Here is a 113999-nt window from a genome sequence, read left to right as displayed (position 1 = left end):
GGTGGTCATCACCGGCGCCGGCGAAAACTTCTGCTCCGGCGGCGACGTGCACGACATCATCGGCCCGCTGACCAAGCTGGACATGCCCGGCCTGCTGGCCTTCACCCGCATGACCGGCGATCTGGTGAAGGCGATCCGTGCCTGCCCGCAGCCGATCGTCGCGGCGGTGGACGGCATCTGCGCCGGCGCCGGCGCGATCCTGGCGCTGGCGTCCGACATCCGCCTCGGCACCGCGCGCAGCAAGACCGCCTTCCTGTTCACCCGCGTCGGCCTGGCCGGCTGCGATATGGGCGCCTGCGCCTTGCTGCCGCGCGTGATCGGCCATGGCCGCGCCGCCGAGCTGCTATACACCGGCCGCTCGATGTCCGGCGCCGAGGCCGAACGCTGGGGCTTCTTCAACAGCCTGCAGGAACCGGAAGCCCTGCTGGACGCGGCCAACGACTTCGCGCAAAGCCTGGCCAGCGGCCCGACCTTCGCCCACGGCATGACCAAGAAGATGCTGCAGCAGGAGTGGAACATGGGCGTCGACGAAGCCATCGAAGCGGAAGCGCAGGCGCAGGCGATCTGCATGGCGACCAACGACTTCCATCGCGCCTATCACGCCTTTGTCGCCAGGCAAAAACCGGAATTCGAGGGCGACTGATGAGCGACAAGACCTACCTGGAGTGGCCGTTCTTCGAACCGCGCCACGCCGCGCTGGAGCAGGCGCTGGACGCCTGGGCCGCGCAGCACCTCGCGCAGCACCACGAGGCCGACGTCGACGCGGCCTGCCGCCGGCTGGTGCGCCAGCTGGGCGAGGGCGGCTGGCTGCGGCACGCGGTCGGCGCCGAAGGCCAAGCCATCGACACCCGCGCCATCTGCCTGATCCGCGAGACGCTGGCGCGTCACAACGGCCTGGCCGATTTCGCCTTCGCCATGCAGGGCCTGGGCTCCGGCGCCATCAGCCTGTTCGGCAGCGCCGCCAACCGCGATGATTATTTACCGCGCGTGGCCAGCGGCGAAGCGATCGCCGCCTTCGCGCTGTCCGAGCCGCAGGCGGGATCCGACGTCGCCGCCATGCAGTGCGCGGCGGTGCGCGACGGCGACCACTACGTGCTCAATGGCGAAAAGACCTGGATCTCCAACGGCGGCATCGCCGACTTCTACGTGGTGTTCGCCCGCACCGGCGAAGCGCCCGGCGCGCGCGGCATCAGCGCCTTCGTCGTCGACGCCGGCACGCCGGGTTTCGAGATCGCTGAGCGGATCCAGGTGATCGCGCCGCATCCGCTGGCGCGGCTGGTGTTCAAGGATTGCCGCGTCCCCGCCGCCAAGCGGCTGGGCGAAGCGGGCCAGGGCTTCAAGGTCGCGATGGCGACGCTGGACGTGTTCCGCACCTCGGTGGCGGCCGCCGCGCTGGGCTTCGCGCGGCGCGCGCTGGACGAAGCGCTGGCGCACGCCACGCGGCGCAAGATGTTCGGCCAGATGCTGTCGGACTTCCAGCTGACGCAGGCCAAGCTGGCCGACATGGCGACCGGCATCGACGGCGCCGCGCTGCTGACCTATCGCGCCGCGTGGCAGCGCGACCAGGGCCGCAAGGTGACCAAGGAAGCGGCGATGGCCAAGTTGCACGCCACCGAAACCGCGCAGCAGGTGATCGACGCCGCGCTGCAAATGTTCGGCGGTTTGGGCGTGGTCAGCGAGCAGCCGGTGGAGCGGCTGTACCGCGAGATCCGCGCGCTGCGCATCTACGAAGGCGCGACCGAAGTCCAGCAACTGATCATCGCGCGCGAACTGCTGCGCGAAGCCAACCCGAAGGAACAATGATGGACTTTCTCCAACCGCCCGGCTGGGCGCGGCCGCGTGGCTACTCCAACGGCGTCGCCGCCACCGGCCGCACGGTCTGCGTCAGCGGCATGATAGGCTGGGACGGGCAGGGCGTGTTCCACACCGACGACTTCGCCGGCCAGGTGCGGCAGGCGCTGCACAACATCGTCGAAGTGCTGGCCGAGGCCGACGCGCGCCCGGAACACATCGTGCGCATGACCTGGTATGTGCTCGACAAGCGGGAGTACGTGGCGGCGTACAAGGAGATCGGCGCCGCCTACCGCGAACTCATCGGCCCGCATTATCCGGCGATGACGGCGGTGCAGGTGGTGGCGCTGATCGAGGACCGGGCGCGGGTGGAGATCGAGGTCACCGCGATCGTGCCGTGAAAGACTATCCGCCCGCCGCAGCGATATCGGCCCGTGCCGTTGCCGTGTCTGCCCGGCGCGACGGCACGGCGCGCAGCAGATGCGCCAGCGGAAAAACCAGCCCCAGCAGGGTGGTTGGGAATAGATGCTTTTCCAGCTCATAATACCCGTCGCCATAAACAACCAGTATGGGATAGCCGAGCAGGAACAGGTTATAGATCGTGAAGCGCAGCTGCCTGCCATACAGCGCCAACGCCAGGCTACACAGCGTGGCGATCAACGACAGCGCGCCCAAGTGTCGCATCAGCTGTGCGTGCGGCGCCAGCGCCGCCGCCGGCAACGACGAACCGAAGATGTAGTTCATCCGATAGTCGGCCTTGAACGCCGTGAGTATTGGTTCCGTGACGACGCGATGGGCATATCGCGGATTGTCGAAAACGGTCGACCAATACCATCTACGCAAATTGGGCGCCAGCTCGATCTGCTGCGCGGCGGGCAAGGCATCTCCGGTCGGCCAGTAGGACGTGCCCCAGTAAGGCGCAGCCTGCGCCGGCAGCCGGAGCGCATCGGCGCGGACCATGGCCGGGGCCAGCGCGCGGCGGGCGTCGAAATCGCGGGCGTCCCATGACGACACCGACGCCATGCTGTACGCCAGCCCGTTGAAATAGCGGTTGTAGCGGTTCGCCGACGAAAATTTGCTGTTCTTGAACAGCAGCGCGGCGATGCACAGCATACCGACCAGCATGACGATGACGTTGCGGCGCCATGCCCTGCGTCTCAAGCCGATCAGGAAAAACGGCAGAAACTGCACCTTGCTGGCGGTGATGAGCAAGCCCAGCCACTGGTTGGCATGATGCGCCAGCACATTCCTTTCGAACGCGAAAAAGGTCAGCAAGGGGATCAGAGCGATCAGCAGGCTGTCTTCAAACGGAGAATTAAAGTACGACAAGATATACGGATTAACCAACAGCACCAGCAGTACGCCGCCGATCAGCTTGCGTCCGCTTAGCAGCATGGCCGTGATGCCGCTCAGGTAAAGCGCCAGGTAAAACCAGCATACCCACAGCGTGTTGTAGCGCTCAAAACCCAGGCCACGTTGCACCAGCGCCGCCGTTTCCGTAATGGCCGCAGCGGAGCTGACCGGGACCAAGTCGGTGGGCTTGACCCGCGCCAACGGCAAAAAAAGAAAAGACTGCGGATAGGGACGCATCTTTTGATAGCTGTTCTGATCGTCCACCGCCGCCACGCGCAGGGTCCGCCAGCCGTCGCCGTTGTTCATCCTGTAGGTGCCGCCAGCCAGCGCCGCCAGGAAGAGAAAGAGTACACACATCAGCAAGATGATGGCTTGCTGGCCGCGCCGCAAGCGGCGCAAGGGGGAAAGCAGGGCGGGGATCTTCATGGCGCGTCCTTGGAGGAGATCAGATTTTGGTTTTCTTGAACAGGGCCTCGGGCAAGGCGCAAATGATGCCCATGATGACGCGCCAGAACCACAGGGTGTAGATGACATCCTTGCGCTGGTCGATGGCGCGCACGATGTCGGACGCCACCGCATCGGGACTGGCGGTCAGCTTGGCCGGCAGCGACAAATGGGCCGTCATGGCGGTGGCGACGAAGCCGGGCTTGATGGTCAGCACCGCGACCCCGGATTTGAACAGCCGCTGGCGCAACCCGGAGGCGAACGCGGTCAGCATCGCCTTGGCGCTGCCGTAGACATAGTTGCTCTGCCGGCCGCGATCGCCCGCCACCGAAGAGATCACAGCGATGGTGCCGTGGCGCTGCAGCTCGAAGCGGTTGGCCAGGTGGGTCATCAGGCTGATCGACGACAGCGCGTTGGTGCGGATCTCGCTCATGGCCAGCGCCACGTCGCGCTCGCAGGCGGGCTGATCCGACAAGGTGCCGTGCGCCAGCAGCGCCGTGTCCAGGCCGCCCAGCGCGCGCTCGGCCGCATCCAGCATCGCGGGATGGGCGTCGAAATCGTTCGCGTCCATGACGTAGGTGTGGACCGCCGGCGCGCCGCGCGTGCGCAGATCGGCGGCCACCGCCTCGAGTGGCTCGGGCTTGCGTCCGACCAGGAACAAGTGGTCGCCGGCCAGCGCGAAACGGCGGGCGGTGGCTTCGGCGATGGCGGACGCGGCGCCGACGATCAGGATTTTTTTCACGGTGGTCAAGGCTTTCAAAAAATTTATGCCATCACGCGGCGCCAGAAGCTCGATGAGCATCCGGGGTCGATGTGGTCGAGGAAGGGTTGCCAGGCCGGATAGCCGTCGCGGAACATGGCGCCGGACATGCGGCCATCCTTGGCCGGGTACAAGCGGCCGCCGGCGGCGCCGACGATGGCGTCCAGCCGCTCGAACAGCGCGTGCAGGCGCGGGCCGGCATTGGGGAAGTCCAGCGCCAGGCTGACGCCGCTGCGCGGGAACGACAGCATGCCCGGCGACGGCAGGTCGCCGCACAGCTTGAGCACCGCCAGGAAGGAACCCAGCCCGCTGTCGGCGATGGCGCGCAGCAGCTCGGCCGTCGCCGCCTGGCCTTGCGGCAGCGGGATCACGCATTGATATTGATAGAAGCCGCGCGGGCCGTACATCTTGTTCCAGTCCAGCATGCCGTCCAGCGGATAGAAGAACTTGGTGTAGTGCTCGACGCTGTGGCGCCGCTCGCCGAGCTGGCGGTGGTAGTACAGCGCGTTGAAGGCCAGCAGCGACGGCCGGTTGACCAGCGACACCGGCGGCACGAAGGGGAAGCGGCGGACGCGCAGGCGGTGCGCGGCCGGCGCGGCGGCGGCCGGCGCATGGTTGCCGCGCATGAACAGGCCGCGTCCCAGCTGCTTGCCGCCGCTGGTGCAATCGATCCAGGCGACCGTGTATTCATAGTCGCGGTCCGAGGCCAGGCACAGCGCGAAGAATTCGTCGAGCGAGCGGAAGCGGATGGTTTCGTTGTGGATCCACGGGCTGGCGATGCGCTGCAGCTGCAGCCGGGCCCAGCTCACCACGCCGGTCAACCCCAGCCCGCCGATGGTGGCGGCGAACAGGCCGGCCTGTTCGGTCGGCGAGCACAGCAGCCGCTCGCCGCTGCTGCGCAATAACTCGAAGCATTGCACGTGGCGGCCGAAGGTGCCGTTGCGGTGATGGTTTTTGCCGTGCACGTCATTGGCGATGGCGCCGCCGACCGTGACGAAGCGCGTGCCCGGGGTGACCGGCAGGAACCAGCCCTGCGGCACCGCCAGTTGCAGGATCTGGTCCAGCAGCACCCCGCTTTCGCAGGCCAGCACGCCGGTGGCCGGATCGAAGCTGATCATGCGGTCGAGCTGGCGCATGGCCAGCAGGCTGCCGCCGATGTTGAGGCAGCTGTCGCCGTAGCTGCGGCCATTGCCGAAGGCCAGCAGGTGCGGACTGCCCTCCGGCAGCGCCGGCAGCGCCGCGTGGCGGCCGGCCATGCTCAGGACCGGATGGCGGGCGCGCAGCACGCGGCCCCACGAGGTGATCAATGCCTCCGCCATATCAAACGGCGGACAGCACGGTGGCCGCGCACAGCGCGCCCACCAATATGCTGATTGGATCTTTCAACGCAAACACCACTGGATCGTCATGCATATCGCCGCGATGCGTCACCATCCAGACCCGGCTGATCCAGTACAGCAGCAGCAGGCACAAGGGCCAGATCATGCGCGGGTGGCGGTATAGTAACGTCACCTCGGGACTGTTGATATACAGGGCCAGCACCAGCACGCATAAGAAGCCCGCCGCCACGCCCATGCTGTAGAGCAGGCTCAGGTCTTCGACCAGATAACCGCGTCCCGCCGCCGACAGCTTGCCGCGCCGCTTGTTGCCGTCCAGCTCGGCATAGCGCTTGACCAGCGCCAGGCTGAGGAACAGGAAAATCGAGAACAGCAGCAGCCAGAACGACAGCGGCACGTCGACCGCGCTGGCGCCAGCCACGATGCGGATGGTGTACAGGCCGGCCAGCACCATGGTGTCGACCATGACGATGCGCTTCAGCCCGAACGAATAGGCCAGCGTCATGACGTAATAGCCGATCAGCACCAGGCGGAATTCCACCGGCAGCAACAAGGTCAGCGCCAGCGAGGCCAGCAGCAGCAGCGGAGTCAACGCCATGCCGACCAACAGCGAGACATCGCCGGCGGCGAAGGGACGGAAACGTTTTTTGGGATGGGCGCGGTCGGCCTCCAGGTCGAGCATGTCGTTCAGCAGGTAAACCGACGAGGCGGCCAGGCCGAACGACAGGAACGCCAACAGGCCGGCCACCAGCGCCCCTGGTGAGGTGAGGATGTGCGCCGCCGCCATTGGTATGAACAACAGCACGTTCTTAACCCATTGGTGCGGGCGCAGTGCCTTGATGGTGGCGCGCAGACGGCGCTGACGGCCTGGGAAGGACGCCAGCACTGCTGTCTGGCGCGCCGCTTTGCGCTGCAGGCCGGCGCTGCCGTTGACCACGACCGCGCCTTTGCTAAGGCGCCACACCTGAAGATCGATCTTATGATTGCCGCAATAGTCGAAGCGCCGCGCGCCGAACTGCGCCGCCAGCTGGCGCGCCTTGTTGCTGCCGGACATGTTCAACGTGTCGGAACTGGCGACCACACCGTCGAACAGCGCGCAGTGGGCCGCGACCGCGTCGGCCAGGCGATGATTGGACGCGGTGCACAGCCACAGCGAACGACCGGCCGCCTTTTGCTCGGTGGCCCATTGCAGGAACTCGGTGTTGTAGGGCAGGGCGGCGGGATTGAGCGCGACCCGCTTGGCGATTTCCGCCTTCAAGCCGGCTTTGCCTTTGAGCAGCCAAAACGGCAGGCAGAACAGGTACAGCGGATTGCGTTTAATCAGCAGCAGCATCGATTCCAGCAGCAGGTCGCTGTGGATCAAGGTGCCGTCGAGGTCGATGCACAGGGCGGCGGGCGCGTCGGCGAGGTGGGCGGCGGCACTGCTCATATCAGGCTTCTTTAAAATTGGGAACGGCAGGCTGGCGCAGCGCGGCCACCGCCAGCCAACCGATGGCGACGGCGAGCCACAGCGTCACGACGCGGCAAACCAGGGTGATCATGATGGCGCTGGCCGGCGTCACGCCTTGGGCGCCCAACAGGGCCGCCATCACCACCTCGGTGCCGCCCAGCCCGCCGGGCAGGAAGGACAGCGCGCCGGCGATGATGGCGATCGCATAAATGCCGATGGCGGTGGCCAGATGCAGCTCGACCGACGGCGCCAGTTGCTGGGCCAGCAGCCACAGTCCGACGCCCTCCAGGCCCCAGCTCAGCAAGCCGAGCGCGAAGGCGCCCAACGCCAGCCGGGGGCGCAACAGCACCCGGGCGCTGACCAGCGTCTTCAGGGCGCTGTCCAGCGCCCGGCGCAATGCGCCGCCGTGTTCGCCCGAACCGGCGCTGAAACGCTGTTGCCAGGCGTACCACGGCGCGCGCGCAAGCACCAGCAGACCCAGCAGCATCACTGCGGCGGCGGCCAGCAGCCAATTGAAGTTGCTGGCCGCCGCCAGGCCCAGCAGCGCCAGACAGGCCATGGCCAGCACGTCCATCAGACGCTCGATGAAAAACGCGGCAGCGGTGACCGACAGAGGCATAGCATGGTCACGCTGGTAATAGCGGGCCCGCGCCATTTCGCCCACCTTGCCGGGTGAAAGCGTGAATGCGAACCCGGCCGCGAAGGTCAGCACGACGTAGCGCGATGCCAGATGGAAGCCCAAGGCTTTCAGGTAGACGTCCCAGCGCCAGGCGCGGCCGAGATAATTCAACAGCGACAGCGCCGCCGCCAGCAGCACCGCATAGCGCGTCGCCCAGATGGCGCTCCAGGACAATTGGGCCAAATCGGCGCGAAATACCGCGCCGCACCATATCGCAAAAATCAAAACAGCCGGGTAGAGGAGCCTGGATTTGAATTTCAAGATGCGACTCCTTGCGGGTGTTGGAAGATGCAAATAAAACATGATAGGCATCCGATGCCGACGAGCGATCCCTTAACCGTCAAAAGAAGTGATATTTTTTATTCAAATAGTGCGATGCGCACGGGAGCGGGGTGGGGAAGGGACAAGTCGAAACCGACTCAGTTGCTGAAACGTTAAGCTTTTTGCGCCGCAGCATGCTAGGATAGCCAAAAATTTAAATTGGCGATGCGCGGTGGAATTAAAAAACAAAACAATGAAAGCGGTGCGGTGGAATTTTGCTTCGACTGCGCTGGGTGCGGTGGTCGGACTGGTCCAATTGTGGATACTTTCCCGCATCCTTCCTCCCCACGAATATGGCGTCATCAGCCTGGCGCTGATGGTGATCCAGTTTCTCAATATTTTTCTCGATTTCGGCATCACCAACTCCATCGTGCGCCGGGCGCAGATCACGGAGCTGGAACTGTCGTCGCTGTACGCCATCAATCTGGCGATGGGCGCGGGCACCTTCCTGGCCGCCTATCTGGCCTCGGATTGGATGGGGACTTTTTTCAAATCGCCGGAACTGGTCATACAGATCAAGATCATGGCCTTCGGCTTCCTGCTGGCGCCCTTCGCGCAACAGCAGCGCGCGATCATGGTCAGGGAGATGCATTTCAATTTCATCGCCATGGTCGCCATCGTTACGTTGCTGGTCAATTTCGCGGTTGTGGTCGGGCTGGCGCTGGTTTACCGTGAGGCCTGGGTGGCGTCGGTGTCTTTCCTGGTCAGCACAGCGCTCAGTTCGGCGATCTTCTTCCGCAAGGGGCTGACCGAACGCAAGCTGTCGTTCGCCTTTCAATGGGAGTCGGCGCGGCCGCATTTGCGCTATGCGATCCAGCTGGTCAGTGACTCGCTGATCAATGTGGTCAGCGTCAACACCTATCCGGCGCTGATGGCGCGGCTGGTCGACCTGACCGCGATCGGCGGCTACAACATCGCCTACGGCATCAGCATCAACCTGATCGACCGCCTCAAGCCGGTGTTGATGCAGGCCTTGTTCCCCGCGTTCGCCAAGATTCAGGACGACGACGTCAAACTCGCCAAGAACTTTCTGCTGGTGACCAGCTACGCGTCGCTGATCAATTTTCCGCTGCTGACCGGCTTGTTTGTCGCCAGTACGCCGTTGGTACACACGTTCTTCAAACCGGAGTGGTATTTCATCGACGATCTGGTACGCATCCTGTGCTTGATCGGCATGTTCCGAAGCGTCGACGTGCCGGTGATCTCGCTGTTGCTGGCCAAGGCGAAGATGTATTTGAACGTGCGGGTGGGGATTTTCAAGTTGGTGATCGGCATCGCGCTCGCCTACTGGTTGGGCAAGAACCACGGCATCATCGGCATCGCTTACAGTTTCCTGATCGTGCAGGCGTCCAACACGGTGTTCGGCTATTACCTGCTGGTTCGCCCATGCCTGCCGGGCCTGGGGCGTGCCTATTTCATCTCGGTGCTGATTCCCCTGTTGCAGGTGTTGCCGATCTGCGTGGTGGCGGGGCTGCTGACGCGCTTCCCGCCGTCGAGCTTGCCAATGCTGAACCTGGCGCTGATCGTGGTCGGTGGCGGCGCTGCTTATGTGCTGGGGCTGTTGCTGACGCCGTTCGCGGTGGTGCGCGAATTCGTGCTGTTGGCCGGCAAGAACGTCAGCCCCAAGGTGGAGCGCTTGTTGGCGCGTAGATTGAACAAGTAAACGAGGTGAGCATGTTATTGTCGGTCATTGTTCCTTGCTATAACGTCGGCGTCGATATCCAGCGATTGCTGCGATCGATCACGACGCAGTTGGCGTCCGATTGCGAACTGGTGCTGGTCGACGACGGCTCGACCGACGATACGGCGGCACAGATCGACGCCTTCGTGGCGGGCTACACAGGTGCCGGCCACATCGTCGCCCGCACCACGCCCAACGCCGGCGCGGCCAAAGCGCGCGCGCATGGCTTGACCTTGGCCAGCGGCGAATTCATTTACTTCTGCGACAGCGACGATATTTTCCAGCCTGACTTTGTCGCCACTTTTCGCCGCAGCCTCGCAGAGCATCCCGGAATGGACTTGCTGTATTTCTCGTCGGACGTGGTGGTCGCCGACGGCGACGGTCTGCGTCGAGTAGCGCCCAAGGTAGCGTATCGCGAGCGCCACGTGTTCCGGCAGGGCGGCGAACTGCTGGCGCACAATCTGGCGCAAGGCATGTACACGGCGGCGGTGTGGACCTTTGTCGCGCGTCGCGCGCTGATCGAGCGAAGCAATGCTGTGTTCACGCCGCGCAAGGCGCATGAGGATCATCTGTACACATTACGCGCCATCATGGGCGCGAGGTTGATCGTAGCGGTACCGGATTTGTTGTACCGGCAAAAGATCCGGATCGGATCGCTGACGCAGTCGAAGAAGAACAGCGCTTATCTGGTCGATCGCATCACTGCGTATCAGGAGGCGGACGCCTTCCTGCGCGAATGCGGTTTCCCGCAGCGCGCCGCATACGACAGGTGGTCGCTGCGCGGCATGCTGTCCATCATCAAGGAAAACCGCGCCTTGTTGCCGGCGGTGCTGCTGCGGCCGGCCGGCGCGAGCATGGTGCGGCTGGGCTTGAAAAGCCTGCTAACGCCGCGGCGCTGAAGAACGCCCTACAATATCTCGGATGGCGCCAGCGGCTGCCTCGGCCTCAGCCGTTCTATCAGTTTCTTGCCCAGGTTTTGTCCCGGCGTCTCGATGTATTTGTAGGTGAACGCTGAAATCGCAAACGTTATCGCCACCCCCACAGCGACCAGCAACACATAGTAGACATTCGCGGGCAGGCGGTTCAGCCCGAGGACGTTCAGGCCGATGGCTACCACGCTGAGCACATAGAAGTGAACCAGATAGGCGCTAAAGCTGATCTTTCCGGCGAAGCGGAGGAAGGCGTGGGTCAAGACCGGCTTATACGCGAATTTGGCCAAGGTGATCAGCCCCATGAAAAAGACGCTTTGGATCCAGTGATGTTTGATGGCTTCCGGTAGAAACGAAGTGCCCAGCAACCCAGTAGTACACACGACAGCGAGCAGCATGCAGTTTCTTTGGTTAGAGAAAACTTTTTCGATCCTCGCCGCTTGCGCGCCGAACAGAATGAAAAATAATAAGAATCCCATTAAAAACACAGGCATTTGGCTAGGCAACCAGCAATAAGCGAACCATTTCATCATTGGTAAATGCTCTGGTGGTGTGGATGCCAGTAGCCATTCCTCACCCAGCAGCGCAATCGCCATACAAACGCCAATGGCGATCACCGCTTTTCGCTGGTTAGTAACGATGAGAACTAATGCTGGAAACAACACATAGAACATCATTTCAGCCGCAATCGACCACCCTCCCGGGATCAGTGAGTGAGAAATCCAGGTCGGGTTCCAGCCATTGACGAACACCAGCGTCGCTACCGCCTCTGACGGATCAAGTGTCATTTTGCCGCGCATAGCGGGGAGCAGTGCGTAAACAAAAAAGGCCACATAAGCCATCGGCGCGATACGAAACACGCGGCGAATAAAGAAATTCGTGTGGGCATTTGGCTCGCTCACCCGGCCGCGTGCGGAGAGGCACAAAGTCAACGCGCTGATTACGAAGAACAACTGGACGCCGCTCGAATTCAATACAATCTCATGAAGCAGACCGAGCAGCGGCCGGTTGCTTCCCATCGCACCATGCGTTTCAATATTTCTCAGGGCGTGTTGCATGATGACAAGGAGGACGGCAAGGCCCCTCATCGCGTCAATGAAGTTATATTTATCTATTTTCTGCGCGGACATGAGAATATTTTCTAAGGGGAAGAGCCAGTATATAGAGTGTCACTTCGCAGAAAAATAGCCGAAGCGGTCGATCATTGCCATGATCTGCTTGTCATTCATATCATTGCCCACATTGTTAATGGCCAGCGCTGCAGCTTGCGATCCGCGCCAGTTGTGAATGTAGTCTGTGCTTTGGGTACAACGAAATGACGCGCCATTGCTCCGCGCCATCCAATAAAACCAGATATCGTCTCCAGTCGGGCATAACTCGGTGTACGCCTGTTGGTCGAATACTTCAGCTGGTAATATTCCTGGAAGATACAGCACGCCACCGATTCCTGTCGGAAAATGCAACGGACTGGCGTCAGTCCGACGCGATTCGGACTCCCATTGCGTATAGGGTAAGGGCAAGCCATCTGCGCCTAGGCGGATGCGATGCATGCGATGACAAATAACTTCATTGCCATCGCTTCCGCGTGCCGTTGCCAGCAGTTCGTCCAACCATTGCGGCCAGTAATACGCATCGTCGTCGGCAATCACAATTGGATGTGTCGGATATCGCTTAAGCGCCGGGATCAGCTTCTTGTAGGAGCGTGTGTCTTCGCACGCATGGATTTCCAAGCCGTAATCCACAAGCGCTGTGACCAACGTCGGAAGTTTGTCGATATCCTTATGAGCGATCCACAGTGCGACTTTTTTCTTTGTATGCGCTTGCAGCAAAAGGGACTGCAGCGTTAAATGCAAGGTTCCGAACCGAGGGGGATATGACGTCAGGGAAATCACCACGTCGAAGTCATTGTCCCCTTGCAACTTTGCCGATCTCAGTCGAGGCGCAGCCTTCGCCCAGTTATGACGCAATTTGGCCTTCAAAAAGACGTCGGTCGTTCGAACATGCAGCGAGGTGGAGAGGGATTTTAAGCTGAGGGTCATTTTGTCGGCCGTAAGCGTGGCACTTGCTGATAGCAAACTAATATCTTACGCATCGTTCGAGGTGATGTCTACGGTATTTTGCATCGCACAATTATTCAGATATCATGCCATTTACGACATGTTCCACATGCGATAATGCAACATCCCGAAGACGACCTACCGATGCTCTTGGTACGTCAGGATTGTTCACTGTAACCGTAGCATGGTAGAAGGTAAGTAAGCGTCGAGCTACGGTAGAATCTTGCAATATTAATAATTTTTATCGCCATACCATTTTTCAATCAAAGGCTTACATGTCCAACAATCGTAATGTCGATCCACGACATATTCTTGGGATAGACGTGCTTCGGTTCGCCGCCGCAATACTCGTTATGTGGTTCCATTTCGGTTACCTGATGGGTGCCCATCCCAACGGTGTCAGCGGCATCGCGAGCCGCAAGCTGGTTTCCTTTCCAGAATTATTTGATTGGTCTTACTTTGGATGGGTAGGTGTCGAAATTTTTTTTGTAATTTCTGGTTTTGTGATTGCGTTTTCCGGTGAGCGTGCCACTCCTTTCAGCTTCTTCGCCAGCCGGGTTGTCCGTCTCGGTCCGGGCGTTTGGATTTGCGCGCCAATAACTGCTGCAATAGTTTTGATGTTCGGCCAGTTTGAGGCGGCTACGCTTATCAAGCAATTTCTTCATAGTGTGTTTTTCCTTCCATTTGGCCCTTGGATCGATACGGCGCAATGGACACTAGGCTTAGAAATTTCGTTTTATTTCATGGTCTTCCTGATCATTTCGTTTGCTGATTTTTCGAAAATCCGTACGCTGGCGTTGGTGATCGGCTCGTTAAGTTCTGCATTCGCGATACTTTCGGTATGCCGCTTCTCTGGTCCGTTCGGCGAACTCATTACTCGCGCTGAACACTCGCGTTTGGTTGACCTCTTTTTATTCCGTTATGGCCTTTACTTTGCGCTTGGCGTATTTCTATGGCTATCGTTGGTGAAAAGCGCGACTCGCCAAAACATCCTATGGTGTTGTGTCTTCACGCTCGCCGGTTGCGCCAAAATTGCTTCTTCTGTTCGTTCAGGCAATGAGCAACTAGGCAGTACTTATCCTTGGGAACCAGTCTGCGCGATTTGGATAGTGGGTGTAGTGGGAATTGTGGTATCTGTGCGCTGGAATGCAGTCTTGCACAGGGCGCCCATGGCGGTGTTGCGCGCTTTAAAGACGATGGGCTTGATGACATTCCCGTTATATTTACTTCATTCGATTGCGGGTGCGTCGATTATGGGCTGGATGGTGGCGTCGGGCATGTCGCGCTGGACCGCGCTGGCGACGGCGATGGTTTTTTCTCTGCTCACGTCGTGGATCGTGTGCTCGCTGCTGGAGCCACGCTTGCAGTGGGTGGTCAAGCAGCGCTTGTCGGCAGGGCATACGTACTATGTGGAGCAGCGTCGGCGCAGTGCCGAGAGAGTCGGCGGCCAGCGCTAAAGAAGGGGAGTCCCCCCGACTGGAATCGAACCAGTATCCCACGCTTAGGAGGCATGTGCACTATCCATTGTGCTACGGGGAGAAAGCGTGCGCAATTATAGCGGACCTCGGCGCTGGCACCTAGTTCCATTCTTATACGTTGCAGTGCACAAGAATTGCCGTCGGCGGGGTTAGTGAAGGTACAATGCTGGTTCCATTCACCTAGGCTGGCCGCGCTGGACCCACAGCGCGCCGGCGGCACAGCGTTTACTTACTATGGCAGTCATCTCATTATCCTCCGCGCAACTGGCGTTCGGCCACGTCGCGCTTCTCGATCACGCGGAATTCTCGTTGGAAACCGGCGAGCGCGTCGGCCTGATCGGCCGCAACGGCACCGGCAAATCGTCGCTGCTGAAAGTAATTTCCGGCAGATTCAAACTGGACGACGGCCTGCTCGTCATGCAGCAAGGCATCAAGATCGCTTACGTTGAGCAGGAACCGGTGTTCGATCCGGAAATGACCGTATTCGACGCCGTGGCTTCCGGTATGGGCGACTTGCAGGATTTGCTGAAGGAGTACGACGCGCTGACCGGCCAGTTCGGCCAGGGCAACGACGACGCGGTCATGGAGCGCATGCACGACGTCCAGGTGTTGCTGGACGCGGCGGACGCCTGGAGCTTGCCGAACAAGGTGGAGACCGTGCTTGATCGCTTGAACCTGACCGGCGACATGTTGATGAAGACGCTGTCCGGCGGTATGCAGAAGCGCGTGGCGCTGGCGCGCGCGCTGGTATCGGCGCCGGACGTGCTGCTGCTGGATGAACCAACCAATCACTTGGATTTCACCTCCATCATGTGGCTGGAAGGCTTGCTGCGCGATTTCAAGGGCAGCGTACTGTTCATTACCCACGACCGTTCCTTCCTGGATAACGTCGCCACACGCATCATCGAGCTGGACCGTGGCCGCCTGCTGTCTTTCCCGGGCAATTTCACCGCCTACCAGGTGCGCAAAGCCGAGCAGCTGGAAAACGAGGAAGTGGAGAATGCCAAGTTCGACAAGGTGCTGGCGCAGGAAGAAATCTGGATCCGCAAGGGCGTCAAGGCGCGCCGTGTCCGCGATGAAGGCCGTGTGCGCCGGCTGGAAGCGCTGCGCCTGCAACGCGCAGCGCGTCGTGATCAACAAGGCCAGGTCAAACTGGAAGTCTCGTCGGGCGAGCGCTCCGGCAAGATCGTGGCGGAACTGGAAAACGTCAGCAAGAAGTTCGGCGATCGCGTGATCGTCAGCGACTTCACCGGCACTATCTTGCGCGGCGATAAGGTTGGTCTGATCGGCGCCAACGGCGCCGGCAAGACCACGTTGCTGAAAATGATCCTGGGCGAGCTGGAACCGGACGGCGGCGTCGCCAAGCTTGGCACCAAGCTGCAGGTGGCGTACTTCGACCAGATGCGCACCCAGCTCAACGAGGAAGCCAACCTGATGGAAACCATCGCTCCAGGCAGCGACTGGGTCGAGATCAACGGCGCGCGCAAGCACGTGATGAGCTATCTGAACGACTTCCTGTTCGCGCCCGAGCGCGCTCGGTCGCCGGTCAAGTCGTTGTCCGGCGGCGAGCGCAACCGCTTGCTGCTGGCGCGCCTGTTCGCCAAGCCAGCCAACTGTCTGGTGCTGGATGAACCGACCAACGATCTGGACATCGAGACCCTGGAACTGCTTGAAGAATTGCTGGAAGAGTACAAGGGCACCGTCTTCCTCGTGAGCCACGACCGTACCTTCCTGGACAATGTGGTGACCCAGGTCATCGTCGCCGAAGGCGAGGGCAACTGGCGCGAATTCGTCGGTGGTTACTCCGATTGGGAACGAGTGCGTGACACGGTGGCGCCCGTCAAGAATGCCAAGCCGGCCGTCAAGGCCGATTCGCCGGCGCCCTCCGCCCCCGCGCCCAAGGCAAAAAAGCTCAGCTTCAAGGAACAGCGCGAACTGGACGAGTTGCCGAAACTGATCGCCGCCCTGGAGGACGAGCAGACCGCGCTGAATCTGCAGTTGTCGGACCCCGACTTCTACAAGAAGAATGCAGCTGAGGCCAAGCGGGTCAACACTCGGATTGAAGCCATCGAGGGCGAATTACTGGCAGCGTTGGAGAAATGGGAGTTGATCGAGGCGCGCAGCGCCAATGGTTAAGCGCGCGTCGCTGGCCCGCATCCTGCCGTTCGCCATTTACATGGCGTTCATTTTCATTGCCGACATGTTGGATCGGCTGGGCTGGAACGCCGAGCAACTTCGCTGGTTGTATGGAGTCAAAATCGCCGCTGTCGCATTGGCGCTGTTGTATTTTTGGCGTGACTATGTCGAGTTGCGACAGAGTAAGTTAAATTGGCGTTTAATCACTGCTTCGGTGTTGGTTGGCGGCGTAGTGATGGTATTGTGGGTCAGCCTCGATGCCGGCTGGATGAGCACCGGCGAAGGCGCCGGTTTTGATCCTCGGAACGGCGGCCGCATCGACTGGATATTGGTGGCGATGCGCTGGTGCGGCGCGGCTCTCGTGGTGCCCGTCATGGAGGAGTTGTTTTGGCGTTCTTTCCTGATGCGCTGGATCAGCCGGCCGGATTTTTTGACGTTGCGTCCCGCTGACGTAAAAAGCGTGGGGTTTGTTGTTGCGGTGTTATTATTTGGCGTTGAACATACTTTGTGGCTCGCGGGCATTGTTGCAGGCGTAGTTTATAGCGTGTTGTATATGCGCACACAAAATCTGTGGACGGCAATCATCGCCCACGCTACAACAAATGGCGTGCTGGGCATCTGGGTTGTCGCCTCTGGCCAGTGGAATTACTGGTAATATTGACAATTAGAATTTAATTCCAACAGAAATATTCACAATGTCGAATTCCTTGCTAAAAAAATGCAGTGTCGGGCGCTTAAATGTGTCACGGCGTTTCCTCGCGAAGCAATTGCCTCTGAGTTCGGGGATTGCGTTGATGTTGGGAGCAGTCGCCAGTATGTCGGCGCATGCTTCGCTCAGCGATACCCTGTTTCCTTATGCTGGTGTCACTTATAGTTACGACGATAACCTGCTGCGGGTTCCCGATAGCGCGAATAATGGCAGTGGTGGACTGTCGGATACTTACCGCAGCGCCTACGGCGGTTTGCGTCTGAACCGTCCTGTGGGACAGCAAGTGTTCATTGCCGATCTACGTGTGAGCAATGTTAGTTTCAATCGTTTCGAGCAGCTCAATTATTCTGGCAAGGACTTCAGCGGCGCCTGGCAGTGGCGCTTGGGAAATCACTTGAATGGCTCGCTAGGCGCCTATTACTCCCAGTCGCTGCCGTCGTTTTCTGACTTTCATTCGGCGCAGCGCAATCTGCGCATTTCGCACGGCTGGCATTTCGATTTGAACTACCGCTTCCACCCGAGCTGGCAGGTGCGCGCAGCGACTTCACGAGCAAATGCTGGCTATGATCTGCAGGCACAGCGCTTCTTAGACCGCGAAACCGATACTGATACGCTCGGGTTCGACTATTTGGCCTCCAGCGGCAGTACGGTCGGCATGCAGGTGTCGAGCGGGAAAACTCATTATCCCAACCCGTTGGCGTTTGGCGGAGTTGTACGTAACCAGGATTTCAATCAGGATGAAGCCAAGTTGAAGGTCTTATGGAAGTATAGTCCGGTGACCCAAGTTGCGTTCCTCGGCGGTTATGCGCGCCGCCGCTACGATCTCTTTGTGTTCAGCAATTCTAGTGGATTCGATGGCCGACTGGTCGCGGATTGGTCGCCCACGGCGACAGTCAAGCTGACCGCTAATCTGTGGAAGGAATATTCGCCATTTGATGGGAATACAGTGACTTTCAGCCACGACACCGGTGTCAGCCTTGGAGGCAACTGGTCCGCTGGTGCCAGGCTGGGCTTCAACGCCGACGCCCGTTATCTAAAACGCGACCTCAGTGGCCCATCCGGTTCTGCTCTGCCGCTGGATGCCCAGGATCGCGTGCGACGTTATAGCGTGGGGTCAAGTTATACCTTCCACGACAACCTATCGCTGAACCTTTCCGCCTACCATGAGGTACGCAGCTCAAACTCCACGTTCAGCAACAGCTACCGGTCCAACGGTGGCTCGTTGACGGCCAACGTCCAGTTCTAGTTGAAGAGTGTTTATGACTGTTTTTGATCTTCCACTTATTTCCTTCTTTCAGCGTGTACTCGATCCGCTGACCATCATGGTGGCGCTGTACGCGAGCGCGCTGGGCTATGCGCAGCCGTTCGACGGCTATGCCCTGGTGTTGATGATACTGGCCTTTTTCATTTCGTCGTCGGTGTACCAGTACATCGACCCCTACCGCAACTGGCGCGCCGGGCGCATGTTGGCCTACGCCCGTGACATCCTCAGCGGTTGGGCGGTGACGGTGGCTATCCTGTTGTTCTTGGGATCGGTAAGCGGCATGAACAGCCATTTCGACCATGCCGTGGTGTTGACCTGGTTTATCGTCACGCCGCTGGCAGTGCTGCTCACCCATGTCGCGGCCAGCGCCCTGGTCGGCGGGCCGAACCGGAAAGATGAAATCCGCTCGGCGGTGGTGATCGGCGCTAACGATGTCGGCCTGAAGTTCGCGTCGGTGATCGAGCGTAATCCAAATCTGTTCATGCAAATGGAGGGCTACTTTGACGATCGCGCCGAGGAGCGCCGCCCTGCCGAGATGCGTCATCCAATGCTGGGCAATATGTCGGAAGTGGCAGCCTATGTGCGCGCCCACCAGATCAAGATGATTTACATCAGCCAGCCGATCTCGGCCCAGCCGCGCATCCGCAAGCTGCTCGACGAGTTGCAGGACACCACGGCCTCGGTCTACTTCCTGCCGGACATTTATGTGTTCGACCTGATGCAGGCGCGCTTCGACAACGTCGGCGGCATGCCTGTGATCGCCATCTGCGAGACACCGTTCACCGGACTGGACGGATTTGTCAAACGCGGCAGCGATATCGTGCTGGGCCTGCTGATCCAGCTGATGCTGTTGCCGATCATGCTGGTCATCGCGCTCGCGGTCAAGCTGACCTCGCCAGGTCCGGTGATTTTCCGCCAACGCCGCTACGGCCTGTATGGCGAAGAGATCATCGTCTACAAATTCCGCTCGATGAGCGTGGCCGAGGACGGCGCCAAGGTGGTGCAGGCGACCCGGAACGACCAGCGCGTGACGCGCATTGGCGGTTTCCTGCGACGGAGTTCGCTTGACGAATTGCCACAGTTTATCAATGTGCTGCAAGGCCGCATGAGCATCGTCGGTCCGCGTCCGCACGCGGTGGCGCACAACGAACAGTATCGCAAATTGATCAAGGGATATATGCTGAGGCATAAGGTCAAGCCGGGCATTACCGGTTGGGCGCAGGTCAATGGGATGCGCGGCGAGACCGAGACGCTGGACAAGATGGAGGCGCGGATCCGCTATGATCTGGACTATGTCCGTCGATGGTCCTTGTGGCTGGATATCTGGATTATCGTGCGCACGATTGCCGTAGTGTTAAAACGGGAAAATGCGCATTAGAATCAAGCACATGCAAGATATTGTTGATTGTTGATAGTTTGTAATATGGACAATTTTGGTTGTTTCTCGCATACTATTTGCGTTTGCCGCGCGCGCGGTTTGTTTTTTTTGATAGAAATCGATGAATAAGATGAATGACAAATTTGTTAAGCGCACCGGCGGCGTTGCCCTGGCGGTGCTGATCGCAGCCAGCCTCAGCGCCTGTGGCGGCAAGACCGAAACCAAATCCGGCCAGGCATTGGCGCGGATCGATGGCGACGAGATCACGATTTCGCAGTTGAACGAGGAGTTGCAGCGCGCTGGCGTGCAGCCGGCCCAGCAGGAAGCCGCCAGCAAGCAAGTGCTGGCCGGTCTGGTCGATCGCCAGTTGCTGCAGAACGCCGCCGCCAAGGACAAGACAGATCGCGATCCGAAAGTGGTGCAGGCGATCGAGCGCGCCAAGGCGCTGATCGTGGCCCAAGCCTATCTGCAGAAGCGCATGCCGGCGGCGACGCCCCCCACGTCCGCGCAAGTTGGTGAATATTTCGACAAACATCCCGAATTCTTCAGCAACCGCAAGCAATTCGACATGCGCCAGCTGCAATTCGCCAACGCCGATATGAGCGACGACCTGAAGAAGGTCATCGACAAGGCCGGTTCGCTGGACGAGGTGGCGGGCTTCATGGACAGCAAGCAGATTAAATATAGCCGCGCCCAGGTCAGCCGCACCAGCGCCGATTTGCCGTCGGAAATGTCGAAGCGTCTGCTGGCGCTGGAGAAGAACGCATTGTTCATCGTCAAGGAAGGCGACCGCAGCGTATTGAGCCAGGTGGCCGACGTCAAGGACGTGCCGGTGACGCTGGCCGCCGTGACGCCGCAGATCCAGCAGTTCCTGCTGAACCAGCGCAACAAGGAGGCTGCAGAAGCCGAACTGAAGCGCCTGCGCGCCGCCGCCAAAATCGAATACCTGAACCCTGCGATGACGCCGGCCGCACCGAAAGCGGCGCCGGCCGCCGCCACGCCCGATGGCGACGCCACTGCACGCGGCGTCGCCGGGCTGAAATAATTCGCCTGTTAACCTCCTTCCGACAATTGAGAGAATTCCATGATTAAACGACTCTTACTGAGCTTGATGCTCACCATGATGGCGCTGACGGCAGGCGTGGCGGCCGCCGCCGACGTGGTGTTGGGCGCCGGCGACGTGGTGCGCATCACTGTTTATAACAACCCCGACCTGACGCTCGAGACCCGTATCGCCGACGGCGGCAACATCAGCTTCCCACTGCTGGGGCAAGTCAACGTCAACGGGCTGACAATTCCGGACGCCGAGCGCAAGATCGCCGGCCTGCTCGACAGCCGCAAGATCGTCAAGCAGCCGCAAGTCAACATTCTGGTTAGCGCGGTGCAGAGCCAGCAAGTGTCTGTACTGGGCCAGGTATTACGTCCGGGCCGCTATCCGATCGATGGTAAACGCAACGTGCTCGACATGCTGGCGCAGGCCGGCGGCATCACCGCCGACGGCGCCGATGTCGTCTCGGTGATCCGCAAGCGTGACGGCCAGACCACCAAGGAACTGGTCGACGTGGTCGAGATGATGCGCGGCGGCGACCTGACGCGCGATCTGGAGTTGGCCGGCAACGACGTGCTGTTCGTCGAACGCGCGCCGCGCTTCTACATTTACGGCGAGGTGCAGCGTCCGGGACCGTTTAAGCTGGAACGTGGCATGACCGTGTTGCAAGCCTTGTCGACCGGCGGCGGTCTGACCGCACGCGGCACCGAGCGCGGCATCCGCATCAAACGCCGCGACGCCAGCGGCAAGCTGCAGGTGCTGGACGCCAAGCACGACGACCTGGTGCAGGTCGACGACGTGGTCTACGTCAAGGAAAGCCTGTTCTAATCTCGACACGGCCGCGCGCCACCGGCGGTCGTTTTTTTGCTTTAACGTGAGAGTTGCCCATGAATTTTCCTCAATTTCTACTGATATTGCGCGCGCGTAAGGTCTTGCTGCTGTCCGTGGCGATTTCCACGATCCTGCTGGTGCTGATAGGCAGTTTGGTGTGGCCCAACAGCTACAAGGCCACGGCTTCGGTCGTGCTCAACTACAAAGGTCAAGACCTGATGACCGGCCAGACCTCGGCGGGCAACTTGATGCCGGGCTACATCGCCACCCAGATCGACATTATCAGTAGTAAAAACGTGGCGCTGCGCGTTGTCGATTCTCTGAAATTGGCGCAATCGCCTGTGGTCATAGAGCAATTCCAAAGCGCGACCAAGGGCCACGGTGACATTCGCGACTGGCTGGCCGAGTTGTTGCTACGCAAACTGGAGATTACCCCGTCGCGCGAGAGCAGCGTGATCGAGATCAGTTTCCGCGGCGCCGACCCCGACTTCGTCGCGGCGATCGCCAACGCCTTCGCGCGTGAATACCAAAACGCCAACGTGCAGCTCAAGGTCGATCCGGTGCGCAAGGCCAGTTCGTATTTCGCGGTGCAGATCAAGCAACTGCGTGATACCTACGAGGCGGCGCAAAGCCGTTTGTCGAAATACCAGCAGGAGCATGGCATCGTCAGCGTTGACAATCGCCTGGACGTGGAATCGAATCGCCTGAACGACTTGTCGGCGCAACTGGTCGCGGCGCAGGGCGCCCAGATGGAGGCAAGCTCGCGCCAGCGCATGGCCAGTGGCAGCAGCAGCGTTGAATCGCCCGATGTGGCAGGAAATCCGCTGATCCTCGGCCTGAAATCGCAACTGGCCACGGCGGAGGCGAAATTTGCCGAGGTATCGTCGCGCCTGGCGCAAAACCATCCGCTGTACCAGAGCAGCAAGGCGGAGATCGACAAGCTGCGCGCCGAACTGAACAGCCAGACCAAGGCAACCAGCAACTCGATCGGCAACAATGCGCAAATCCTGCAACAACGCGAAGGCGCTGTCCGCGCCGCGCTGCAGGAGCAGAAGATGCGTGTGCTCGAACTGAACCGCACCCGCGATGAACTCGGGGTGTTGCAGCGCGACGCCGAAAGCGCGCAGCGAGCGCTGGACGTGACCGCGCAACGCCTGTCGCAGACCAGCATCGAGGGCGCCTACGAGCAGTCCGACGTGTCCCTGCTGAATCCGGCGGTGCCGCCGGCCAATCCGGCCTCGCCGGTTGTCTGGCTGAACACACTCATCGCGATATTTGTCGGCTTTATCCTCGGCGTGGTCTTGGTGCTGGTAGCGGAAATGCGCGATCGCCGTATCCGTTCCGAGGCCGACATCACCGAACTGACGCAGCTGCCGGTGCTGGGCAGCATCGAATGGAACGGCTCGACCGTACGCCGTCCTAAGCGTACTTTCGGCCGCTCCTCGCGCGCACCACAACTGAACTGATTAATGGATACCATAATGACTCAACCAGCTATCGTCACCTCTGAGCAGGCCGAAGCGCCGCGTCGGGAATCGAGCATCGGCGGCTTGCTGCTGGACTCGGGCAAGATCACGCCGGAAAACGCCGAGCGCGTGTTGCGGATGCAAAAAGAACTGGGTATCCGTTTCGGCGAGGCAGCGATTCGCCTCGGCCTGATCACCGATGCCGACATCCAGCAAATCCTGGCGCGCCAGTTCGACTATCCCTACCTGCAAGCGGGCGAGGGCGGCTATTCGGAACATCTGAAAGCGGCCTACGAGCCGTTCAGCGCGCAGGTGGAAACGCTGCGGGCCGTGCGCAGCCAGCTGATGCTGCGCTGGTTTGCGCGCGGCCACAACTCGCTGATGGTGGCGGCGGTCGACTCCGGCGACGGCGCCAGCCTGATGGCGGCCAACCTGGCGGTGGTGTTCTCCCAGCTGGGCGAACGTACGCTGCTGGTGGACGCCAACCTGCGCGCTCCAACCCAACAAGATATTTTCGCGCTCAAGGGTCGTCAAGGCTTGTCCGACGTGCTGGCCGGCCGCGCCGAGCTGGACGCGGTAGCCAAGATCGACCATTTCCTGTCGCTGTCGGTGCTGTCGTCCGGCACCTTGCCACCGAATCCACAAGAATTGTTGAACCGCGGCATGTTCGGCAACCTCAACACCCGTCTGGAGGCGTCGCACGACGTGGTGCTGTATGACGTGCCGGCCTGGAGTTCCGGTTCGGACGCGCTGGCGGTGGCGGCGCGCGCCAAGGGCGTATTGCTGGTGGCGCGCAAGAACAAAACCCGCATCGATCACATCAACGCCATGGCCGAAAAAATGACGCATAGCGGCGCATCGGTAGTGGGAACCGTCATGGTCGATTTCTAATGGCCGAATCGATGCGCTCCCCGACATCAGAGGCTGCGACGACGACGACGACGACGACGCCGGCCATGTTCTGGCGCGCATCGGCCGGCTGGTTGGTGGTGCTGGCCGGACTGCTGGTGCTGTATCTGCCCAGCTTTATTGACTTGTTCAAGGGACCGTGGAGCACCGACAAGAATGCCCACGGCCCGATCGTCTTCGCCGTAACGCTGTGGTTCCTGTGGTTCCGCGCCGGCTCCGTCTCGACGGCCGGGCTTACTCCAAAGCCGGCGCCTTGGCTGGGTTATCCCTTGCTGGCGCTCGGGCTGCTGATGTTTATTGTCGGCCGCTCGCAATCGGTGCTGATCCTGGAGGTCGGCTCGCTGATGCCGGTGTTGCTGGCATTGACCTTCATCTTCTTCGGCGGACGCATCGCCCGCCACCTGTGGTTCGCCTTCTTCTTCATGTGCTTCATGGTGCCGCTGCCGGGTTCGCTGGTTGACGCCGCCACGCAGCCGCTCAAACTGGCCGTGTCGGTTTCGGCCGAGGAATTGTTGTACATCTTCGGCTATCCGGTGTCGCGCGCCGGCGTGATCATCAACATCGGCCCTTACCAGTTGCTGGTGGCCGATGCCTGCTCGGGCCTGAATTCGCTGTTCACGCTAGAGGCCCTTGGCCTGCTGTACCTGAACGTGATGCGGCACGAGTCGGCTTTCCGCAACATCGTGCTGGCGCTGCTGATCGTGCCGATTTCGTTCGCTTCCAACGTCACCCGCGTGATCGTGCTATCGTTGATCACTTTTCACATGGGCGACGCCGCCGGCCAGGGTTTCCTGCACGGCTTCTCGGGCATGGTGCTGTTCCTGTGCGGCCTGATGCTGATCATCGGCATGGACACCTTGCTGCGCACACTTGCATCGGCGTGGAACAAGCGCCGTGGCGCCCGTTTATCGGAGGTTGCATGAAATTGAACTTACCGCCGTTGCCGCTGAAGGCGTGCGTGTTGGCGGCTGCCTTGCTGTCGGCCGCCGCGCTGGGCGCGGTGCTGGCCAAGCCGGTGCTGGTGAGCGTCGACAACGCGCCGGACTTGGAGGCGACCGTGCCTAAGGCGTTCGGCGACTGGAAGCTTGTCCCGTCATTGCGGCCGCCGGTCATTACCTCGACCAGCGACGAACCAAATATCGACCAGCCGTATGACCAGACGGTCATGCGCAGCTACGCCAACAGCAAGGGCGAAGTGGTGATGCTGGCTTTGGCCTGGGGACGCAGACAGCAGCAGGAGGTGAAGGTGCACCGCCCCGACTTGTGCTATGTGGCCCAGGGTTATAAGGTGCGCAGTCTGGCCCCCGCCGCCTTCTCGCTGACCGGCGCTAGCGGCCAGCGTGCTAGCGGCAAACACATGGTCGCGGTCACCGACGGCAACGTGGAGGCCGTCAGCTACTGGATCCGGATCGGTTCGATGTACAGCGAAAACGCTTTTGAGACTCGCATGCACATCCTGAAGGAAGGCTTCCAGGGCAAGATACCGGACGGCATTCTGGTGCGGGCGTCGCAGTCGATGCGCGATCCGAACGATGTGCCGCAGGCTTGGCCCGTATTGGATCGTTTCTTAGTGGACTTGGCGCAGGCCGTGCCCGCGTCAACCCGGGCCATGTTGCTCAGATAAAAAAACGGCCGCTGATGCGGCCGTTTTTGATGGTGCTGCGGATTTATCCGTTTGCCGGGATTACTTGGTGCTGATCTTCAGGCTGTCGCTGGCTTGGCGTACGCCATTGTAGGTTTGCGACACTTTGTTCATGATGCCGGCCACCAGCGACATGGTCGCCGGCGGGGTATCCGACATCACAAGCGTGCCAGAATTGCTGGTCGATATGAACTTCAAGGTGTTGACCGGGAAGCCTACAAAGGTCAGCGCATTGATATCGATACCTTTGGTGTTGGCGATCTGCGCCGCGCCCAGGGTGGAATCACGCTTGTAGATTAGTTCGATATCGCCGGTAACGTTGCTGGAATCCGTAATCGCCATATATTGCGACACCACGTCCGTAATCTTGACCTTGTTCAGCACGCAACCCACTGTGCCTTGTACCCGCAGGCCGTTGTTGACGGAGGTGGTAGTGCGGACGTTGTTCAGCGTGACATTGTTGGAGGACACCACCGATATGCCGATGCTGGTGCCGTTGCTCACGGAGATGTCATCCATCAGAACCGCAGTGGCGCGGACGATGTTGATGCCATACTGGTTACCGCCCTTGGGCAGCGTGCCGCCGGCGCGCGTGGCCGTGACGCGACGCACCGTGATCTGGCTCGGGAACAGCGTTTTATAAGTGATGTCTTGTTCGACGTGGATATTGTTGGATGCGGTGCCGTCGATCACGATGTCGGTGGCCGTGCCGCGCGAAGCGCCGACGATGGACAGACCACGCGCCAGGGACTCGGAAATCTTGCCGCCCACCAAAGTAAAGCCGCCGGGAGCGGGTTTGTCAGCGTAATCGACGAAGGCGATGCCGTCATCTCCGGTATAGGAGGTGGTCAGGTTGGCGGCGTAGACAGACCCGCAGTTAGCGAAGTGGATGCCGTCGGCACCGGTGTACTGCACCGTGACGTTGGTGGCTTTCGGGGCGATGCAGCCGCCGAACAGCACGCCTGCGCCCGGCGAGCGGATCACGGTCACGTTATCGATGAAGGAGTTGGCGCTGCCGGCAAAGTAGATGCCTGGCCAGCTATTGTTGCGCGTCGCGCGGCCGGTGCCTGGCCAGCGCACGGTCATGTTGGTGATCGACGCGCTCGGGCAGCTCAGGAAGCGGAAACCGCAGTCGGTGACGCCAGAGAACTCGATAATGGCGCCGTTCTCGCCGGCGATATCGACCGGCATCGAGTTGACCAGCATGCCTCGGGAAACCACGCGCACACCGGCCTTGATCAGCACCGGCTTGCCCTTTTGCAGCAAGCTCAGTAGTTCATTGGTCTGCGCGGTGACCGAGCCGTCCACGCCGGCCGACGGCCAGGTGGTTCGGACCACTGTCGTAGCCGCCTGAACATGACGGTTAAGCAGTAAGGCGGTCCCCGCTACCGAGGCCGCCAGAAATTTGCGCCGGGTTGGAATGTTCATAATTCACCTTTACAGAGTTTAGTATTGCCAGGGTAAAACCCAAAACGACCATGAAGCACCTGGGCGAACCCAGGTAAAAATATCGGAATAGTTCCATAAACGTCATCAGGAACAAGAAATACATCGTGCCGCCTATCGTGGCCGAGTCGCGCCACGTCGAATACACATACTTGGCCAAGGCGCCCAGCAACAACATCAGCGTCAACGTGCCGGCGATACCCAAATCCGCAAAGATCGGGAAAACGCCGGACGGATTGTTAAACTCGGCGTCGCCGTACAACTGCATGTACGAACTTGGCCGCAGGTGCATCAGGTACGAAAACATCGGACCGAACACCGGCAGCTTGTGCACCCATAGCAGCGTGGTCTCCATCGTGTACTTCGGCCATTCATACATCGTCAACATCCCGGCACCGGTGTTGAGCGCCGTGAAGTAGTAGTTCGTCAGACGCTGCAGGATGAAGCCCCAGAACGTCGTGCGGGTCGCCGCGTAGTGGCTGGCCCACGAGCGGAAATATTCGCCCACCGCAAACAACAGCACCACCGCCACCACGCCTATCAATGGCAACCACGGCATCAGGCGGCGCATCCAGGGCCTGCGCAATTCACCGAATGACACCCAAACGAAGCCGATCGCTACCGCCGCCTCCACCAGCGCCAGCCGCTCGCCCCAGGCGAAGACGCGGAACACGATGGAGAGCAGGATGCCGATCAACAGCCAACGGTGCAGCTTGGTCAGCACTGGCTTGCCGCCGGCCCATAACGCATGCGCATACAGCACCAGGAACGGCAAGCCCAGTTGGGCCAGGCTGGCGATCCCCGCGCTGCGCTCCATCGACGACCGCAAGGCATAAGTCACCGACCCGCTGTTTTTCAGCGCCGCCAGCAGCGTCGCCGGATGCAGCAACAAATCTTTGAACCAGTATGCATACCCGATCAACGCCAGCACGCCCAGCGTCGCCAGCAAATTCGGCCCGACGAAGTTGCGCGTGGTGATCACCCGCGCCGGCGAAGGGCGGATCGGCGAAAACGTGCCCAGTCCCAGCGCCAGCAATCCCGTCAAGCCAAGCAGCGCAATATTGCCCTTCAGGAAAAACAAACTCTTGGCGGTCGAAATCTCGCCATTCGTGGCCACTCCCGCCCACCACAGCAGCAGGTAGGCCGGAATCAGAAATACACAGACGATCGCAGAAGGGTGCATCCACCAGACCGGACGAGCGGGACGCAGGGGGTTGGAAGCCTTGATAATGTTGCGGTTAATCATGAACTATGCAGCCTTCATCGAATGCGACAATGCTTCTTGACATTTCTGCAACCAATTCTGTTTGGTTGCGAATGCAATTGCTTCGTCACGGTGAGATAGTAAACCATCTGAAAGTATTTGTGCCACCTGGAAAGAAAAATCGTGTGGAGATCGCGCAACGCGGAGGAACGGCAAGGCCCTGCGCGACAGCTCTTCCGTCTGCGTTGCGACCACCGTCAGGCCCAGCGACGCATACTCGAAAATTTTCATCGGACTGCGGCCGCGATTGGACGGATCGTCCGACAGCGGCAGCAGCGCCAGCTGGCAGCGGCGCAGATAGCTGGGCAGTTGATCGTATTCCACCGCGCCCAGCAGTGTCACATTTGGCAACTGCTGCAGCACGCTGTTGATCGCCTTGCTGCCAGGGCCGATGACCACGAACGACATGGTCGGATGGTCCTTGGCGGCCGCCATCAGGCTGTCGACGCCGAAGCGGTGATCCAGTGCGCCCGCATACACGGCGCGCGGCGCCGGCGGCAAGCGGGCCTCGACGTCGTAGTCGGGACCGTTGGTGAAGTGCGCCAGGTCGACGCCGTTTTCCAGCACCAGCACGTCGCGGGCGCCCATCGCGCGGATGTGCTCCGCCACCGGTTCCGAGGTGGCGATGAAGGCGTCGGCGCGCGCGATCACGGCGCGCTCGGCGTCGTCGATGCTGGGGTCGTTGCGGATTTGCGCATACAGGTCGGTCGGGCGGTACACCACCCGCGCGCGCGGGAAGGCGCGCAGCAGATATCCTAGCCGTGGCTCGTCGATGAAGATCAGGTCGGGTTCGCCGGCGCCGGCGCGTTGCAGCAGGCGCATGGCCGAGCCATACAGTGCGCGGCCGTAACGCTCGTACGGGGCGCCGAGGCGGCGCGCCATGCCCCAGGTCAGCGGGGCGAACGGGATCAGGTCGCGCACGCCGTGGATGGTCTTGCCGCCGCGCCACCAGCGTAGCAGCCGTTCGCGTTCGAACGGCTTGCGCACCAGCGACAGGTGGGCCGGCGTCACCGGCGGGCTGAGATGGGTGACCTGATGGCCTTGACTGGCGTAGCCCTTGGCCATGTGGTGCGAGCCGACGACAAAGGTGCCGCCGATGGGCGAGTGGCTGAGAAATAATATGTTCAAATTCGCCGCCTGGAAAGGAGTAGACATGAGCGCCGCGCCTGTCGCTGCACCGGCCTGGCCGTGGGCGGCAACGGGTGCGGCGAATTTTTTCTGGGGATTGCATTCAGCATGTCGCCGCGGCGCGCGCTCACGGATGAACCATGCAGATATTTTATCTAAAAAAACAAACTGTCTGTAAAAAAACAGCAATCCTGTTGGTCCGGCGCCGATGTGGTGGCGGCGCCGGCGAACGGCCCGGTTTTGAATGTCGAAACCGGGCGTTTGCTTTACTTTTCGATAATTCTTGCGACAAAATCGCGTAGATTTTCATCGCCCTGGAAGCTGTGGCCGGGGATGCCGAACCGGTTCGCGGCTTGTATGTCTGAATCCTTGTCACCGATCAGGAAGCTGCCTTGCAGCCGCGACGGCATGGCGGCCGTGGCTGCGATCAGCATGCCCGGTTCCGGCTTCCGGCAGTCACACGCGGTGTCGAATTCCGGATGGTGCGGGCAAAAATGGAAGCCATCGATGTGCGCGCCATGACGGCGGAATTCTTGTTGCATCCAATCATGTAATTGATTAACGGCAAGTGCATCGTACATGCCGCGCGCGATGCCGGCTTGATTCGTCACAACGAACACGTTGTAGCCGCTGTCGTTCAGCAGTCGCACCGCCTCGAAGGCGCCAGGGATCCAGCGGATCTGGTCCGGCCGGTGGGCGTAGTTCGAATCCTCGTTGATGACGCCGTCGCGGTCGAGGAAAGCGGCAGGGCGGTCGGCCAGCGCCGGAATCGCCGTTTGCGCCAGGTCGTAATCGACCGGGATGCCGATGTCGAGGAAGAAGTTGCTGTATTCCAGTCCGGTCAGTCGGCCTTGCGCCAGCAGTTCGGGGAACACCTCGTTCTCCAGCGAGCAGAAACCGGCGCCAATGCCGGCGATCGCGGCCTTGTCCAGCAGATAGATGCCGCCGTTGATCAAGCCCTCGCCGGCGACACCTTTCTCCGCCATCGAATTGACGTGGCCGTGCTGTAGCGTGACCCGGCCGTAGCGGCTGGTGTCGTCCACCGTGCGCAGCGCCAGGCGGCACAGCGCCGGCGCCAGTTGCGGCGCGGCGAAGGCGTTCAGGTTGATATCGAACAGCGTGTCGCCGTTCATCAGGATGAATTGCTGGTCGAGCTGGTCGAGCGCGTTGTACAGCGCGCCGCCGGTGCCCAGCGGCTCGGTCTCGGTGACGATGCGGATGTCGGCGCCGTGGGCGTCGTAGGCGGCGACAAAATCGGCGATCTGCGCCGAGCGGTAGCCGGCCAGCAGCACGATCTTGTCGAACCCCTGACGGATGATGGTGTCCAGCAGATAGCTCAAGAAAGGCCGGTCGCCGACCGGCAGCAGCGGCTTGGGATTTTCGTCCGTTAAGTTACCCAGGCGCGTGCCCCTGCCGCCCACCAAAATGACAACCTGCCTTGTAGTGTCCAACGCTTATCCCATCCTTGATTGATTACTGAGGAAATATCGTCGCTTCGACGATCTCGCAAATGATGTGGCCGATCGTGATGTGCTGCTCCTGGATGCGCGGCGTCGACGTCGACGGCACGGCCAGCGCGTGCTTGGCCACGGTCTTGGCGCGGCCGCCTTCGCCGCACAGGGCGACGCTGATGATGCCCAGTTCCTCGCAACGCTCCAGCGCCTTCAGGATGTTCACCGAGTTGCCCGAGGTGGTGATGCCGATGAACACGTCGCCGGCGCGGCCATTGGCTTCCAGCTGGCGCAGGAACAGCTTGTCGTAACCGTAGTCGTTGCCGATCGCGGTCAGCATCGAGGTATCGGTCGACAGCGACATCGACGGCAGGCCGGGACGGTCGTACATGAAGCGGCTGACGAACTCGGCCGCGATATGCTGGGCGTCGGCCGCGCTGCCGCCGTTGCCGGCCAGGATCACGCGGTTGCCGCGCTTGAACGCTTCGATGCATACTTCGCTGACCGCCAGGATGTTCTGGACAAATGCTTCGTCGGCCAGGATTTTCTGTTTCAGCGCGATGCCGTCGGTAAACGTCGATTGGATGATATTCAGGTTGTTGCCCATGATTCAACTCCGTGGTAGGTGAAATTAAAGCGCTGGAAGTGTCCGACCTCGTCCTTCAACGCGTCGCGGATTTCATTGCGCAAGGTTGGTTCGGCGAAGATGACCAGATAGCCGCCGCCGCCGGCGCCGGTGATCTTCACCGACTTGGCGCCGGCGCCCAGCGCCAGATTGGCCAGATGGTCGATTTCCTTGTTGGAGATCGAGCTGGCCATTTTTTTCTTGGCGATCCACGATTCGTGCAGGATGGCGCCCATTTCTTCGATATTGCCACGAAGCAGGCTCTCCTTCATCTGGAAAGCGGTCTGCTTGACCACATGCATGGCCTGGATCTTGTCGGTGTTTTCGCTCTCGCCGGGACCGGCGGTGCGGACCTGGTCATTGATGATGTCGGCCGACTTGCGTGATTTGCCGGTGTAGTACAGGGTGATCCAGCTCTGCAGCTCATTTTCGATGCGGCGGCGGATGCGCAGCGGATTGACGATGATGCGGTCGTCGCTGTTGAATTCCATGAAGTTGAAGCCGCCGAACACGGCGGCGTATTGATCCTGGCGTCCGCCGGCCAGGTTGCAGTCGATGCGTTCGATCTGATAGGCCAGGTAGGCCAGATCGTATTCGCCCAGCGGCAGATTCAACAGTTCGCGATAGGCCGACAGGATCGACACCACCATCGTCGACGAGGTGCCCAGGCCGGAGCCCGGTGGCGCGTCGGCCCAGGTGACCACGCGCAGCGGCAGCGGTTCGCCGTTGTTGAAATCGCGCACCACGCGATTGTAGATCGCCTTGTGCAGCAGCAGCTCGCCTTCCAGCGGATAGGCGCCGGCCAGCGGCGCGTTGAACGATTCGCACAGATCCTTGGCGATGAAGCTCACTTCCGTCAGCTCCGAGTCGTATTCCATGGTGCAATGCGCGCTCAGATCGATGGTGACGTTAAGCACGCATCCACCGAAGCGGTCGCTGTAGGGGGAGACGTCGGTGCCGCCACCTGCCAAGCCGAGGCGTAGTGGGGCACGACTCCGAACTGTCTTGCGCATAAATTGTTCCCTTATTGATGTGGACATTGCCGCTGACCCATGTTGCAACTTTATTTGATGCAAATACCATGCCAAATCTTACACGATGTCGATCATACTACATGGCATGCTTAAACAACATCTAAAAAATGATCTTCGCAAAGTACTGTACCGCAAATTATGCTGCGCTGCGAAATGCGTCGTGCAGGGCTGTATTATGAGGTAAATTATTGCGCGCACGATATCATTTCGATTGTCAGGCAAGCAGGTTTTCGATTACAGTACCGCAAGCCTGCAGGGCCAGCGGTGGGTCCGGCGCACGCGCGGCGACGCTCCGCGCCGATCCCGCACGTGGGCGCGTTCAATCCACTGTTATAGAGAAAAAATGAAGATTACGGTCATCGGCACGGGGTACGTGGGCTTGGTCAGCGGCACATGTCTGGCGGAAATGGGCAACGAGGTGCTGTGTCTGGACCTGGATGCGGCGAAAATCGATACGCTGAACCAGGGCGGTATCCCGATCCATGAACCGGGTCTGCTGGAAATGGTGCGTCGCAACGTGGCCGCCGGGCGCCTGAGTTTCACCACCAGCATCGAAGACAGCGTGGCCTTCGGCCAGCTGCAATTCATCGCGGTGGGCACGCCGCCGGACGAGGACGGCTCGGCCGACCTCAAATACGTGCTGGCGGCGGCGCGCAACATCGGCCGCCACATGACCGACTACAAGGTGGTGATCGACAAGTCCACGGTGCCGGTCGGCACCGCCGACAAGGTGCGCGCGGTGATCCTCGAAGAACTGGCGGCGCGCGGCGTCGAGCTGCCGTACTCGGTGGTGTCGAATCCGGAATTCCTGAAAGAGGGCGCTGCGGTCGAGGACTTCCTGCGGCCGGACCGGGTGGTGATCGGCGCCGAGGACGAGCGCGCGATCCGCCTGATGCGCGAGTTGTACGCGCCCTTCATCCGCAACCACGACCGCGTGATCGTGATGGACGTGCGCTCGGCCGAGCTGACCAAGTACGCCGCCAACGCCATGCTGGCGACGCGCATCTCGTTCATGAACGAACTGGCCAATCTGGCCGACAAGCTGGGCGCCGACATCGAACAGATCCGGGTCGGCATCGGTTCCGATCCGCGCATCGGTTTCCACTTCCTGTATCCGGGCTGCGGCTACGGCGGCTCGTGTTTCCCGAAAGACGTGCAGGCGCTGATCCGCACCGCCGAGGAAAACAGCTCGCCGGTGCGGGTGCTGAACGCGGTCGAGCAAGCCAACGACGAACAGAAGCACCTGCTGCTGCACAAGATCCGCGCCCGCTACGGCGACGACCTGCGCGGCATGCACTTCGCGCTGTGGGGCCTGGCGTTCAAGCCGAACACCGACGACATGCGGGCGGCGTCGAGCCGGGTGGTGATCGAGGGATTGTGGCAGATGGGCGCCACGGTGACCGCCTACGATCCGGTGGCGATGACCGAGTCGCGCCGCATTTTCGGCGACGACCCGCGGCTGCGCTACGCGACCGCGCCGATCGCGGCGCTGGCCGAGGCCGACGCGCTGGTGATCGTCACCGAATGGAAGGAATTCCGCGTGCCGAATTTCGAGCAGATCAAGGCGGCGCTGCGCCAGCCGGTGATCTTCGACGGCCGCAATTTGTACACGCCCTCGCAAGTGCGCGAGCACGGCCTGGAATATTTCGCCATCGGCCGCCGCTGAGCCGGCCGCACAATACCGATATCGAACAGGAGTGGTGTGGCTATGGACATGTATGTAAACGGACGTTTCCTGACGCGCAGGATGACCGGGGTCGATCGTTTCGCGCGCGAGGTGGTCGCCGCCATCGACGCCATGCTGGTGGCCGGCGATCCGCTGGTCGAAGGCTTGCGCCTGACGGTGCTGGTGCCTCCGGGCAAGGTGGTCGACCAGAGCTATCAACGGGTCGCGATCAAGACCGTGGGCACGCGCCAGGGCGCGATGTGGGAGCAACTGGATCTGGCGCGCGCGGTGCCCGACGGCGCACTGCTGCTGAGCATGTGCAATACCGGCCCGGCCTTCCGCCGCGAGCATGTGGTGGTGATCCACGATGCCGGCACCGAACGCCTGCCGAAAGGCTTCAGCCGCTCGTTCCGCTGGTGGTACCGGATCCTGATGCCGCTGCTGGGACGTAACTCGCGGCGCGTGGTGACGGTGTCCGAGTTCTCGCGGCGCGAGCTGGAGGAGGTGTATTCGATTCCGCTGGCGAAGACCGGCGTGGTCAGCGTCGGCGTCGAGCACATCCTGCGCACGCCGCTGGATCCGACCGCGCTGGAGCGCTTCAAGCTGGGCAAGCGGCCGTATCTGCTGGCGGTCAGCAGCATGGCTGCCAACAAGAATTTCCGCCTGATCCTGGAGGCGCTGGCGCTGATGGATCCGCCACCGTTCGACATCGCCATCGCCGGCGGGGCCAACCCGCGCGTGTTCGGCATGGCCGGCCAGGTCGATAGCGAACGCGGGCACTGGCTCGGCTATATCAGCGACGCCGAATTGCGTACTTTATATAGTGGCGCGCTCGGCTTCGTCTTCCCGTCGCTGTACGAGGGCTATGGTTTGCCGCCGGTCGAGGCGATGGCTTGCGGCTGTCCGGTGCTGGTGGCCGATGCGGCGTCGATTCCCGAAGTGTGCGGCGACGTCGGCCTGTATTTCGACCCGCATGACCCGGTCGCGCTGAAGGATGCGATGCTCAGGCTGGCGGGCGACCCCGCGTTGCGCGAGCAGATGATTGCCCGTGGTCTGAAGCGGGCCGCCGAGTGTCGTTGGGACAAGGTGGCGCGCGAAGTGCTGGCCGAGTGCGGCATCGGTTCGCGCCACGCCTTGCAGCAGGCGGCATAACGATTTTTCGCGCCGTAATTATTGCACTGCGGAGCAGCGCCGCATCTGCTTGATCGGTAATACTTGTTGTTTCAGTAAAATGTTGCGCACGATTCCTTTTTGATTGTCAAACAATCAGGTTTTCGATTACAGTGCAGTGGCTTGCAGAGCGAACGCTGGACACGGCACATGCGGAATAGCTGCTGCGTCCAGCATTGAGGCTGACGGGAAAAGACCGGTATCGGCATCCCGTATGGCGGGTGGAGACGCGGCGTCCAACGAGGCGCCATGCAGCGGCGGGATTCGGCGGTCAAGTCGTCGGGTATGCATTAATCCACTGGTCATAGAGAAAAAATGAAGATTACGGTCATCGGTACGGGGTACGTGGGCTTGGTCAGCGGCACATGTCTGGCGGAAATGGGCAACGAGGTGCTGTGTCTGGACCTGGACGCGGCGAAAATCGATACGCTGAACCAGGGCGGCATCCCGATCCATGAACCGGGTCTGCTGGAAATGGTGCGTCGCAACGTGGCCGCCGGCCGCCTGAGTTTCACCACCAGTATCGAAGACAGCGTGGCCTTCGGCCAGCTGCAATTCATCGCGGTGGGCACGCCGCCGGACGAGGACGGCTCTGCCGACCTCAAATACGTGCTGGCGGCGGCGCGCAACATCGGCCGCCACATGACCGACTACAAGGTGGTGATCGACAAGTCCACGGTGCCGGTGGGCACCGCCGACAAGGTGCGCGCGGTGATCCTCGAGGAGCTGGCGGCGCGCGGCGTCGAGCTGCCGTACTCGGTGGTGTCGAATCCGGAATTCCTGAAAGAGGGCGCGGCGGTCGATGACTTCCTGCGGCCGGACCGGGTGGTGATCGGCGCCGAGGACGAGCGCGCGATCCGCCTGATGCGCGAGCTGTACGCGCCCTTCATCCGCAACCACGACCGCGTGATCGTGATGGACGTGCGCTCGGCCGAGCTGACCAAGTACGCCGCCAACGCCATGCTGGCGACACGCATCTCGTTCATGAACGAACTGGCCAATCTGGCCGACAAGCTGGGCGCCGACATCGAACAGATCCGGGTCGGCATCGGTTCCGATCCGCGCATCGGTTTCCACTTCCTGTATCCGGGCTGCGGCTACGGCGGCTCGTGTTTCCCGAAAGACGTGCAGGCGCTGATCCGCACCGCAGAGGAAAACAGCTCGCCGGTGCGGGTGCTGAACGCGGTCGAGCAAGCCAACGACGAACAGAAGCACCTGCTGCTGCACAAGATCCGCGCCCGCTACGGCGACGACCTGCGCGGCATGCATTTCGCGCTATGGGGCCTGGCGTTCAAGCCGAACACCGACGACATGCGGGCGGCGTCGAGCCGGGTGGTGATCGAGGGATTGTGGCAGATGGGCGCCACGGTGACCGCCTACGATCCGGTGGCGATGACCGAGTCGCGCCGCATTTTCGGCGACGACCCGCGGCTGCGCTACGCGACCGCGCCGATCGCGGCGCTGGCCGAGGCCGACGCGCTGGTGATCGTCACCGAATGGAAGGAATTCCGCGTGCCGAATTTCGAGCAGATCAAGGCGGCGCTGCGCCAGCCGGTGATCTTCGACGGCCGCAATTTGTACACGCCCTCGCAAGTGCGCGAGCACGGCCTGGAATATTTCGCCATCGGCCGCCGCTGAGCCGGCCCGGCCGGACGACCTCAACAATTCAGGAGTAAGAATGAAACGTATCGTGATTTTCGGTGGTGCCGGCTTTATCGGCACGTTCGTGGCGCGCCGCTGGCTGGAAACCGGCCAGGCCGATGAAGTGATCCTGGCCGACATCCGGCCGTCGCCGCTGGCCGGCCAGCCCGGTATCAAGTTCGCCCAGATCGACGTGCGCCAGCCGATCCCGGCCGACCTGGCCGACGGTCCGGTGGACTGGATCTTCAACTTCGCCGCCGTGCACCGCGAGCCGGGCCACGAAGCGCACGAATATTTCGACACCAACATCATGGGCGCGAGCAACGTGTGCAATTACGCGCAGGCGATCGCGTGCCAGAACATCTATTTCACCAGCAGCATCAGCGTCTACGGCCCGACCAAGGGCCCGACCGACGAGGACGCGCCGATCGTGCCGATCAGCCCTTACGGCGGCTCCAAGTTCCCGGCCGAACTGATCCACAAGATCTGGCAGGCCGGCGACGCCGCGCGCCGCCTGATCATCGTCCGTCCCGGCGTGGTTTATGGCCCCGCCGATCCGGGCAACATCGGCCGCATGATCAAGGCGATCCAGAAGGGTTACTTCGTGTTCCCCGGCTCGACCAATATCTACAAATCCTACGCCTATATCTACGGCCTGCTCGACAGCATCGATTTCGTCATCGCCTCCGGTCGCCAGTTTGTCTGCTACAACTACGTCGAAACGCCGACCCAGCAACTGGGCGAGATCGCCGACGAGGTCAAGAAATTCTGCGGCATCAAGGCGCGCACCATCAGCCTGCCGACCGGTTTGCTGGTGCCGGCGGCGACGGCGGTGCAGTTGCTGCTCGGATCGCGCAACCCGATCCACCCGGTACGGGTGCGCAAGGCCGGCAATTCCACCCACATCATTCCCGGCACGCTGCAGAAGATGGGCTTCGATTTCAAGTACACCTTCGCCAACTCCCTGAAACATTGGGCCGAGCGCAACCCTCAGGACTTCGCCTAGGCCGGACGCATGACTACCGTACTCCATGTGGCCGAGGTGCTGAAGGGCGGCACCGCCTCCTATATCGATGAGCTGTTGAGCGACCAGGTGCGCCGCTATGGCGCCGACAAGCTGTGTCTGCTGGTGCCGGCCAGCCAGGTCGGCAGCCTGACCCAGGCCGCCGGGGTCGAGATCGTCGCGTTTCCCGACGGCGGCCGGCTGGCCAATCTGCGCGCGCTTCAGCGCTTTCTGAAACAGCTGTTAAGCCGTCGTAGTTTCGATCTGGTGCATGTCCACGGCACTTTCGCCGGGGTCGCGCTGCGCACCATGGCCTGGCCGGGCGGCCGCCCGCCGCTGATCTATTGCGCCCACGGCTGGTCGTTCGACCGCCAGGCGGCGGGATGGAAGTGCGCGCTGATGGCGGCGGCGGAACGCCTGCTGGCCTGGCGCTGCGAACGCATCATCTGCATCTCCGAACACGACCACGCCAGCGCCGTGGCGCGCGGCTTGCCGCGCGATAAGTTGGTCACGGTGCGCAACGGCATCCGCGACCAGCCGGCGACGCCGGGTCCGGCAGTCAGCTGGCCCGCCAGCAAGCTGCGGATTTTGTTCGCCGGCCGCTTCGATTATCAAAAGGGCATCGATCTGTTATACGGCGCCATGTCCGAGTTGGGGCCGGAATACGCCGCGATCGCCATCGGCGACGCCTCGGCGGGCGATTTCGAATTGACCGCCGACCTGCCCAGCGTGGTGCAGACCGGCTGGTTGGCGCGCGATCAGGTGCAAGCCTATCTGCATTCCTGCGACGTGTTCGTCATGCCGTCGCGCTGGGAAGGCTTCGGCCTGTCCGCGCTGGAAGCGATGCGCGCCGGGCGGGCGGTGGTGGCGACCGGTGTCGGCGGCTTGCCGGAGTTGGTGCGCGACGGCGTCAACGGCTATCTGGTGGAAGCCAATTCGGTACCGGCCTTGGTCGAGGCCTTGGCCAAACTGACCCCGGAGCGCATCGCCGCCATGGGTCAGGCCGGCCGGGCCCGGTTTGAGACATTTTTTGACGCTGCGCGCATGAACCGCGAAATCGCAGCGCTTTACGACACCGTGCTGGCACCGGCGGTGTCCGTTCACACTGAAAGGGTTTGATACGATGAAAGCGATGATATTGGCCGCAGGTAAGGGCACCCGGGTACGTCCACTGACCTACGATCTGCCGAAGCCCATGATTCCCATCCTGGGCAAGCCGGTGATGGCCTACCTGATCGAGCATTTGGCCAAATACGGGGTCAAGGAGATCATGTGCAACGTCAGCTATCTGCATGAAAAGATCGAGGACTATTTCGGCGAAGGCCACCAGTACGGCGTGCAGATCGGCTATTCGTTCGAGGGCTACACCAAGGATGACGGCGAAGTGGTGCCGCAACCGCTGGGTTCGGCGGGCGGCATGAAGAAGATCCAGGAATTCGGCGGTTTCTTCGACGACACCACCATCGTGCTGTGCGGCGACGCCGTGATCAACCTGGACATCAAGTCGGCGCTGTTCGAGCACCGCCGCAAGGGCGCGCTGGCCAGCGTGATCTGCCGCGAAGTGCCGCGTGACAAGGTCGAGAGCTATGGCGTGGTGGTCAGCGACAAGGAAGGCCGCATCACCGCCTTCCAGGAAAAACCCAAGGTCGAGGAGGCGCTGTCGAACTTCGTCAGCACCGGCATCTACATCTTCGAGCCGGAAGTGCTGGACTTGATTCCCAATGGGGTCCAGTTCGACATCGGTTCCGACCTGTTCCCGCTGCTGGTGGAAAAGGGGCTGCCGTTTTTCGCGCAGAACCGCACCTTCAGCTGGATCGATATCGGCAGCGTCAAGGATTATTGGGAAGTGTCGCAAAGCGTGATGATGGGCGAAGTGGCACACATGGACGTGCCCGGCATCCAGCTGGCCGACGGCATCTGGTCCGGCCTGAACACCAGTATCGACTGGGAGGGTACGACCATCGAGGGGCCGGTGTACATCGGCTCGGGTTGCAAGATCGAAGCGGGCAGCACCATCATCGGCCCGACCTGGATCGGCCACGGCAGTCACGTTTGCGGAAACGCAAGCATTGTGCGCAGCGTGCTGTTCGAATACACCAGGGTGTTACATAATGTAAGGCTGGAGGAAATGATCGTCTTCAAGGATTACAGTGTCAACCGCGCCGGCGAGATGCGGCACGTCTCCGAATATAATCCGGATGAGTGGAATAACGCGCGTGATCGCCGCAACCGTCGCCGTTCGGAAACTGAAACATAAAATAAAAAAGAAAGAATGTTGTATGAAAATTTATCCCGTGATCCTGTCCGGCGGCGCCGGCACCCGTTTGTGGCCGTTGTCGCGCGCGGCGATGCCGAAGCAGTTGCTGCCCCTGGTGTCGGATCGGACCATGTTGCAGGAAACTGTGCTGCGCATGGCGGGCCAGCCGGAGGTTCAGGCGCCGCTGGTGGTTTGCGGTAACGAGCACCGCTTCCTGGTGGCCGAGCAGTTGCGCGAGATCGGCGTCACGCCGCTGGCGATCCTGCTCGAACCACTGGGCCGCAACACCGCGCCGGCCGTGGCCGTGGCCGCGTACTTCCTGAAAGCCATCGATCCCGAAGCCATGATGCTGGTGCTGCCGGCCGATCACGTGATCGACGATCTCGCCGCCTTCCACGCCGCCGTCGGTCAGGCGGCCGTGCTGGCCGCCGACGGCGCGCTGGCCACGTTCGGCATCGTGCCGACCGGTCCGGAAACCGGCTACGGCTATATCAAGAGCGGCCCGGCGGTGGCTGGGGCCGAACACGGCTACCAGGTCGACCGCTTTGTCGAAAAACCGGATCTCGAAACCGCCGAGAGCTTTGTCTCGGCCGGTAATTATTATTGGAACAGCGGCATGTTCCTGTTCCGCGCGCGGAGCTACCTGGAAGAGCTGGCCGAATTCAAGCCGGCCATCGCCAGCGCCTGCGAGGCGGCGGTACGTGCCGACAGCAAGGATCTGGACTTTTTCCGCCTGGATGAGGCCGCGTTCACCAGTTCGCCGTCGGATTCCATCGACTACGCGGTGATGGAGCGCACCAGTCACGCGGTGGTGGTGCCGGCGGACATCGGCTGGAGCGATGTCGGCTCGTGGTCGGCGTTGCATCAGGTGCAGGCGCGCGACGCCAACGGCAACGCCGTGCGCGGCGATGTCTACCTGGACGACGTCAGCGGTTCGCTGGTGCGTGCGGAGAGCCGGATTGTCGCGCTGGTCGGCGTCAAGGATCTGGTGGTGGTGGAAACCAAGGATGCCGTGCTGGTCGCGCACAAGGATCAGGTCCAGCGCGTCAAGCAAATCGTCGACCACTTGAAGGGCAAGGATCGCACCGAGCATTTGCAGCACACCAGGGTATATCGTCCGTGGGGCTGCTATGAAGGCATCGACATCGGCGATCGTTTCCAGGTCAAGCGCATCACGGTCAACCCGGGCGGCAAGCTGTCGTTGCAGATGCACCACCACCGCGCCGAACACTGGATCGTGGTCAGCGGCACCGCCCGCGTCACCTGCGGCGACTCGGTACAACTGCTGACCGAGAACGAATCGACCTACATCCCGATCGGCATGAGCCACCGCCTGGAAAACCCGGGCAAACTGCCGCTGCACCTGATCGAGGTTCAGTCCGGCAGCTACCTCGGCGAAGACGACATCGTGCGCTTCGAGGATGTGTATCAGCGTGCCTGATGCGTAGGCCGCTGCTTCGCTTCCTGTTGGCGGCCGCGCTGCTGTGGCAGGCGGCGGCGCATGCGCAATTCGTTCCGGCGGCGAGCGGTTTGCTGCCGGCGCAGTTGGGACTGGTCATCAATGACGACGAGCCCAACAGCGTCGAGATCGGCGAGCTGTATCGCAAGGCGCGCGGCATCCCGGCCGACAACGTGGTCCACGTGCGGATTGCCGGCCGGCCGCGCAAGCTCGATCCCGAACGCTTCCACGAATTGAAGGCGCAAATCGACGCCAAGCTGGGGCCGCGCGTGCAGGCGGTACTGATGGTCTGGACGGCGCCGTACGCGGTCGACTGCAACTCCATCACGTCGGCGTACACCATGGGCTTCGACGCCGAGGTGTGCGCCAAGCCTTGCGGACCGAGCAAGCCCAATCCCTATTTCAACGCCGCCACGCGGCTGCCGTTCGCCGCCCATGGCATGCGCTTGTCGATGCTGATGCCGACCGAGTCGGTGGAGGGAGCCAAGGCATTGATCGAGCGCGGCAAGGTGAGCGGTTTTTCAACGCCCGCCGCCTCGGCCTATTATCTGAGCACCAGCCAGGCCGCGCGCAACAGCCGCGCCGCGTTCTTTCCGCGCGCCGGGCAGATTCCTTCGCGTAAACTGACCATCCAGCGCCTGTCGGCCGACTATATCGAGGACCGCAAGGACATCATGGTTTACCAAACCGGGATGGCGAAGGTGGACAAATTGGACACGCTGCAATTCCTGCCCGGCGCCCTGGCCGACCATCTGACCTCCTACGGCGGCGACTTGTTGGGCAACGGACAGATGAGCAGCCTGCGCTGGCTGGAGGCGGGCGCCACCGCCACGTACGGCACGGTCACCGAACCCTGCAACTACTGGCAAAAATTCCCCCAGCCGTCGGTGTTGCTCAAGCACTATCTGGAAGGCGCCACCGCCATCGAGGCGTATTGGCGCAGCGTGGCGTGGCCGGCGCAAGGTGTATTCGTCGGCGAACCGCTGGCAGCGCCTTACCGCCGCTGAAGCGTCCCGATGCGGGCGCGGGTTTCCGCCGGCGCCGGCGCGCGTGCCTTGCGGCCAAGGACGATCATCAGCGCCAGGCCCGCCAGCAGCATCGCATAGCTGGTCGGCTCCGGCACTGCCGGCGCGGTGTCGTGTTCGCGTGCTTCCGGCGCCAGCGCGCTTGGCTGGCCCAGCCAATCCGTATTCTGCGAATCCTCCCCGTGCTCCGGCAACAATAGCCCGGCCCGGCGTGGCATCGGCTGCGATGCCTGCAGGTAATCGAAGCGCACGCCATCATCCCCCTCGCTGGCCGTCAGGCTGGCAAAGATCAACGCATCGACGCGCTTCGCGCTATCGTGCGGCGCGCTTGCGGACGCCTGTTCACTCTCTTCGTCGGCGGGCTCGGCGTCGTTGAGCTGGCACATGTCGCGCACGAGCCGGTGGCGCTGGGCGGTATCGGCTGGCGCGGTCGCCGACTGTTTCTGCGGTGACTGCTGGCAGGCAAGTTCGTTGCCCGCGACGGCGGTCAGCGAAGTGCCGAGCAGGGTGATCGAAGCAAGAAGGTAGGGCAGGGTTTTAGTTTTCATGGCGTGAGTGAATACATGGCTCAGGCATGGATTGGGCCTGAAAATTAAAACAGGGAATTGTATTTGGAGAATTATTATTTCATTTAAGAAATAGTATAGCATGCAAATCGGAAATCCGGTGGTGACGCCGCGTTAGTCCGAGTGGACTAAACGCTTGTCATCAAGTCGTCATGCCTGCAAGCTAATATGAAAGTTGCAATGTTTGCAGACATGTTGACAACAAGCGCCGGCGCCTCCTCGACTGCCGGTCACCACCAGGAATTTCCATGAAAAAAATCGCTCTCTTGCCGACCGCCCAGGCTGCCGCCACGCCGGGCCGGCGCACCGTTCTCGCCGCCGCCTTGATGGCCGCGCTGTGCGCGCCGGCCTACGCCGCCGATTCGGCGATCGTCATCAGCCAGGTGTACGGTGGCGGCGGCAACGCCGGCGCCTCGTTCAGCAACGATTTCGTCGAACTCTTCAACCGCAGCGCCAGCACCGTCGACCTGTCCAAGTGGAGCGTGCAATACGGCAGCGCCACCGGCACCACCCCCTGGCTGGTCACCAAGCTCGGCGAGGGCGTGACCTTGGCGCCGGGTAAATACCTGTTGGTCCAGCAAGCCGCCGGGACCACCCCCGGCGCGCCGGCGCTGCCGACGCCGGAAGTGACCGGCACCACCAACATGAGCGGCACCACCGGCAAGGTCGCGCTGGTCAGCAGCGAGAGCGCGCTGTCCGGCGCGGTCGCCGCCAACAGCGCCACCGTGGTCGATCTGCTCGGCTTCGGTCCGACCGCGAACTCGTTCGAAGGCGCGGCGACCGCCGTCCTGTCCAATTCCACGGCGGCGCTGCGCAAAGGCGGCGGCTGCACCGACACCGACGTCAACAGCGCCGACTTCGCCATCGGCACGCCGGTCCCGCGCAACGGTGGCACCACCGCCAACGTGTGCGCCGTCGCCGTCGCCGCCATCGTGCCGACCTGCCAGCCGACGCTGACGGTGAACCAGGGCACGGGCGGCAGCGCCGCCCTGTCGGCCACCGACGCCGACGGCGTCGTCAACGCCGCCACGATCACCTCGACCGGCGTGACCGGCATCAGCCTGGCGAACTTCCTGGCCGCCTCGGCCGCCGGTGGCGTCGCCAATGTCAGCCTCAACGTCGGCGGCAACGTCGCGGTCGGCACCTATCCGGTGGTGATCAATTTCAGCAACAACCAGGCCGAGCAGAAGAGCTGCTCGGTCAGCGTGGTGGTCAAGGGCGAGGCGGCGCTGACCCATACCATTCCGCAAATCCAGGGCGCCGGCGCGGCCAGCCCCTACGCCAACACCGAGCAAAGCACCGAAGGCGTGGTCACGCTGAAGGTCGGCTCCGGTTTCTTCATCCAGGACGAGAACGGCGACGGCAACCCGGAAACCTCCGACGGCCTGTTCGTCTACACCACCGCCGCCTATGCGGACAGCGTCGAGATCGGCGACAAGATCCTGATCACCGGCACCGTCTCCGAGTACACGCCGTCCACCGCGCCGCGCAGCTACACCGAATTGACCAACGTCAGCGGCGTGCGCAAGCTGTCCAGCGGCCACGTGGTCACCGCGACCAACATCGCCTTCCCGGTGACCGACTTCGGCCGCTACGAAGGCATGCTGGTGCGCTTCACCAGCCCGCTGACCGTGTCGCAGGTGGAATTCCTGGGCGAGCGCGGCGAGATGACGCTGTCGACCGGCCGCCTGGAAGTGCCGACCAACCGCCATCCGGCCGGTTCGCCGGAAGCGATCGCGCTGGCCCTGTCCAACGCGCAAAACCAGATCATCCTCGACGACGACATCTTCGTCACCCCGGCCACCGTCCCTTACCTGGACGACAACGGCGTGCGCCGCGCCGGCGACAGCGTCTCCGACGTGGTCGGTGTGATCGACTACGGTTCGGCCGGCAGCGGCCCGGCGTTCAAGCTGCAGCCGACCGCCGCGCCGACCTTCTCCAGCGACAACGCGCGCACCCCGGCGCCGGTCATCACGGCCGACACCGCCAACGTCGACGGCAACATCAAGATCGCCAGCGCCAACGTGCTGAACTACTTCACCGAGTTCACCAACGGCACCAATGCCGAAGGCCAGACCATCGCCGGCTGCAAACTGGGCGCCGGTACCGCCTCGCCGAGCAACTGCCGCGGCGCCGACAACATCGCCGAGTTCCAGCGCCAGGAAAACAAGATCGTCAACGAACTGAAGGCCATCAACGCCGACGTGGTCGGCCTGATGGAGATCCAGAACAACGGCGGCGACGTCGAGAAATCGGTCAAGTACCTGGTCAAGTCGCTCAACGCCGCCTACGGCGCGATCACCTATGCCTATGTGCCGGCGCCGGTCAGCGCCACCAGCACGCCGGGCACCGGCACCGACGCGATCCGCGTGGCGATGATCTACAAGCCGTCCGCGGTCAGCCTGGTCGGCAGCTCGATGTCCGACACCGACGCCGTCAACAACCGTCCGCCGATGGCGCAAACCTTCCGTGCCGCCAACGGGCAGAAGTTCTCGGTGGTGGTCAACCACCTGAAATCCAAGGGCAGCTGCCCGGCCGCCAGCAACATCAATGGCGACAAGAACGATGGCCAGGGTTGCTTCAACTCCGACCGCAAGAACCAGGCGACCCGCCTGGTCGGCACTTTTGTGCCGCAAGTGGTGGCCGCCGCCAGCGACCCGAAAGTGCTGCTGATCGGCGACTTCAACTCGCACGGTTTCGAAGATCCGATCAACCTCATCACCGCCGCCGGCTTCGTCAACCAGCTGGAGCGTTTCGTGCGCCCGCGCGGCACGCCTTACTCGTATGTGTTCGACGGCGAAAGCGGCTACCTGGACCACGCGCTGGCCAGCGCCGAGCTGAACGCGGTGGTGCATGACGCGGCCGAGTGGCATATCAACGCCGACGAATCGTCCATCATCGATTACAACCTCAACCTGGGCAGCACCAAGGTCGCCAAGCCGCAGGACCTGTACACGGCCATGCCTTACCGCGCGTCGGACCATGATCCGGTGGTGATCACGCTGAGCCTGAAAGCGTCGTACACCGACGTCACCGCCAGCGTGCGCACGCTGGGCTCGGGCCTGGCGCTGAACCGCCTGACCGGCCGCTACACCGGCACCTTGACCGTCACCAACAGCGGCGCCGGCGCCATCACCGGCCCGCTGCAGGTCGCGCTGAACGGCCTGGCCGGCGGCATCACGCTGGTCAACGCCACCAGCACCCAGAACGGCGCGCCGTACATCACGGTGCCCGGCGGCCTGGCGCCCGGCGCCTCGGTCACCTTACCGCTGACCTTCAGCAAAACCGGCACGGCCAACATCAGCTACACGGCTAAAATTTACAGCGGCACTTTCTAAGCAAGGATCCATCATGTTCATCAATAAAAACTCCCTTTCCCTGCGCCGCATGCTGTTGGCGCTGGCGTTGAGCGCCTGCGCCGGCCTGGCCGCCGCCGACACGACCTACCACGTCGAGCTCGACACAACCGGCTTCGGCAGCAACGGCTGGATCGACCTGCAGTTCAATCCTGGCAGCGCCGGCAACAGCGCCGCCGCCACGGTGGGTCTGAGCGGCTTCACCGGCTTCGACGCAAGCATCGCGGCCGACATGACCGACTCCGTCACCGGTTCGCTGGCCGGCGGTTACAGCATCGCCAACACCTATGACAGCAACGACCTGTTCCACGCCGTGAACTTCGGCGGCACGGTCGGCTTCAACGTCACCTTCAGCGGCGCCGCCGATCCGTCGGCGCAGGTCTGGGGCTCGCTGTTCACGGTGGCGCTGATGGACGCCGGCCAGACGGCCTTTCTGGGCAACTACGGCGCGGACGGTTTCAGCCTGCTGCAGCTGAGCTGGACCCCGGCCGCCACCGTCGGCGGCCAGGGCGTGGTCGGCAGCGAGATCTACGATACCGCCGCCGTCAGCGTCAGCGCGGTGCCGGAACCGTCGACCTGGTTGATGCTGGCTGCCGGCCTCGGCCTGGTCGGCTGGTCGCGCCGCCGCGTCGCCGGTTAAACGACGGGGCGGCGACGCCCCATCCATTGCAACGACAGATTGATGCCTTGCAGCAATCTGTCGTTTTTTTATGACTGGCAAAAAAACCGCTAGTCAGTTGCAAATCACGGGGATGAAGGAAAGCGGCACAGCGGCGGCCGTATATAGTCGCGAAAAATATAAATATTTCATGGAAATCATATTAGTAATGCCAGATTGCTTGTTGCATAGTGGATTGCACCGCTTCAACCGATCAAGACGTTACAAGAGATTGCCATGTTCGCCGCCCATATCCTTGTCATCGAAACCGAGCCCGCGATCCAGGAGCTCATCGCCCTGAACCTCGGCATGGCCGGCCACACCGTCAGCCGCGCCGGCGACGCCGAAAGCGCCTTGCTGATGCTGGAGGACGGCCTGCCCGACATGATTTTGCTGGACTGGACCTTGCCGGGCCAGTCCGGGCTGTCGCTGATCCGCCGCCTGCGCGCCCAGCACTCCACCCGCGACTTGCCGATCATCATGGTCACCGCCCGGTGCGGCGAGCCGGACAAGATCATGGCGCTGGAAAGCGGCGCCGACGATTACATGACCAAACCCTTCAGTCCGCGCGAAATGGCCGCCCGTGTCGCCGCCGTGCTGCGCCGCCAGCCGCGCGCCGCCCATGCCGGCGCCGACGCGCCGGTGCAACTGGCCGGCCTGCGGCTCGATCCCGGCACCCAGCGCGTCACCGCCGACGCGCGCGAGCTGGCGCTGGGCCGGGTGGAGTTCAAGCTGTTGAATTTCCTGATGAGCCACCCGGAGCGCGTGCATACCCGCGCCCAGCTGCTCGACCAGGTCTGGGGCCGCGCCGTCTACCTCGACGAGCGCACCGTCGACACCCACGTCGGCCGCCTGCGCAGCGCGCTGCAGCCCAGCGGCTATCAGCAACGCATCGAAACCGTGCGCGGCAGCGGTTACCGCTTCACCGGCGCGCCGGGATGACGATGGAGCAGTTGGTCATCTTGAGCAAGCTGGAGCAGGAATACCTGCTGCACGCGATCGAAGCCGCCATCCCGCTGCGCGACGCGCGCCAGTTCCGCCTGTGGACGCAGGGCCCGTTGCAAGCCTTGCTGCCGCATCAAGTCATGGTGTGCCTGCAGTTCGGCGAGCACGACGAGCTGCGGCATATCGAGTGCGCGCACAGCATGGTGCTGGACGCCGGCGTCCACAACCGTCTCGCCAACCGCGACGATGGCCTGGCCCTGCGCCTGGCCCGCCATTGCGGCGGCGAGGCCGAGCCGGCGCTGGCGCCGTTCCTGGGCGAGTTGCGCGAACTGGGCATGGAGAATCTGTTGATCCGTGGCACAGAACGCTTGCCGGGCGGCGCCACCTTCTTCGTCCTGTTCGGCCTGCCGCACCGGCCACGCCCTCGCCACGCGTATTTCCTCGAACTGCTGCTGCCGTATCTGCACATGGGCTTGCAACGCGTGGGCGGCAGCCAGGCGCGCACGCGCGCCGCCGCGCTGGCGCGCCCGGTCAGCGCGCGCGAGGCGGAGATCCTGCACTGGGTGCGCGAAGGCAAGAGCAACGAGGAAATCGGCCTGATCCTCGGCATCAGCGGCCTGACCGTAAAGAACCATCTGCAGCGCCTGTACCGGTTGCTGGGCGTGTCCAACCGCGCCCATGCGATCGCGCGCGGCATGGCGCTGCAACTATTTGATCGTCCGACACAAATGCTGGCGCGCGCCGCATAAAAAGATTGTCGTAGTAGCAAACCGCATGGTAGCCTCATAGCTTCTTGGAAGTGGCGTCACGCAAAGGAGTTGCAGGGATGGAAGTCGTAAAGAAACATCGTAAAATCGCGGTCCGCAATCCGGCCGGTTTTACCTTGCTGGAGCTGTTGGTCGTGATCGTGATCATCGGTTTGCTGGCGGCGTATGTCGGTCCCAAATATTTCGCCCAACTGGGCAAATCGGAAGTGACGATCGCCAAGGCGCAGATCGAAGCGTTCGAGAAATCGCTGGACACTTTCCGGCTCGACGTCGGCCGTTATCCGACCACCGAGGAAGGCCTGGCCGCGCTGCTGGTCGCGCCGCCGACCGCCGGCGCCAAGTGGAACGGCCCGTACCTGAAGAAGGCGGTGCCGCCCGATCCGTGGGGCCACGCCTACCAGTACAAGGCGCCGGGCAGCAAGGCGGAATTCGAAATCACCTCGCTGGGCCGCAACGGCGTCGCCGGCGGCGAAGGCGAAGACGCCGACATCAGCTCGCAATAAGCTTCCCAGAGTCTCCCCACTATGCAGTTCGATGTCCGTACCTTGTCGGCCGATATGGTCATCTCCCATCTAACGATCGATGGCCGCGATGAGGCCGACGCGCGCCGTCAGGTCGAGGCGCGCGGGCTGTTCGTCAGTTCGATCGCGCCGGCCGGCGGCGGCCTCGGCCTGCGTCGCGGCAAGGCGCGCGGCAAGGGCCTGTCGCTGGTGCTGTTCAGCCAGGAGCTGCTGGCGCTGCTGACCGCCGGCCTGGGTATCGTCGAAGGGCTGGAAGCCTTGCTGGAAAAGGAAAGCGGCCCGGCCACGCGCAGCGTGCTGGAACGCCTGCTGGCCGGCCTGCGCGAAGGCCAGCGCTTCTCCGCCGTGCTGGCGGAGCAGCCGGAACTGTTCCCGCCGCTGTACATCGGCATCGTCAAGGCGGCCGAGGGCACCTCGGACCTGCCGCGCTCTTTGTCCCGTTTCATCGACTACCAGCAGCGCATCGACGTGGTGCGCGCCAAGCTGGTCTCGGCCGCGATCTATCCGTGCATCCTGCTGCTGGTCGGCGGCGGCGTCAGCATGTTCCTGATCGGCTACGTGGTGCCGCGCTTCGCCGAGGTGTACCAGGGCGCCGGCCGCAACCTGCCGTGGCTGTCGCAGCAGATGCTCAACTGGGGCCAGTTCGCCGGCGCCCATCCGACCCTGCTGTTGGGCGGCATCGCCACGGTGCTGGCGGCGCTGGTGCTGGGCGTGCGGCACGCGCTGGCCAACGGCGGCATCGGCCGCCTGCTGGGTCGTCTGCCCGGCATCGGCGAGCGGGTGCGCATCTATGAACTGTCGCGGCTCTACCTGACGCTGGGTATGCTCAGCGAAGGCGGCATCACCATCGTGCACGCGATCGAGACGGTGCAGGGCATGGTCTCGGCCGGCATCCGCCGCAACCTGCAGGCGGCGCGCGGCGCGATCGAATCGGGCCTGCCGCTGTCGACCGCGTTCGAGGCCAATCAACTGACCACGCCGATCTCGCTGCGCATGCTGCGCGTCGGCGAGCGCACCGGCGACATGGGGCCGATGCTGACCCAGTCGGCGGCGTTCTACGACGGCGAAATCAGCCGCTGGATCGAACGCTTCACGCGCACCTTCGAACCGCTGCTGATGGCCGCCATCGGCCTGGTGGTCGGCGCCATCGTGGTGCTGCTGTATATGCCGATCTTCGATCTGGCGGGAGACATGTCATGACGGCCCTGGACACCACGCTGCTGGCGCGCGCGCGCCATCTGCGCCAGCAATCGAAGCGCACGCTGGTCGAGGAGCTGGAAACGCTGACCGGCACCGAGCCGCGCCTGCTGGTGCGCTCGCTGGCGCAGCCGTTCGGCATGGCGGTGCTGGAGACGATCGACATGCTGGCCTTCACCCCGGCCTTCGATCTGCTGCCGCTGTCGCAGGCGATGGCGCGCCATTGCGTGCTGCTGCGCGGGCACGACGGCATGGTGGTGGGCGTGATCGCCGATCCCTTCGACCTCGATCTGCAGACCTGGCTCGGCACGCAGGCGCGCGCCACGCCGCACGCGCCGCTGCAAACCCGGCTCGCTTTGCAGGCCGACATCCAGGCCTATCTGTCCAAGCAGGAGGAATCGGCGCGCGCCACCGACACGCTGCTGCCCGGCGCTAGCGAAGGCCGGCGCGACGGCAAGACGGCGGCGGTGCTGTCGTTCGCCTCGGTGTCGGAGGCGGCCAGTCCCGCCGTCCGCCTGGTCAACTCGACCCTGTACGACGCGCTCAAGGCCGGCGCCTCCGACATCCACCTGGAAAGCACGGCCGGCGGGCTGGCGGTCAAATACCGGGTCGACGGCGTGCTCGATCACGCCACCGCCGTCAACGGCATCGACGTCGCGGAGCAGATCATCTCGCGCCTGAAGGTGCTGGCGGAACTCGACATCGCCGAACGCCGCGTGCCGCAGGACGGCAGCTTCCGCGTCGAAGCGAATGCGCGCGAGATCGACCTGCGCGTCTCCATCATGCCGAGCATCCACGGCGAGGACGCGGTGATCCGTATCCTCGACAAGCGCGCCATGATCGAAGCCTACGGCTCGCTGACGCTGGAGGCGCTGGGCTTCGACGCGCCGTCGCTGGCGACGCTGCGGGTGCTGGCGCAGGAAGCGTACGGCATGCTGCTGGTGACCGGACCGACCGGCTCCGGCAAGACCACCACCTTATACGCGGCGCTGACCGAGATCCACAACGGCCGCGAGAAGATCATCACCATCGAAGACCCGGTCGAATATCAGCTGCCCGGCATCCTGCAAATCCCGGTCAACGAAAAAAAGGGCCTGACCTTCGCCAAGGGCCTGCGTTCGATCCTGCGCCACGATCCGGACAAGATCATGGTCGGCGAGATCCGCGACCGCGAGACGGCGGAAATCGCGGTGCAGTCGGCGTTGACCGGCCACCTGGTGCTGACCACCGTGCACGCCAACAACGTGTTCGACGTGTTCGGCCGCTTCACCCACATGGGCATCGACCCGTATGCCTTCGTCTCGGCGCTGAACGGCATCTGGGCGCAGCGGCTGGTGCGCATCAACTGCCCGCACTGCGCCACGGAGTACACGCCGGACGACCACGAGCTGGCCAGCGTCGGCCTGGCCCGCTCCGACGTCTACGACTACCGCTTCATGCAGGGCAAGGGCTGCGGCGATTGCCGCGGCACCGGCTACAAGGGCCGCCGCTCGATCGCCGAGATCCTGACCCTGAACGACGAGATCCGCGAACTGATCGTCGACAAGCGGCCGATCCGCCAGATCAAGCAGGCGGCCTACGAAAACGGCACGCGCAGCCTGCGCCTGGCGGCGCTGGAACTGGTCAAGCGCGGCGGCACCACGCTGACCGAAATCAAACGGGTGACCTTGCATGCGTAGAGCCATCGGACAATCGCTGCGCATCGACGTCGCGGCCCATGCGGTCGCGGTGCGGCGCGTCGGCCGCTGGGGCGGGGCGGCGCCGACGCAGCTGGCGGCGCAGGCCATCGCGCCGTCGGGCGAGCATCCCTTCGACGCCATCGCCAACGCCTTGCGCGCGCTGCTGGGCGAGCTCGAAGTCGGCGGCTGGCCGGTCAGCTTCACGCTGGCCGACGAGCTGACGCGCCTGTGGCGCGTGACGCCGCCGCCGGGCGCCGCCCGCATGGCGGACATGGAGGCGGCGGCCGGCCTGCGCTTCCAGTCGCTGTACGGCGAGCCGCCGTCGGCATGGCGCATCTCGGCCGACTGGAACGCGACCGAACCGTTCTTCGCCGCCGCCGTGCCGCACACCTTGCTGGCCGCGCTGCAGCTGGTGGCGCAGGAATTCAGGCTGGCCATCGTCGGCATCGCGCCGCGCTTCGTCGGCGCGTGGAACCGCAACCGGCGCGGCATCAGGCAGGGCGCGTGGTTCGGCGTGGTGCACGACAACCTGCTGACGCTGGCGGCGATCGACGCCGAGGGCGAGGGCGTGCGCGCCATCCGTCCGCTGCCGATACCGCACGGCGCCGATCAGTACTGGCTGACGCAAACGCTGCAACGCGAAGCGCTGCTGCTGGACCTGGCCGCGCCCGAGCTGCTGCAGGTATGCGGCGCGGCGCCGGCCGACTGGACCAAGCCGGCCGGCGGCGCGGCCTACATCCCGTGCGCGGCGATCGGTGGGGGAGCGGCATGAAATCCATGCACATCGACTTCGCGCCGCGCAGCCTGCGCCGCACCTTGTTCCATACCCATCCGGCGCTGCTGGCGCTGGCCGGCATCGGCTTGCTGCTGTGCGTGGGCGCGGCCTTCGGCGGCTGGCGACTGGCCGAGCAGCGGCATGAGCGCGAGCGCCAAGTGCGCCATCTGCAGGAGCGCGTGGCGGCGATGTCGGCGCGGCCTGTGGAGGTGGCGCGGGTCGCGATCCCGCCGGAGCAGGCGGTGTTCGTCAACGGCGCCGTGATGCAATTGAACCTGCCGTGGCGCGAGTTGCAGGACGCGGTGGCGGCCGCCACGCCGCGCGGCGTGGCGCTGGTGGCGATGGAGCCTGATCCGCGCAAGCAAATCCTGAAGATCACCGCCGAGACCAGGACCAGCGACGAGATGGTGGACTACGTCGCGGAGTTGAAGCAGCAGGAGTCCTTCAGCGCCGTGATACTGACGCGCCACGAAATCAACGAGCAGGATCCGAACCGGCCCTTGCGCTTCCAGCTGGAGGCGACATGGGTGGCGCGATGAACGATATCAACGCGGCGGTCCTGGCCTTGCGCGCGCGCCTGCTGCTGCAGCGCATCGGCGCGCCGGCCTGCGTCGCCATCGTCCTGTGCGCGGCCGGCGTCGCGGCGTGGGCCTGGCTGCTGCCGCAGCGCGCGGCGCAGGCGCGGTTGCTGGCCCGGCCGCTGCCGTCGCCGGCGACCTTGGTGGCGCCGCCGCCACCGCCGTCGGCCAACCAGAACCTGGCCGAGTTCTACCAGGTGCTTGGCGAGAAGCGCTACGCCGAGCAGCAGGTCAAGGTGCTGTTCGACCTGGCCGCCAAATCGAAGCTGATCCTGAGCCAGGGCGAATACAAGGCCGCCTACGACAAGGCCAGCCGCGTCAGCACCTATCAGATCATCCTGCCGGTGAAGGGACCGTACCAGTCGATCTGGCAGTTCTCGATGCAGGCGCTGGGCCAGATGCCGTTCGCTTCGCTCGACGAAGTCGGCTTCCGCCGTGAGACCATCGCCGACGCCACGGTCGAAGCGCGGCTGCGTTTCACCTTGTACCTGAAGGACGGCGAGCCATGAAGCCTTATCAGATCGCGATGGCGGTGGCGCTGGTGGGCGCGGCCGGCCTGGTGCTGTTCGGCGACAGCGCGCCGTCTTCCGATATCGCCGAACCGGTGGCGCGCGGCGCGGCCGCCAATGCGCCGACCGCCGCGCCGGCCCGCGCCGGCAAGGACGCAGTCAAACCTCAAGCCGAAGTGGCCATCCTGCGGCTGCGGCCGCGCGCCGAATTGATTGGCGAAGCCGGCGAGGCGGCGTTCGCCTCGGGCGAGGGCGTGTTCCTCGGCCAGAACTGGAATCCACCGCCGCCGCCGGCCCCGCCCGCATCCGCCGTGCTCGCGGCGCCGCCGCCGCCGATGGCGCCGCCGCTGCCGTTCGCCTACATCGGCAAGGCCGTGGCGGACGGCGCATGGGAAGTGTACCTGGCGCGCGCCGACAAGACCTACGTGGTCCGCAATCAAACCGTCATCGACGGCACCTACCGCGTGGAGCGCATCGCGCCACCGTTGATGTCCGTGACCTACCTGCCTTTGAACCAGCTACAACAGATCAACATTGGAGTATTCGACTGATGGCTAGTCATTTGAAAAACGTGAGCGTGCCGATTCTGCTGGCGGTCCTGCTCAGCGGCTGCGCCGCGCAACTGGCCTACCGCGACGGCAATGACTTGATCGCCAAGAACCAGCTCGAAGCGGGTCTGTCCAGATACCAGGAGGCGGTGGCCGCCGATCCGGGCAACGCGGAATACCGCGCGGCCTACCTGCGCGCGCGCGACCGCGCCACCCAGCGCCTGCTGGACACGGCGGAGCGCGACCAGGCAGAGGGCCGTGCCGACCAGGCGGAGCAGGGCTATCGCCGCGCGCTGGGCCTCGATCCGCAGAACGAACGCGCCCGCGCCGGCATGCGCGCGCTGGAACGCGACGAGCGCCAGACCAAGCTGATGGCCGCCGCCGCGCAACACCTGAACAAGGGCGAGTACGAACTGGCCCGGCAAAAGCTCAATGCCGTGCTGACCGAGACGCCGGCCAACGAGAAGGCGCGCGCGATGCTGCGCGAGGCGGTCGAGAAGGCCGCGCCGCCGGCGGTGGAGTCGGGCCTGGCCAAGACCTACAAGCAGCCGATCTCGATCGAGTTCCGCGACGCGCCGCTGAAGCAGGTGTTCGAAGTGATCTCGCGCCGCTCTGGCCTCAACTTCGTGTTCGACAAAGACGTCAAGACCGACCAGAAAACCACGGTGCTGCTGAAGAACAGCACCGTCGAATCGGCGATCTACTTCCTGCTGCTGACCAATCAGCTGGAGCAGCAGGTCATGGACGCCAACACCATCCTGATCTACCCCAATGTCGCGGCCAAGCTGAAGGAATACCAGGAGATGACGGTCAAGACCTTCTTCCTGGCGAACGCCGAGGCCAAGCTGGTGGCCAACACGCTGAAGACCATCCTGAAGTCGCGCGACGTGGTGGTCGACGAAAAACTCAACCTGATCATCGTGCGCGACAGCCCTGAAGCGATCCGCCTGGCCGAGCGCCTGATCAACCTGCAGGACGCGCCGGAACCGGAGGTGATGCTGGAGGTGGAGATCCTGGAGGTCAAGCGATCGCGCCTGATGGACCTGGGCGTGGTGTGGCCGACCACGCTGGGCTTCTCGCCGCTGTCCACCTCGGGCGGCACCGGCATCACGGTGCGCGACCTGAACAACCTGAACCAGCGCACCATCGGCGTCACCGGCGCGCAGTTGTCGATCAACGCCAACAAGAACGACGCCGACTCCAACCTGCTGGCCAATCCGCGCATCCGCGTGCGCAACAAGGAAAAAGCCAAGATCGTCATCGGCGACAAGCTGCCGGTGATCACCAGCACCGTGTCGTCGGGCGTGGGCGGCTTCGCCAGCGATTCGGTGACCTATGTCGACGTCGGCCTGACGCTGAACGCCGAGCCGACCATCTACCTGAACAACGAGGTGGCGATCCGCATGCAGCTGGAGGTCAGCAACCTGGTCAGCACCGTAACCACCAAGAACGGCACCACCGCCTATCAACTGGGCACGCGCCAGGCATCCACCATGCTGCAGCTGAAGGATGGCGAGAACCAGGTGCTGGCGGGCTTGATCAACAACGAGGAGCGCAATTCGTCGAACAAGATCCCGGGCTTCAGCGAACTGCCGATCATCAGCCGCTTGTTCGGGAGCCAGCGCGACGACAATCAAAAAACCGAGATCGTGCTGTCGATCACGCCGCACCTGATCCGCAATGTGCAGCGTCCGGAAGCGAATGTATCGGAGTTCTCGGCCGGTACCGAAGCGAGCTTCCGCCGCCGCCCGGACTTCACACCGCGCGCGACGGTGGCTTTGCCGCCGCCGCCGGGCGCGCTGCCAGCGTCGGTGTCCGCGCCGGTGTCCGCCCCTGCGCCGACGGCGGTGCCGCTGGCCGTGCCGTCGCCGGCCGCCACGCCATCGCCGGTGCAGGCCACGCCGCTGTCCGAAACGCAGCCGGCGCCGCTGCCGCCGACCCAGGGCGTGACCCCGCAATCGGTGCAGCCGCCGGTGCAAGACGGCCCGCCGCCGGCGCAGCAGTAAGGGCATGACAATGCGCGCGCGCGGCTTCACGCTGATCGAGTTGCTGGTGACGCTGGCCATTCTCGGCCTGCTCAGCGCGCTGGTGATCCCGACCGCGCAGGTGGTGGTGCAGCGCCGCCAGGAGCGGGACCTGCGCGACGCCTTGCACCAGATCCGCGACGGCATCGACGCCTATAAACTGGCTTACGACCAGGGCCGCATCACCAAGTCGCTGGCGGCGACCGGTTATCCCAAGACGCTGGACGTGCTGGTCGAGGGCGTGCCCGACCTGCAGAATCCCAAACACACCAAGATATTCTTCCTGCGGCGGGTGCCGCGCGACCCGTTCAACGCCGACACCTCGGCGAGCCCGGCGCAATCGTGGGGCAAGCGCAGCTACGCCAGCGAAGCCGACCAGCCGAGGGAGGGCGACGACATCTACGACGTTTACAGTCTTAGCGAGAAGAGCGGCCTGAACGGCGTGCCTTATAAAAAATGGTGACCATGAAAAGCAAGGGATTCACGCTGATCGAGCTATTGGTGGTGCTGGGTATCATTGCGCTGATGCTGACGCTGGCGGTGCCGCGCTATTTCCCAAGTATCGACAAATCCAAGGAAGTAGTGCTGGCGGACAATCTGCGCAGCGTGCGCCAGGTGATCGACCAATACTACGGCGACACCGGCCGCTATCCCGATTCTCTGGAACAATTAGTGGAGAAAAAATATCTGCGTGCGTTGCCGGTCGATCCCATCACCGACAGCAGCGCGAGCTGGATACTCGTGCCCCCGGAGGACGGCACCAAGGGCGGTGTCTATGAGATCAGAAGCGGCGCCCCCGGCAACGATCGAAGCGGCCGGCCCTATGCCGAATGGTGATGTTTAATCAGGCAAGATTTCCGATGCGGAGGAAGAGCGGGGGCTTTACTTATCTGAGCCTGATCATTCTGGTCGCCATCATCGGATTGGTAGCCGCATCGGCGCTTAAACTCGGTTCGCTGTTGCAGCGCAGCAAAGCGGAATCGGAGTTGCTTGAAATTGGTGCCGCGTTCAGCGACGCCCTGCAAAGCTATGCCGACGCCACGCCAAGCGGCCAGCCAACTCAGCCTCCTTCATTACAAGCGCTGCTGAAAGATCCCAGATTTTCCGGCACCCGGCGTCATCTGCGCAAGCTGTTCGTCGATCCGATTACCGGCAATCAACAATGGGGCGTCGTGTACCTGGGCGACAAGGTCGGCGTGCTCGCGGTGTACAGTTTGTCGGACGCCAGGCCCATCAAGATTGCTAACTTTCCAGAACGTTTCTCCGGCTTTGAGAACAAGACCCATATTTCCGAGTGGAAGTTTTCTGCGGCTGTTAAACCCAAGCCGGCAGGGGGGCAGGGCCCCGCACGATTGAATTCGGTTCCGGCTGTACCTGCGTTACAACAAATTTCGCCTTTATCTTCGGTTGGTGCGCCTTCTAACACAGAGACAGCCAGCCCATCGCCGCCGGCGCCAGCCGCGCCTTCGGAAACGTCGGAAATTCCCTCTGTGGAAGCTGTTTTGCCCGAGGAACCTGCATCAGTTGAAGAGTCAACAAACTTACCCTCCAGGAAAGATTTGAAGTGAAATATTTCTGTTAAAAAACAAAAAAATCGTCAAAATTGTTGCAGTGCAATTTTCCATTGCACAACATGAAAATAGTTATTGAAAAGAAATAAAAAATGGAATATTTACAATAGGGATCAATTTTCCTATGGTATGCTTGACAAAGCAGTACTCCTATCGACCCACAAGTGAGCGGCGCAAGCACTATCACAATTGTTATCTACATTGAGGAAATTTCCATGAAACTGAAAACTATCGTAGCAGGCGCCATGCTGGCAGCAGCGTCGTTCGCCGCATCGGCCACTAACCACGACCTGGGTACCCTGGACTCCAGCGGTCCGGACAGCTCCCCGTTCGGCTACAAGATCAGCACCGTTGGCGAGTTCAACGACTACCTGACCTTCACGCTGGATGTGGCTTCGGCAACGGCGTTCGGTACGCAACAGAACTTCACCGCGACCACCCAGATCACCGGCTTTGGCGCCGAACTGATGAATGTAACCGGTGGTACGTTCGCCCCGATCACCACGGGCTCGCAGCAAAGCCTGAGCTGGTCCGGTAGCCTGGCTGCCGGCGAGTACACCGTGCACGTCTGGGGTATCACGCCAGTTAAAAACCTGTCGTACTCGGGTACCGTGACGGCCACCCCAGTCCCAGAACCAGAAACCTACGGCATGATGCTGGGCGGCCTGGCACTGGTTGGCGCCATCGCTCGTCGCAAAGCAAAAAAAGCAGCTTAAGTTTCGCTGTTTAAATGAGAAAACCCGCCTCGGCGGGTTTTTTTACGTCCAGCGCTTTGTCCCTCAGCGCGCCATGCGCTTGAAATCGCGGAAGCGGAAGCCCATCGCCAGCAGCGCGCCGAAGTACACCACGCCGCACACGCCGATCAACGCGAACAGCGCGGCGATGCGCAGCAGCGTCTGGTGCGGCGCGGTCCAGTCGAACTGCGCCGCGCCGAACCAGGCCGTCAGGCCCATCAGCACACACGCCACCACCAGCTTGCCGAAGAACAGCGGCCAGCCCGGCTTGGCCACGTAGACGCCACGCCGGCGCAGGCCGGTGAACAGGAAGCCGGCGTTGATGCAGGCGCCCAGGCTGATCGACAGCGCCAGCCCGGCCACCGCGAGCTGCGGCACGAAAATCAGGTTCATCAGCTGGGTGGCGATCATCACGCCGATGGCGATCCGCACCGGCGTGCGGATGTCCTGTTGCGCGTAGAAGGCCGGCGCCAGCGTCTTGACCAGGATGATGCCGAGCAGGCCGACGCTGTAGGCGATCAGCGGCTCCGCCGACGCATGCGCCGCCGCCGCGCTGAATTTACCGTTCTGGAACAGCGTCGCGATCAGCGGCACCGCCAGCGTGGCCAGGCCGACCGCCGCCGGCATCGCCAGCAGGAAGGTCAGGCGCAGGCCCCAGTCCAGCAGCGACGAGTATTCCTCCTTGTCGCCGCCGACGCTGGCCTTGGACAGGCTGGGCAGCAGGATGGTGCCCAGCGCCACGCCCAGCAGCGCGGTCGGAAACTCCATCAGGCGGTCGGCATAGGTCAGGAAGGAAATGCTGCCCTCGGCCAGGTTGGAGGCGATGCTGGTGTTGATCAGCAAACTGATTTGCGCGGCGGAGACGGCGAATACCGCCGGCCCCATCTTCTTCAGCACGCGCCGCACGCCGGGATCGCGCAGGCCGGCCAGCGGATTGAGCGACAGGCGCGGCAGCATGCGGATCTTCAACAATGCCGGGACCTGGATCCCGACCTGCAGCACGCCGCCGACAAAGACCGCGATCGCCATCGCATAGATCGGCTGCTGCAGATGCTGCTGCAGGAACAGCGAGGCCAGGATCGACGAGATATTCAGCAGCACCGGCGTGAAGGCCGGGATCTTGAACTGGCTCCAGGTGTTGAGGATGCCGCCGGCCAGCGCGACGAAGGCCATGAAGGCGATGTAGGGGAACATCAGGCGCGTCATCCAGACCGCCGCGTCGAAGTCGGTCGGCTTGAGGCCGCTGGCGACCGCCATCAGCAGCAGCGGGGATGCGATAATGCCGATCGCACTGATAAAAACGGTCGACCACACCAGCGTGTTGCCGACATGGTCGGCCAGGTTGCGGGTGGCTTCCTCGCTTTGCTTGTTTTTGTACTCGGACAGGATGGGAACGAAGGCTTGCGAGAACGCGCCTTCGGCAAACAGCCTTCTTAATAGATTGGGCAATCGGAACGCGACGTTGTAGGCGTCTGTCATGCCGCCGGCGCCGAAGGCCCGGGCGATGAGGATTTCGCGTAACAGTCCGGTGATACGGGACAGCATGGTCATGCTGCTGAGGGCGGCTAGAGTTTTTAGCAAGTTCATGGGGCATGATTATAGTTGCTCCTGACGGAAAACATCGCTATAATCGCAGGCTGTACAGAATTCTGTTACGCAGACACTAATGTTTGGCAGGCAGCAGTTTGACTCATTGGTACGGCAGACGCACTGAACGCACCTGTTTGGCAAACAATAATGTTTGCAAACGCACCTTTACCCTGTTTTAGGAAATTCCATGGCAAATACCGCACAAGCGCGCAAACGCGCTCGTCAAGCAGTTAAGCAAAACGCTCACAATTCGGCTCAGCGTTCGACCCTGCGCACTGCAATCAAAGCAGTTCGCAAGGCGATCCAGGGCGGCGACAAAGCTGCTGCGACCGCAATCTTCCAATCGTCCGTGTCGAAAATCGACAGCATCGCCGACAAGAAGATCATCCACAAAAACAAGGCAGCTCGTCACAAGAGCCGTCTGGCAGCTGCCCTGAAGGCACTGTCCGCTTAATTCCCTCACCGGGATTCAAGCAAGAACCCGCTCCGGCTTCGGCCGGCGCGGGTTTTTTCGCATGTGCGCGCCGTATTTTTAGTTGCCGAGGTCCTTGGGCGCAACCTCCATCCATTCGCCCGGCATCAGCGGATGCGTGGCCAGTGAGATCCGGCCGATGGCGCTGCGCACCAGCCGCAGCGTCGGCAGGCCGACCGCCGCCGTCATGCGCCGCACCTGGCGGTTCTTGCCTTCCTGGAGCGTGATCGCCAGCCAGCTGGTCGGTTGCTCGGCGCGCTGGCGGATCGGCGGATTGCGCGGCCACAGCCACTCCGGCTCGGCGATCCGCACCGCCTGGCAAGGCTTGGTGACGAAATCGCCCAGATCGATCGGCGCCTGCAGCTTCGCCAGGCTGGCCGCGTCCGGCACGCCGTCCACCTGCACCAGATAGATCTTGGCTTCCTTGTGGTCCGGGTGGGCGATGGCGTGCTGCAGCTTGCCGTCGTCGGTCAGCAGCATCAGGCCCTCGCTGTCGGCGTCGAGGCGGCCGGCGGGGTAGATGTTCGGGATCTTCAGATAGTCGGCCAGCGTGGCCTTGTCGTCCTGCGGCGAGAACTGGCACAGCACTTGAAAAGGTTTATTGAATAGTATCAGGGGCATGCTTATGTTCAGGTGAAATTGGTGTAGGCTTACAAGCCCAGTTCGTGCATAATGTATCAAAAGCATGTCTTATGTCTTATATAAGACCAGAGTCTACCTCGGAGAATCACGATGTTCCAACATATCAAAGTACCCGCCGACGGCCAGAAAATCACCGTCAACGCCGATTTTTCCCTGAATGTACCAGATAACCCGATCATTCCCTATATCGAGGGCGACGGCACCGGGATCGACGTCACTCCGGTGATGCTCAAGGTGGTCGACGCGGCGGTGGCGAAATCCTACGGCGGCAAGCGCAAGATCCACTGGATGGAGATCTACGCCGGCGAGAAATCGACCCAGGTCTATGGTCCCGACGTGTGGCTGCCGGAGGAAACGCTGAGCGCGGTGAAGGACTACGTGGTCTCGATCAAGGGCCCGCTGACGACGCCGGTGGGCGGCGGCATCCGCTCGCTGAACGTGGCGCTGCGCCAGCAGCTGGACCTGTACGTCTGCCTGCGTCCGGTGCGCTACTTCACCGGCGTGCCGTCGCCGCTGAAGGAACCGGAAAAGACCCAGATGGTCATCTTCCGCGAGAACTCGGAGGACATCTATGCCGGCATCGAATACGCGCAGGGTTCGGACGGCGCCAGGAAGCTGATCGATTTCCTGGTCAAGGAAATGGGCGTGACCAAGATCCGCTTCCCGGAGACGTCGGGGCTGGGCATCAAGCCGGTGTCGATCGAGGGCACGCAGCGGCTGGTGCGCAAGGCGATCCAGTACGCCATCGACAACGACAAGCCGTCGGTGACCATCGTCCACAAGGGCAACATCATGAAGTACACCGAGGGCGGTTTCCGCGACTGGGCGTACGAGCTGGCGCAAAAGGAATTCGGCGCCGAGCTGATCGACGGCGGTCCGTGGTGCAAGTTCAAGAATCCGAAGACCGGGCGCGACATCACGATCAAGGATTCGATCGCCGACGCCTTCCTGCAGCAGATCCTGATGCGTCCGGTGGAATACAGCGTCATCGCCACGCTGAACCTGAACGGCGATTACATTTCGGACGCGCTGGCGGCGCAGGTGGGCGGCATCGGCATCGCGCCGGGCGCCAACATGTCGGACTCGGTGGCGATGTTCGAAGCGACGCACGGCACCGCGCCGAAGTACGCCGGCAAGGACTACGTCAATCCGGGTTCGCTGATTTTGTCGGCGGAAATGATGCTGCGCCACATGGGCTGGACCGAAGCGGCCGACCTGATCATCAAGGCGATGGAAAAATCGATCGACTCGAAACGCGTCACCTACGACTTCGCGCGGCTGATGGACAGCGCCACGCAAGTCTCCTGCTCCGGCTTCGGCGAAGTGATGGTCGAACAGATGCAATAAGCAAAAAGGCGGGGTCAGTTCCGGCATCGTGCCACGAGCTGATGCGTAAGCCTGCCGGATGCTGAGCTAGATCAGTATCCGGCGCCCTGGCGGGGCTAAGGTGAAGTGATGACACGTCCACTCCGCCTAGAATTTCCCGGTGCGCTATATCACGTGACCTCGCGTGGCGATCACAGCGAGGCGATATATCGCGACGAGACGGATCGCCTGATCTGGCTCGACATCATGAGGCGCGTCTGCAAGCGCTTCAACTTCGTCATTCATGCGTTTTGCCAGATGACGAATCACTACCATGTGCTGATCGAAACCGTGGAGGGCAATCTGTCGCAAGGGATGCGCCAGCTAAACGGTCTGTACACGCAGCACTTCAATCGCCGGCATCATCTTGTCGGCCATCTGTTCCAGGGGCGCTATAAGGCCATCCTGATTCAAAAAGAGCGCCACCTGCTGGAGCTGTCGCGTTAAGTCGTCTTGAACCCGCTGCGGGCCCGCATGGTCGATGCATTGGATCAGTGGCCATGGAGTAGTCACCACTACGCCACGGGCGCGTACGACGCCCCTGAATGGCTGGAAACGGATTGGCTGCTAGCGCACTTCGGGCCGACGCGCAGCCAAGCCGTGCAGCGCTACCAACGCTTTGTCATGCGTTGTCGCTGGGCGAGTATCGAGATCAATTCACCGATCGCGATCAGGCGATGGCTTGCGCCTATTTTTCGACACTCTATACGATGGCGGAGATTGGAGAGTTCTTTGGCGTCTCGCTCAGATCCGTCAACCGGGCGGTGCGGAAGTTCGAAGAAAATTCCTGATTTGGCACGTTGCCGGAACTGACCCCGGTGTTGTATTTTCGCCCGGAGCCGGGACGAAAAAAAACCTCGCAGTGCGAGGTTTTTTACATCGGGTGCTGAATTTAAGCAGCTTGGATGTTGGAAGCTTGCTTGCCTTTAGGGCCTTGCGTGACTTCGAATTGAACTTTTTGACCTTCTTTGAGGGTCTTGAAACCGTTCATGTTGATTGCGGAGAAGTGAGCGAACAAATCCTCGCCGCCGTCATCTGGAGTGATGAAGCCAAAACCTTTGGAATCATTGAACCACTTAACTGTACCTGTTGCCATAAAAAGAACTTTCAAAATTAAAACGGATCACACGAGCCATAAAAGCAAGAAGCTTCTTGCCCCCTCCTCACGCCTCACTTCTTATCAACATGTACATTTCTGCACGCAGCCGATAACGCATTGTTAGCGGACCAATTTTGAAAGTCAAGCAGATTTGTATGCATTTTGCTACTTTTAACGCGATTGGTGGAAATGCAACTCTTGATTTCACGGAATAGGGCTCCATCTGCGACAAGTCCGGAAAGCGCGTAATATGGAAAACAATTGGATGTGCATGGTGAAATGCACATTGCATCAACCCCGAAAGCATTAGAATATAAGCGTATGGCAACCAAGCATGACACCGAAACCCTCTTGGAGCGGCAAACGCTGAAGCCGCCACCCCTGTACCAGGTGGCGCTTCTCAATGATGACTACACCCCGATGGAATTCGTGGTCGCCATCATCCAGGAGTATTTCAACAAAGACCGTGAAACAGCCACGCAAATTATGCTCAGTGTGCATCGCTATGGCAAAGGAGTGTGCGGCGTGTTCTCAAAAGATATAGCCTGTACCAAAGTGGAGTTCGTTTTAACGCATGCGCGCAAGGCGGGGCATCCCCTGCAGTGCGTGATGGAGGAAGTATGATTGCGCAGGAATTAGAAGTAAGTTTGCACATGGCGTTTGTCGAAGCGCGACAGGCACGGCACGAATTCATCACGGTGGAGCATTTGCTGCTGGCCTTGCTGGACAACCCTTCGGCTGCCGAAGTGTTGCGCGCATGCGCCGTCAACATTGAAGATCTGCGCAAAACCCTGACCAATTTTATTGGCGATAACACCCCGACCGTGCCCGGCACGGGCGAGGTGGATACCCAGCCGACGCTAGGCTTCCAGCGCGTGATTCAGCGCGCCATCATGCACGTACAGTCCGCTTCCAACGGCAAGAAGGAAGTGACGGGCGCCAACGTGCTGGTGGCCATCTTCGGCGAAAAAGACTCGCACGCGGTCTACTACCTGCACCAGCAGGGCGTGACCCGCCTCGACGTGGTCAACTTCATTTCGCACGGCGTGCGCAAGGACCAGCAGACCGATGCCGCCAAGGCCTCGGAAGGCGTGGAGGAAGGCGCTCCGGGCGGCGAAGGCCAGACCAAGGAAAGTCCGCTCGACCAGTTCACGCAGAATCTGAACAAGTCCGCCGCCGAAGGCAAGATCGATCCGCTGATCGGCCGCGAAGACGAAGTCGACCGCGTGATCCAGATCCTGTGCCGTCGCCGCAAGAACAACCCGCTGCTGGTGGGTGAGGCCGGCGTGGGCAAGACCGCGATCGCCGAAGGCCTGGCCTACCGCATCACCCAGGGCGACGTCCCGGAAATCCTGCAGAACGCCGTGGTGTTCTCGCTGGACATGGGCGCGCTGCTGGCCGGCACCAAGTATCGCGGCGATTTCGAGCAGCGCCTGAAGGCGGTCCTGAAGCAACTCAAGGACAACCCGAACGGCATCCTGTTCATCGACGAGATCCACACCATCATCGGCGCCGGTTCGGCGTCGGGCGGCACGCTGGACGCGTCCAACCTGCTGAAACCGGCGTTGGCCAACGGCCAGCTGAAGTGCATCGGTGCGACCACCTACACCGAGTTCCGCGGCGTGTTCGAAAAAGACCACGCGCTGAGCCGCCGTTTCCAGAAGGTCGACGTCAACGAGCCGACCGTCGAACAGACGGTGCAGATCCTGCGCGGCCTGAAGTCGCGCTTCGAAGAGCACCACGGCGTCAAGTATTCGGCGTCGGCGCTGTCGACCGCGGCTGAGCTGGCGGCTCGCTTCATCAACGACCGTCACCTGCCCGACAAGGCGATCGACGTCATCGACGAAGCCGGTGCGGCGCAACGCATCCTGCCGAAGTCGAAGCAGAAGAAAACCATCGGCAAGGCCGAGATCGAGGACATCATCGCCAAGATCGCGCGCATCCCGCCGCAGACCGTCAACCAGGACGACCGCAGCAAGCTGCAAACCATCGACCGCGACCTGCGCAACGTGGTGTTCGGCCAGGATCCGGCGATCGACGCCCTGGCGTCGGCGATCAAGATGGCGCGCGCCGGCCTGGGCAAGACCGACAAGCCGATCGGCTCCTTCCTGTTCTCCGGTCCGACCGGCGTCGGCAAGACCGAGGTGGCGAAGCAGCTGGCCTTCATCATGGGCATCGAGCTGATTCGTTTCGACATGTCCGAGTACATGGAGCGTCACGCCGTGTCGCGCCTGATCGGCGCGCCGCCGGGCTACGTCGGTTTCGACCAGGGTGGCCTGCTGACCGAAGCCATCACCAAGAAACCGCACGCGGTGCTGCTGCTGGATGAAATTGAAAAAGCCCACCCGGACATTTTCAACATCCTGCTGCAAGTGATGGACCACGGCACGCTGACCGACAACAACGGACGCAAGGCCGACTTCCGCAACGTGATCATCATCATGACCACCAACGCGGGCGCCGAGAGCTTGCAGAAGACGTCGATCGGTTTCACCAACTCGAAAGAGGCGGGCGACGAGATGGCCGACATCAAGCGCATGTTCACGCCGGAGTTCCGCAACCGTCTGGACGCGACCATCAGCTTCCGCGCGCTGAACGAGGACGTCATCCTGCGCGTGGTCGACAAGTTCCTGATGCAGCTGGAAGAGCAGCTGCACGAGAAGAAAGTCGAAGCCATCTTCACCGAGAAACTGCGCAAGTTCCTCAGCAAGAAAGGTTTCGACCCGTTGATGGGCGCGCGGCCGATGTCGCGCCTGATCCAGGACATGATCCGCAAGGCGCTGGCCGACGAGCTGCTGTTCGGTCGCTTGGTCACCGGCGGCAAGGTGACCGTGGATCTGGACGACAAGGACGTGGTCAAGCTGGACTTCCCGGAACCGCCCGACGCGGCGCCGACCACCCCGCCGGAGACCGTCGAGGTCGAGTAAGCCCGGCAGGGACACGGAAAACCGCTCTTCGGAGCGGTTTTTTTTCGTCAAGTAACGGCATGTAAATATCCGCCGGCTTTGTATCGGAGTTGTTACTAAGCCAAGGTTTACATCCGCCGCCGCATCGCCGATGATGTATTTTTCTAGCACGCCCCTGAATCGGCGTAGCTCCCAGCCCGCGCCTTCCCATGGACGCGGGTTTTTTTTGCCTGTTGGGCATCAAGCTGTGCCAGAATCGCTGTTCTATTCGACAACTTTCCGGGCCCGTCCATGATCTCATTCCGCGTCCTCCCGCTTGCCCTCATGTTGATGACCGCCACCGCGCCGGCGCTGGCGTTGCCGAACACCAGCGACACCCGGATGCTGACCGAACCCGCGCTGTCGGCGCGCCACCTGGCCTTCATCTACGCCGGCGACGTGTGGCTGGCCAACCCCGACGGCAGCGCGCCGCGCCGCCTCACCGCCGATCCCGGCGAAAAGTCGAACCCGGTGTTTTCGCCGGACGGCAAGTTGCTGGCCTACAGCGCCCAGGTGGACGGCAACATCGATGTCTATCTGCTGCCGGTCGAAGGCGGCGTGCCGAAGCGCCTGACCTGGCATCCGGGCGCGGACCTGGCGCAGGGCTTCACGCCGGACGGCAAGGCGGTGATGTTCACCTCGCCGCGCGCGGCCTTCAACAACCGCTTCCGCAAGCTGTTCACGGTGCCGGTGGCAGGCGGCGTGGAGACCGAGCTGGAGGTCCCGAACGCCGCGCGCGCGACCTGGTCGCCGGACGGCAAGCAGATCGCCTACAACCCGTTCTCGCCGGCCTTCATGCAGTGGAAGCACTATCGCGGCGGCACCAACTCCATCCTGTGGCTGTTCGATCGCGGCGACAAATCGGTGCAGCGCATTCCGCAGCCGGCCACGCATGCCAACGACGTCGATCCGATCTGGATCGGCGACACCGTCTACTTCCGCTCCGACCGCGACGGCGAATTCAATCTATACGCCTACGACGTCAAGACCAGGGCGGTGCGCGCGCTGACCAGGCACACCGACTTCCCTGTGCTGAACGCGGCGGCATCCGGCGACGGCATCGTCTACGAGCAGGCCGGCTATCTGCACGCGCTGGACCTGCGCAGCGGCCAGGCGCGCAAGCTGACCATCGGCGTCAACAGCGATCTGGGTCTGTCGCGCCCGCGCTGGGTCAGTGGCGCCAAGTACATCCGCAACGCCGCGATCTCGCCGTCCGGCGCGCGCGTGGCGTACGAGTTCCGCGGCGAGATCGTCACCATCCCCGCAGACAAAGGCGATGTGCGCAACCTGACGCAAACCTCGGCGGCGCATGAGCGCTCGCCGGCATGGTCGCCCGATGGCCGCTCGGTGGCCTACTTCTCCGACGAATCCGGCGAGTACATGCTGCATATCCGCGCCCAGGACGGCAAGAGCGAGCCGCGCAAATTCAAGCTGACCGGCGCCGGCTTCTACGACAACCCGGTCTGGTCGCCGGACAGCAAGAAGATCGCCTACACCGACAACGCCTGGACGCTGTACGTGCTGGACGTGGCCAGCGGCGCGGTCAAGAAGATCGCCTCCGAGCCGCTGTACGGCGTGAACAAAACGCTGAAGGCCGCCTGGGCGCCGGACTCGCGCTGGATCGCCTACGCGCTCAACGCCATGACCTACACGCGCAGCGCCTACATCTACTCGCTGGAGCAGAACAAATCCTGGCCGGTCACGGATGGCTTGTCGGACGTGGTCAACCCGGTGTTCGACAAGAGCGGCAAATACTTGTACTTCTTCGCCTCGACCAACGCGGGGCCGAGCAACAACTGGTTCTCGCAGCAGAACGAGGACAACCGCGTCACGCGCACCATCTGGATGGCGACCTTGCGGCGCGACCTGCCGTCGCCGCTGATCAAGGAGAGCGACGAGGAGAAGGGCGCGCCGGCGACGCAGCCGGCCAAGGCCGAAGCCAAAGCCGATGCCAAGGCCGACGCGCCGCCCAAAATCGACCCCAAGACCGGTCGCGACGATCCAAAGGTGACGGTGGCGCCAGTCGCGCCGATCGCCATCGACTTCGACGGCATCGACACCCGCATCGTCGATCTGCCGATACCTGCGGCCTCGCTGTCCGACCTGGAGGCCGGCGAGGAGGGCAAGATCTTCTTCCTGCGCGAGACCGACGGCAAGAAGGCCATCCAGCGCTTCGACCTGAAGGACCGCAAGGCCGAGACGCTGCTGCCCGAGGCGGACGAATTCGAAGTCTCGGCCGACGGCAAGAAGCTGTTGTACCGCCTGAAGGAAGCCTGGTCCATGGGCAGCGCCGGCGCCAAGACGCTGACGCCGGGCGAAGGCAAGATCAAAATCGAAGCCATTGAAGTGCGCGCCGAACCGCGCGCCGAGTGGGCGCAGATCTTCAACGAAGTCTGGCGCATCAACCGCGACTACTTCTACGACCCCGGCATGCACGGCGCCGACTGGAACAAGATGCGCGCCAAGTACGCGCAGTTCCTGCCGGAGCTGTCCAGCCGCGCCGATCTGAATCGGCTGGTGCAATGGCTGTGCAGTGAACTCGGCGTCGGCCACCATCGCGGCGGTGGCGGCGACTACTTCACCGACGCCAAGCCGGTGCCGGTAGGCCTGCTCGGCGCTGACTATGAGGTCAGCGAAGGCCGTTACCGCTTCAAGAAAGTCTACGGCGGCTTGAACTGGAACCCGGCGCTGCGCGCGCCGTTGACGGAGCCGGGCCTGAACGTCAAGGCCGGCGAGTACCTGCTGGCGGTGGACGGCCGCGCGCTGCTGGCGCCGACCAATTTGTACAGCGCTTTCGAGAACACCGCCAACAAGGCGATCGACATCACCGTCGGCCCCAACGCGGACGGCAGCAAATCGCGCACCATCACCGTGGTGCCGGTGGCGATGGAGGACGCGCTGCGCAACCGCGATTGGATCGAGGGGAATATGCGCAAGGTGAACGCCGCCACCGGCGGCCGCGTCGCCTACGTCTACGTGCCCAACACCGCGACCCTGGGCCACACCTACTTCAAGCGCTACTTCTTCCCGCAAGCCGACAAGGACGCGGTCATCATCGACGAGCGCTTCAACGGCGGCGGCAGCGTCGCCGACTACTATCTGGAGATCCTGCAGAAGAAGGAGATCGCCTGGTGGACCATGCGCTACGGCGCCGACATGAAGACGCCGTCGGCCTCGATCCAGGGCCCGCGCGCGATGCTGATCGATGAGACGGCCGGTTCGGGCGGCGACCTGCTGCCGTGGATGTTCCGCAAAAACCAAATGGGCCCGCTGATCGGCAAGCGCACCTGGGGTGGTCTGGTCGGCGTGCTCGGTTTCCCGACGCTGATGGACGGCGGCTTCATCACCGCGCCCAACCTGGCCTTCTGGACCCGCGACGGCGGCTGGGGCGTGGAGAACGAAGGCGTGGCGCCGGATATCGAGATCGACCAGAACCCGGCCGACGTCATCGCCGGCCGCGACCCGCAGCTGGAAAAAGCGATCGAGGTGATCAAGGCGGAATTGGCGAAGAATCCGCCGGTGCGTCCGGCCCGTCCGGCGTTCCCGATCAAGGCCAAATAAACGCGGTGTCCGGAAGTGAACAGCGCCGGCGTTCACTTCCGGACAATGCACCGCGGCGCAGTCGGCGCGCGCGGCGCGGCATGCAATGGCACGGATGTTGCACTAACAGGAGATCGACCCTGACGGACATGCCCACATGAAAATAAGAGACTTGCGCATCGGCTGGCGCACCCTGATCCAGGAACCCGCGTACACGCTGGCGGTGGTGCTGGGTCTCGGCATCGGCCTGGCCGCGTGCCTGCTGCTGCTTGGCTTCGTGCGTTATTCGATGGAATACGACACCCACGTGCCGCAGGTGGACCATGTCTACGTCGTCAAGCACCACTTCAACGTCGAACCGGCGTCGCCGCTGTTCGAACTGGCGCCGATGTTCCTGCGCGAGACCGCATTGAAGATACCCGGCGTGGTCGATGTCACCAGCTACATCCCATCGCGGCCGGACATCACGCCGCTGACGGTGCGTGTCGATCGCGGCCTGATGACGGTGCGCGGCCTGATCGTGCTGCCGGGCTTCCCGTCCATGCTCGGCCTGCGCGCGGCACAAGGCGATCTGGCGGCGGCCTTGCAGCGGCCGGATCTCTTCGTCATCACCGAAGCCGCCGCGCTGCGCATGTTCGGCACGCGCGACGCGCTGGGCCGGAGCATGCTGGCCGAAGGCAGCACCATGCAAGTGGGCGCGATCGTGCCGACGCCGCCGGCCAACTCCACGATCCAGTTCGAGGTGCTGTTCGGCGTCCAGGCGGCGGTGGTGGAAAAAGAGATCCGGCACGAGATGCTGACCGGCGAGCATGGCTGGATGACCAAGATGCTGCTGCGTGTCGGGCCTGACGCGTCGCTGCCGGCGATCCTGCAACGCCTGCAGCAAGCGGTGGACACCGCGCCCAGCCTCAATCAATGGCCGCCGCAGGTACGCGAGCGGCTGGGCAATCGCAAGGCGATCGAACTGGCCATCTCGCCGCTGCGCGACGCCTATTTCGACTACCGGTCCGAGAACAACTTCATCGCGCTGTCGGGCGACCGGGCCAATCCCATCGTCGTCGCCGGGCTGGCGGCGCTGGCGCTGCTGATCCTGCTGCTGGCGGCGATCAACTACGTCAACCTGACCACGGTGCGCGTGCTGCGCCGCCAGCGGGAGGTGGCGATGCGCAAAGTGCTGGGCGCCGGCGGCATGCGGATCGCGCTGCAATTCCTGCTCGAATCGCTGCTGGTGGCGATGGTGGCGACCGCGCTCGGGCTGCTGCTGGCCTGGCTGGCGTTGCCGTTGTTCTCGCAGCTGGTCAACCGTCAGTTGGATGGCGTGTTCTCCTTGCAGAATATCGCCACAGCCATCGTCATCGGCGCGGTACTGGGCGCGGCGACGGCGGCGCATCCCGCATGGATCGCATTGCGGGTGCATCCGAGGCAGGTGCTGGCGGGGCGGCCGGACACCGAGTCGCATGGCAGCATGCAATGGCGGCGCGCGCTGACGGTGCTGCAGGTCGCCATCGCCATGGGATTCGCCGGCGTCACCATCGCGGTGGCGTGGCAGACCGAGTATGCGATGCGGGTCTCGCCGGGATTCGATCCGGCGCCGCTGGTCATCGTCGACATGCCGGAGCGCGTCAAGGACAGCGAGGCGGCGCGCCGCTTTCTCTCCGCCTTGAAGGCGCAGCCAGGCGTTGGCGACGTCGCGATTTCCGCCGACCCGGTCGGCCGGCTCGATTGGGCCTGGACCTGGGAGCTGAAGCGTCCCGGCGGCGTCGCCGCGACGATGGAGATGAAATCGGTCAGCGCGAATTTCTTTGAGCTGTACGGCATCGCGCCGGCGGCCGGGCGCTTGTTCCAGGCCGCCATCGACAAGAACGACGACAATATACCGTTGGTGCTGAACCTGGTCGCCGCGCGCGCGCTGGGTTTCGCCAGCGCCGAGGAGGCGGTCGGCCAGACCGTGATGTACACCGGCTACGACAACACGGTGACGGCGCGGCGCATCGTCGGCATCGCGCCCGAACTGCGCTTTCGTTCACTGCGCGACCAGCCGCGCGCGACGGCCTATGAATTGTCTTCCTCGGGGACGGTGTTGAGCGTGCGCGCCGCCGCCGCCACGCCGGCCGCCATCGAGCGCACCGCGCAGACGCTGTGGCCGGGCTACTTCCCGAACGCGATCCCCAAGACCTATCGCGCAGCGGACGTGCTGGCGGCGCACTACGCCGACGATGCGCGCATGGCCAGGCTGCTGATGGTCGCCACCGGCATCGCGCTGGCGATCGCCGCCTTCGGCACCTACGTGCTGGCGGCGAACACGGTGCAGCGGCGCGCGCGCGAAATCGTGCTGCGCAAGCTGCACGGTGCGCGTCGCGGCGACATCGGACTGCTGGTGGTGAGGGAAGTGGGAACGCTGGTGCTGGCCGCCGCCGTGATCGCGCTGCCGGTGGCGGCGCTGGCGATCCAGCGCTACCTGTCGAACTACGTCGAGCATGCGCCGATCGGCTATTGGACGCTGCTGCTCGCGCTGTCGCTGACGCTGACGATCGCCCTGGCCGCCGTCGCCCGCCACACCAGGATCGCCATGCGGATGGCGCCGGCCGACGTAATTCGGGGTCAGGTCTGACATTCGTACACGGGCTCTACCGTAGCTGGAGCTACGGTAGAGCCCGTGTACGAATGTCAGACCTGACCCCGAAGTTTAAAGGCTGGTCAGCGCTTTGAACTGTGCGGCGCGGCGGCGCGAGACTTCGACTTCGGGGCCGCCGCGCAGCATCAGATCGAGGCCGCCGGATTCGTTGGGGGTGACTTGTTCTACGTGGTCGAGGTTGACAATGTGGCGGCGGCTGGCGCGGAAGAAGCGTTCCGGATCGAGGCGTTCTTCCAACTGGTTCAGGGAGCGCAGCATCAGCGGCTGCTGGCGCTCGAAGTAGACGCGCGTGTAATTGCCATCCGATTCAAACAGACGAATGTCCTGCAAGGCGACGAACCAGCAGCGCTCTCCATCCTTGATGAACAGTTTCTTCGCGGCGGTCGGCGCGGTGTAGGCCAGCGCGCGCTGATAACGCATCGCGCAGCGCTGCAAGGCCGCCGCCATGCGCGCAGCCTGGATCGGCTTTTGCAGATAGTCCAGCGCGTTAACCTCGAACGCTTGCAGCGCATACTGGTCGAAGGCGGTGGTGAAGATCACCTCCGGCGCATCCTCCAGCGCGGCCAGCATGTCGAAGCCGCTGCCGCCCGGCATTTGCACATCGAGGAAGATCAGGTCCGGCTTGAGCGCGGCGATCTGCTGCACGCCGTCGGCCGCGTTGACCGCTTCGCCCACGATCTCCACGCCGGCATGCGCCGCGAGCAGGCGTCGCAATTCGGCGCGCGCGAGGCGCTCGTCGTCGATCAGTAATACCCGCATCAAGCGGCCTCCGGTAAAGTCATCGTGGCGCGCACCCAGCCGCTGTTTTCAGTCAGGTCGAGATTGGCGTTGGAACCCAGCGCCAGCGCCAGCCGCTTGCGCGTGTTGACCAGCCCCACCTTGGTGGAATTGGCGAACGGCAGAATTGCGCCGAGGTTGGCGATCTCGATGTGGACCGTGCCGTCGTCCATGCGCTGCGCGCGGATGCGTATCTCGCTGCCGGTCGGACTGGCTTCGACGCCGTACTTGACCGCATTCTCCACCAATGTCTGCAAGGCCATCGGCGGAATGCGCACCTGCTCCAGTCCCAGCCCGATCTCGACGCTGACCTGCATGCGCTCCTCGAAGCGGATTTTCTCGATCGCGAGGTAGGCTTGCACCGCTTCGATCTCGGCGGCCAGCGGCACGGTGTCGTGCTGCCCGGACTGCAGCGCGTAGCGCATCACGCTCGCCAACTGGTCGATCATCAGCGCTGCGGCATCCGGCTCTTCGTAGATCAGCGCACGCACGCTGTTCATGCTGTTGAAGAAGAAGTGGGGATTGACCTGCGCCTGCAACGCGCGCAGTTCGGCGTCCTTGGCGCTGATCTCCAGCCGCAGCGATTCCGCTTCCAGCCGGTTGGCGCGGCGCAGCGACAGCACCGCCATGTAGAAGATATTCCAGACCAGATAGACCGCCCACCACGACAGCAACGCGCCCGGCAGCCATGCCACGCCGTGCACGTCGCCGAACGGCCGTATCACGATATAGCCGACCAGCTGCACGGCGGTGTGCAGCACGCCCAGCGCCAGGATCGCGCAGCAGACCAGCTTCCATGTGATGCGCACGCCGCTGCGCACGCGCCGCTGGAGCATGCGGTGCCACAGGTCGGAGATGACCAAGCCGCTGATCGCGCCCCACCACGAGATCGCCATCATCCCCGGCGCGCGCGATGCGCCCATGGCGAAGGCGAACAGCGGCAGGAAGCCCCAGCCGGCCAGCTGGAATATCCAGTACCAGTTCAGGCGGGCGATGAGTGGGCGGTCGTTGTTCATGATGATCAGTTCAGGAAGCTGTCGATGCGATCATACATCCAGGCCGCGTCGTCGTACATGATGAAGTGGCGGGCGTTGTCCGCCAGCTCAATTTTGACGCCGGCCAGCTGTTGATACTGGCTCTTGAACATCTGTTCGAACATCGGCTTGGCGCCGTAGTCCTTGTAGGCGATCCAGCTGCCCAGCACCAGTGTCGGCGCCTTGATGCGGCTGATCTGCTGGCGCATGTCGTCGCCCATCATCTCGGCCATGGAGTTGGCGACGGTGGCGCGGTCCGAGCGATCGCCCCAGCCGGTGGCGCGGTCGATGTCTTCCTGTTTGGTGATCATGCTGTGCAGCGTCTGCTGCTGGGTGACTTTGTAGGCGGCGGCATCCTGCGCCAGGATGCGGGTGCGCATGCCGGCGGCCATTTGCTTCATCTGTTCGCCGGTGATGCTCGGCATTTGCGTGGCCGCCATCGCCGGCAGGCTGTCGACGATGACCAGGCGGCTGACCTGGTCCGGATGATCGGCGGCGAGTTTCATGCCGAGGAAGCCGCCCATACTGTGGCCTATCACGATCGGGCGATCGAATTTATTGGCGGCGATGTAGTCGCTCAGCTGCTGCTCGACGGCGGGCAGCAGCGGGGTGTCGATCGCGGGCTGCCCGGCGAAGCCTGCGAGCGTCAGCACGTGACATTGATACTTGCCGCCGGCGCCGCAGTAGCGCGCCACCGTGCCGTTCCATACTTCGCCGGAGGAGGCCAGGCCGGGGATCAGGATCAGGGGCGCGCCTTTGCCGGTGACGTCGATCTTGAAGGCTGGGTGCGCGTCGGCGCCTGTGGCCGCTGCGGCGGCCGTGGATGCGGCGCATGCCAGCGTTACGGCGGCGGTCAGGGTGGCGATGCGGTTGATGAGCGAGCGTTGCATGGTGGGCCTCTGGGTTGGTTGAGCGAGTGAGGCCATGCTACCGGCACGCCGTCGGGACGGCGACGGCTTCTTGATGAACGGTTTCCAGCGCGGGACGAGCGGTATTAGCCCTCGTCGCGCAGGCGGCGCCACAGCGTGGTGCGGCTGATGCCCAGGTACTCGGCGGCGGCGTCGCGCCGGCCGCCGAAGCGGGCCAGTACCGCGCTGATGCTCTCGGCGCCGCGCGCGCCCGGTGGCGGTAGCGACGACGTCGGCAACTGTGGCGCAGGCGTAGGCCACTGCGGCGGCGGCATCGCGCCGGACGGTTGGAATGCGCCGGGCATGTGCGCCGCGAGTTCCGGCGCCACGCCGAGCATGAAGGCGGGCGTCAGCGCTTGCAGCGGTTCGGCGGCGAGGAACAATGCAAGCCGCTCGGTGAGGTTGCGCAGTTCGCGCACATTGCCGGGCCAGTCGTAACGCTGCAAGAGCGGCGCGCAGGCGGCCATCTCGGCGTGCAGGTTCGGATGCGGCCGCGCGCCCAGCGACGCCAGCGCATTCTTCAGCGACCACTCGGCCAGCGTCATGATATCGTCCGGCCGCGCGCGCAGCGGCGGCAGCGTCAGCCGCAGCACCGCCAGCCGGTAAAACAGGTCGGCGCGGAAGCGGCCCTCGCGCACGCGCTGCTCCAGATCGCAGTGCGTGGCGCTGATGATGCGCACATTCACCGGTATCGGCCTCGTACCGCCCACACGCACCACCTCGCGCTCCTCCAACACGCGCAGCAGGCGCGTTTGCAGCGTCAGCGGCATCTCGCCGATCTCGTCGAGGAACAGCGTACCGCGATTGGCCGCTTCGAACAGCCCCGCATGGCCGCCGCGCCGGGCGCCGGTGAAAGCGCCTTCCTCGTGGCCGAACAGTTCCGATTCCAGCAGCGACTCCGCGATCGCGCCGCAGTTGACCGCGACGAAAGGCCGATTCTGTCCCAGGCTGCGCGGCGACTCGCGATGGATGGCCTGCGCCACCAGCTCCTTGCCGCAGCCGGTTTCGCCCTGTATCAGCACGGTGGCCGGCGATTTCGCATACAGCACGACCGACTGGCGCAACGCCTCCATCGCTTCCGATTCGCCGCGCAGATCGTTGAGGCCATGCTTGGCGCGCAGCGTGTCCGTCACCACCGCGCCGCGTACGCGGTTGCGGTTCGATTCGAGCTGCGTCAGGCGTGCCATCTCCAGCGCGTCGTCGAAAGCGTGGCGGATCGATGCCGCCGAGTAGACGAACACGCCGGTCAATCCCGCTTCCTCGGCCAGATCGGTGATCAGCCCCGCGCCGACGATGGCCTTGATGCCGGCCGCCTTCAGATCGTTGATCTGCGCGCGCGCATCCTCCTCGGTCGCGTAGGTGCGCTGCGCGACGTCGAAGCCGAAGGTGGCGGAGAATTCGGCCAGCTCCGCCAGCCGCTCCTGATAGGTGACGATGCCGATGCGGTCCGAGACGCGGCGCGCGCGCGCCAGCGCCTGCATCACGTCGAAGCCGCTGAACTTGGCGATCACCACCGGCACCGACAGCCGGCCTTTCAGATACGCCGCGTTGGAGCCTGCGGCGATGACGGCGTCGCAGCGCTCCGTCGCCATGCGCTCGCGGATGTGGCGCGCCGCCTCGTCGAAGCCGAGGTTGATCGGTTCGATGGTGGCCAGGTCGTCGTATTCCAGCGTGATATCGCGGAACAGGTCGTACAGGCGTGACACCGACACCGTCCAGATGACCGGCTTGTCGTTGGCGTCGAAGGGCAGGGGAGTGGAATGGCGCATGTTTCAAGTATAGTTCATTTTTGTTTCAGATGAAACGTGATGCAACGGGGCGCAGGCCTAAGTGATTGATTTATATAGTATGGCTTTCTGGCATGACGCTTGCACTAGATAGTCCAACTTCACTGAAAGGCAATCAATATGACTCACTACTCCGCAGGCGCCGCGTTCCGCAAAGCCGTCCAGGAAGAATCGCCATTGCAGGTGGTTGGCGCGATCAACGCCAATCACGCGCTGCTGGCCAAGCGCGCCGGCTTCAAGGCGATCTATCTTTCGGGTGGCGGCGTGGCCGCAGGCTCGCTGGGATTGCCGGATCTCGGCATCTCCAGTCTGGACGACGTGCTGACCGACGTGCGCCGCATCACCGACGTGTGCGACCTGCCGCTGCTGGTGGACGTCGACACCGGCTTCGGCGCCTCCGCCTTCAACGTGGCGCGCACCGTCAAGTCGATGATCAAGTTCGGCGCGGCCGCGATGCACATCGAAGACCAGGTCGGCGCCAAGCGCTGCGGCCATCGTCCCGGCAAGGAGATCGTCAGCAAGCAGGAAATGGTCGACCGCATCAGCGCCGCCGTCGACGCGCGCACCGACGACCAATTCGTCATCATGGCGCGCACCGATGCGCTGGCGGTGGAAGGACTGGACGCCGCGATCGAACGCGCCGTCGCCTGCGTGGAGGCGGGCGCCGACATGATCTTCCCGGAAGCGATGATCAGTCTCGATATGTACAAAAAATTCGCCGCCGCCGTGAAGGTGCCGGTGCTGGCCAACATCACCGAATTCGGTTCGACGCCGCTGTTCACCGTGGACGAGTTGCGCGGCGCCGATGTGGGCCTGGTGCTTTATCCGCTGTCGGCCTTCCGCGCGATGAACAAGGCGGCGGAAAACGTGTACGGCGCGATCCGCCGCGACGGCACGCAGCAGGCCGTGCTCGATACCATGCAGACTCGCGCCGAGCTGTATGAGCGCATCAACTACCACAGCTTCGAAGAAAAACTCGACGCCTTGTTTGCAGCTCAAAATTCAGCCCAGAAAAAATAAGAGGAGACACCAACATGACCGAAGCCACCTTCAAACCAAAAAAATCCGTCGCGCTGTCCGGCGTCACCGCTGGTAACACCGCGCTGTGCTCCGTCGGCAAGACCGGCAACGACCTGCACTATCGTGGCTACGACATCCTCGATGTCGCCAACACCTGCGAGTTCGAAGAAATCGCCTACCTGCTGGTGCACGGCAAACTGCCGAACGACGCCGAACTGCGCGGCTACAAAGCCAAACTGCGTTCGCTGCGCGGCCTGCCGCAATCGCTGAAGTCCGCGCTGGAGGCGCTGCCCGCGTCCGCGCACCCGATGGACGTGATGCGCACCGGCGTCTCGGTGCTGGGCTGCACGCTGCCGGAAAAGGACGACCATAACGTCCCCGGCGCGCGCGACATCGCCGACCGCCTGATGGCCTCCTTCGGTTCGATGCTGCTGTACTGGTATCACTTCAGCCACAACGGCCGCCGCATCGAGGTCGAAACCGACGACGACTCCATCGGCGGCCACTTCCTGCACTTGCTGCACGGCTTCAAGCCGTCGGACAGCTGGGTGCAGGCGATGCACACCTCGCTGATCCTGTACGCGGAACACGAGTTCAACGCCTCGACCTTCACCAGCCGCGTCATCGCCGGCACCGGGTCCGACATCCACTCCGCCATCACCGGCGCGATCGGCGCGCTGCGCGGTCCGAAACACGGCGGCGCCAACGAATTCGCCTTCGAAATCCAGAAGCGCTACGAGAACCCCGACGAAGCCGAAGCGGACATCCGCAACCGCGTCGCCAACAAGGAAGTGGTGATCGGCTTCGGTCATCCGGTGTACACCATCTCCGATCCGCGCAACGTCGTCATCAAGGAAGTGGCGCGCAAGCTGTCCGAGGAAGCCGGCTCGATGAAGATGTTCGACATCGCCGAGCGCCTGGAAACCGTCATGTGGGACATCAAGAAGATGTTCCCGAACCTGGACTGGTTCTCGGCCGTGTCTTACCACATGATGGGCGTGCCGACCGCGATGTTCACGCCGCTGTTCGTCATCTCGCGCACGTCCGGCTGGGCCGCGCACATCATCGAGCAGCGCATCGACAACAAGATCATTCGTCCAAGCGCCAACTACGTCGGCCCTGAAGACCTGAAATTCGTCCCGATCAAGGACCGTCAATAATCATGAATACCCAATTCCGCAAGCCCTTGCCGGGCACCCAGCTAGACTACTTCGACGCGCGTGAAGCCGTCGACGCGATCCAGCCAGGCGCCTGGTCGAAACTGCCGTACACCTCGCGCGTGCTGGCCGAGAACCTGGTGCGCCGCTGCGATCCGGCGACGCTGAACGCCTCGCTGTCGCAGCTGATCGAGCGCAAGCGCGACCTGGACTTCCCATGGTTCCCGGCGCGCGTGGTGTGCCACGACATCCTCGGCCAGACCGCGCTGGTCGATCTGGCCGGCCTGCGCGACGCCATCGCGCTGCAAGGCGGCGATCCGGCGCTGGTCAATCCGGTGGTGCCGACCCAACTGGTGGTCGACCACTCGCTGGCGGTGGAGTGCGGCGGCTTCGATCCCGATGCCTTCGACAAGAACCGCGTCATCGAAGACCGCCGCAACGAAGACCGCTTCGATTTCATCAACTGGACCAAGAAGGCGTTCAAGAACGTCGACGTGATCCCGCCGGGTAACGGCATCCTGCACCAGATCAATTTGGAGCGCATGTCGCCTGTCATTCAAGCCGTCGACGGCGTGGCCTTCCCGGACACGCTGGTCGGCACCGACTCGCACACGCCGATGGTCGATGCGCTGGGCGTGATCGCCATCGGCGTCGGCGGCCTGGAAGCGGAAAGCGTGATGCTGGGCCGCGCCTCGTGGATGCGGCTGCCGGACATCATCGGTGTCGAGCTGACCGGCAAACCGCAGCCGGGCATCACCGCCACCGACACGGTGCTGGCGCTGACCGAATTCCTGCGCAAGCAGAAGGTCGTGTCTTCGTACCTGGAATTCTTCGGCGCGGGCGCATCGCACCTGACGCTGGGCGACCGCGCCACGATCTCCAACATGGCGCCCGAATACGGCTCCACCGCCGCGATGTTCTTCATCGACGAGCAGACCATCAAGTACCTGAAGCTGACCGGCCGCGACGACGCGCTGGTCAAGCTGGTCGAGACCTATGCGAAGGAAACCGGCCTGTGGGCCGATGCGCTCAAGACCGCCGAGTATGAGCGTGTGTTGAGCTTCGACCTGTCGTCGGTGGTGCGCACCATCGCCGGTCCGTCGAACCCGCACAACCGCGTGCCGACTTCCGAGCTGGCCGCGCGCGGCATCAGCGGCGTGGTCGAGAATGAGCCGGGCCTGATGCCGGACGGCGCTTGCATCATCGCCGCCATCACCAGCTGCACCAACACCAACAACCCGCGCAACATGATCGCTGCCGGCCTGCTGGCGCGTAACGCCAACGCGCGCGGCCTGACGCGCAAGCCGTGGGTGAAAAGCTCGCTGGCGCCGGGCTCCAAGACGGTGACGCTGTATCTCGAAGAAGCCGGCTTGATGTCCGAGCTGGAGCAGCTGGGCTTCGGCGTGGTGGCCTACGCCTGCACCACCTGCAACGGCATGTCCGGCGCGCTCGATCCGGCGATCCAGAAGGAAGTCATAGCCCGCGACCTGTACGCGACCGCCGTCCTGTCCGGCAACCGCAACTTCGACGGCCGCATCCACCCGTATGCCAAGCAAGCCTTCCTGGCGTCGCCGCCGCTGGTGGTGGCCTACGCCATCGCCGGCACCATCCGCTTCGATATCGAGAAGGACGTGCTGGGCATCGACGCCAACGGCCAGCCGGTCACGCTGAAGGACATCTGGCCGAGCGACGAAGAGATCGATGCGCTGGTCGCGTCCAGCGTCAAACCTGCGCAGTACAACAAGGTCTACATCCCGATGTTCGCCAAGCAGGCGGACGACGGCCTGAAAGTCAGCCCGCTGTACGACTGGCGTCCGCAGACCACCTATATCCGCCGTCCGCCTTACTGGGAAGGCGCGCTGGCCGGCGCGCGTCCGCTGAAGGGCATGCGGCCGCTGGCGCTGCTGGGCGATAACATCACCACCGATCACCTGTCGCCGTCGAACGCCATCATGTTGAACAGCGCGGCCGGCGAGTATCTGGCGAAAATGGGTTTGCCGGAAGAGGATTTCAATTCCTATGCCACCCATCGCGGCGACCATCTGACCGCGCAACGCGCCACCTTCGCCAATCCGACGCTGAAGAACGAGATGGTGCGCGATGCCGACGGCAAGGTCAAAGCCGGTTCGCTCGCGCGCGTGGAGCCGGAAGGCAGCGTGACGCGCATGTGGGAAGCCATCGAGACCTACATGGAACGCAAGCAGTCGCTGATCGTCATTGCGGGCGCCGACTACGGCCAGGGTTCGTCGCGGGACTGGGCGGCCAAGGGCGTACGACTGGCGGGCGTGGAGGCGATCGTGGCCGAAGGCTTCGAGCGCATTCACCGCACCAACCTGGTCGGCATGGGCGTGCTGCCGCTGGAGTTCCAGCCGGGCGTCAACCGCCTGACGCTGGCGCTGGACGGCACCGAGACCTACGACGTGCTCGGCGAACGCACGCCGCGTTCGACGCTGACGCTGGTGGTCAACCGCCGCAACGGCGAGCGTGTGCACGTGCCGGTGACCTGCCGTCTCGATACGGCGGAGGAAGTGTCGATCTACGAAGCGGGCGGCGTGCTGCAACGCTTCGCGCAGGATTTCCTTGAATCCGTGAAGGCGGCTTAATCATGGCACATGCACCGCAAATCAAAATCCCCGCCACCTATATGCGCGGCGGCACCAGCAAGGGCGTGTTCTTCCGCCTGCAGGATCTGCCGCCGGCGGCGCAACAGCCTGGCGGCGCGCGCGACGCGCTGCTGCTGCGCGTGATCGGCAGCCCCGACCCCTACGGCAAGCAGATCGACGGCATGGGCGGGGCCACCTCCAGCACCAGCAAGACCGTGATCCTGTCGAAGAGCGAGCGGCCCGACCACGACGTCGATTATCTGTTCGGCCAGGTCTCGATCGATAAATCCTTCGTCGACTGGAGCGGCAACTGCGGCAACCTGTCGGCGGCGGTCGGCGCCTTCGCCATCAGCGGCGGCCTGGTCGACGCCGCGCGCGTTCCGCAGGACGGCATCGCCGTGGTGCGCGTATGGCAGGCCAACATCGGCAAGACCATCATCGCCCACATCCCGATCAGCAACGGCGAGGTGCAGGAGACCGGTGACTTCGAGCTCGATGGCGTGACCTTCCCGGCGGCCGAAGTCATGTTGGAGTTCATGGATCCGGCGGCTGAGGAAGAGGGCGGTGGCGGCGCGATGTTCCCGACCGGCCAACTGGTCGACGACCTGGAAGTCCCCGGCGTCGGCACGATGAAGGCGACCATGATCAACGCCGGCATCCCGACCATCTTCGTCAACGCCGAAGACATCGGCTACACCGGCACCGAACTGCAGGACGCCATCAACAGCGATCCGAAAGCATTGGCGCGCTTCGAGCTGATACGCGCCCACGGTGCGCTGCGCATGGGATTGATTTCGCACATCGACGACGCGGCCACGCGCCAGCATACGCCGAAGGTGGCCTTCGTCGCCAAGCCGGCGCCGTACACCTCGTCCAGCGGCAAGGAGGTCGGCGCCACCGACGTCGATCTGCTGGTGCGCGCCATGTCGATGGGTAAGCTGCACCACGCGATGATGGGCACGGCGGCGGTGGCGATCGGCACTGCGGCGGCGATTCCCGGCACGCTGGTCAACCTGGCGGCCGGCGGCGGTGAACGCGACGCGGTGCGCTTCGGCCATCCGTCCGGCACCTTGCGGGTCGGCGCGCAGGCGACGCAGCATAACGGCGAGTGGAGCGTGACAAAAGCGGTCATGAGCCGCAGCGCGCGGGTGCTGATGGAAGGCTGGGTACGCGTGCCCGGCGACTCGTTCTAAGATACCGAAACGGAGGAGACATGAATTACGCTGATTTCTATCGGCGCTCCATCGACGCACCCGAACAATTCTGGGACGACGAAGCTGCGCTCATCGACTGGAACACGCCGTACACGCAAGTGCTGGATTATTCGCATCCTCCGTTCGCCAAATGGTTTGTCGGCGGACAGACCAATCTTTGCCACAATGCGGTCGACCGCTGGTGCGCCACCCAGGGCGATAAGCCGGCGCTGATCGCCATCTCCACCGAAACCAACACGGAGCGCACCTATTCCTTCAATGAACTGCGCGCCGAAGTGGAGCGCTGCGCGGCGATGATGCTGGCGCTGGGCGTCGGGCGCGGCGACCGGGTGCTGATCTACATGCCGATGATCGCCGAAGCGGCCTTCGCCATGCTGGCCTGCGCCCGCATCGGCGCGGTGCACTCGGTGGTGTTCGGCGGCTTCGCGGCCAACAGCCTGGCCAGCCGCATCGACGACGCCAAGCCGGTGCTGGTCGTCTCCGCCGACGCCGGCTCGCGCAACGGCAAGGCCATCCCCTACAAGCCGCTGCTGGACGAGGCGATCGCGCTGGCCTCCGCCAAGCCGGCGCATGTGCTGCTGGTCGATCGCGGCCTGGCCGCCATGAGCCGGGTCGATGGCCGCGACGTCGATTACGCCACGCTGCGCGCCGGGCACCTCGATGCGCGCGTGCCGGTGACCTGGCTGGAATCGAACGAGCCGTCCTACATCCTCTACACCTCCGGCACCACCGGCAAGCCGAAAGGCGTGCAGCGCGACGTCGGCGGCTACGCGGTGGCGCTGGCGTCGTCGATGAAGTACAACTTCTGCGCCAAGGCCGGAGAGACCTTCTTCGCCACCTCGGACATCGGCTGGGTGGTGGGCCACTCCTACATCGTCTACGGCCCGCTGATCGCCGGCATGGCCACCATCATGTACGAAGGCCTGCCGATCTGTCCCGACCCGGGCATCTGGTGGAGCATCGTCGCGAAGCACCAGGTGACGCGCATGTTCTCGGCGCCGACAGCGATCCGCGTGCTGCGCAAGCAGCCGCCGGAGTTCATGCGCCGTCACGACCTGTCGTCGCTGCGCGCGCTGTACCTGGCCGGCGAGCCGCTGGACGAAACCACTTCGCAATGGATCGCCGACGAACTGGGCGTGCCGATCATCGACAACTACTGGCAGACCGAAACCGGCTGGCCCATCCTCTCGATCGCGAAGGGCGTCGAGGACGTGCCGACGCGGCTGGGAAGTCCCGGCGTGGCGATGTACGGTTACCAGGTCAAGCTGCTCAACGAATCGACCGGCGCCGAATGTGGCCCCAACGAGAAGGGCGTGGTGGTGATCGAAGGCCCGCTGCCGCCGGGCTGCATGCAGACCGTGTACGGCGACGATCAGCGTTTCGTCGATACCTACTGGTCCACCTTCGACGGCCGGACGGTGTATTCGACTTTCGACTGGGGCGTGCGCGATGCGGACGGCTATTACTTCATCCTCGGCCGGACCGACGACGTGATCAACGTCGCCGGCCATCGGCTCGGCACGCGCGAGATCGAGGAGTCGATCTCCAGCCATCCCAACGTGTCGGAGGTGGCGGTGGTGGGCGTGGCGGACAAGATCAGGACCCAGCAGGCGGTGGCTTTCGCCATCGTCAAGGATGCGTCGCGCATCGCGACCGAGGAAGGCCGCTCGGCACTGGAACGCGAGATCATGGGCGTGGTCGATCGCCAGCTTGGACCCGTGGCGCGGCCGAGCCGTGTCTACTTCGTGCCGACGCTGCCGAAGACGCGCTCCGGCAAACTGCTGCGCCGCTCGATTCAGGCCATTTGCGAAGGCCGCAGTGCCGGCGACCTGACGGCGATCGAAGACCCCGCGTCGTTGCAGCAGATCCAGCGCGCGTTGGAAAATTAACCGCGAGCGTAAGGGGCGGGTAAGTCTCGCGGTCTATTGTGTATGCACTTATAACAGGAGACATACACAATGCATGACGATTTGGTTCAAAAGATCAAGGGCGACCCGAACTACCATAAGCTGGTCAAGACGCGCTCCCGCTTCGGCTGGGCGCTGACCGGCGCCATGATGGTGGTCTACTACGGCTACATCCTGCTGATCGCTTTCGATAAAGAATTCCTCGCCGCGAAAACCGGCGCCGGCGTGATGACCTGGGGTATGCCGATCGGCCTGTTCGTGATCGTGTTCACGGTGCTCATCACCGGGTTGTACGTCCGCCGCGCCAACAAGCAGTACGACGAACTGACCCACGCGATTCAAGAGCGGGTGAAAGCATGAGCGCCGCACCGGGCAAGCTGGCCGCGCTGACGCTGCTGGCCGTCGCAAGCGGCGCCGTGCTGGCCGCCGGCGCGGACCTGGGCCAGGCGGTGCGCCAGCCCACCAACTGGACCGCGATCACCATGTTCGCCGTGTTCGTCGTGTTCACGCTGTTCGTCACCAAATGGGCCGCGGCCAAGACCAAATCGGCGGCCGATTTCTACAACGCCGGCGGCGGCATCACCGGTTTCCAGAACGGCCTGGCGATCGCCGGCGACTTCATGTCGGCGGCATCCTTCCTCGGCATTTCCGCGTCGGTGTTCCTGAACGGCTACGATGGCCTGATCTACGCCATCGGCTTCCTGGTCGGCTGGCCGGTGATCACCTTCCTGATGGCGGAGCGCCTGCGCAACCTGGGCCGCTTCACCTTCGCCGACGTCGCCGCCTACCGCTTCAAGCAGGCGCCGATCCGCATCTTCTCCGCTTCCGGCACGCTGGTGGTGGTGGCCTTCTACCTGATCGCGCAGATGGTCGGCGCCGGCCAGTTGATCAAGCTGCTGTTCGGTCTCGAATACTGGATCGCGGTGGTGCTGGTCGGTACATTGATGATGGTGTACGTGCTGTTCGGCGGCATGACCGCCACCACCTGGGTACAGATCATCAAGGCGGTGATGCTGCTCGGCGGCGCCACCTTCATGGCGGTGGTGGTGCTGGCGCAGTTCAATTTCAGCCCGGAGGCGTTGTTCGCCAAGGCGGTTGAAGTGCACACCAAGAAGGAAGAGATCATGGGACCGGGCACCTTCATCAAGGATCCGGTGTCGGCGATCTCGTTCGGCATGGCGCTGATGTTCGGCACCGCCGGCCTGCCGCACATCCTGATGCGCTTCTTCACCGTGCCGAGCGCGAAGGAAGCGCGCAAGTCGGTGTTCTGGGCCACCACCTGGATCGCCTACTTCTACATCCTGACCTTCATCATCGGCTTCGGAGCCATCGTCCTGGTCAGCACCAATCCGGAGTTCAAGGACGCCGCCGGCAAACTGCTGGGCGGGAACAACATGGCGGCGATCCACCTGGCCAAGGCGGTCGGCGGCAACGTCTTCCTCGGCTTCATCTCGGCCGTGGCCTTCGCCACTATCCTCGCGGTGGTCGCCGGCCTGACGCTGTCCGGCGCCTCGGCCGTGTCGCACGATCTGTACGCCACCGTGTTCAAGAAAGGCAAGGCCACCGGCGCCAGCGAATTGAAGGTGTCGCGTATCACCACCATCGCGCTGGGCATCGTCGCCGTGGTGCTGGGCATCGTGTTCGAGAAGCAGAACATCGCGTTCATGGTGTCGCTGGCGTTCGCCATCGCCGCCTCGGCCAACTTCCCGGTGCTGTTCATGTCGGTGCTGTGGAAAGACTGCACCACGCGCGGCGCCACCGTCGGCGGCTTCATCGGCCTGATCTCCGCCGTGGTGCTGACGGTGGTGTCGAAGTCGGTGTGGGTCGACGTGCTGGGTCATGCCGACGCGCTGTTCCCGTACGCCTCGCCGGCGATCTTCTCGATGCCGGCCGGTTTCATCGGCATCTGGCTGTTCTCGGTGCTCGACAAGAGCCCGCGCGCGCGCATCGACCGCGCCGGCTACGAAGCGCAGCAGATGCGTTCCGAGACCGGCATCGGCGCGGCGGGAGCCAGCGCCCATTGATGTATTTGACAAGACGTCGATGAGCCACAGTGCCCGGGTTTCCGGGCATTGTCGTTTTTAGCGACGGCGCGCGGCAACAGAATGGCTTATGTGGTGAATGTGGTTTATGATCTGCCAACAATGCTGCCGCCAAGTAAGTAATGCGTAAGGTGGCATCTATACAGGGTGCCATGGGTGTACATGAATCGCGTTTCGACTAATCCGGAGTTCGTTGCCGACGCGCTGGCGCTGATCGGCGTTCCCGCCTGCGCCAGCGGCGGCGACGGCATCGTGCTGGCCACGAACGCGGAACTGGTGGCCTTGCTCGGCTTCGATCCCTGCGGCCGCCCGGTGGGCGATCTGTTCGCGCGCCATCTGCGCGCCACCAGCGTCGAGCAGCTGAACGCCGCCGGTGCCGGCCGCCGCTTCGACAGCTGCCTGACCTGCGCCAGCGGCCAATACCTGTCGGTGCAGGCCTGGGTCAAGCCGCTGCCGGACGGCGTCACCATCGTTTTCCACGACATCACCGAAGTCCAGCGCGATCAGCGCGCGCTGCGCAAGACGCTGCTGGAGCAGCAGGCGATCCTGGAGAACGCCGCCGTCGGCATCCTGTTCAGCCGCGACGGCGTGATCAGGGAGTGCAATATCCGCTGCGCCGAAATGATGGGCTACAGCCGCCAGGAACTGGAGGGCTCGCCCAGCGTGATCCTTTATCCGAACGAGGACGCCTTCATCCAGATGGGCCGCGAAGCCGGGCCGCCGCTGTCGCAAGGCCAGTCCTTCATGGCCGAGGTGCGGCTGCGCCGCAAGGACGGTTCGCTGTTCTGGGTGCGCGCCTTCGCGCGCGCGATCGATCCGGTGCATACCAGCGAAGGCACGGTCTGGATCATGGAGGACATCGACGAGCAGAAACAGCGCGACGAGCAAACCCGCCAGTTGCTGCTGCAGCAGAAGGCGATTCTCGACAACGCCTCGGTCGGCATCCTGTTCAGCAAGGCGCAGATCATGTTGAGCTGTAATCCGCGCATGGCCGAGATGTTCGGCTACGCCGCCGACGAGATGGTGGGGCAGCACGCGTCGACGGTGTTCCCGTCGCCCGAGCTGCACGCGGAGTTCGGCCGCGAGGCGGCGCCGCTGCTGGGCACCGGCCAGCCGTTCGAAAAACGCGAGTACCAGTTCAAGCGCAAGGACGGCAGCCTGTTCTGGTGCCGCGTGCGCGCCAAGGCGGTCGACGATGAGCACAGCGACGGCGGTACCATCTGGATTCTGGAGGACGTGACGCACACGCGCCAGACCCAGATGGAGGTCGAGGCCATCATGACCAACGCCTCGATGAGCATCCTGTTCACCAAGAACCGCGTCATCACCCGCTACAACAGTGGCTTCGCCGAGATGTTCGGCTACCAGGCCGACAACGGCCTGGGCATGCCCGGCCGCGCCCTGTATCCGTCGCAGGAAGCCTACGAGAAGCTGGGCGCCGAGGCCTATCCCTTCCTCTCGATCGGCAAGCCGTTCCAGACCGAGATCGAAATGTGCCGCGCCGACGGCACGCGCATGTGGGCGCAGCTGATCGGCTACGTGGTCAATCCGGACGATCCGAGCCAAGGCACGATCTGGGTGATCGAGGACCGCACCGAGCAAAAGCGGGCGGAGGAGGCGCTGCGCAATGCGCTGCTGGAGAACCAGGCCATCCTCGACAGCGCGGTGCTGGGCATCTCGGTGGTGGAGGGCGGGCGCAACCTGCGCTGCAACACCAAGATGGAGGAGCTGTTCGGCTATGCGCCGGGCGAGATGAACCATCTCAGCGTGCAGGCCCTGTACGACGGCAAGCAGGCCTGGGAGGCGGCGCGCGCCGCGACCGCGCGCGATTTCCGCGAAGGGCGGGTCAACGTCTCGGAATACAAGCTGGTGCGCAAGGACGGCAGCACGTTCTGGGGACGGCTGTCGGGCCGTCCGTTCGACCTGGCGCAGGCCAACGGCCGCTCGGTGTGGATGGTGGACGATGTCACGGCGCGGCGCGAGGCGGCCGAAGCGGTCAGCCGCGCGCGCGACGAGCTGGAGGTGCGGGTGCTCGAGCGCACCGCCGAACTGGCCGGCGCCAACGCACTGCTGCAGGGCGAGATCGTCGAACGCCGGCAGGCCGAGGCGCGGGTGCACCACATGGCTTACCACGACAGCCTGACCGGCCTGCCGAACCGCGCCTTGCTGTCGGACCGGCTGGACCGCGCGATGCTGGCGGCGCAGCGCTCCGGGCGGCTGCTGGCGGTGATGTTCATCGACCTGGATCGCTTCAAGACCATCAACGATTCGCTCGGCCACATGACCGGCGACCAGCTGCTGAAGGAAGTGGCGGCGCGGCTGTGCCGCGCGGTGCGCGCCAGCGATACCGTGGCGCGCCTCGGCGGCGACGAGTTCGTGGTGCTGGTGCCGGGGATCCGTTCGATCGACGAATCCAGCCAGGTGGCGGAAAAGATCATCGAGGCGTTGTCGGAGAGCTTCCCGCTGGAGGGCCGCAACCTGCACATCACGCCGTCGATCGGCATCTGCGTGTACCCGGACGACGGCGCCGACGTCGAGACGCTGATGCGCCACGCCGACGCCGCGATGTATCACGCCAAGGCCAGCGGCAGGAACAACTATCAGTTCTTCCGCGAGGCGATGAACCAGACGGCGGCGCGCCACTTCGAGCTGGAGTCCAGCCTGCGCGGCGCGTTGGCGCGCAATGAATTCGAGCTGCACTTCCAGCCCATCATGGATATCGGCACGCGCCGCCTGCACGCGATGGAGGTGCTGCTGCGCTGGCGCCGCGCCGACGACGAGCTGGTGATGCCGGACCACTTCATTCCGATCATCGAGGAAAACGGCTTGATCGTGCCGATCGGCGAGTGGGTGATCCGCGCCGCCTGCATGCAGAGCATGCGCTGGCAGCAGCAGGGCATGAAGCCGGTGCCGCTGGCGGTGAACCTGTCGCCGCGCCAGTTCATGCACCGCGGCCTGATCGAATCGATACGCCGCATCCTCGACGAAACCGGCATCGCGCCGTCGCTGCTGGAATTCGAGATCACGGAAACGGCGCTGATGCAGCACGGCGAGCAGACGCTGGATATTCTCGGCCAGATCAACGCGATGGGGATCCGGCTGTCGATCGACGATTTCGGCACCGGCTATTCCAGCCTGGCCTACCTGAAGCGCTTCCCGGTCAAGAAGATCAAGATCGACCGCGCCTTCATCAAGGAGCTGGAGAGCAGCGCCGAGGACCAGGCCATCGTCGCCGCGATCATCGCGCTGTCGGACAGCCTGCAGTTGTCGGTGGTGGCGGAGGGCGTGGAGACCGAAGAGCAGTACGCGCTGTTGCAGCGCTACGGTTGCCAGTATGCGCAGGGCTATCTGTTCTCGCAGCCGGTGCCGCACGCGACGGCCCAGCTGCTGCTGCCGAGAAGTTAGTCGGTCAGCGTGGCGATCACCGGCGCGTGGTCCGACGGCTGTTCCCACTTGCGTGGCGCGCGGTCGATCACGCAGGCGGTGCAGCGCTTGACCAGTTCCGGCGACAGCAGGATGTGGTCGATGCGCACGCCCTTGTTGAGACGGAAGCCCAGCGCGCGGTAGTCCCACCAGCTGAACGATTTCTCCGGTTGTTCGAACAGCCGGTAGGAATCGGTCAGGCCGATATCGATCAAGCGCTGCAGCGCGGCGCGCTCCTTGTCCGACACCAGCACCTGGCCGGCCCAGGCCACCGGGTCGTGGACGTCGCGGTCTTCCGGCGCGATGTTGTAGTCGCCCAGCACCGCCAGTTGCGGGTGCAGCGCCGCTTCCTCCTTGATCCAGTCGTGGAAGGCGGCCAGCCAACCCAGTTTGTACTCGTATTTGTCGGAATCGATGCTTTGCCCGTTCGGCACGTAGGCGCAGACCACGCGCACGCCGCCGATGGTGGCGGCCAGGATGCGCTGCTGCGGATCCTCGTATTTCGGATTGTTCTTGACCACGTCGGCGATCGGCAGCCGGGAAATGATGGCCACGCCGTTGTAGGTTTTCTGGCCGGTATAGGCGACGTGATAGCCGGCGGTCTCGATGGCGGCCAGCGGAAACTTGTCATCCGTTAATTTTGTTTCCTGAATACATAACACATCGGTGGGGTTCTCCTCTAGCCACTTCATAACGTGCGGCAGTCTTACGTTCAGTGAGTTAACATTCCATGTAGCTAATTTCATGTGTCGAGGGTTCCTTGCGGGTTGGCTGGAGCGGTTGCGCTGTCTGATCCGCATCTTACCGCAACTGGATTTAACAGATGAGCTTGCTTATTTGTCGATTTTTACAAAAAAACATGAAAAAGACTCACTTGGTGGATGCGTGAAGGCCTAAAATGTTGCAAAATATGTGAAATCGAAAAATAATTGCCAATATTGTCTCGTAGTTGTCAAAGTAGAACGATAAGACGAGACAAAGTAAGCAAAAGAGAAATATACTAGTACAAATTGAGTGGAAAACTAGTGTTTCCGGTGTGCAACCAACAACTGCGAAGCCCGCGTATATTTATGTGTTGTGATAGCGCAATAAATGGTACTATACGGAAATTACTTGTAGTTTTAACAGTGAATTGCGCGTAGCGCATTTGCAAAGGAATTGGAAAATGCGAACTGCATTTGAAGCATGGGCACAGCGCGACGGACATATCGTTCGCCGCCGTGAAGATAAGCCAGAAGAGTATCTGGTCTTTGAAACGCAACGCCGCTGGGTGATCTGGCAAGCGGCGCTGGAACATGGCAAGACGCCTGGCGGCCGCAAGACCGCCGCGCAGAAGGAAGCCGCCGCCGCTGAAAAGCGCGCCGTCGCAGCCCTGCAACGTCCGCCTGCGATCAATTCCGACGAAGCCGCCGTGCGCAACCAGGTGTTGAACGAAGTGCTGGACGCCTTCTCCACCCTAGGTGGCGAGCGCGGCCTGGACGACATCCTGAAAGTGGTGCAGGGCTTGAAGAAGAAGCAGCAAGAGCAGGCGGAAGAGCGCAGCGCGACCGAAGCACCGGTCCGCCACAACGCTTAAGCGACCCTCATGCGTTTCAGGCATTACAAGGGCGGCCTCTACGAGCTGGTGTGCGAGGCCACCATGGAATCGGATTTAAGCAGCATCATCGTGTATCGCGCCGCCGACGGGTCCATCTGGTGCCGGCCGAAACAGGTGTTTTTCGAGATCATTGAAGTCGATGGCGTCAAAGTGCAACGCTTTACGCCGCTTGATTGATCGAATGGCCGCCCCTTGGGGCTGCTACACTGGTCTGTATCTTTATTCCAGAGGCAGACCATGTTCCTCCGCCCCGCTGCAACGGCAGCCTTGTTGCCGGCCTTGATCGGCCTGGCCGGTTGCGCTTCGCTGACCGAATCGACCCAACAGAACGTGCTGGTGCAAACCGTGCTGGAACATCGCGAGATCGCCGGTGTCGGCTGCGTGCTGTACAACGACGTCGGCAAGTGGTTCGTGACCACGCCGGCGCGCGTGACGCTGCGCAAGAGCGCCGGACCGCTGCGCATCGATTGCCAGAAGGCGGGCAAGGGCTGGGCGTACGAGAAGGTCGACGCCAAGGCCGACGGCAACCTGTGGGGCAACCTGGCGCTGACGGCGGGCGTCGGCTATTTCATCGACAAGAACACCGGCGCCGGCTACGACTATCCCGCCACCTTGACGGTGGTGATGCATCCGGCGCAGGATCAGGAGGAGGGGCCGCCGCCCGCCGCGGGCGTGACCCTGTACTGAAATGTAAAAAAAGCAGACCGAGGTCTGCTTTTTTTTGTTACGCGCGGTTGATCAGGAAGTTCGACAGCAGCGGCACCGGACGGCCGGTGGCGCCTTTCGCGCCGCCCGATTTCCAGGCGGTGCCGGCGATGTCCAGATGCGCCCAGGTGTACTTGCGGGTGAAGTTCTCCAGGAACGCGGCGGCGGTGCACGAGGCGCCGCCCGGCGAGCCGATGTTGGCCAGGTCGGCGAAGTTGGACTTCAGCTGCTCGTTGTACTCGTCGCCGATCGGCAGGCGCCACGCGGTGTCGCCGGCGTTCTTGCCGGCGGCGATGATCTCGTCGGCCAGCTTGTTGTGGACCTCGTCGTCGCGCGTGAACAGGCCGCTCTTGTGGTGGCCCAGGGCGACGATGCAGGCGCCGGTCAGCGTGGCGATGTCGATCACGGCGGCCGGGTTGAAGCGCTCGGAGTAGGCCAGCGCGTCGCACAGCACCAGGCGGCCTTCGGCGTCGGTGTTGAGGATCTCGATGGTCAGGCCGTTCATCGAGGTGACGATGTCGCCCGGCTTGGTGGCGCGGCCGGACGGCATGTTCTCGCACGAGGCGATCACGCCGATCACGTTCAGCTTCAGGTTCATTTCGCCGATGGCGCGGAAGGTGCCCAGCACCGAGGCGGCGCCGCCCATGTCGTACTTCATTTCGTCCATGCCCGGACCGGCCTTCAGCGAGATGCCGCCGCTGTCGAAGGTGATGCCTTTACCGACCAGCACCACCGGCGCATCCTTGGCCTTGCCGCCCATGTGCTTGATGATGATGAACTTCGGCGGCTGGTCGCTGCCGTTGGTGACCGACAGGAAGCTGTTCATCTTCAGCGCTTCGAGCTGCTTGCGGTCCAGGACTTCGACGTCGAACTTGTAGTCCTTGCCCAGTTTTTTGGCGGTGTTGGCCAGGTAGGTCGGGGTGCAGATGTTGGGCGAAAGGTTGCCCAGTTCCTTGGTCAGGTCGACGCCGTTGGCGATCGCCACCGCCTGCGCCAGCGCGATCTTGGTCTCGCTGTTGTTCGGCACGGCCAGCGCTATCTTCTTCACGCCGGCGGCGGCCGGATCCTTCTTGCTCTTCTGGCCGTCGGTGCGGAACACGGCTTCGTGCGCGCCCTGCACCACGCAGCGGATCGCCCAATTGACGTCGCGCTCTTTCACTTCGGTCATCGGCAGTGCGATAATAGCGTCGCTCGCGCCCAGGCCGGAGAAAGCCTTGAGCGCGGCGCCGACGCCGCTGGCGAAGCTCTTTTCGCCGATCGCTTCGTCGCTGCCCAGGCCGACCAGCAGCACGCGCTCGGCGCTGGCGCCCTTGACGCCGCGCAGCAGGAGGGTGGTGCCGGCTTTGCCGGTGATGTCGCCGGACTTGAGCGCAGCCGTGATTTCACCGGAGCCGTCCAGCGCTTTCGCGGCCTGGGACAGCTTCTTGTTCTCGAATACCGCGACGGCGACTACGCCGGCTTTGGCCGAGGCGATGGTGTTTTTTGTATCGAATGCTTTTATGCTAAAGTCCATTTGATTCTCCGTGATTAAACTTGCGGCCCCGTGACGAGGGCCTTAACTACCGAATTATAAACTTCGAATGATCTTTCAACGCGCCCTACGACGTGAAATGGCCAGCACCGCCGGCGCCTCTTTTACTGTGCTGTTCAGCATCTGCGTTACCTGGACCCTGATCGCGGTCCTCGGCAAGGCGGCGGGCGGCAAAGTGGCATCGAGCGACGTGATCGCGTTGATCGTCTTCGCAACGCTGAATTATCTGCCAACTATCCTCATCCTCACCAGCTTTATTTCAGTACTGATGGTGGTCACCCGCAGCTACCGCGATTCCGAGATGGTGGTGTGGTTCGCCTCCGGCATGTCGCTGACGCGCTGGATCTATCCGGTGCTGACCTTCGGCCTGCCGCTGGTGCTGATCACCGGCATGCTCAGTTTCGTCGCCACGCCGTGGGCCAAGCAGAAAAGCTCGGAGTACGTGGAGCGCTTCGAAAAGCGCGAAGACCTGCAAAAGATCTCGCCGGGACAGTTCAAGGAATCGGCGTCGGCCAACCGCATTTTCTTCGTCGAAGGCGTGGCCGGCAAGACCGCCGTGGTGCAGAACGTGTTCGTCAACACCGTCGATGAAAAGGGCACCGCCGTCATCGTCGCGCGCGAAGGCATCGTCAACACCGGGCCGAAAGGCGAGCGCTATCTGGTGCTGAAGAACGGCCGCCGCTACCAGGGCACGCCGGGCCAGTCGGATTTCCAGACCATGGAGTTCGAGAGCTACAGCATGCGCGTCACCAGCCCGAACCAGGAGCTCGACACCGGCCGCGACACCGACGCCATCCCGACCATGCAACTGCTGGGGGACGAGAGCAACGGCGCGCGCGCCGAGTTGTTGTGGCGCGTCGCGTCGCCGCTGACCTGTCTGATCCTGATCCTGCTGGCGATCCCGCTCGGCTTCGTCAATCCGCGCGCCGGCAGCTCGGCCAACCTGATCATCGCGCTGTTGATCTTCTTCAGCTACAACAACTTCGTCAAGCTGCTGGAGGCCAGCGTCAGGCAGGGCAAGACGGTGTTCACGCTGGCCTGGTGGCCGCTGCATCTGGTGGCTTTGCTGGTGGTGATCGGGCTGTTCGCGTGGCGCCTGTACCTGAATCATCCTTATCATCCGCTGGCGCTGATGCAGTCGTTTAAACGCTCGCGCAACGCGGGCAAGAAAGCAGTCTCGCAATGAAAATCCTGCAACGCTATTTCGCGGTCTCGATACTGCAAGCGGTCGCCTTCGTGCTGGTCGCCTTCCTGGCGCTGCAAGCCTTCATGGACCTGACCGGCGAACTGCCTAAAGTCGGCAAGAACGGTTACGCGGTGCAGTACGCCTTCCTGTACGTGCTGGTGCAGCTGCCCGGCCACGTGTACGAGGTGATGCCGCTGGCGGCGCTGATCGGCACCATCTACACCATGGCGCAGTTCGCGGCGACGTCGGAGTTCACCATCATGCGCGCGTCGAGCATGTCGACCGGGATGGTGGCGTGGATGCTGGCCAGGATAGGCGTGGTGCTGGTGGTGCTCACCTTCATCGTCGGCGAGCTGGTGGTGCCGCGCACCGCGCCGCTGGCGGAGAAATTCAAGCTGACCGCGCGCGGCACCGCCATCTCGACCGAGTTCCGCTCCGGCTTGTGGACCAAGGATATCGTCAAGGCCGACGGCATGACCGGCACGGTCACCGGCTCGCGCTTCTTCAATGTGCGCGAGGTGCGGCCGGACGGCACGCTGATCGACGTCAAGCTGTACGAGTTCGACACCAGCTTCCGACTGCGCTCGATTACGCTGGCCAAGTCGGGCAGCTTCCAGGGCGATAACAAGTGGCTGCTGAAGGACGTGACGGAAAACCTGTTCACCAATCCGCAGCTGCTCAAGCCAGGCAGCGAGGCGACGCTGGCGAACAACTTCGCGCAGGAGTCGAGCATGATCGAGACCCGCCGCACCGCGACGCGGGAACTGGTGTCCGAGATTACGCCGAAGATCCTGTCGGTGTCGCGCTCCGATCCGGAGCGCATGTCGGCCAACGAGCTCGCGGTCTACACCCGCCACCTGCAGGAGAACAAGCAGCAGACCGAGCGTTTCAAGATCGCGTTCTGGAAGAAGCTGTTCGATCCGCTGGCGATCTTCGTGCTGATGGCGCTGGCGCTGCCGTTCGGCTATCTGCACACGCGCAGCGGCGGCGTGAGCCTGAAGATTTTCCTTGGTATCATGCTGGGGGTGAGCTTCCTGCTGGTGAACACCTTGTTCTCGCATCTGGGCTTGCTCAGCACCTGGCCTGCGGTGTTGACGGCGATCGCGCCGAGTTTATTATTCCTGCTGCTGGCGCTGGGCGCCTTGTGGTGGGTGGAGCGACACTAGATGAGTCAAAAAGCCCTGGTCCTGTTTGCGCACGGCGCCCGCGCCGCGTCATGGGCGGCGCCGTTCGAACGGCTGCGCGACCTGACGCAGGCGCGCACGCCGGACGTGCGCGTCTCGCTGGCCTTTCTGGAGTTGATGACGCCGCGCCTGCCCGAGCTGGTCGCCGAGCTGGAGGCCGGCGGCGTGGACGAGATCACCGTGGTGCCGGTGTTCCTGGGGCAGGGCGGCCACGTGCTGCGCGACCTGCCGCTGATGGTGGACCAGCTGCGCCTCGACCATCCCGGGACCACGATCAAGGTAGTCGAAGCGGCGGGCGAAAACGCCGCCGTGCTCAACGCGCTTTCCGACTACTGCGTCGCGTCGTTATCGCAGGCGTCGCCAGACTGACAGCGGAATGCTGCCGTCCGGCCGTGGCGGCACGCGGTAGCTGAGTTCATCGCCGTTCAATTCGTAGCTGCGTTTCTGCCGCGTTCCCTCCCAATTGATGAAGGCCGAGCCGGCGATGTCGAAGATCAGCGTGCGCGCCCCTTCATCGACGGTGACGGTGCCGAAGTGCGTGCTCGAGCCCATCGCCGCCGCCTCGAATTCGGCCGCCGTGCCGGTCCTCTTGTCGCCGCCGGCGAAGCGCGGACGTTCGGCCTTGTAGATCTGCACCGCGTAGCGGCCCTCGGCATCGATCGTCATCAGGCCTTTCGGCGCGGCGCCGTAATCGCGTTCGCGCACGCCGTCCGGCCGGATCAAGTCGGCCGCCACCAGCGTCCAGGTGCCGGCCAAAGGACAGGGTTGCGCCGCCAGCGCGGCCTGGCTGGCAGGCACCCACATGACGAGACAGAAAAGACGGTTCAACAGTTTCATGGCGTTTCCTCAAGAGTGATCGTATGAGGAACGATAGCGCCGACCCGCGCGTATGAAAATTAGCGAAATCCGCGCCGAACCTGTGCATAATTGCACAATGAGCCAACCTGACTGGGACGACCTGCGATATTTCCTGGCGCTGCACGACGCCGGCAGCCTGTCGGGCGCCGCGCGCGCCGCCGGTGTCGAGCACACCACGGTGGCGCGCCGCATCGATGCGCTGGAAGCTGCGCTTGCGGTGCGTCTGTTCGATCGCTTCCCAAGGGGCTGGTCGCTGACGGCGGCGGGCAGGGAACTGGTGCCGCATGCGCGCAAGATGGAGGATGGTCTGCACGGCTTGCTGCGGGTGGCGGGCGGTGGCGCCGCGCTGACCGGCACGGTGTGCGTTTCCGCACCACCGGCGCTGGCGGCCTACATGCTGGCGCCGAGGCTGATGCCGGCGCTGAAGCGCCTGTCCGGCATTGAGCTGGACCTGCGCGGCGAGGCGCGCCAGACCGATCTGACGCGGCGCGAATCGGACATCGCTTTGCGCTTCCAGCGGCCGACCGCGCCGGGCATGGCGGTGAAGCTGTTGGCCACCGTCGGCTATCAGCTATACGCCAGCGCCGCCTATCTGAAAAAGCACAAGCCGGAGCAGTGGGAATTCCTCGGTTACGATGCGCTGCTGCAGGATACGCCGCAGCACCAGTGGCTGGACAAGATGCGTGGCCAGCGCCGCTACTGCCTGCGCTCAAACGACCTTGGCACCTTGTTCCAGGCGGCGGTGGCGGGTTGCGGGGTGGCGGTGCTGCCGCCGCTGTTCTTCGATATCGCGCGCAGCGGCCTGGTGGCCGTCGAGGCGCCGGCTTGCCCGGTCAAGCGCAAGCTGTGGCTGGTGATGCATGAGGATGTGCGGCGCTCGCCGCCGGTGAGGGCGGTGGCCGACGAGATCATCGCGCTGTTTACTTACGCGGAACCAGCTTGATCTCGTAAATCTTCGGCCACAGTTTGCCGGTGACGAACAGGCGTTTTTTCTCGGCGTCGTAGGCGATGCCGTTCAGGACGTTCTCGCCGGTCGGGCCCTTGCCGGCGTCCGGGTACAGCTTGCCAAGGTCGATCCAGCCGACGATTTTTCCGCTGGCGGGATCGATGCGCGCGATGGTGTTGGTGTGCCACAGGTTGGCGTACACCTCGCCGTCCACCACTTCCAGCTCGTTGATCTGATTGACCGCAATGCCGTCCGCCGTCACCTTCACGCGGCGCACTTCGAGGAAGGTCTTGGGATCGAGGAAGCGCAGCGTCGCCGTGCCGTCGCTCATGATCAGTTCCTTGCCGTTCTGCGTCAGCCCCCAGCCTTCGCCCGGATAGGCGAACTGGCCGCGCGGCTCGAAGGTCTTCAGGTCGAACACGAAGCCGGTCTGCGTCTGCCAGGTCAGGCCGACCAGCGTATCGCCCCATACCGTCAGGCCTTCGCCGAAATACTGCGGCGGGATGTCCTTGCTCTGCAAGACCTTGCCGCTCTCCAGGTTGACCTTGCGGATCGACGACTTGCCGTTCAAGCCCGTGCTCTCGTACAGGAAGCCTTCGCGGTACAGCAGGCCTTCGGTGAAGGCTTGGGTATCGTGCGGATAGCTGCGCACCACCTTGAAATCGTAGGTGGGGATCGCCGCCATGGCGCTTGCGGCCAGCGGCAGCAGCGCGGCGAAGAGGAGGGCTTGAGCGTAATTCTTTTTCACTATTCGGTCACCGGGGAATTTTGTAGTTCAACCATGGCGTCGAGCGTGGAACCGGGGGCGTCCAGCTCGGCCTGCACACAGGCGCGCGCTTCCGGCGCCTGCACCAGCGCCACCGCCTGCAGGCGCGCGGTCGCCGCAGCCGCAGTATCGCCGCAGCCGTTCAGCAAGTCCAGCACCAGCGCGACTTCGGTGTTGTAGTTGAATACTTCGGCCAGCAGATCGGCCATGCCTTCGGTGGTGAGGACGTTGATGCCGTTCTTCAGTTCATTCAGCTGGGCGGCGGCTTGCGCCAGGTGCTGCTCGGGATGCGGCAGCCAGCGTCGCGCCAGGTCGTAGTCACCGCAAGCCATCAGCGACGGCAGCGCGGCGCGTGCGCATTCCTGCGCCAGCCCCTCCGGCAGACGTTGGAACAGGTGGTAGGTGTTTTGCAGGTCGCCCAGCTTGTCGTTGATGACGCGGATGTCGTTGAACAGGACGTCGTCTTCATCGGCGTCCAGCAGGCGCGTGCTGGCGGCGTCGCGGGCCTGGACCAGCGCCTGGCGCGCCGGCAGGTAGTCTTCCGCAAGCTTGGCCCAAGAGGCAAGCACATAGGACAGGCGCAGCGGCGCGTTTTCCGTGCCGGCGGCGGTGGCGTCGAACAGCCAGACGTAATCCTTCAGGGCGGCTTCATACTCGCCGGCGGAATGGGCGTTCCAGGCGCGCTCCAATACTTCGTGAACAGTGTCCATTGTTACCTCGTTTGGTAGAGTGGACATTCTATTACGAAAAACGCAAAATCAGGCGCGGAGCTGGTGCGCGATTGCGCTGTTAATCTCGGAATCGAAGCTTTGGTGGGAACGGGTCTTCATTGCATCGCCCAGCATCACCAGCACCGGGCCGTGCGCCGCGCCCAGGCCTTGCGCCAGCGTGGCGATGGTCATGCGGCGGATATGCTGGTCCGGACGGCTGACGTTTTCGATCACCACCACCGGCGTATCCGGCTTGCGGCCTTGCGCCAGCAGGCGTTCCGCCGTGGCGATGGCTTCGCGCCCGCCCATGTACTGCACCAGCGTGTCGGTGTCGGGGATGGCGTCGTGTTCGGCGTGGTCCGGTGCCGTCGAGGAGGTGAAGAAGGCGACGCTGCGCGACACGCCGCGCTTGGTCAGCGGCTGCTTGCTGGCGGCGGCGGCGGCCAGCGCGGTGGTGATGCCGGGGACGACTTCCACCTCGATACCCGCTTCTTCCAGCGCGCGCAGTTCCTCGTCGGCGCGCCCGAACAGCATCGGGTCGCCGCCCTTGAGGCGCACCACCAGCGGCACCTTGTGCACGTGATCGACCAGCTGCTTGTTGATGAACTGCTGCGCGGTCGACAACTGGCCGCAGCGTTTGCCGACCAGGATTTTTTCCGCTTGCGGGCACAGCTCCAGCATCTCCTCGGTCACCAGCGCGTCGTGCAGCACGACGTCGGCTTGCGCCAGCAGGCGCGCGCCGCGCAAGGTGATCAGGTCCTGGGCGCCTGGGCCGGCGCCGATCAGATAGACTTTTCCCAGAGCCGCCATCGCCGTCTCCCTTATTCGCCGAGGCGGATCATGCCCGCCGCGACCGTCTGGTGCGTGACTTCATCGATCAGGATGAAGGCGCCGGTGGCGCGGATGTCGCTGTAGGCGTCGGCCGCCAGCGGCTGCTGCACGGTCAGGCCGACGCGCGCGATATCGTTCAGCTTCAGGCCTTCGGCTGCGTGGCGTTGCTGCGTGTTGATGTCCAGCAGCGACTCGATGCCGGTGATCTTGGCCGAGGTCTGCTTGGTGCCGTGCTTGATCCAGTATTTTCGGCGCTGGTCCAGCGGCTCGTCGGACATCCAGCACACATCGGCCTTCAGCGTTTTCAGCAGGGTGGCCGGCTGTGCCGCGCCGGCCAGCAGGTCGCCGCGCGAGATGTCGAGGTATTCGTTCAGCAGCAGCGTGATCGATTGACCGACCACCGCCGATTGATGCGAGCCTTCCAGTGTCAGGATGTCCTTGACGGTAGCGGTCTGGCCGGACGGCTGCACCACCAACTGGTCGCCGACGCTGACCTTGCCGGCCTCGATGCGGCCCATGTAGCCGCGGAAGTCATTGGCTTCGTGGCCGTTGTGACGCGCCACCAGCTGCACCGGGAAGCGGAACGGCGCGTCGTGCGATTCGTCGTACACCGACAGCGATTCCAGCAGCTCGATCAGGGTCGGGCCTTCGTACCACGCCAGCTTGTCGCTCTTGTCGACCACGTTGTCGCCGCTCAGCGCCGACAGCGGGATCGGCGTGATGTCCTTCAGGCCCAGCGTCGCGGCGAACTCGCGGTAAGCCTTGACGATGCGGTCGTAGATCGCCTGGTCGTAGTTCACCAGGTCCATCTTGTTGACCGCGACCACCACGTGCTCGATCTGCAGCAGGTGGGCGATGGTCGAGTGGCGCTTGGTCTGGATCAGCAGGTCGACGCCGCCGTCCTCGTGCAGCTTCACTTTCGAGACGTCGATCAGGATGATGACCGCGTCGGCGGTCGAGGCGCCGGTGACCATGTTGCGGGTGTATTGCTCATGGCCCGGCGTATCGGCGATGATGAACTTGCGTTTCGGCGTGGCGAAGTAGCGGTAGGCCACGTCGATGGTGATTCCTTGTTCGCGTTCCGCTTCCAGGCCGTCGGTCAGCAGCGACAGGTCGACGCTGTCGCCGACGGTGCGCTTGTGCTTGGAGCGCGACATGGCCTCCAGCTGGTCGGCGAAGATGCCTTTGCTGTCGAACAGCAGGCGGCCGATCAGCGTGGACTTGCCGTCGTCGACGGAGCCGGCGGTGATGAAGCGCAGCAGGCCGCGTTCGGTCAGTTGTTGATTCAGAGGTGCGTTCATCAGAAGTATCCTGCTTTTTTACGTTTTTCCATCGATGCTTCGGACGTCTGGTCGTCGGTCCGGGTGGCGCCGCGTTCGGTGATTTGCGTGATCGCGGTTTCGGCGATGATCTGCTCGACCGTCGCCGCGTCCGAGGACACGGGGCAGGTGCAGGAGATGTCGCCGACGGTGCGGAAACGCACCACTTGCGTTTCGACGGTCTCGCCTTCGCGCGCCGGCGTCAGGTCGGTCAGCGGCACCAGCAGGCCGTTGCGCGGAATGACCTGGCGTTCGTGCGCGAAGTAGATCGGCGGCAGTTCCAGTTTTTCGCGGGCGATGTACTGCCACACATCCAGCTCGGTCCAGTTCGAGATCGGGAACACGCGCATGTTCTCGCCCGGGTGGACGCGGGTGTTATACAAGTCCCACAGTTCCGGGCGCTGCGACTTCGGATCCCATTGGCCGAACTCGTCGCGGAAGGAAAAGATGCGCTCCTTGGCGCGGGCCTTCTCTTCATCGCGGCGCGCGCCGCCGATGCAGGCGTCGAAGCCGTGTTCGGCGATGGTTTCCAGCAGCGTCACCGCCTGCGCGGCGTTGCGTGAATCGGTCTGCGGGTTACGCAGGCGCACCGTGCCTTTCTTGATCGAGTCCTCGACCGAGCCGACGATCAGGCGTTCGCCCAGTTCGGCCACGCGCTTGTCGCGGAAGGTGATCACTTCCGCGAAATTGTGGCCGGTATCGACGTGCACCAGCGGGAACGGGAATTTGCCGGGGCGGAAAGCCTTCTCCGCGAGGCGCAGCAGCACCACCGAGTCCTTACCGCCCGAGAAGAGCAGCGCGGGATTGCTGCATTCGGCCGCGACTTCGCGCAGGATGTGGATCGCTTCCGATTCCAGCGCATCCAGGTGGCGCGCGTTCAGGTACACGTTGTTTTCAACTAAAGCGTTCATGGGACTATGCCTATTCTTGTTGTGGCGCTTATGCGGCCACGGATTTAATGCGTATCAGTTTGCCGTCGACCATGTGCAGGCCGCACTCCTTCGAGTCCGGATCCTCCCACCACCAGCGGCCGGCGCGGACATCCTCGCCCGGCTGGATCGCGCGGGTGCACGGTTCGCAGCCGATCGACGGATAACCCTGATCGTGCAGCGCGTTGTACGGCACGTCGTGCTCGCGGATGTAGTTCCACACATCCTCCTCCGACCAGTCGGCCAGCGGATTAAACTTGGTCATCAGGTGCGCAGGATCGTCTTCCTCGACCATCAGCGATGTGCGCGTCGCCGACTGCGCGCGGCGCTGGCCGGTGACCCAGGACTTGTTGCCGGCCAGGGCGCGGCCCAGCGGCTCGACCTTGCGGATGCGGCAGCATTCCTTGCGCATCTCAATGCTGTCGTAGAAGGCGTTCAAGCCGTTCTGCGACACGTAGGCGTCGACCGCTTCCGGCTGCGGCTTGTACAGCGCGATGTCGTAGCCGTAGCGTTCCTTGACCTTGTCCACCATCGCCAGCGTTTCCTTGTGCAGGCGGCCGGTCTCCAAAGAGAAGATGCCGATGCCCAGCCCGGATTTCAAGATCAAATCGGTCAGCACCATGTCTTCCGCCGCCAGGCTGGAGGCGAAGACGGCCGGTCCATGTTCGCTGGCGATGCGGGCCAGCGTGGCGCTGGTGTCCGCAATCAGCTTGCTCAGGTCACTCATTGCAGCTCCAATCAAATACCGGCGCCGTCGTTGCTGTCGCCCACGCCCACATTGCGGGTGTGACGGCGGAACAGCGGCACCTTCTGGTCCACCGACGCCTGGTAGGTCTCCGAGAAGTCGGACAGGCTTTTCAGCGCGTCGTGCACATTGCGGTCGGCGCGCACGGCGTAGGCGTTGAAGCCGACGCGGCGCATCGAGAACAGCTGGTCGCGCAGCACGTCGCCGATGGCGCGCAGCTCGCCGGTCCAGCCCATGCGGACGCGGACGTTGTAGGCGATCGAGTAGCCACGGCCGTCGGTGAATTTCGGGAAATCGATGGCGATCACCGGGAACTGGTCGAGCAGGCCTTTCAGCACGTCCGGGCTTTCGTCCGGCGCGATCCAGACGCCGATCTCGCCGGCGTCGGTGCGCGCGGCCAGCAGCTCGCGCTGCACCAGCCAGAGGCTCAGCGGCACGATGAATTTGCCCGCCGGGACGGCGACCGTGGCCGGGTCGTGCGGTGGCGCGCCTTCGACCGGCTCGGCCAGGCGCAGCACCTGCCAGTCGTCTTCGACCACTTCATGGCCCTTGATAATCAGGTTTTTCACGGCGTCAGACATATTCATCCTCTCCAACCAGGCGACCACCTTTTTCGGTGATCGGCGTGGCGTACACAAATTCCTTGAACGGCGCGACGCCCAGTCGCTGCGCACAGGCGGCGAAGGATTCGTCTTCAAAACGCTCGCGCACATAGACCTGCAGCAGGCGGCCGATCACTTCCGGCATTTGCAGCGCGGAGAACGATGGTCCGATGATCTTGCCGATGGCGGAGTGATTGCCTTGCGAGCCGCCGATCGACACCTGATACCATTCGCTGCCGTCCTTGTCGACGCCCAGCACGCCGATGCTGCCGACGTGGTGGTGACCGCAGGCGTTGATGCAGCCGGAGATATTCAGTTCGATCTCGCCGATGTCGTGCTGGTAGTCGATGTCGTCGAAGCGCTCGGCGATGGCGGCGGCGATCGGCAGCGACTTGGCGTTGGCCAGCGAGCAGAAGTCGCCGCCCGGGCAGCAGATCATGTCGGTCAGCAGGCCGATGTTCGGGGTCGCCAGGCCGTGCGCCTTGGCTTCCTGCCACAGCGCGAACAACCGCGACTGCTCGACGTCGGCCAGCACGATGTTCTGCTCGTGCGTGACGCGCAGTTCGCCGAAGCTGTAGCGGTCGGCCAGGTCGGCCATGAAGTCCATCTGCTCGGCGGTGGCGTCGCCCGGCGGCACGCCGGTCTTTTTCAGCGACAGCACCACGGCGGCGTAGCCGGGACGCTTGTGCGGCTTGATGTTGCGGTTGACCCAGTTGGCGAAGGCCTTGTTGTCAGCTTGCGCGGCGACCACGTCGCTGTCGTCGAGCTGTTTATACGCCGGCGGCTGGAAGTAGTCGATCACGCGCTGCATCTCTTCGGTGGTCAGCGTTTCCGGGCCGTCCTTCAGGTCGACCCACTCGGCTTCGACCTGGCGCGTGAATTCCTCGACGCCGATGGCCTTCAGCAGGATCTTGATGCGGGCCTTGTACTTGTTGTCACGACGGCCGTGGGTGTTATACACGCGCATCACGGCTTCGGTGTAGGTCAGCAGGTGCTGCCACGGCAGGAAGTCGCGGATCACGCTGCCGAGGATCGGGGTGCGGCCCATGCCGCCGCCGGCCATGAACTTGAAGCCGATCTCGCCGGCGTCGTTGCGCACCACGGTCAGGCCGATGTCGTGCACGGCGATCGCGGCGCGGTCTTCGACGGCGCCGTTGATGGCGACCTTGAACTTGCGCGGCAGGGCGATGAATTCAGGGTGGAAGGTCGACCACTGGCGCAGCACCTCGGCGTAAGGACGCGGATCGATGATCTCGTCGGCGGCCACGCCGGCATACGGATCGGAGGTGGTGTTGCGGATGCAGTTGCCGGAGGTCTGGATGGCGTGCATCTCCACCGAGGCCAGCTCGGTCAGGATGTCCGGCGTCTGTTCCAGCTCGACCCAGTTGAACTGGATGTTCTGGCGGGTGGTGAAGTGGCCGTAGCCGCGGTCGTACTTGCGGGCGATGTGGGCGAACATGCGCATTTGTTTCGATGCCAGCAGGCCGTAAGGCACGGCGATGCGCAGCATGTAGGCGTGGCGCTGCATGTACAGGCCGTTTTGCAGGCGCAGCGGAACGAATTCGGCTTCCGTCAGCTCATCGGCGAGCCGGCGCCGTACCTGGTCGCGGTACTGGGCGATGCGCTCGCGCACGATGAGATGGTCGTATTGGTCGTATTGATACATGTATATTCTTCCTGGATAGTCGCTTAATCCCCAAACTGGCGCTAATAGTAATAAACTTCGTCTTTATTCCATACGACTTAGTCTTTATTTGCTTATATAAGGATTGGGCATAAGCATGGACGCTAAAAATTTTAAGATGGGCCAAGACCTGCAATGAACCTTCATCAACTGCGCTTTGTGCGCGAAGCGGTACGACAAAATTACAATTTGACCGACGCCGCCAAGGCGCTATTTACCTCGCAACCGGGCGTGTCCAAGGCGATCATCGAGCTGGAGGAGGAGTTGGGCGTCGACATCTTCACCCGGCACGGCAAGCGTATCCGCGGCCTGACCGAGCCGGGGCGGCTGGTGCTGGAGTCGGTGGAGCTTATTATGCAGGAAATCGACAGCCTGAAACGCATCGGTAAGGAATATGCGGCCCAGGATAGTGGCAGTTTCACCATCGCCACCACGCACACGCAGGCGCGCTACACGCTGCCGAAGGTGGTGCAGGCTTTCATGCTGAAATTCCCCAAGGTGCGCTTGTCTTTATTGCAAGGCAATCCGCAGCAGATCGCCGAGATGGTGCAGCGCGACCAGGCCGACCTGGCCATCGCCACCGAATCGATCGCCGGCGTGACTGGATTGATAACCTTGCCGTGTTATCAATGGGAGCACGTGGTGGTGGTCGCGCCCGACCATCCGTTGCTGAAATCCAAGCAGGTAACGCTGGAAGAAATTGCCGCTTTCCCGATCATCACGTACGATGGCGCCTTTGCCGGCCGCAGCAAGATCGACCACGCTTTTTCGCTGCGCGGCCTGAAGCTGGACGTGCTGCTGGAGGCGATCGACGCCGACGTGATCAAGACTTATGTCGAGTTGGGCATGGGGATTGGTATCATAGCGGGCATGGCCTTCGACGCCGAGCGCGACAAGAACCTGCGCGCCATCTCCGTGGGACACCTGTTCGGCATGAATGTGTCGCGGGTGGCGGTGAAGCAGGGCGCTTACCTGCGCAGCTATATCTACACCTTTATTGAACTGCTGGCCCCGACGCTCAACCGCAAGTTGATCGAACAAGCCATGAGCGGTGAAAAAGAGCATTACGAACTATAAGACGAGAAAGCACTACCATGATTACCAACCAGTTGACCCAATTTTACGCCGTCAACGCGGATAACTATGACCAGGTTTACGCGCAGGAAGAGCGCTTCGATGACCTGGACGACCTGCAGGAAATGGTCGCCGAGCTGTTCCAGGGCCACAAGGTGCTGGAGCTGGCTTGCGGCACCGCCTATTGGACCGACCTGATCGCCGAAGTGGCGGAATCGGTGCACGCCACCGACATCGTGCCGGAAATGATCGCGCTGGCGGAGACCCGTGGCCTGGACGAGGACGTCGTCACCTTCGGCGTGATGGATGCCTTCAACCTGCCGGACGGCCTGGAAGGCCAGTACACTGCCGTGTTCGCCGCCGGCCTGTGGTCGCACGTCAAGCGCGAAGACCAGGAAAAATACCTGAAGACGCTGCGCGCCAAACTGGGCAAGGACGTGCTGCTGGTGTTGCTGGACGAAACTTATGTCGATGGCAACAGCATGGTGTTCGCCCGCACCGATCTGGAAGGCAACACCTTCCAGATCCTGACCGCCGACGACGGCCAGCGCTACGAGATCATGAAGAACTACCTGACCGACAGCACGCTGCGCAAGCGCTTCTCGACGTCGACGCGGCAGATCCGGGTCGAGCGGCTGGAGTACTATTACTTGCTCAGCTGCAAATTGAAGTAATCCTTCCCCAAAGCCGCGTCCTGCGGCTTTTTTCTTCTCTTGATGTTGATTTGCAACAGTTGGCCGTTGTCATATTGTTGAAGTAATTGATAGGCATGATCTCGCCCGTAGATTCATTACATGCAAGTCTTTCTTTCAACCTCAAGTAGAGAATATCAAGTGAAAAAACTTACTCTGGTAGCAATGATCATCGGCGGCTTCGCTGCCCAAGCCCAAGCACAATCGAACGTCACCATCTACGGCCTGGTCGACGTCGGCGTTGTGAGCGAGCGCGGCGGTGCGGTCGGCACCGTGACCAAAGTCACCAGCGGCGTGGGCAGCCAGTCGCGTCTGGGTTTCCGCGGCAACGAGGACCTGGGCAACGGCCTGGCCGCCATCTTCCAACTGGAAACCGGCTTCAAGGCCGATGACGGCGCGCTGGACACCGCCGGCAGCATCTTCAACCGCCAGGCATTCGTCGGCCTGAAGTCGAAAGACGCCGGCACCCTGACCCTGGGTCGCCAGTACACCATGCTGTACAACGCCATGAGCCAGGTCGCCGACCCGTTCGGCGCCGGTTACGCAGGCAGCATCAAGAATCTGTTCCCGGCCGCCGGCGCGAACACCCGCACCAGCAACGCCGTCGTCTACGCCACCCCGGTCATGTCGGGCTTCAGCGCCGAAGCGCTGTACTCGCTGGGCGAGCAAGGCGGCAGCAACACCGCCGGCCGCCAGTTCGGTTTCGGCCTGAACTTCTCGCAGGACGCGCTGAACGCCCGTCTGGTCTACAACAACCGCAACAACGACACCGCCGCCACCACGATTCCGGTCGCGCCTGCCGTCAGCCGCGACACCGGCCGCAACACCCTGTTCGCCGCCAACTACGATTTCAAAGTGGTCAAGGCCTTCTTCGCTTACGGCGCGGACAAAGGTGTGAACAGCGCCGCTCTGCCATCGGCCAACGCCTTCGGCTACACCGTCGCGCCTAAGCCTAGCCTGGACAGCAACGACCTGCTGGTCGGCGCGCAGATCCCGGTTGGTTCGGGCATCATCATGGCGTCGTACATCCGCAAGGACGACAAGACCGTCAACAACCAGGACGCCGATCAGTGGGCGCTGGGCTACTCGCACTTGCTGTCGAAGCGTACCAACCTGTACGTGGCTTACGCCAAGATCAAGAACAAGAACGGCGCCGGCTACACCGTTGGTAACAACAACGAAGTCGGTAGCGGCGACAAGGCGTTCAACGCCGGTATCCGTCACTCGTTCTAACTTGCTGGGTCAGGCGCTGTCCTGAGACGGCAGCGGCAGGCGGATCACGATCCGCGTGCCGCCGTCGTTGACGATGGCGATATCGCCATGCAGCGCCCAGACGCGTTCACGCATCCCGATCAGGCCGAAGGACGAGGCTTTGTCCATGTCCTGCTCGGCGATGCCGTGGCCGTCGTCGTGGATCGTAATCTGCAGTAGCGAATCCGAACGGTATAGCGACAAGGTGACCTTGCTCGCTTCGGCGTGGCGGGTGATGTTGGTCAGCGCTTCCTGCGCAATGCGGAAGATGGCCGTGCTGTAGGCGTCATCAAGTATCAAATCCTCTTCATTCGCCTCCAGCGTGCAGTCAATGCCGTGGCGGGCGACGAATTCCTGGCGCAGGCTTTCCAGCGCAAAATACAATCCCCCTTCATCCAGCGCGGCCGGGCGCAGATTGCTGGCGATGCGGCGCAGCGAGGTGATGGCCGACATCAGCAATTCGTCCATGCCGGCCTGTAGCTTGCGCGCTCCCTCGTCGTTGCCGGGTTGTTGTTGCAGCAGCGCCAGATCGACGCGCAAGGTGGCCAGCAGTTGGCCGAGGTCGTCGTGCAGCTCGCGCGCGATGTGCTTGCGCTCCTCCTCGCGGATGGTTTGCAGCGCCGCCGACAGCTCGCGCAGCTGCGAATACGATTGCTCCAGCTGTTCCTGTACCTGCTTGCGCTCGGTGATGTCGCGCAGGATGACGGTGAAGATCTGCCGGCCGTTCTCGGCCAGGGAAGAGATCGAGCCTTCGAGCGGGAAGTGCTGGCCGCTGGCTTTCAGCCCGGTGACGGCGTAGTCGGTGGCGCGGCGCCCCTTCATGCTGAGGCGGATGCCGGTGGCGCCGAAGTAATGCACGGTGGCGGCATCGAGCGTCTGACGCTGGTCGCGCGGCAGGAAGCGTTGCAGCGGCGCGCCTTCCATCGCCTGCACCGTGGTGGCGAACATCGCCGCCGCCGACGGGTTGGCTTGCAGGATGTGCTGGTTGGCGTCGGTGGAGATGATGGCGTCGCTGGCGTGCTGGATGATGCCGCGGCTGCGCTTGTTGGCGGCCGCCACATTGGCGCCGTGCCAGCCCATGCGCCAGGACAGGCGGCTGGTCGCGGCAAGCGCGGCGGTCAGGAGTAAGAACGATCCGGTGCGTGACATGCGTGCCTCCCTGCGGCTGCAGACCGCGTGGAGTCACACTAAGGCAAGCGCGGAGGCCGAGGATTGATGTGTCGCAGCTTACATCTGCTTGAACAGGTGCAGGAAGCTGCGGCTCACTTCCAGCTTGTCCGATTTACCCTTGATCATGACCAGGTGGCGGCCACGGATGTCGCGCGTCACGCCTTCGATGGCGTTGACGTTGACCAGCGTGGCGCGGTGGATCTGCCAGAACAGCGCGGGATCGAGCTCTTCGGCCAGGTCGCGGACCGGCTTGCGGATCAGCGCTTCGTAGCGCTCGGTCTGCACGCAGGTGTATTTTTCGTCCGAGCGGAAGAACAGAATCTCTTCCACCGGAATCATGCGCAGGTCCTGGCCGATGCTGGCCTGGATCCATTGCAAATAGGCCGGCTTGGGCGCGGTGATCTTCTCCGCCAGCTGCGACAGCATCGCCGTCACGCTGGCGTTGACATCGGCCGCCGGCTTGCTGAGCCGGGTCTTGAGGCGGTCGACGGTGATCTGCAGGCGCTCCTGCTCGGGCGGTTTCAACACGTAATCGACGGCGCCGCGCTCGAAGGCCTCGACCGCGTAGGCGTCGTAGGCGGTGACGAACACGATGTGGCTCTTGTTGCCGATCACGCTGGCCGCTTCCATGCCGGTCTTGCCCGGCATGCGGATGTCGAGGAAGGTGAAGTCGGGCTTGAGCTGGTCGACCAGTTCGATCGCCTCATCACCGTTCTTGGCCTCGCCAATGATCTCCAGCTCGGGCCAGACCTGGCCCAGGCGCATGCGCAATTGGTCGCGCATCAAACGTTCGTCGTCGGCAATAATCGCTGTAGGCATCGTATGGGTGTGTGAAGTGTTAATTATTCAATCAATTATTCAACGAATCGGCGTAATAATCAATCGTTGTTATTTGGATAGCTGGTAAGGCACTTCGATGGTGGCGATCACGCCGCTTGGAACGTTGGCGGCGATCAGCAACTGGCCCTGGTCGCCGTGCAGCAATTTCAGGCGCTCGCGGATGGTCATCAGGCCCAGGCCGGTGCCGTCGCTCGGCACGGCGCCGAAGCCCAGGCCGGTGTCGCTGACGATCACGCGCAGCTTGTTGTGGGCCACGTCGGCGCGCACTTTCAGCGTGCCGCCCTCGGGCTTGGCTTCGAGGCCATGCTTGATCGCGTTTTCCACCATCGATTGCAGCATCATCGGCGGGAAGGCGGCGGTGCGCAGACCGTCGGGGATGTCGAAGTCGACTATCAGGCGTTCCTCCATGCGCATCTTCAGCAGGTTCAGGTAGGCCACCACCATGTCGGCCTCGCGGCCCAGGTTGGTGATCAGCGCGTTGTCGCGCATCTGCGGCAGCACCGCGCGCAGGTATTTGATCAGGCTGCGCTGCATGGCCGAGGCGCGCGGCGGGTCGGTTTCGATCAGATGCTCGACCGAGGCCAGGGTATTGAACAGGAAGTGCGGCTCGACCTGGGCCTGCATCATTTGCATCTTCGCCTCGCTGAGCTGGCGCTGCATGGATTCGCGTTCGGCGGCGGCGTTGGCGGTCAGGGTCTCGGCTTCAGCGCGTTTCTTGCCGCCCATCAGCGCCTTGGTGCCGAACAGGGCCAGCACCAGCAGCGTGATGAAGCTCTTGAACCAGGTGGAGGCCTGGCCGTGGTAGCGGGCCACTTTCTGTTCGGCGGCGCTGTCGACCGCTTCTTCGATCGCATTGGACAGCTCCTCGCCGATCTGCGGTGGCAGGTCGATGTGGACTTCTTCGCCTGGCAAGGTCGGCAGGGCGGGGATGGACGCGGCTTTATCGCTTTTGCTTGGCGCGGACGGCGCCGCAGGTGCTTCGGGCGCTTCCGGCGTCGCAGGGGCTGCCGGTGCCTCTGCCGGCGCGACCGGCGTTTCGTCGCCGCTCGGTTCGGTCTTGTTGCGGATCTTGCCGCGCGGGTTGAAGTGGATGCCGCTATCGTCGATCAGGATATTGGTGTCGCCGCTCTTGCGTTTCGGGCCGTGCGACACTTCCTCCTCGACCGGACTGGACGAAAACAACTCGTCCTGCAGGATGGAGCCGGCGATCAGCATCAAAACCGCGAACACCAGGAACTTCCACCAGGACAGTTGAGTGACCCAGGTGGCGGTCGCATCAAATCCCCGGTGCAGCGAGCTGACCACGGTCTTCAGGGTGTCTTGCGTTTTAGGCGTAGGAAACATGTAAGGCTTTCACTCTTGAATGCGGAGCAGTGTAACGAATTTTTTGATGATGCAACTGTAACGATCGCCCGATATATATGCCATCGCCGTGCGACAGTCTGCAAGAAACGGGGAATGGACCGCGCAGAACAGGGAACGGGAAAATAGCCCTTGCCAGCTCCGGGAGCCTTTGCTATAGTTCGCCCCCTCGCAGAACAGCACATCGTGATGAGAGAAAAAGAAGAGCTTGACGAGATGTACGAAACGCCTCATAATCTTGCCTCTTCGCTGAAGAACAAAACGCTTCTTCAGCTTGCAACACCAAATTGAGTTCTTTAAAAATTAACAGTCGATAAGTGTGGACGTTTGATGTGAGTGCACGCGGAGCTAGTCTCCGTGATACTTAAAATATCAAATGTTCACAAGAAGTAATGAAATAGGCGCTTCGCAAGAAGTGGCCTGTCAGTATTTTGAGTGAGTGACCCGTCAGCAATGACGGTGCTACGAAAGTAGCAAATAAACAGAGATTAAACTGAAGAGTTTGATCCTGGCTCAGATTGAACGCTGGCGGCATGCCTTACACATGCAAGTCGAACGGCAGCGCGGGGCAACCTGGCGGCGAGTGGCGAACGGGTG

Annotated in this window: 102 protein-coding genes, 1 tRNA gene and 1 rRNA gene (1 of these 104 running past the window's edge); 68 read left to right on the top strand and 36 right to left on the bottom strand. The window is 63.0% G+C overall.

The window, feature by feature from the left end; translation table 11 throughout:
• The 3 genes in view from GW587_RS27900 to GW587_RS27890 are tightly spaced (each overlapping or abutting the next) and all read left to right on the top strand, a layout consistent with a single transcriptional unit that may run on beyond the window.
• Positions 1-643 carry the 3' portion of an enoyl-CoA hydratase family protein gene (locus GW587_RS27900; protein WP_166108170.1) on the top strand. 212 nt of this gene lie to the left of the window's left edge, so only the last 643 of its 855 coding nucleotides appear in the window; the start codon falls outside the window, past its left edge; it ends in the stop codon at positions 641-643.
• Positions 643-1803, top strand: coding sequence for an acyl-CoA dehydrogenase family protein (locus GW587_RS27895; RefSeq protein ID WP_166108169.1), 1161 nt, complete (start codon positions 643-645; stop codon positions 1801-1803). The genes GW587_RS27900 and GW587_RS27895 overlap by 1 nt, the downstream gene beginning before the upstream one ends.
• A complete protein-coding gene (locus GW587_RS27890; RefSeq protein WP_166108179.1) occupies positions 1803-2192 on the top strand; it encodes a RidA family protein in 390 nt (129 codons plus the stop codon). Before GW587_RS27895 ends, GW587_RS27890 begins: the two co-directional genes overlap by 1 nt.
• Before the next feature lie 4 nt (positions 2193-2196).
• Here the strand turns inward: GW587_RS27890 and GW587_RS27885 are convergent, their stop codons facing one another.
• From GW587_RS27885 to GW587_RS27865, 5 genes are read right to left on the bottom strand one after another with little or no spacing between them, the layout of a single operon-like run.
• The gene (locus GW587_RS27885) at positions 2197-3570 is read right to left on the bottom strand and encodes a hypothetical protein (RefSeq protein WP_166108168.1); all 1374 of its coding nucleotides are present in this window, start codon (positions 3568-3570) and stop codon (positions 2197-2199) included.
• Positions 3571-3589: 19 nt separating this feature from the next.
• Positions 3590-4330 (bottom strand): SDR family oxidoreductase, encoded by a 741-nt coding sequence (locus GW587_RS27880; protein ID WP_166108178.1) that lies wholly within the window; start codon positions 4328-4330, stop codon positions 3590-3592.
• Positions 4331-4353: 23 nt separating this feature from the next.
• The gene (locus GW587_RS27875; protein WP_166108167.1) at positions 4354-5667 is read right to left on the bottom strand and encodes an FAD-binding oxidoreductase; all 1314 of its coding nucleotides are present in this window, start codon (positions 5665-5667) and stop codon (positions 4354-4356) included.
• Between the two features lies 1 nt (position 5668).
• On the bottom strand, positions 5669-7114 hold the full coding sequence (locus GW587_RS27870; protein WP_166108166.1) for a UbiA family prenyltransferase: 1446 nt from the start codon (positions 7112-7114) through the stop codon (positions 5669-5671).
• A 1-nt stretch (position 7115) separates the two neighbouring features.
• A complete protein-coding gene (locus tag GW587_RS27865) occupies positions 7116-8117 on the bottom strand; it encodes a lysylphosphatidylglycerol synthase transmembrane domain-containing protein (RefSeq protein WP_267878137.1) in 1002 nt (333 codons plus the stop codon).
• A 190-nt stretch (positions 8118-8307) separates the two neighbouring features.
• Between GW587_RS27865 and GW587_RS27860 the strand changes: the two genes are divergently transcribed.
• Both GW587_RS27860 and GW587_RS27855 read left to right on the top strand, forming a co-directional pair.
• Positions 8308-9798, top strand: a complete 1491-nt coding sequence (locus GW587_RS27860; RefSeq protein WP_371875658.1) for an MOP flippase family protein — start codon at positions 8308-8310, stop codon at positions 9796-9798.
• An 11-nt stretch (positions 9799-9809) separates the two neighbouring features.
• Positions 9810-10715, top strand: a complete 906-nt coding sequence (locus GW587_RS27855; protein WP_166108163.1) for a glycosyltransferase family 2 protein — start codon at positions 9810-9812, stop codon at positions 10713-10715.
• Between the two features lie 8 nt (positions 10716-10723).
• Here the strand turns inward: GW587_RS27855 and GW587_RS27850 are convergent, their stop codons facing one another.
• Both GW587_RS27850 and GW587_RS27845 read right to left on the bottom strand, forming a co-directional pair.
• A complete protein-coding gene (locus GW587_RS27850) occupies positions 10724-11875 on the bottom strand; it encodes an acyltransferase family protein (protein ID WP_166108162.1) in 1152 nt (383 codons plus the stop codon).
• A 39-nt stretch (positions 11876-11914) separates the two neighbouring features.
• Positions 11915-12784 carry a glycosyltransferase family 2 protein gene (locus GW587_RS27845; RefSeq protein ID WP_166108161.1) on the bottom strand — a complete coding sequence of 290 codons (870 nt, stop codon included), beginning with the start codon at positions 12782-12784 and terminating at the stop codon, positions 11915-11917.
• A gap of 293 nt (positions 12785-13077) precedes the next feature.
• Between GW587_RS27845 and GW587_RS27840 the strand changes: the two genes are divergently transcribed.
• A complete protein-coding gene (locus tag GW587_RS27840; protein ID WP_166108160.1) occupies positions 13078-14259 on the top strand; it encodes an acyltransferase family protein in 1182 nt (393 codons plus the stop codon).
• A gap of 10 nt (positions 14260-14269) precedes the next feature.
• On the opposite strand, the gene GW587_RS27835 is transcribed toward GW587_RS27840, so the two are convergent.
• Positions 14270-14341: transfer RNA gene (locus GW587_RS27835), tRNA-Arg, on the bottom strand.
• Between the two features lie 173 nt (positions 14342-14514).
• On the opposite strand from GW587_RS27835, the gene GW587_RS27830 reads away from it, so the two are divergent.
• The 10 genes from GW587_RS27830 (at position 14515) to GW587_RS27785 (ending at position 25645) form a co-directional block, all read left to right on the top strand.
• On the top strand, positions 14515-16416 hold the full coding sequence (locus GW587_RS27830) for an ATP-binding cassette domain-containing protein (protein WP_166108159.1): 1902 nt from the start codon (positions 14515-14517) through the stop codon (positions 16414-16416).
• Complete coding sequence (locus tag GW587_RS27825) at positions 16409-17071, top strand: CAAX prenyl protease-related protein (RefSeq protein WP_166108158.1); 663 nt, start codon at positions 16409-16411, stop codon at positions 17069-17071. Before GW587_RS27830 ends, GW587_RS27825 begins: the two co-directional genes overlap by 8 nt.
• A 40-nt stretch (positions 17072-17111) precedes the next feature.
• Positions 17112-18371: an XrtB/PEP-CTERM-associated polysaccharide biosynthesis outer membrane protein EpsL gene (epsL, locus tag GW587_RS27820; RefSeq protein ID WP_166108157.1), complete on the top strand. Its 1260-nt coding sequence runs from the start codon at positions 17112-17114 to the stop codon at positions 18369-18371.
• A gap of 13 nt (positions 18372-18384) precedes the next feature.
• The gene (locus GW587_RS27815) at positions 18385-19767 is read left to right on the top strand and encodes an undecaprenyl-phosphate glucose phosphotransferase (protein ID WP_166108156.1); all 1383 of its coding nucleotides are present in this window, start codon (positions 18385-18387) and stop codon (positions 19765-19767) included.
• Between the two features lie 121 nt (positions 19768-19888).
• The gene (locus tag GW587_RS27810) at positions 19889-20812 is read left to right on the top strand and encodes an EpsD family peptidyl-prolyl cis-trans isomerase (protein WP_229259690.1); all 924 of its coding nucleotides are present in this window, start codon (positions 19889-19891) and stop codon (positions 20810-20812) included.
• Positions 20813-20854: 42 nt separating this feature from the next.
• Positions 20855-21643, top strand: coding sequence for a polysaccharide export protein EpsE (gene epsE, locus GW587_RS27805; RefSeq protein ID WP_371875659.1), 789 nt, complete (start codon positions 20855-20857; stop codon positions 21641-21643).
• A 59-nt stretch (positions 21644-21702) separates the two neighbouring features.
• Complete coding sequence (gene epsF, locus GW587_RS27800; protein ID WP_166108154.1) at positions 21703-23112, top strand: chain length determinant protein EpsF; 1410 nt, start codon at positions 21703-21705, stop codon at positions 23110-23112.
• Between the two features lie 15 nt (positions 23113-23127).
• Positions 23128-24003 (top strand): chain length determinant protein tyrosine kinase EpsG, encoded by an 876-nt coding sequence (gene epsG / locus GW587_RS27795; protein WP_207393671.1) that lies wholly within the window; start codon positions 23128-23130, stop codon positions 24001-24003.
• Positions 24004-24068: 65 nt separating this feature from the next.
• Positions 24069-24944 carry an exosortase B gene (gene xrtB, locus GW587_RS27790; RefSeq protein WP_166108152.1) on the top strand — a complete coding sequence of 292 codons (876 nt, stop codon included), beginning with the start codon at positions 24069-24071 and terminating at the stop codon, positions 24942-24944.
• Complete coding sequence (locus GW587_RS27785) at positions 24941-25645, top strand: exosortase C-terminal domain/associated protein EpsI (RefSeq protein ID WP_166108151.1); 705 nt, start codon at positions 24941-24943, stop codon at positions 25643-25645. The genes xrtB and GW587_RS27785 overlap by 4 nt, the downstream gene beginning before the upstream one ends.
• A gap of 60 nt (positions 25646-25705) precedes the next feature.
• On the opposite strand, the gene GW587_RS27780 is transcribed toward GW587_RS27785, so the two are convergent.
• Genes GW587_RS27780 through GW587_RS27770 form a run of 3 tightly spaced genes read right to left on the bottom strand, consistent with a single transcriptional unit; the run spans position 25706 to position 29501 of the window.
• Positions 25706-27001, bottom strand: a complete 1296-nt coding sequence (locus tag GW587_RS27780; protein WP_166108150.1) for a glycoside hydrolase family protein — start codon at positions 26999-27001, stop codon at positions 25706-25708.
• Between the two features lie 25 nt (positions 27002-27026).
• Complete coding sequence (locus tag GW587_RS27775) at positions 27027-28355, bottom strand: hypothetical protein (protein WP_166108149.1); 1329 nt, start codon at positions 28353-28355, stop codon at positions 27027-27029.
• Between the two features lie 3 nt (positions 28356-28358).
• Positions 28359-29501, bottom strand: coding sequence for a glycosyltransferase (locus tag GW587_RS27770; protein WP_166108148.1), 1143 nt, complete (start codon positions 29499-29501; stop codon positions 28359-28361).
• Here GW587_RS27770 and GW587_RS27765 point away from each other — a divergent pair.
• A complete protein-coding gene (locus tag GW587_RS27765; RefSeq protein WP_166108147.1) occupies positions 29494-29679 on the top strand; it encodes a hypothetical protein in 186 nt (61 codons plus the stop codon). The genes GW587_RS27770 and GW587_RS27765 overlap by 8 nt on opposite strands.
• 88 nt (positions 29680-29767) lie before the next feature.
• On the opposite strand, the gene GW587_RS27760 is transcribed toward GW587_RS27765, so the two are convergent.
• The 3 genes from GW587_RS27760 to GW587_RS27750 are packed head-to-tail and all read right to left on the bottom strand — an operon-like array spanning position 29768 to position 32590.
• On the bottom strand, positions 29768-30952 hold the full coding sequence (locus GW587_RS27760) for an HAD-IIIA family hydrolase (protein WP_166108146.1): 1185 nt from the start codon (positions 30950-30952) through the stop codon (positions 29768-29770).
• A 22-nt stretch (positions 30953-30974) separates the two neighbouring features.
• A complete protein-coding gene (locus GW587_RS27755; RefSeq protein ID WP_166108145.1) occupies positions 30975-31559 on the bottom strand; it encodes a D-sedoheptulose-7-phosphate isomerase in 585 nt (194 codons plus the stop codon).
• Positions 31544-32590 (bottom strand): GHMP family kinase ATP-binding protein, encoded by a 1047-nt coding sequence (locus GW587_RS27750; RefSeq protein WP_166108144.1) that lies wholly within the window; start codon positions 32588-32590, stop codon positions 31544-31546. The genes GW587_RS27755 and GW587_RS27750 overlap by 16 nt, the downstream gene beginning before the upstream one ends.
• A gap of 364 nt (positions 32591-32954) precedes the next feature.
• Here GW587_RS27750 and GW587_RS27745 point away from each other — a divergent pair, with 364 nt between their 5' ends.
• The 8 genes from GW587_RS27745 (at position 32955) to GW587_RS27710 (ending at position 42814) form a co-directional block, all read left to right on the top strand.
• Positions 32955-34277 (top strand): UDP-glucose dehydrogenase family protein, encoded by a 1323-nt coding sequence (locus GW587_RS27745; protein ID WP_166108143.1) that lies wholly within the window; start codon positions 32955-32957, stop codon positions 34275-34277.
• Positions 34278-34319: 42 nt separating this feature from the next.
• Complete coding sequence (locus GW587_RS27740; RefSeq protein ID WP_166108142.1) at positions 34320-35429, top strand: glycosyltransferase family 4 protein; 1110 nt, start codon at positions 34320-34322, stop codon at positions 35427-35429.
• A 333-nt stretch (positions 35430-35762) separates the two neighbouring features.
• Entirely contained in the window at positions 35763-37085 is a 1323-nt protein-coding gene (locus GW587_RS27735; RefSeq protein WP_166108141.1) for a UDP-glucose dehydrogenase family protein, read from the top strand.
• Between the two features lie 40 nt (positions 37086-37125).
• Positions 37126-38094 carry an NAD-dependent epimerase/dehydratase family protein gene (locus tag GW587_RS27730; RefSeq protein WP_166108140.1) on the top strand — a complete coding sequence of 323 codons (969 nt, stop codon included), beginning with the start codon at positions 37126-37128 and terminating at the stop codon, positions 38092-38094.
• A 9-nt stretch (positions 38095-38103) separates the two neighbouring features.
• Positions 38104-39210: a glycosyltransferase gene (locus GW587_RS27725; protein ID WP_166108139.1), complete on the top strand. Its 1107-nt coding sequence runs from the start codon at positions 38104-38106 to the stop codon at positions 39208-39210.
• Between the two features lie 4 nt (positions 39211-39214).
• Positions 39215-40348 carry a nucleotidyltransferase family protein gene (locus GW587_RS27720; protein ID WP_166108138.1) on the top strand — a complete coding sequence of 378 codons (1134 nt, stop codon included), beginning with the start codon at positions 39215-39217 and terminating at the stop codon, positions 40346-40348.
• A gap of 22 nt (positions 40349-40370) precedes the next feature.
• Positions 40371-41789, top strand: a complete 1419-nt coding sequence (locus GW587_RS27715) for a mannose-1-phosphate guanylyltransferase/mannose-6-phosphate isomerase (protein ID WP_166108137.1) — start codon at positions 40371-40373, stop codon at positions 41787-41789.
• Positions 41789-42814, top strand: a complete 1026-nt coding sequence (locus tag GW587_RS27710) for a TIGR03790 family protein (protein WP_166108136.1) — start codon at positions 41789-41791, stop codon at positions 42812-42814. The genes GW587_RS27715 and GW587_RS27710 overlap by 1 nt, the downstream gene beginning before the upstream one ends.
• Here the strand turns inward: GW587_RS27710 and GW587_RS27705 are convergent.
• Positions 42802-43380 (bottom strand): PEP-CTERM sorting domain-containing protein, encoded by a 579-nt coding sequence (locus GW587_RS27705; RefSeq protein WP_166108135.1) that lies wholly within the window; start codon positions 43378-43380, stop codon positions 42802-42804. The two genes, GW587_RS27710 and GW587_RS27705, sit on opposite strands and share 13 nt — an antisense overlap.
• Positions 43381-43646: 266 nt before the next feature.
• Here GW587_RS27705 and GW587_RS27700 point away from each other — a divergent pair, with 266 nt between their 5' ends.
• The 16 genes from GW587_RS27700 to GW587_RS27625 all read left to right on the top strand — a co-directional run bounded on the left by GW587_RS27700 (position 43647) and on the right by GW587_RS27625 (position 59242).
• Complete coding sequence (locus GW587_RS27700; protein ID WP_166108134.1) at positions 43647-46736, top strand: ExeM/NucH family extracellular endonuclease; 3090 nt, start codon at positions 43647-43649, stop codon at positions 46734-46736.
• Positions 46737-46749: 13 nt separating this feature from the next.
• Positions 46750-47394: an NF038129 family PEP-CTERM protein gene (locus GW587_RS27695; protein WP_166108133.1), complete on the top strand. Its 645-nt coding sequence runs from the start codon at positions 46750-46752 to the stop codon at positions 47392-47394.
• A 255-nt stretch (positions 47395-47649) separates the two neighbouring features.
• A complete protein-coding gene (gene phoB, locus GW587_RS27690) occupies positions 47650-48354 on the top strand; it encodes a phosphate regulon transcriptional regulator PhoB (RefSeq protein ID WP_166108132.1) in 705 nt (234 codons plus the stop codon).
• A gap of 2 nt (positions 48355-48356) precedes the next feature.
• The gene (locus tag GW587_RS27685) at positions 48357-49106 is read left to right on the top strand and encodes a LuxR C-terminal-related transcriptional regulator (protein ID WP_166108131.1); all 750 of its coding nucleotides are present in this window, start codon (positions 48357-48359) and stop codon (positions 49104-49106) included.
• 77 nt (positions 49107-49183) lie between these two features.
• Positions 49184-49627, top strand: a complete 444-nt coding sequence (gene gspG, locus GW587_RS27680) for a type II secretion system major pseudopilin GspG (protein WP_166108130.1) — start codon at positions 49184-49186, stop codon at positions 49625-49627.
• Positions 49628-49648: 21 nt separating this feature from the next.
• The gene (locus tag GW587_RS27675; RefSeq protein WP_166108129.1) at positions 49649-50845 is read left to right on the top strand and encodes a type II secretion system F family protein; all 1197 of its coding nucleotides are present in this window, start codon (positions 49649-49651) and stop codon (positions 50843-50845) included.
• A complete protein-coding gene (locus GW587_RS27670) occupies positions 50842-52521 on the top strand; it encodes a GspE/PulE family protein (protein WP_166108128.1) in 1680 nt (559 codons plus the stop codon). The genes GW587_RS27675 and GW587_RS27670 overlap by 4 nt, the downstream gene beginning before the upstream one ends.
• Entirely contained in the window at positions 52514-53293 is a 780-nt protein-coding gene (locus GW587_RS27665; protein ID WP_166108127.1) for a hypothetical protein, read from the top strand. Before GW587_RS27670 ends, GW587_RS27665 begins: the two co-directional genes overlap by 8 nt.
• The gene (locus tag GW587_RS27660) at positions 53290-53835 is read left to right on the top strand and encodes a PilN domain-containing protein (protein WP_166108126.1); all 546 of its coding nucleotides are present in this window, start codon (positions 53290-53292) and stop codon (positions 53833-53835) included. The genes GW587_RS27665 and GW587_RS27660 overlap by 4 nt, the downstream gene beginning before the upstream one ends.
• Positions 53832-54383, top strand: a complete 552-nt coding sequence (locus GW587_RS27655; protein ID WP_166108125.1) for a hypothetical protein — start codon at positions 53832-53834, stop codon at positions 54381-54383. Before GW587_RS27660 ends, GW587_RS27655 begins: the two co-directional genes overlap by 4 nt.
• Positions 54380-54934, top strand: a complete 555-nt coding sequence (locus GW587_RS27650) for a hypothetical protein (protein ID WP_166108124.1) — start codon at positions 54380-54382, stop codon at positions 54932-54934. The genes GW587_RS27655 and GW587_RS27650 overlap by 4 nt, the downstream gene beginning before the upstream one ends.
• Entirely contained in the window at positions 54934-56937 is a 2004-nt protein-coding gene (locus tag GW587_RS27645) for a secretin GspD/PilQ domain-containing protein (RefSeq protein WP_166108123.1), read from the top strand. Before GW587_RS27650 ends, GW587_RS27645 begins: the two co-directional genes overlap by 1 nt.
• Before the next feature lie 4 nt (positions 56938-56941).
• The gene (locus tag GW587_RS27640) at positions 56942-57418 is read left to right on the top strand and encodes a type II secretion system protein (protein ID WP_166108122.1); all 477 of its coding nucleotides are present in this window, start codon (positions 56942-56944) and stop codon (positions 57416-57418) included.
• Entirely contained in the window at positions 57412-57792 is a 381-nt protein-coding gene (locus GW587_RS27635) for a type II secretion system protein (RefSeq protein ID WP_166108121.1), read from the top strand. The genes GW587_RS27640 and GW587_RS27635 overlap by 7 nt, the downstream gene beginning before the upstream one ends.
• On the top strand, positions 57792-58523 hold the full coding sequence (locus GW587_RS27630) for a type II secretion system protein (RefSeq protein ID WP_229259689.1): 732 nt from the start codon (positions 57792-57794) through the stop codon (positions 58521-58523). The genes GW587_RS27635 and GW587_RS27630 overlap by 1 nt, the downstream gene beginning before the upstream one ends.
• A 218-nt stretch (positions 58524-58741) precedes the next feature.
• Positions 58742-59242 carry an FxDxF family PEP-CTERM protein gene (locus tag GW587_RS27625; protein ID WP_207393669.1) on the top strand — a complete coding sequence of 167 codons (501 nt, stop codon included), beginning with the start codon at positions 58742-58744 and terminating at the stop codon, positions 59240-59242.
• 63 nt (positions 59243-59305) lie between these two features.
• On the opposite strand, the gene murJ is transcribed toward GW587_RS27625, so the two are convergent.
• Positions 59306-60847, bottom strand: coding sequence for a murein biosynthesis integral membrane protein MurJ (gene murJ, locus GW587_RS27620; RefSeq protein ID WP_166108120.1), 1542 nt, complete (start codon positions 60845-60847; stop codon positions 59306-59308).
• A gap of 190 nt (positions 60848-61037) precedes the next feature.
• On the opposite strand from murJ, the gene rpsT reads away from it, so the two are divergent.
• On the top strand, positions 61038-61304 hold the full coding sequence (rpsT, locus tag GW587_RS27615; RefSeq protein WP_166108119.1) for a 30S ribosomal protein S20: 267 nt from the start codon (positions 61038-61040) through the stop codon (positions 61302-61304).
• A gap of 78 nt (positions 61305-61382) precedes the next feature.
• On the opposite strand, the gene GW587_RS27610 is transcribed toward rpsT, so the two are convergent.
• Positions 61383-61943 (bottom strand): pseudouridine synthase, encoded by a 561-nt coding sequence (locus GW587_RS27610; protein ID WP_166108118.1) that lies wholly within the window; start codon positions 61941-61943, stop codon positions 61383-61385.
• A 111-nt stretch (positions 61944-62054) separates the two neighbouring features.
• On the opposite strand from GW587_RS27610, the gene icd reads away from it, so the two are divergent.
• The 3 genes from icd to GW587_RS31525 all read left to right on the top strand — a co-directional run bounded on the left by icd (position 62055) and on the right by GW587_RS31525 (position 64120).
• Positions 62055-63311 (top strand): NADP-dependent isocitrate dehydrogenase, encoded by a 1257-nt coding sequence (gene icd / locus GW587_RS27605; RefSeq protein ID WP_166108117.1) that lies wholly within the window; start codon positions 62055-62057, stop codon positions 63309-63311.
• 108 nt (positions 63312-63419) lie between these two features.
• On the top strand, positions 63420-63776 hold the full coding sequence (locus tag GW587_RS31530) for a transposase (RefSeq protein ID WP_229259688.1): 357 nt from the start codon (positions 63420-63422) through the stop codon (positions 63774-63776).
• A 113-nt stretch (positions 63777-63889) separates the two neighbouring features.
• Complete coding sequence (locus GW587_RS31525; RefSeq protein WP_229259687.1) at positions 63890-64120, top strand: hypothetical protein; 231 nt, start codon at positions 63890-63892, stop codon at positions 64118-64120.
• A gap of 101 nt (positions 64121-64221) precedes the next feature.
• Here GW587_RS31525 and cspE read toward each other — a convergent pair whose 3' ends face one another.
• Positions 64222-64425, bottom strand: coding sequence for a transcription antiterminator/RNA stability regulator CspE (gene cspE, locus GW587_RS27595; RefSeq protein ID WP_010395943.1), 204 nt, complete (start codon positions 64423-64425; stop codon positions 64222-64224).
• A 324-nt stretch (positions 64426-64749) separates the two neighbouring features.
• Between cspE and clpS the strand changes: the two genes are divergently transcribed.
• The 4 genes from clpS (at position 64750) to GW587_RS27575 (ending at position 73524) form a co-directional block, all read left to right on the top strand.
• Positions 64750-65052 (top strand): ATP-dependent Clp protease adapter ClpS, encoded by a 303-nt coding sequence (clpS, locus tag GW587_RS27590; protein ID WP_008446470.1) that lies wholly within the window; start codon positions 64750-64752, stop codon positions 65050-65052.
• Positions 65049-67355, top strand: a complete 2307-nt coding sequence (gene clpA, locus GW587_RS27585; RefSeq protein WP_166108116.1) for an ATP-dependent Clp protease ATP-binding subunit ClpA — start codon at positions 65049-65051, stop codon at positions 67353-67355. The genes clpS and clpA overlap by 4 nt, the downstream gene beginning before the upstream one ends.
• A gap of 303 nt (positions 67356-67658) precedes the next feature.
• Positions 67659-70934 (top strand): S41 family peptidase, encoded by a 3276-nt coding sequence (locus tag GW587_RS27580; RefSeq protein ID WP_229259686.1) that lies wholly within the window; start codon positions 67659-67661, stop codon positions 70932-70934.
• 136 nt (positions 70935-71070) lie between these two features.
• Positions 71071-73524: an ABC transporter permease gene (locus GW587_RS27575; protein WP_166108114.1), complete on the top strand. Its 2454-nt coding sequence runs from the start codon at positions 71071-71073 to the stop codon at positions 73522-73524.
• 75 nt (positions 73525-73599) lie between these two features.
• On the opposite strand, the gene GW587_RS27570 is transcribed toward GW587_RS27575, so the two are convergent.
• The 4 genes from GW587_RS27570 to prpR all read right to left on the bottom strand — a co-directional run bounded on the left by GW587_RS27570 (position 73600) and on the right by prpR (position 78036).
• Positions 73600-74307 (bottom strand): LytR/AlgR family response regulator transcription factor, encoded by a 708-nt coding sequence (locus tag GW587_RS27570; RefSeq protein ID WP_166108174.1) that lies wholly within the window; start codon positions 74305-74307, stop codon positions 73600-73602.
• Positions 74307-75341 carry a sensor histidine kinase gene (locus GW587_RS27565; RefSeq protein WP_166108113.1) on the bottom strand — a complete coding sequence of 345 codons (1035 nt, stop codon included), beginning with the start codon at positions 75339-75341 and terminating at the stop codon, positions 74307-74309. The genes GW587_RS27570 and GW587_RS27565 overlap by 1 nt, the downstream gene beginning before the upstream one ends.
• Before the next feature lie 5 nt (positions 75342-75346).
• On the bottom strand, positions 75347-76249 hold the full coding sequence (locus GW587_RS27560) for an alpha/beta fold hydrolase (protein ID WP_166108112.1): 903 nt from the start codon (positions 76247-76249) through the stop codon (positions 75347-75349).
• Between the two features lie 104 nt (positions 76250-76353).
• Complete coding sequence (gene prpR / locus GW587_RS27555; protein WP_166108111.1) at positions 76354-78036, bottom strand: propionate catabolism operon regulatory protein PrpR; 1683 nt, start codon at positions 78034-78036, stop codon at positions 76354-76356.
• Positions 78037-78174: 138 nt separating this feature from the next.
• On the opposite strand from prpR, the gene prpB reads away from it, so the two are divergent.
• The 8 genes from prpB (at position 78175) to GW587_RS27515 (ending at position 91402) form a co-directional block, all read left to right on the top strand.
• Positions 78175-79074, top strand: coding sequence for a methylisocitrate lyase (gene prpB / locus GW587_RS27550; protein ID WP_166108110.1), 900 nt, complete (start codon positions 78175-78177; stop codon positions 79072-79074).
• Positions 79075-79088: 14 nt separating this feature from the next.
• Complete coding sequence (prpC, locus tag GW587_RS27545) at positions 79089-80234, top strand: bifunctional 2-methylcitrate synthase/citrate synthase (RefSeq protein WP_166108109.1); 1146 nt, start codon at positions 79089-79091, stop codon at positions 80232-80234.
• 2 nt (positions 80235-80236) lie between these two features.
• Positions 80237-82834, top strand: a complete 2598-nt coding sequence (gene acnD / locus GW587_RS27540) for a Fe/S-dependent 2-methylisocitrate dehydratase AcnD (RefSeq protein WP_166108108.1) — start codon at positions 80237-80239, stop codon at positions 82832-82834.
• Between the two features lie 2 nt (positions 82835-82836).
• Complete coding sequence (gene prpF, locus GW587_RS27535) at positions 82837-84027, top strand: 2-methylaconitate cis-trans isomerase PrpF (RefSeq protein ID WP_166108107.1); 1191 nt, start codon at positions 82837-82839, stop codon at positions 84025-84027.
• A 20-nt stretch (positions 84028-84047) separates the two neighbouring features.
• A complete protein-coding gene (locus GW587_RS27530) occupies positions 84048-85937 on the top strand; it encodes a propionate--CoA ligase (RefSeq protein ID WP_166108106.1) in 1890 nt (629 codons plus the stop codon).
• Between the two features lie 69 nt (positions 85938-86006).
• Positions 86007-86315: a DUF485 domain-containing protein gene (locus GW587_RS27525; protein ID WP_166108105.1), complete on the top strand. Its 309-nt coding sequence runs from the start codon at positions 86007-86009 to the stop codon at positions 86313-86315.
• On the top strand, positions 86312-87979 hold the full coding sequence (locus tag GW587_RS27520; RefSeq protein ID WP_166108104.1) for a cation acetate symporter: 1668 nt from the start codon (positions 86312-86314) through the stop codon (positions 87977-87979). The genes GW587_RS27525 and GW587_RS27520 overlap by 4 nt, the downstream gene beginning before the upstream one ends.
• Positions 87980-88159: 180 nt before the next feature.
• A complete protein-coding gene (locus tag GW587_RS27515; RefSeq protein ID WP_166108103.1) occupies positions 88160-91402 on the top strand; it encodes a bifunctional diguanylate cyclase/phosphodiesterase in 3243 nt (1080 codons plus the stop codon).
• On the opposite strand, the gene xth is transcribed toward GW587_RS27515, so the two are convergent.
• A complete protein-coding gene (gene xth, locus GW587_RS27510; RefSeq protein WP_166108102.1) occupies positions 91399-92166 on the bottom strand; it encodes an exodeoxyribonuclease III in 768 nt (255 codons plus the stop codon). The genes GW587_RS27515 and xth overlap by 4 nt on opposite strands.
• A 419-nt stretch (positions 92167-92585) precedes the next feature.
• Between xth and GW587_RS27505 the strand changes: the two genes are divergently transcribed.
• From GW587_RS27505 to GW587_RS27495, 3 genes are read left to right on the top strand one after another with little or no spacing between them, the layout of a single operon-like run.
• Entirely contained in the window at positions 92586-92996 is a 411-nt protein-coding gene (locus GW587_RS27505; protein ID WP_166108101.1) for a phiTE_015 family protein, read from the top strand.
• 9 nt (positions 92997-93005) lie between these two features.
• The gene (locus tag GW587_RS27500) at positions 93006-93194 is read left to right on the top strand and encodes a DUF1653 domain-containing protein (RefSeq protein WP_166108100.1); all 189 of its coding nucleotides are present in this window, start codon (positions 93006-93008) and stop codon (positions 93192-93194) included.
• Between the two features lie 60 nt (positions 93195-93254).
• Positions 93255-93704 (top strand): hypothetical protein, encoded by a 450-nt coding sequence (locus GW587_RS27495; RefSeq protein WP_166108099.1) that lies wholly within the window; start codon positions 93255-93257, stop codon positions 93702-93704.
• 37 nt (positions 93705-93741) lie between these two features.
• Here the strand turns inward: GW587_RS27495 and GW587_RS27490 are convergent, their stop codons facing one another.
• The gene (locus GW587_RS27490; RefSeq protein WP_166108098.1) at positions 93742-95235 is read right to left on the bottom strand and encodes a leucyl aminopeptidase; all 1494 of its coding nucleotides are present in this window, start codon (positions 95233-95235) and stop codon (positions 93742-93744) included.
• Between the two features lie 67 nt (positions 95236-95302).
• On the opposite strand from GW587_RS27490, the gene lptF reads away from it, so the two are divergent.
• The 3 genes from lptF to GW587_RS27475 are packed head-to-tail and all read left to right on the top strand — an operon-like array spanning position 95303 to position 97992.
• A complete protein-coding gene (lptF, locus tag GW587_RS27485; RefSeq protein WP_166108097.1) occupies positions 95303-96439 on the top strand; it encodes an LPS export ABC transporter permease LptF in 1137 nt (378 codons plus the stop codon).
• Entirely contained in the window at positions 96436-97605 is a 1170-nt protein-coding gene (lptG, locus tag GW587_RS27480) for an LPS export ABC transporter permease LptG (RefSeq protein ID WP_166108096.1), read from the top strand. Before lptF ends, lptG begins: the two co-directional genes overlap by 4 nt.
• Positions 97606-97992 (top strand): sirohydrochlorin chelatase, encoded by a 387-nt coding sequence (locus tag GW587_RS27475; protein ID WP_166108095.1) that lies wholly within the window; start codon positions 97606-97608, stop codon positions 97990-97992.
• Here the strand turns inward: GW587_RS27475 and GW587_RS27470 are convergent.
• Entirely contained in the window at positions 97969-98460 is a 492-nt protein-coding gene (locus GW587_RS27470; protein ID WP_166108094.1) for a lipocalin-like domain-containing protein, read from the bottom strand. The genes GW587_RS27475 and GW587_RS27470 overlap by 24 nt on opposite strands.
• A gap of 97 nt (positions 98461-98557) precedes the next feature.
• Between GW587_RS27470 and GW587_RS27465 the strand changes: the two genes are divergently transcribed.
• Positions 98558-99424, top strand: a complete 867-nt coding sequence (locus tag GW587_RS27465) for a LysR family transcriptional regulator (protein ID WP_166108093.1) — start codon at positions 98558-98560, stop codon at positions 99422-99424.
• Here GW587_RS27465 and GW587_RS27460 read toward each other — a convergent pair.
• The 8 genes from GW587_RS27460 to GW587_RS27425 are packed head-to-tail and all read right to left on the bottom strand — an operon-like array spanning position 99402 to position 106995.
• A complete protein-coding gene (locus GW587_RS27460) occupies positions 99402-100175 on the bottom strand; it encodes a glutaminyl-peptide cyclotransferase (RefSeq protein WP_371875657.1) in 774 nt (257 codons plus the stop codon). The two genes, GW587_RS27465 and GW587_RS27460, sit on opposite strands and share 23 nt — an antisense overlap.
• Positions 100175-100903, bottom strand: a complete 729-nt coding sequence (locus GW587_RS27455; protein WP_166108092.1) for a hypothetical protein — start codon at positions 100901-100903, stop codon at positions 100175-100177. Before GW587_RS27455 ends, GW587_RS27460 begins: the two co-directional genes overlap by 1 nt.
• Before the next feature lie 48 nt (positions 100904-100951).
• A complete protein-coding gene (cobA, locus tag GW587_RS27450) occupies positions 100952-101713 on the bottom strand; it encodes a uroporphyrinogen-III C-methyltransferase (protein WP_166108091.1) in 762 nt (253 codons plus the stop codon).
• 11 nt (positions 101714-101724) lie between these two features.
• The gene (locus tag GW587_RS27445; protein WP_166108090.1) at positions 101725-103035 is read right to left on the bottom strand and encodes a sulfate adenylyltransferase subunit 1; all 1311 of its coding nucleotides are present in this window, start codon (positions 103033-103035) and stop codon (positions 101725-101727) included.
• Positions 103035-103964, bottom strand: a complete 930-nt coding sequence (gene cysD / locus GW587_RS27440; RefSeq protein WP_166108089.1) for a sulfate adenylyltransferase subunit CysD — start codon at positions 103962-103964, stop codon at positions 103035-103037. Before cysD ends, GW587_RS27445 begins: the two co-directional genes overlap by 1 nt.
• 28 nt (positions 103965-103992) lie before the next feature.
• Positions 103993-104709 (bottom strand): phosphoadenylyl-sulfate reductase, encoded by a 717-nt coding sequence (locus GW587_RS27435; RefSeq protein WP_166108088.1) that lies wholly within the window; start codon positions 104707-104709, stop codon positions 103993-103995.
• Between the two features lie 11 nt (positions 104710-104720).
• A complete protein-coding gene (locus GW587_RS27430; RefSeq protein ID WP_166108087.1) occupies positions 104721-105308 on the bottom strand; it encodes a DUF934 domain-containing protein in 588 nt (195 codons plus the stop codon).
• Positions 105301-106995, bottom strand: coding sequence for a nitrite/sulfite reductase (locus GW587_RS27425; protein ID WP_166108086.1), 1695 nt, complete (start codon positions 106993-106995; stop codon positions 105301-105303). The genes GW587_RS27430 and GW587_RS27425 overlap by 8 nt, the downstream gene beginning before the upstream one ends.
• A 153-nt stretch (positions 106996-107148) precedes the next feature.
• Between GW587_RS27425 and GW587_RS27420 the strand changes: the two genes are divergently transcribed.
• The 3 genes from GW587_RS27420 (at position 107149) to GW587_RS27410 (ending at position 110012) form a co-directional block, all read left to right on the top strand.
• The gene (locus tag GW587_RS27420; RefSeq protein WP_166108085.1) at positions 107149-108090 is read left to right on the top strand and encodes a CysB family HTH-type transcriptional regulator; all 942 of its coding nucleotides are present in this window, start codon (positions 107149-107151) and stop codon (positions 108088-108090) included.
• Positions 108091-108107: 17 nt separating this feature from the next.
• The gene (locus tag GW587_RS27415; protein ID WP_166108084.1) at positions 108108-108761 is read left to right on the top strand and encodes a class I SAM-dependent methyltransferase; all 654 of its coding nucleotides are present in this window, start codon (positions 108108-108110) and stop codon (positions 108759-108761) included.
• A gap of 159 nt (positions 108762-108920) precedes the next feature.
• Complete coding sequence (locus tag GW587_RS27410) at positions 108921-110012, top strand: porin (protein WP_503826765.1); 1092 nt, start codon at positions 108921-108923, stop codon at positions 110010-110012.
• A 9-nt stretch (positions 110013-110021) separates the two neighbouring features.
• On the opposite strand, the gene GW587_RS27405 is transcribed toward GW587_RS27410, so the two are convergent.
• The 3 genes from GW587_RS27405 to GW587_RS27395 form a co-directional block, all read right to left on the bottom strand.
• Positions 110022-111179 (bottom strand): PAS domain-containing sensor histidine kinase, encoded by a 1158-nt coding sequence (locus GW587_RS27405; RefSeq protein ID WP_166108083.1) that lies wholly within the window; start codon positions 111177-111179, stop codon positions 110022-110024.
• A gap of 78 nt (positions 111180-111257) precedes the next feature.
• Positions 111258-112019 (bottom strand): LytR/AlgR family response regulator transcription factor, encoded by a 762-nt coding sequence (locus tag GW587_RS27400; RefSeq protein ID WP_166108082.1) that lies wholly within the window; start codon positions 112017-112019, stop codon positions 111258-111260.
• 69 nt (positions 112020-112088) lie between these two features.
• Positions 112089-113384, bottom strand: a complete 1296-nt coding sequence (locus GW587_RS27395) for a sensor histidine kinase (RefSeq protein ID WP_166108081.1) — start codon at positions 113382-113384, stop codon at positions 112089-112091.
• A 508-nt stretch (positions 113385-113892) separates the two neighbouring features.
• Here GW587_RS27395 and GW587_RS27390 point away from each other — a divergent pair.
• A 16S ribosomal RNA gene (locus GW587_RS27390) occupies positions 113893-113999 on the top strand; the annotation flags it as partial.

This window comes from Duganella aceris, assembly GCF_011090165.1.
Lineage (GTDB): Bacteria > Pseudomonadota > Gammaproteobacteria > Burkholderiales > Burkholderiaceae_D > Rugamonas > Rugamonas aceris.
The sequence above is the reverse complement of the archived record's forward strand: the minus strand, read 5'-3'. Positions and strand labels throughout refer to the sequence as shown.

Bases quoted from the DNA above. Each gene is read 5' to 3' on its own strand.
- GW587_RS27895 (WP_166108169.1), top strand. From the start codon at position 643: ATGAGCGACAAGACCTACCTGGAGTGGCCGTTCTTCGAACCGCGCCAC.
- GW587_RS27890 (WP_166108179.1), top strand. From the start codon at position 1,803: ATGGACTTTCTCCAACCGCCCGGCTGGGCGCGGCCGCGTGGCTACTCC.
- GW587_RS27885 (WP_166108168.1), bottom strand. From the start codon at position 3,570: ATGAAGATCCCCGCCCTGCTTTCCCCCTTGCGCCGCTTGCGGCGCGGC.
- GW587_RS27875 (WP_166108167.1), bottom strand. From the start codon at position 5,667: ATGGCGGAGGCATTGATCACCTCGTGGGGCCGCGTGCTGCGCGCCCGC.
- GW587_RS27870 (WP_166108166.1), bottom strand. From the start codon at position 7,114: ATGAGCAGTGCCGCCGCCCACCTCGCCGACGCGCCCGCCGCCCTGTGC.
- GW587_RS27865 (WP_267878137.1), bottom strand. From the start codon at position 8,117: ATGTTTTATTTGCATCTTCCAACACCCGCAAGGAGTCGCATCTTGAAA.
- GW587_RS27855 (WP_166108163.1), top strand. From the start codon at position 9,810: ATGTTATTGTCGGTCATTGTTCCTTGCTATAACGTCGGCGTCGATATC.
- GW587_RS27850 (WP_166108162.1), bottom strand. From the start codon at position 11,875: ATGTCCGCGCAGAAAATAGATAAATATAACTTCATTGACGCGATGAGG.
- GW587_RS27845 (WP_166108161.1), bottom strand. From the start codon at position 12,784: ATGACCCTCAGCTTAAAATCCCTCTCCACCTCGCTGCATGTTCGAACG.
- GW587_RS27840 (WP_166108160.1), top strand. From the start codon at position 13,078: ATGTCCAACAATCGTAATGTCGATCCACGACATATTCTTGGGATAGAC.
- GW587_RS27830 (WP_166108159.1), top strand. From the start codon at position 14,515: ATGGCAGTCATCTCATTATCCTCCGCGCAACTGGCGTTCGGCCACGTC.
- GW587_RS27825 (WP_166108158.1), top strand. From the start codon at position 16,409: ATGGTTAAGCGCGCGTCGCTGGCCCGCATCCTGCCGTTCGCCATTTAC.
- epsL (WP_166108157.1), top strand. From the start codon at position 17,112: ATGTCGAATTCCTTGCTAAAAAAATGCAGTGTCGGGCGCTTAAATGTG.
- GW587_RS27815 (WP_166108156.1), top strand. From the start codon at position 18,385: ATGACTGTTTTTGATCTTCCACTTATTTCCTTCTTTCAGCGTGTACTC.
- GW587_RS27810 (WP_229259690.1), top strand. From the start codon at position 19,889: ATGAATAAGATGAATGACAAATTTGTTAAGCGCACCGGCGGCGTTGCC.
- epsF (WP_166108154.1), top strand. From the start codon at position 21,703: ATGAATTTTCCTCAATTTCTACTGATATTGCGCGCGCGTAAGGTCTTG.
- epsG (WP_207393671.1), top strand. From the start codon at position 23,128: ATGACTCAACCAGCTATCGTCACCTCTGAGCAGGCCGAAGCGCCGCGT.
- xrtB (WP_166108152.1), top strand. From the start codon at position 24,069: ATGTTCTGGCGCGCATCGGCCGGCTGGTTGGTGGTGCTGGCCGGACTG.
- GW587_RS27785 (WP_166108151.1), top strand. From the start codon at position 24,941: ATGAAATTGAACTTACCGCCGTTGCCGCTGAAGGCGTGCGTGTTGGCG.
- GW587_RS27775 (WP_166108149.1), bottom strand. From the start codon at position 28,355: ATGATTAACCGCAACATTATCAAGGCTTCCAACCCCCTGCGTCCCGCT.
- GW587_RS27765 (WP_166108147.1), top strand. From the start codon at position 29,494: ATGTTCAAATTCGCCGCCTGGAAAGGAGTAGACATGAGCGCCGCGCCT.
- GW587_RS27755 (WP_166108145.1), bottom strand. From the start codon at position 31,559: ATGGGCAACAACCTGAATATCATCCAATCGACGTTTACCGACGGCATC.
- GW587_RS27750 (WP_166108144.1), bottom strand. From the start codon at position 32,590: ATGCGCAAGACAGTTCGGAGTCGTGCCCCACTACGCCTCGGCTTGGCA.
- GW587_RS27745 (WP_166108143.1), top strand. From the start codon at position 32,955: ATGAAGATTACGGTCATCGGCACGGGGTACGTGGGCTTGGTCAGCGGC.
- GW587_RS27740 (WP_166108142.1), top strand. From the start codon at position 34,320: ATGGACATGTATGTAAACGGACGTTTCCTGACGCGCAGGATGACCGGG.
- GW587_RS27735 (WP_166108141.1), top strand. From the start codon at position 35,763: ATGAAGATTACGGTCATCGGTACGGGGTACGTGGGCTTGGTCAGCGGC.
- GW587_RS27730 (WP_166108140.1), top strand. From the start codon at position 37,126: ATGAAACGTATCGTGATTTTCGGTGGTGCCGGCTTTATCGGCACGTTC.
- GW587_RS27725 (WP_166108139.1), top strand. From the start codon at position 38,104: ATGACTACCGTACTCCATGTGGCCGAGGTGCTGAAGGGCGGCACCGCC.
- GW587_RS27720 (WP_166108138.1), top strand. From the start codon at position 39,215: ATGAAAGCGATGATATTGGCCGCAGGTAAGGGCACCCGGGTACGTCCA.
- GW587_RS27715 (WP_166108137.1), top strand. From the start codon at position 40,371: ATGAAAATTTATCCCGTGATCCTGTCCGGCGGCGCCGGCACCCGTTTG.
- GW587_RS27710 (WP_166108136.1), top strand. From the start codon at position 41,789: ATGCGTAGGCCGCTGCTTCGCTTCCTGTTGGCGGCCGCGCTGCTGTGG.
- GW587_RS27705 (WP_166108135.1), bottom strand. From the start codon at position 43,380: ATGAAAACTAAAACCCTGCCCTACCTTCTTGCTTCGATCACCCTGCTC.
- GW587_RS27700 (WP_166108134.1), top strand. From the start codon at position 43,647: ATGAAAAAAATCGCTCTCTTGCCGACCGCCCAGGCTGCCGCCACGCCG.
- GW587_RS27695 (WP_166108133.1), top strand. From the start codon at position 46,750: ATGTTCATCAATAAAAACTCCCTTTCCCTGCGCCGCATGCTGTTGGCG.
- phoB (WP_166108132.1), top strand. From the start codon at position 47,650: ATGTTCGCCGCCCATATCCTTGTCATCGAAACCGAGCCCGCGATCCAG.
- GW587_RS27685 (WP_166108131.1), top strand. From the start codon at position 48,357: ATGGAGCAGTTGGTCATCTTGAGCAAGCTGGAGCAGGAATACCTGCTG.
- gspG (WP_166108130.1), top strand. From the start codon at position 49,184: ATGGAAGTCGTAAAGAAACATCGTAAAATCGCGGTCCGCAATCCGGCC.
- GW587_RS27675 (WP_166108129.1), top strand. From the start codon at position 49,649: ATGCAGTTCGATGTCCGTACCTTGTCGGCCGATATGGTCATCTCCCAT.
- GW587_RS27670 (WP_166108128.1), top strand. From the start codon at position 50,842: ATGACGGCCCTGGACACCACGCTGCTGGCGCGCGCGCGCCATCTGCGC.
- GW587_RS27665 (WP_166108127.1), top strand. From the start codon at position 52,514: ATGCGTAGAGCCATCGGACAATCGCTGCGCATCGACGTCGCGGCCCAT.
- GW587_RS27660 (WP_166108126.1), top strand. From the start codon at position 53,290: ATGAAATCCATGCACATCGACTTCGCGCCGCGCAGCCTGCGCCGCACC.
- GW587_RS27655 (WP_166108125.1), top strand. From the start codon at position 53,832: ATGAACGATATCAACGCGGCGGTCCTGGCCTTGCGCGCGCGCCTGCTG.
- GW587_RS27650 (WP_166108124.1), top strand. From the start codon at position 54,380: ATGAAGCCTTATCAGATCGCGATGGCGGTGGCGCTGGTGGGCGCGGCC.
- GW587_RS27645 (WP_166108123.1), top strand. From the start codon at position 54,934: ATGGCTAGTCATTTGAAAAACGTGAGCGTGCCGATTCTGCTGGCGGTC.
- GW587_RS27640 (WP_166108122.1), top strand. From the start codon at position 56,942: ATGACAATGCGCGCGCGCGGCTTCACGCTGATCGAGTTGCTGGTGACG.
- GW587_RS27635 (WP_166108121.1), top strand. From the start codon at position 57,412: ATGGTGACCATGAAAAGCAAGGGATTCACGCTGATCGAGCTATTGGTG.
- GW587_RS27630 (WP_229259689.1), top strand. From the start codon at position 57,792: ATGTTTAATCAGGCAAGATTTCCGATGCGGAGGAAGAGCGGGGGCTTT.
- GW587_RS27625 (WP_207393669.1), top strand. From the start codon at position 58,742: ATGAAACTGAAAACTATCGTAGCAGGCGCCATGCTGGCAGCAGCGTCG.
- murJ (WP_166108120.1), bottom strand. From the start codon at position 60,847: ATGAACTTGCTAAAAACTCTAGCCGCCCTCAGCAGCATGACCATGCTG.
- rpsT (WP_166108119.1), top strand. From the start codon at position 61,038: ATGGCAAATACCGCACAAGCGCGCAAACGCGCTCGTCAAGCAGTTAAG.
- GW587_RS27610 (WP_166108118.1), bottom strand. From the start codon at position 61,943: ATGCCCCTGATACTATTCAATAAACCTTTTCAAGTGCTGTGCCAGTTC.
- icd (WP_166108117.1), top strand. From the start codon at position 62,055: ATGTTCCAACATATCAAAGTACCCGCCGACGGCCAGAAAATCACCGTC.
- GW587_RS31530 (WP_229259688.1), top strand. From the start codon at position 63,420: ATGACACGTCCACTCCGCCTAGAATTTCCCGGTGCGCTATATCACGTG.
- cspE (WP_010395943.1), bottom strand. From the start codon at position 64,425: ATGGCAACAGGTACAGTTAAGTGGTTCAATGATTCCAAAGGTTTTGGC.
- clpS (WP_008446470.1), top strand. From the start codon at position 64,750: ATGGCAACCAAGCATGACACCGAAACCCTCTTGGAGCGGCAAACGCTG.
- clpA (WP_166108116.1), top strand. From the start codon at position 65,049: ATGATTGCGCAGGAATTAGAAGTAAGTTTGCACATGGCGTTTGTCGAA.
- GW587_RS27580 (WP_229259686.1), top strand. From the start codon at position 67,659: ATGTTGATGACCGCCACCGCGCCGGCGCTGGCGTTGCCGAACACCAGC.
- GW587_RS27575 (WP_166108114.1), top strand. From the start codon at position 71,071: ATGAAAATAAGAGACTTGCGCATCGGCTGGCGCACCCTGATCCAGGAA.
- GW587_RS27570 (WP_166108174.1), bottom strand. From the start codon at position 74,307: ATGCGGGTATTACTGATCGACGACGAGCGCCTCGCGCGCGCCGAATTG.
- GW587_RS27565 (WP_166108113.1), bottom strand. From the start codon at position 75,341: ATGAACAACGACCGCCCACTCATCGCCCGCCTGAACTGGTACTGGATA.
- GW587_RS27560 (WP_166108112.1), bottom strand. From the start codon at position 76,249: ATGCAACGCTCGCTCATCAACCGCATCGCCACCCTGACCGCCGCCGTA.
- prpR (WP_166108111.1), bottom strand. From the start codon at position 78,036: ATGCGCCATTCCACTCCCCTGCCCTTCGACGCCAACGACAAGCCGGTC.
- prpB (WP_166108110.1), top strand. From the start codon at position 78,175: ATGACTCACTACTCCGCAGGCGCCGCGTTCCGCAAAGCCGTCCAGGAA.
- prpC (WP_166108109.1), top strand. From the start codon at position 79,089: ATGACCGAAGCCACCTTCAAACCAAAAAAATCCGTCGCGCTGTCCGGC.
- acnD (WP_166108108.1), top strand. From the start codon at position 80,237: ATGAATACCCAATTCCGCAAGCCCTTGCCGGGCACCCAGCTAGACTAC.
- prpF (WP_166108107.1), top strand. From the start codon at position 82,837: ATGGCACATGCACCGCAAATCAAAATCCCCGCCACCTATATGCGCGGC.
- GW587_RS27530 (WP_166108106.1), top strand. From the start codon at position 84,048: ATGAATTACGCTGATTTCTATCGGCGCTCCATCGACGCACCCGAACAA.
- GW587_RS27525 (WP_166108105.1), top strand. From the start codon at position 86,007: ATGCATGACGATTTGGTTCAAAAGATCAAGGGCGACCCGAACTACCAT.
- GW587_RS27520 (WP_166108104.1), top strand. From the start codon at position 86,312: ATGAGCGCCGCACCGGGCAAGCTGGCCGCGCTGACGCTGCTGGCCGTC.
- GW587_RS27515 (WP_166108103.1), top strand. From the start codon at position 88,160: ATGAATCGCGTTTCGACTAATCCGGAGTTCGTTGCCGACGCGCTGGCG.
- xth (WP_166108102.1), bottom strand. From the start codon at position 92,166: ATGAAATTAGCTACATGGAATGTTAACTCACTGAACGTAAGACTGCCG.
- GW587_RS27505 (WP_166108101.1), top strand. From the start codon at position 92,586: ATGCGAACTGCATTTGAAGCATGGGCACAGCGCGACGGACATATCGTT.
- GW587_RS27500 (WP_166108100.1), top strand. From the start codon at position 93,006: ATGCGTTTCAGGCATTACAAGGGCGGCCTCTACGAGCTGGTGTGCGAG.
- GW587_RS27495 (WP_166108099.1), top strand. From the start codon at position 93,255: ATGTTCCTCCGCCCCGCTGCAACGGCAGCCTTGTTGCCGGCCTTGATC.
- GW587_RS27490 (WP_166108098.1), bottom strand. From the start codon at position 95,235: ATGGACTTTAGCATAAAAGCATTCGATACAAAAAACACCATCGCCTCG.
- lptF (WP_166108097.1), top strand. From the start codon at position 95,303: ATGATCTTTCAACGCGCCCTACGACGTGAAATGGCCAGCACCGCCGGC.
- lptG (WP_166108096.1), top strand. From the start codon at position 96,436: ATGAAAATCCTGCAACGCTATTTCGCGGTCTCGATACTGCAAGCGGTC.
- GW587_RS27475 (WP_166108095.1), top strand. From the start codon at position 97,606: ATGAGTCAAAAAGCCCTGGTCCTGTTTGCGCACGGCGCCCGCGCCGCG.
- GW587_RS27470 (WP_166108094.1), bottom strand. From the start codon at position 98,460: ATGAAACTGTTGAACCGTCTTTTCTGTCTCGTCATGTGGGTGCCTGCC.
- GW587_RS27465 (WP_166108093.1), top strand. From the start codon at position 98,558: ATGAGCCAACCTGACTGGGACGACCTGCGATATTTCCTGGCGCTGCAC.
- GW587_RS27455 (WP_166108092.1), bottom strand. From the start codon at position 100,903: ATGGACACTGTTCACGAAGTATTGGAGCGCGCCTGGAACGCCCATTCC.
- cobA (WP_166108091.1), bottom strand. From the start codon at position 101,713: ATGGCGGCTCTGGGAAAAGTCTATCTGATCGGCGCCGGCCCAGGCGCC.
- GW587_RS27445 (WP_166108090.1), bottom strand. From the start codon at position 103,035: ATGAACGCACCTCTGAATCAACAACTGACCGAACGCGGCCTGCTGCGC.
- cysD (WP_166108089.1), bottom strand. From the start codon at position 103,964: ATGAACGCTTTAGTTGAAAACAACGTGTACCTGAACGCGCGCCACCTG.
- GW587_RS27435 (WP_166108088.1), bottom strand. From the start codon at position 104,709: ATGAGTGACCTGAGCAAGCTGATTGCGGACACCAGCGCCACGCTGGCC.
- GW587_RS27430 (WP_166108087.1), bottom strand. From the start codon at position 105,308: ATGTCTGACGCCGTGAAAAACCTGATTATCAAGGGCCATGAAGTGGTC.
- GW587_RS27425 (WP_166108086.1), bottom strand. From the start codon at position 106,995: ATGTATCAATACGACCAATACGACCATCTCATCGTGCGCGAGCGCATC.
- GW587_RS27420 (WP_166108085.1), top strand. From the start codon at position 107,149: ATGAACCTTCATCAACTGCGCTTTGTGCGCGAAGCGGTACGACAAAAT.
- GW587_RS27415 (WP_166108084.1), top strand. From the start codon at position 108,108: ATGATTACCAACCAGTTGACCCAATTTTACGCCGTCAACGCGGATAAC.
- GW587_RS27405 (WP_166108083.1), bottom strand. From the start codon at position 111,179: ATGTCACGCACCGGATCGTTCTTACTCCTGACCGCCGCGCTTGCCGCG.
- GW587_RS27400 (WP_166108082.1), bottom strand. From the start codon at position 112,019: ATGCCTACAGCGATTATTGCCGACGACGAACGTTTGATGCGCGACCAA.
- GW587_RS27395 (WP_166108081.1), bottom strand. From the start codon at position 113,384: ATGTTTCCTACGCCTAAAACGCAAGACACCCTGAAGACCGTGGTCAGC.